A 115,343-nucleotide genomic window follows, 5' to 3' on the forward strand; every position below is an offset into this window, starting at 1 on the left:
TACTATCTATTCCATTAGTTATATTAGTATTATGTATCGGAACTTCCTTTGGAAGTTCCGATATTAATATATGGGATACTATCTCTATAGTAGGAAATAAGATTTTAAATATTCCTCTTAGAGCAGGGATAAAACCAGAGGACGTAGCAATTATTTGGGTAATTAGACTACCAAGAGTATTATTAGCTTTTGGAGTTGGAGCTTCTCTTGCGGTTAGTGGAGCTATAATTCAATCAATATTAAAAAATCCTTTAGCCTCACCTTATACCTTAGGAGTATCTTCAGGTGCTTCTTTAGGTGTTGGAGTATATATAGTTCTTGGAATTTCAATTCCTTTTATAGGAAACTTTGCAATGCCTGTTATAGGATTTTTATGTGGGGTTTTAACTGTTTTTGCAGTTATAATTTTTTCAAATAAGGTAGATAAAGGGCTTTCAAATAACACAGTAATATTAGCTGGTATGGTTTTATCACTTTTTACTAGCGCTGTGTTAACTACAGTAACATCCTTATGTAGTGAAGATTTAAAGGCTATTACAATGTGGCAAATGGGTTCCTTTGCTATGAAAAGTTGGTCATATGTAATTGCAGGAGTTCCCTTTTTAATAATAGGTATTTTTATGGCCGTAAAATATACAAAAGAAATGGACATACTAAGTTTTGGAGAAGAAGGTGCTAAGGCTATAGGAGTTGAAACTAAAAAGGTTAAAAAGTCTTTACTTATAGCTGTAGCAATTTTAACAGGAAGTGCTGTTGCTTTAAGTGGTGTTATAGGATTTATAGACCTTATAACTCCTCATATAGTTAGAAAAGTATTTGGAGCAAGTCATAAAGTTGTAATTCCTATGTGCATAGCCCTTGGGGGAACGCTTATGGTTTTAACAGACTTAGTTTCAAGAACACTAATTGCCCCTTCTGAGTTACCTGTTGGAGCAATTACAGCTTTAATTGGAGCACCATTTTTTGCTTATCTATACTTTGGAAAAAGAAGTAGGTGATATTTTTGTTAGAAGTTAAAAATTTATGTTGTGGATATGATGGAAATGAAGTAATTCATAATATATCCTTTAGCGTAGAAAGAGGAGAAAATATCTCTATAATAGGACCTAATGGTTGTGGAAAATCCACAGTCTTAAAAGCTTTAGCTAACCTAATAGAGTATAGTGGAGAAATAAAGTTAGATGGTGTAGAGATTAAGAATATAAAAAGAAAAGATTTAGCTAAGAAAGTTGCTTTAATGAGTCAAAATTCTGAAGTTTATTTTTCTTACACTGTTTTTGAAACTGTTTCTTTAGGTAGATATGCTCATATGGAGGGTATGTTTGCTAGCCTTACAAATCATGATAGAGATATAGTTTTAAGATGTATTGAAAGTGTTGGGCTTTTAAATGAAAAGGATAGATTAATAAATGAACTTTCAGGTGGGCAACTTCAAAGGGTTTATTTAGCTAGGGTTTTTGCTCAAGACCCAGAGATATTACTTTTAGATGAGCCCACAAATCATTTAGACTTAAAATGTCAAATAGAAATTTTAAGTCATATAAATAAATGGACAAAAGAGAAAAATAAAACTGTTATAGGTGTTTTGCATGATTTGAATTTAGTTCAGATGTTTAGTGAAGATGCACTTTTGATAAAAGAAGGCAAAATCTATAGTAGTGGAAAAGCACAGGACATATTAAATAGTCCTAAGATTAAAGATGTATATAAGATAGACATAAGAAAATTCATGCTAGAAGCATTAGAAAGATGGAAGTAGGTGTAAACAAATGAAAAAGAAGTTTGTAGTATCATATAGTTGTGGAAAGGATAGCACATTATCTTTATATAGAATGATAAAGGAAGGACATGTTCCTGTAGCTTTATTAGTTACTGTAGATAAGAAGGTTTTAAGAAGTTGGTTTCATGGAATACCAGATAAATTATTAAAAGATGTATCAAAATCTTTAGATATACCTTTAGTTTTAGTTGCAAGTAATGGAAAAGAAAATTATGGTGAAACTTTTATTGAAGCTTTAAAGAAAATAAAAGAAGAAAAAGGTGCTGAAGCTTGTGTTTTTGGAGATATTGATTTAATGGCTCACAGAACTTGGTGTGAAGATAAATGTGAGAAGGCTGGACTTGAAGCTATTTTTCCACTTTGGGAAGAAGATAGAGAAAAATTAACTTATGAATTTATAGATAGTGGATTTAAAACTGTAATTAAAAATGTAAAATTAAGTATTCTAGGAGAAGAGTTCTTAGGAGAAGTTTTAACTAAAGAAGTAGTTGAAAGATTAAAAGCTGCAGGTTCAGATGCTTGTGGTGAAAATGGAGAATATCATACCTTTGTTTTTGACGGTCCTTTATTTAAGGAAAAAATAAGCTTTGAAACTGGAGATAATATATTAACTGAAACTCATGGATTTTTAGATATTAAGTAGGTGTTTTTATGAAGTATAAAAGTATAATGCTTCTTGGAACAGCATCTTCTGTAGGAAAAAGTACTGTTGCAGCAGCCTTTTGTAGATATTTTAAAAAAAGAGGATATAGTGTTGCTCCCTATAAGGCTTTAAATATTTCTTTAAATTCCTTTGTTACGAGAGATGGGGATGAAATTGGAAGAGCTCAAGTTGTACAAGCTGAAGCTTGTGAAATTGAGCCTAAAGAATATATGAATCCTATTCTTATGAAACCAAGTGCAGGTTTTAAAACTCAAGTAATAGTTAGAGGAAAAGTTTATTGTACTATGGATGCTTATAAATATAAGGATTTAAATAAGTATCTTAAGGAGAAAGCAAAGGAAGCTTATTTTGATATTTCAAAGGACTATGACTTAATAATTTTAGAAGGTTCAGGAAGTTGTGCTGAAATAAATTTAAGAGAAACTGATATTGCAAATATGCATACTGCTAAAATGGTAGATGCTGATGTTATTTTAGTGGCTGATATAAATAGAGGAGGAGTTTTTGCTTCTATTGTTGGAACTATAATGCTTTTAACTGAAGAAGAAAGAAAAAGAGTTAAAGGGGTTATAATAAATAAATTTAGAGGTAAAAAAGAATTTTTCAAACCTGCCATGAAGCAGATTGAAGAAATAATAAAAATACCTGTTTTAGGAGTTATGCCTTATTTTGATTTGGATATAGAAGAGGAAGATAGTGCTTCTATTAAATTGAAAAAATATGAAAATAGTAGTATAGACATAGCAATAGTTAAGTTGCCACATATGTCAAATTTTACTGACTTTAATGCTTTAGGAAGAATAAAGGATGTAGGAATAAGGTATGCTGAAAATCCTAAAGATTTAGAAAAAGCAAATATGATAATAATTCCAGGAAGTAAAAATACCATAGATGATTTAATTTATTTAAAGGAAAATGGTTTTAAAGATGCTATAATAAATGAAAAAAATAAAGGTAAGTTAATATTAGGTATATGTGGAGGATATCAAATATTAGGTGAGAGGATAATTGATTCAATTGGAGTTGAAGGAGATATTAGAGAAGAAGAAGGTTTAGGCCTTTTAGATATAACAACTTCATTTAACAAAGAAAAAACAACAAAACAAGTTACTGCCTTTGACTTAGAAGGAAATATATTTACTGGTTATGAAATTCATAATGGCGAGAGTATTCCTACTGTTGAAGAAAATATATGGTTAAAAGAAAAATGTGGAAATGTTTTAGGTATGAAAAATACTGAAGGAAATGTTTTTGGTACTTATATTCATGGAGTTTTTGACTATGGAAGTTTTGGAGAAGAACTTATAAATAAGTTGAAAAAAGATTTGAATCTAGAAAAAAGCGAAGAAATAGATTATAAGGAATATAAACTTAGCCAATATAATAAGCTTTGTGAACTTTTAGAAGAAAATATAGATATGAAGTATGTTGAAAATTTAATAAAAAATTAGCTTTAAAAAGAGTATTAAGTAAAATTACTTAATACTCTTTTTTATTAATTATATTTTCCTATTTGATATATACCTAAATCTTATGTATTATATATATATCAAGTTAAGTTTAAGTAGTATTTAAACAAAGATAAATTTAAGCTTAACTTTAATAATATTTATAAGGTGAGTTTTAATGGATGATTTAATAAAAGCAATTGATGAAATTACAAGGGAAGAAATCATAAAACTAGTTATTAGTAATAAGGTAAAGAAGGATAATGAATATAAAAAAATAGTTTTTCAACTTAAAGAAAAAAATAAAGAAGAATTTTATCAAATAGAAAAATATACTGAAAAACAAGTTTTTCATGAAAATATAGAAAAAAAAGAGCTTAATAAAAGAGCTAAGGAGCTTTTTATTAATGATTATAAGCAATTAAATGCTTTCTCAAAGGATAAGTGCTTTGACCTTAAAGTTTCTAAAAAAGGAAAGGTTTTCTTAGGGGTTAAACAAAATAAAGAGCCTTTAAAAGAAATAAAAAAAGAACATAATAGAAAGAAAAATTACATATTAGAAGAGGGAATGATAATAGAACCTCTTATAGACCTAGGGATTTTTACTAAGGAAGGTAAAATCATAAATTCTAAGTATGATAAATATAAACAAATAAACAGATTTATAGAGATAATTGATGATGAAATAAAAAAGATAGATAAAAAAGAACTTACAATTTTAGACTTTGGTTGTGGTAAATCTTATTTAACATTTATATTATATTATTATTTTACTAAGATAAAAGAAATAAATGTTAAAATGATAGGATTAGACTTAAAAGCAGATGTAATTAAGAAATGCAATGAAATAGCTAAAAAGTATAATTATGAAAATTTATCTTTTGAGCTAGGAGATATAAATGGATTTAAGTATAATGATAAAGTTGATATGGTAATAACTTTACATGCCTGTGATACAGCTACTGACTATGCTTTATATAATGCAATAAAATGGAATAGTAAAATGATATTTTCAGTTCCATGTTGTCAACATGAATTTAATAGTCAAATAGAAAGTGAAAAATTTTCTATACTTACTAATTATGGCATAATAAAAGAAAGAGTATCTGCTCTTATGACAGATTCTGTTAGAGCAAATCTTCTTGAGGTTTTAGGATATAAAACTCAACTTTTAGAATTTATAGACATAGCACATTCTCCTAAAAATATATTAATAAGAGCAGTAAAAGGAAATGTTTCTAAAACAAAAAAAGAAAGGGCTTTAAAAGAGGTTAATAATCTTTTAGAAGAATTTAATTTAAGTCCTACATTATATAATCTTTTAAAGAAGGATAATTTAATATAGTCAAAAAACAGAGAAAATATATATTTTCTCTGTTTTTTTATTTGTTTTTATTTTTAAAATTTTATTAAAAATAAATTAAAAAATACTTGAAATTATTAAAATGTTATGTATAATTATTTGTGTAATAACGAACTATTAATTCTATTTATACTATATAGTTCGAATAAGGAGGATAAAATTGAATATATTAAAAAAACTAGGAAGTGTATTATTAGTTACAATTATTTTAAGCTTCACTTTAATTTCTTGTGGAGAAAGTAATAATTTAAAAGAAGAAAGTAAGGGTAAAAATACAATAGGAATTATAGGAGCTATGAATGAAGAACTTGAAGTTCTTCTTAAGGATATGAGCAATAAAAAGGAAGTTAAAATAAATGATTTAACTTTTTATGAAGGTGATTTATGGGGACAGCATGTTGTAGCTGTAGTTTCAGGAGTTGGAAAAGTTAATGCAGCTTCATGTACTCAAATATTAGCAAGTAATTTTAATGTAGGTTCTTTAATAAATATAGGTGTTGCTGGAGGAGTATCAAAAGATATATATCCTGGAGATATAGTTATAGGAGATACATATGTACAACATGATGTAGATGCTTCTGTTTTTGGAGATAAATTAGGACAAATTCCTAGAATGGATGTATATGATTTTAAAGCAGATGAAAAATTATTAAATTTAGCAGTAGAAGCTTCAAAAAATATTGAAGGAGTTAAGACTTATGTGGGAAGAATAGTATCTGGAGATCAGTTTATTGCAGATAGTAAAAAGGTTGAATCTTTAGAGAAAGACTTTAACGCTAAAGCTGTTGAAATGGAAAGTGCAGCTATAGCACAAGTGGCATATCTTAATAAAATACCTTTTGTTATTATTCGTTCTATATCAGATAATGCTAATAATGGAGCTCATATGGATTATAAAGAATTTATTCCTATAGGAGTTAAAAATTCAACAGCTATTTTAAAAGAAATGTTTAATAATATGTAATAATTATATTTATTAAAAAACAGCAAATATAAATAATTTGCTGTTTTTTATTTTATTAATCTTCATATAAATATTTTCTTGTCATTGGAAGAGTATTGTTTATTCCTTTTGAGAAAAGTATTTGATGTAAATCTATATCCCAGTAATGGAAAGCTGCTGCACAAGTAGCTAGATATAAATGCCACATTCTTACAAATTCTTCATCAAACATTTTTCTTACTTCATCTAAATGGTTCATATAGTTTTTGCACCATTCTTCTAAAGTTCTCATATAGTGAAGTCTTAAACTTTCAACATCTATAGTACGGAAGTTCATATCTGCTGCTATATTTAATTCTTCTCTTAAAGTTGGAAGGTATCCACCAGGGAATATGTATTTTGTTATCCATTTATTTCCTTCAGTTTCAATTAAATTAGTTATGTTATGTAATAGGAATAATCCACTTTCTTTAAGAACTGAATTTACATTTTGGAAGAATAATGGTAAGTTAGCATGACCAACATGTTCTGCCATTCCAACACTAACAACTCTATCAAATTGAAGATTTGATTTTTCTAAATTTCTGTAGTCCATTAATTTAACTTCAACTAAATCTTCAAGACCTTCTTCTTTAATTCTTTCAGTAGCTTTTTTAAATTGTTCTTCACTTAGTGTTATACCTAAAGCTTTAACTTTATAAAGTTTTGCAGCTTCTATTATTAAATATCCCCAACCACAACCTATATCAAGTAAGCTTTGGCCTTCTTTTAAATTAAGTTTTTTTAGTATGTAATGTATTTTATTCATTTGTGCATCATAAAGAGTATCTGTTGGATTTTTGAAGTATCCACAAGAGTAACTCATAGTTTTATCTAACCATAAGCTATAAAAATCATTACCTATATCATAATGATGTGCTATATCTTTTTTAGACTTCATTAAAGAAGGAGCCTTTATTTTAGATGCAATCTTAAGTACTGAGCTCTTATTCATGAAGCTATTTTTATTACGAATTATGCTTTCAAAAAACTTTTGAAGATCTCCCTCTACATCTATATCTCCTCTCATATAAGCTTCACCTATAGCTACGCTAGGGTCTGCTAAAAGTTCTTTTTTACTTGGAAAATTTTTTATTATAACCTTAAATTCAGGTTCGCCTTCCCCATATTTTATAGTTTCTCCATCCCAATATTGTAAATCAAAGGTTTTATCTGAAAGATTTTCAGCTAGTGCCTTTACTATGCTTTTGTTAATTTCCATAAAAAATCACCTCGTCATTTAATTTTATATTTTTATGATACATTATATTTTTTGAAAAATCTTTTTGAAAATACTCTTTTATAGCTTAAATTTAGTGAATCTAGGAAATTAATTATAAAATACTTTAAAATACATATGAGAATATTAAGAAAAAAATATAAAATAATAAAATAAATATATTTTATGGAAAAATTAATAAAATATTCATCTATAATAGCGTAAAAATATTAATTTAATAAAAAATACTGCTTATTTACTAAATAATATAAATTTGATATTATTTAAAGGATATTAGAGTAACAAAACTTAATAAAACTAAGGAGGAAAAGATGAGTTTATTAAAAAAACTAACAATAGGAATAGTAATAGCTTCTTTACCAATAACTTTTATAGGTTGTTCTAAAGAAAATAACAATGAAGCTAAAAATATTTCTATTAAATCTTTAAGTACAAAGGAAGTAGAAGAAAATTTAAAGGATGATTCTTGGGTTTTAGTAGACACAAGATTAAGTGATTCTTATAATGGTTGGATTCTATATAATGAAGAAAGGGGAGGGCATATTCCAAATTCTAAGGATTTCTCTGCAAATTGGATAAAAGTAGAGGCTAAGGACAAGGAAAATAGACTTAATGAAGCTTTAAAGGTTAAAGGCATAACTAAGGATAAAAATATTATCCTTTATGATGCTAATGGAGAAGATTCAAAAGTAGTTTATGATTATCTTTCTTCAAAGGGATATAACAATATATACTTTTATGATATTAAAAATTGGGCTAAGGATAAAAGCCTTCCTTTAGAAAAATATGAAGGATATGATTTATTAGTTCCAGCTAAAATATTGAAAGAAGTTGTTGAGGGGAAAAGACCAGAAAGCTTTGAAAATTGTAAAAATATAAAAATACTTGAAGCTAGTTGGGGAGATGAAAATCAAACTTATGGAAAAGGGCATATTCCAGGTAGTGTTCACATAAATACAGATACAATAGAACCACCACCAACATGGATGCTTGCAGATGATGAAGCTTTAAAAGATTTTGCCTTAAGCTATGGGCTTAAAAAAGATGATACTGTAATTCTTACAGGAGCTGAGCAAATGGCTTCTTATAGATTAGCAAGTGTTTTAAGTTATATAGGAGTTAAGGATGTAAGAGTTTTAAATGGTGGAGATAGTTCTTGGAAAAATGAAGGCTATGAATTAGAAACTAAAGTTAATCAGAAGGTTAAAGGAGATGATTTTGGTTCTGTAATTCCTGGTAATCCAAGGGTTATTATGACAATAAATGAACTTAAAGAAAGTTTAAATAAAAAAGATTTTACATTAGTTGATAATAGAACTTGGGATGAGTATATAGGAAAAAGTTCGGGATATAGTTATCATGACAAAAAAGGTCGTATAGATGGAGCTGTTTTTGCTTATGCAGGAGTAAATGGTCCAACCTCTTTAGAATATTATAGAAATGTTGATAATACAATGAGAAATGGATATGAAATAGAAAAATTGTTAGAAGGTCAAGGAATAAATTTAAATAATCATCTTGCTTTTATGTGTGGAAGTGGATGGAGAGCAGCAGAGGTTTATTCTTATGCAAAGGTAATGGGGCTTAAAAATATATCTATATATAGTGATGGATGGATAGGTTGGAGTAATGGAAATAATCCATCAGTTACAGGAGAGCCTAAAAGTAATATATGAATAAAAAAGAAAGAGTAGCAGTTTTTTTATTAAGAACAGTTCAGATTTTATTATGGATATTTGGTATTCTTATTGAATATTTAACTCATAAAAAAGCTGGTGTAATGCATCATGTATGTTATAAAAAGTATGAGTATGGAAATATTATTAGTAATTTTAAACTTAATATATTAAGTTTAATAGCTATTTTAATATTTATACTATTTTTTATTATATTTCTGCACTTAAAAAAAATAAATAAATATAATCTAAGTAAAGAAAGTATTATTACTAGTATATTTTCATTAATTTTATTTTTTGTAATAAATTTAAATTTTTTTAAAGGTCTTTTAGCTTATTATTATTTCATATTAATACAATTAATAGTGTTAATATTACAAATTTTATTTATATTATTTAAAATATTGATTTATAAAAAATAAGGTCTTAAAATAGACCTTATTTTTTATCACATTAACTCTTAAATAATATACTCGTAAATGATGATAGTATAAATAAAAAAATAAAATAAATAATATATAATAAAAAAGAAAAGGAGAAAAAAAAATGAATAACAATAATATAGTTAGTTTTAAAAATGAAAAAGGTGAAACAATTGAATATTTAATTTTAGAACAAAAATTAATATGTGGTTCTGAATATGTAGCTATGGCTCCTAAAAATCATAAGGAAGATATTGAACTTTTTAAAATTAACTTTGATAAAAATTGGAATGAAACTTTAGATTCAGTAGAATCAGAAAAGGAAATAAATATGTTTAAGCAAGTTTCAAATTTAAAATTTTAAAAATTCCATTTAATATTAAAATAAGTTCAAAGAAATTGGAATTTTGCACTATAAAAAATCATTAATTAAATATTATAATTAATTTAAAGGGAGGAAATTAATTAAGTTTTATACTTAATTATGATATTTAATTTATGAGAGATTTAAAAGTTATGACCTTTAATTTAAAATATGATTTTAAATGTGAAGATAATAATAATTGGAAAAAAAGAGTTTTAAGAATTAAAAAAATAATAGAAGAAAATTCTCCTCATATAATAGGAACTCAAGAAGGTCTTATTCATATGCTAGAAGATATTGAAAACTCTTTAAAAACTTATTCTTGGTTTGGAGAAGATAGAAGTGGATATGGAGAAGATGAGTATAATGCTATATTTTTTCTTAAAGATAAATTTGAATTTATAGAAGGAGAACAATTTTGGCTATCTAAAACTCCTAATATTAAGGGAAGCAAAGATTTTAATAGTAGTCTTCCTAGAATATGTACAAAGGTTAAATTAAAAGATAGGGAAAGTGGAATTTTATTTAATATATATAATACTCATTTAGACCATGAAAGTTTATCAGCAAGAGAAGAAGGAATTAAAATAATTTTAAAAAAAGTAGCCTCTTCTTATGTTAAAGATAAATTGCCTTTTATAATTATGGGAGATTTTAATTGTTATTTAGAAGATAATTTATTTAATATAATAAAAGATAATAAAGAGAAATTAGTTTTAAATTTATGCTACGAAAATATAGAACATAATATAAAAGGAACTTTTCATTATTTTAAAGGAGGATATGAGGGTAGAATAATAGATTATATAATTTATTCAGATGATTTTTTTATAAAATCTTTAAATATAGATGATAGAAAAATAGATGGGGGATATCCTTCAGACCATTATCCTGTTACTTGTGTTTTAACTTTAAAATAGATATATTTTCTCTTATTTAATTAATCATGTATAATATAAGATAGATTAAAAAAATTAGTTTAATATTATTTAAAAAATTTATATTATACGGAGGATAAAATGATTTTAAACACAAAAAGAGATGGACATGTTCATAGCCCTTACTGTCCTCATGGGAGCAATGATACCTTAGAGATGTATATTGATACAGCTATAAAAAATGGAATTGAGGAAATAACTTTTACAGAACATATGCCATTACCAATAGAAGACCCTTCACCAAGGAAAAATAGTGCTCTACCTTTAGAGAATTTAGAAGCTTATTTAAAAGGAATAACTTTATTAAAAGAAAAGGTAAAGGATAAGATAAAAGTAAATGTTGGTTTAGAGGTAGATTACATAGAAGGGTATGAAAAAGAAACTAAAGCTATTTTAGATAAGTATGGAAAATATTTAGATGATGCAATTCTTTCTGTACATATAGTAAAATTTGAAGGGAATTATTATCAAATAGGAAATGGTGCTGATATGATTTCAGAGCTTCTTCATAAAATAGGAGGAATGGACAAACTTTATGATTTATACTATGAAACTATGTTAAAATCAATTAAATGTGATTTAGGTAAATTTAAACCTAAAAGAATAGGACATCCTACCTTAGTTAGAAAGTATAAAAAAGATTTTCCTAAAGGGAAATATAATTTAAAGCTTCTAGATAATATTTTGAAAGAAATGAAAAAAGGTAAGTATGAAATTGATTTAAATACATCAGGACTTAGAAGAGAAAAGTGTGGAGAAATTCATCCTGAAGGAATTTTTTTAGATTTATGTTTAAAATATGATATTCCTATGGTTTTTGGTTCAGACTCTCATAGTTCAAAATACGTAGGTGCTGAATTTGAAGAGGTAGCAAAAAATCTTTTTCTAGATTCTAAAGCAATTTAAAAAAGCACAGAGAAGAATTCTTCTCTGTGCTTTTTTATTATTTACCGTATATAATTTTTTTAGTAACATCGTTATAAAACATTGTGTTTGGATAATCATCTTCGATTTCTTGAGCATATTTTCTAGCATCGGCTGTTTTACCTTCTTTATCATATATAATAGCTAAATTATATAAGCATTGTGGTGTATACATAAGGTCTTCAGCATCTGGCTTAGCTTTATAATCATCTAAATACTCTTTAAAATATTTAATTGCTTCATCATTTTTATCTAAGTTTTCATAGGAAGTTCCCATAAAGTATATTAAATGAGGTCTTAGATAAGAATTTGATGCAAAGGTATAGGCTTTTTCGAAATCTTTAATAGCATCTTCGTATTTTCCTGCTTTAAAAAGGTCAGAACCTTTTAGATAGAAGTCTTTAACACCTTCATTTTTCATAAAGTCTTCTGCTTTATTATAAGTATCTAAAACATCCTTTGGAACATTTTCTTTGTCAGTTGATGTTAATAGGGTATAAAGAGAATTTAAATCATTATTTTCCATAGCCTTATTTAATTCTTCTGAAGTTAAATTTTTAGAAGCTTCTTTCTTGTCTTCAGGTTTATTTTCAGTTGAACTTGTTGTAGAACCATTAGGATTAGCTTGTTCTGCTGTTTCAGTTGGGGCTTTACTAGCATTTGTGTGTTTTATATTTTTAGCTACGCCATAGGCAAGTAATAAAACTATTGCACCTGAAACTGCTATAGCTATATATTTAACAGGTTTCTTTTTGTTAGAATTTTTAGCATTGTTTTTTTCATTCTTAAAATTAGGTGTGCTAATAACTCTTGGTTCTTCTTCAGTATTAGAAGTATTTATATTTTTACCTTTATTTTTTTTACTACTATGTTTCTTTTGAAAATCAACCTTAGTTACATTATCAATTGTTACATTTCCAAAGCTTTCATTATTAGATTTTTTTTCTTCCTCTAAAGGTCTTTCAATTTTGATTTCTTCTAGCTTAATTTCTTTAACCTTAGGATTTTCAATGTTTACTTCTTTATTATCTACCTTTATTTTAGGTTCATCAGTTTTCTTTTCTTCTTTAATAGGTGCAACAGGTTTTATGTCTTCTATTACTATATCTTCAACAATCTCTTTTTTAACTTCTTCTTTAGGAGATTTTATTTCAGAATCTCTCTTTTCTAATTGTTTATTATATTCTTTTTGAGCTTCCTCTTGAAGTCTAGCTTTTATTTCATCCTTCATAGTTTCACTAAATATTGTGCTCATAGCTAATTTTTTTTCATCTAAATTATTAAATTTATCTAATTTAGTTCTAGCTTCCTCATTATTGTTATATTCAGCATTTATTTTCCAAGATACAATAGCATCGCTTATTCTGTTAAGCTTTTCAAGTGATCTTGCTTCTAAAGTAAGTGCTTCTTCATTATTGTAATCTTTATCAAGTACTTTTTCACATATATCTAATGCTTCTTCATAATTTCCGTTTTCAAATTGAGCTAATGCCTTTTTAAGTTTTTTATCATGTTTACTCATAGCTTTATAGCTCCTCCTTTTTTTATAATTTTTATCAAATAGGTTTCGATAAAATAATAAGTATCTGTCTAAATTCTAATTATACCTTATATATATAAAAGTTTACAATATATTTTTGGCAAAACTATGTCAATGTTCTTATTTTTTTAACAAAATAAGATATTTTTATTGAAAAAGCCCTAGAAATTGCATAAATAATATATTTTTAGAGTTCATCATTTTTTAAAAAAGACATAAAAATACCCTAGAAATAGAAATATTTCTAGGGTATTTAAAGTATTAAATTAAAAAGTCATTATATGAAGCATCAGAAGGCATTCTCCAATCTCCTCTAGGAGATAATGATATTGAACCAACCTTTGGTCCATCAGGTAAAGCAGAACGTTTAAACTGTTGTGTGAAAAATCTTCTTAAAAATTTATCTAACCATTTTTTTATGGTTTCTTCATCATAATCATCCTTAAAGGCTATTTTAGCTAAAAATAATATTCTCTCTGGACTTGAGCCATTTTTTATAAAGTTATATAAAAAGAAGTCATGAAGTTCATATGGACCAACAATATCTTCTGTTTTTTGTGATATTTTTCCTTCTTTATCTTTTGGAAGAAGTTCAGGACTTACAGGAGTATCTAAAATATCTATTAAAGCCTCTTTAGCATTTTCAGATATTTCATTATTTGCAAAATATCTAACTAAAAACTTAACTAGAGTTTTAGGAATAGAACAATTAACAGAATACATAGACATATGGTCTCCATTATAAGTACACCATCCTAAAGCAAGTTCTGATAAATCTCCAGTACCTATTAATAGTCCTCCTTCTTTATTTGCTAAATCCATAAGAATTTGAGTTCTTTCTCTTGCTTGAACATTTTCATAAGTTACATCATGAATTTCCTTATCATGGCCAATATCTTCAAAGTGTTGAAGGGAAGCTTTTACTATATTTATTTCTCTAAAATCACAATGAAGTTCTTTGCATAAAGTTACTGCATTATTGTAAGTTCTATCTGTAGTACCAAAACCTGGCATAGTTATAGTTATTATATTTTCTCTTTTTATATTTAACATATCAAAGGTTTTTACTACAACTAATAAAGCAAGTGTAGAATCTAATCCCCCTGAAATACCTATTACTGCTTTTTTTAGATTAGTGTGTTCTAATCTTTTTGCAAGAGCAGAAGCTTGAATATTTAATATTTCTTCACAACGTTCTTCCATATCAACTTTAGATTTTGGTAAAAATGGATGTTTATCAATTTTTCTATCAAAATTTTTAATTTTTATATCCTTTAATTTAAAGGGTATAAATCTAGGAGAGCTTACTTCATTAAAGCATGAGTTTCTAAAACTTATATTTTTAAGTCTTTCAGAATCTAATTTAAATAAATCAACTATGCCTATTAACAAATCATTTTCTCTTTTAAATCTATTATTTTCCTTTAATATGCTACCATTTTCAGCTATTAGCATATGACCACTAAATAATAAATCTGTAGTAGATTCAAAAACACCAGCAGAGGAATATATATAAGAACACATAGCTCTAGCACTTTGATTTGCCACTAAAGATTTTCTATAAGAACTTTTTGATACAAGTTCGTTAGAAGCTGAAAGATTACAAATAAGATTAGCTCCCATTAAGGCTAAATTAGAACTTGGAGGTATAGTAACCCAAAGGTCTTCACAAATTTCAAAACCAATCTTTAAATTATCAAAAGAGAATATTAAATCAGTTCCAAAAGGAACATCATTTTGAAAAGGAAGATTAACCTTTAAATTTTTTATATTAAATCCCTCTGTAAACCATCTTTTTTCATAAAATTCTGAGTAGTTTGGTATGTAACTTTTAGGAACTATTCCTAAGATATCTCCATTTAATATTACATATGCACAGTTATATAAAGAGTAGTTATATAAAAGGGGAGCACCAACTGCAATTAATATATCTTTATCCTTTGAAAAATCAACTAAATTTTTTAAAGCTATATTGCAGTTTTCAAGTAGTTTTTGACTAGTAAATAAATCTCCACAAGAATAAGCTGGTATGCTTAATTCTGGGAAGACTAAAACCTTAACCTCTTTATCTATAGCCTTTAAAATAATATCTTTAATTTCTTTAAGGTTGTACTTAGTATCGCTTACTTTTACTTTAGGTGAAGCTGCACCTACTTTTATGAAATCCATAATATCATCTCTCCAGTATATTTTTATCTTTATTATTTCTTTAATAGTAAAAGAATATCCTATAAATAAAGGTAAACTTAAATATATTATTTATAAGTAGAAACTTTTACTAAATAAAAGTATATATATTAAATATTAATGTTAATTTATTATAAAAGCAACTAAATATAAATAGTTATAAATAACTCTTATAAATGTTACAAATAACTTTTTAAAAAGTTTATTATAGCCCTTGAAATAAGAGTATATAAATTGTATAATAAAGTAAATATTAATAAAGAGTTAATAATTTTTTAAAAGGAGGAGGTGAAATTTTTGTTATGGCTTTGGGTAGTAGTGATTTTACTTGGGATAATTATTGATTACTTAAGTTCTGATGTTTTGTTTGTAGGTTTTTCTTTTGGGGCTTTTTTTGCATTAATACTAGCATTTTTTAGTGTAAGTGTTATTTTGCAATTTATAGTATTTTCAGCAATAACAATTCTATTTTTATTCTATGTTTCTCCTAAAATTAAAAAGATGATAAAGGTAGATAATATAGGAACAAAAACTATGGAACAATCTTATATAGGTAAAGAAGTAGTTTTAGATAAAAACTTAGAAGAATCAGCCTTAATAAAATTTGAAGGAATATACTGGACTTTTAAAAGTGTAAGTGGTCCTTTGAAAAAGGGAACAAAGGTAGAAATAGTAGGAATAGAAGGAAATAAAATTTTGGTAAAAAATAAAAATTAGGAGGGCTTATTTATGGTAACTACTATAATTGTTATAATTTTATTATTAATAGTGTTATTTGCAGCTATTTCATCTATTAAAGTTGTAAATACAGGATATGTTTATGTACTAGAGCGTTTTGGACAATTCAGTAAAATTTTAGAACCAGGTTGGCATATAGTTATTCCTTTTGCTGACTTCGTAAGAAAAAAAATCTCAACAAAACAACAAATCTTAGATATACCACCTCAATATGTTATAACTAAAGACAATGTAAAAATTGAAATTGATAATGTTATATTTTATAAGGTTTTAAATGCTAAGGATGCAGTTTATAACATAGAGGATTTTAAGTCAGGTATAATTTATTCAACTATAACAAATATGAGAAATATAGTTGGTAATATGTCTTTAGACGAAGTTTTATCAGGAAGAGATAAGATAAATCTAGAACTTTTAACTATAATAGATTCCATAACTGATGCATACGGAATAAAAATACTTTCTGTAGAAATTAAAAATATAATTCCACCAGCTGAGATTCAAGATGCTATGGAGAAACAAATGAAAGCAGAAAGAGATAAAAGAGCTACTATTTTACAAGCTGAAGGATTAAAACAAAGTGAAATAGCAAGAGCAGAAGCAGAAAAACAAGCTAAAATTTTAAGAGCAGAAGCTGAAAAGGAAGCGAATATTAGACACGCTGAAGGCTTAAAGGAATCTCAATTACTTGAAGCTGAAGGTAAGGCAAGAGCTATTGAAGAAGTTTCAAAGGCAGAAGCTTTAGCTATTGAAAGAATAAACTCTTCAATTATAGAATCAGGAACAAATGAAGTTGTAATTGCTTTAAAACAAATTGAAGCTTTAAAAGAAATGGCAACTAACCCAGCTAATAAGCTTATATTGCCTAGTGAAGCAGTTTCCTCTTTAGGTAGTATAGCTGCTATTGCTGATATGTTAAAAGATAATAAAGAGAATAAATAAATTTTATATAGTATATAATATATATGAGCCTTCAAAAGGGCTTACGTAGGCATTTAACTTGTCCTCTTACTTTTAATAAGGTAAGAGGTCTTTTTTTATAATAAAATTAATAATTTATATATTTTAAAAAAAATGTTATTATATAAAAAGATAATTTCAATTTAGAAAGAGGATTTTAAAATGAGTAATTATTTTTGGTGTGATGTAAATTTAAAAAATATAGAAAACAATATAAAGGTAATACAAGATTTAATTGGAGATAAAAATTTAATTGCAGTTATAAAGGGAGATGCCTATGGATTAGGTCTTAAAGATATTGCTAAATTTATAGAAAATAAGGTAAATATAATAGCTGTTGGAAATATAGAGGAAAGCCTAGCTTTAAAGGAAATAAAAAAAGATATTCTTATTTTGTCTCCTTTATGCACAAAGGAAGATTTTTATGATGAGAGAGAAAACTTAATTTTAACTTTAGATAATGAAGAAATTTTAAGTGAGTTAGATAAAAATATAAATAAAAGAGTACATATATATGTAGATACAGGAATGAATAGAATGGGAATAAAACCTGATAGACTAGATTCCTTTATAGAAAAAATACAAAAGGATTTTAAGAACATTAAAATAGATGGTATATATACACATTTACATAATGCTAAAGATGTTGATTATACTTTAAAGCAAATAGCACTTTTTAAATCAACTGTTGAGAAGTATAAAGATAAGGTTAGAGTTATACATTGTATGGCATCAAGTGCTATTGTAAATGATGATTTAAGAAAAGCTTGTGATTTTACTACAGGGGCTAGAGCAGGTAATGTATTATATGGATATATAGGTTTTAATAAAGGTATTAAAAAAAGTTATGAGTATTATGCAAAGCCTGTAAATACTTATAGGATATCTAAAGGACAAACAGTAGGTTATGGTTGTCTTTTTAAGGCTGATAAAGATATGGAAATTGGAATTATAGAGTGTGGAAATGTTCATGGCTTAGGTGTAAGCAGAGAAATAAAAAATAATGTTTTTTATGATATGTTTAGAATGGTTTATAGAAGGTTTAGAGAGAGAAGTCTAATCTTTAATAAGAATGTTCCTGTTAAAATTTTAGGAAAAGTTAATATGAATGTAACTATTATTTCTATGGAAAACTGCACAAAAGATTCACTTTTGAAAATAGAACTTTCTCCTATCATAGCTGACTCAAGTATAGAAAAAAGATATATTTATTAAAAGATTTAAAAACATAAGGCTATACAAATATAGCCTTATGTTTTTTTATTTTTTTGTAATATTTTAAGCTTTAATAAACTACCTTTTAATATAGAGTAAAAAAGATTAATTCAAAGGAAGTTAGAATTTATAAGGGTAAATAAATTCAAAGTAATACACTAAAGATTTTAGATTTTTAAATTGTTTATAGGGAGGGAATTTTAATGAAAGAAAATCTAAAATTAGGAATTATACTTTGTTTAATAACTTCTTTTTCAGGGGGACTTTTAGGGGTAGCTAATGAATTTACAAAGGAGGTTATTGCTCAAAATGCAAAATTAAGTCCAGAGGATTTAAAAGAAATTTTACCAGAGGCAAACAAGCTAAAAGATTTTACTTTTGAAAAGAGTGAAGAATCAAACATACAGGAAGTTTTTCAAGCAAGTAAAAACAAAGAGGATAAAGGACATATAATAAAGGTTTCACCAAAGGGATTTAATGGTCCTATAGATATGGTAGTTGCAATAAATAAAGAAAATGAAATAACAGGTGTTAAAGTTTTAGCACAGGCAGAAACACCAGGATTAGGGGCTAAGGTTTCAGAAAAAGCTTTTTATGAAAAATTTAAGGGGCTAGCTATTGATGATGACATAAAAATTGTTAAAAACTCAGCTAGCTCTAAAGGAGAAATACAAGGAATAACAGGAGCTACTATATCTTCAAATGCACTTTTAAGTGGGGTTAGAGAAGCTATTGATTTTTATAAGGAAAATATTTTAGGTGAAGACTTATCAAAAGAAAAGGTTTTAGATTTATCAAAAATAAACTTAGAAGGTGAAATGAAAGAACTTACCATTACATTACAAGAGGGAATAGATAAGGTTTATATTATATCTAAAGATGGAAGTGAAATAGGATATGCTATTGAAGGAAATGCTTTCGGAATGTATGAGGAAAAACCTATTAAATTTGCTCTTGGAATTTCAAATAATGGCATTATAACAGGGTTGCAAATAATAGACCACAATGAAACAGCCGGTTTAGGAGATTTAATAGAAGAGGAAAGTTTCTTAAATTCCTTTGTTGGAATTTCAGTTTCAGATAAGCTTGAGGTTAAAGAAAATACTCAAGAAATTGATTTAAGTACTTATGGTGAAGTTATTAATGTTGATGCAATAAGTGGAGCTACAAAGAGTTCTATGGCTGTTATAAAAGGTGTTACTAATATAATTAATTTTTATAATAGCAATTTAAAATAGGAGGGGAATATAGTGAAAGTTTTATTTGAAAGATTAAAAAATGGAATAATAAATGAAAATCCAATATTTGTTCAAGTTCTTGCTATGTGTCCTACCTTAGCAGTAACATCTAGTGTAGAAAATGCTTTAGGAATGGGAATTGCAACTACTGTAGTTTTAATTTTTTCTAATATGATAATTTCAGCTTTGAGAAAATTTATACCAAGTAAAATAAGAATTCCTGCATATATAGTTATAATTGCATCTTTTGTAACTATAGTTGATATGCTTATGAATGCTTATGTTCAATCCTTATATAAATCCTTAGGTATTTTTATACCTCTTATAGTTGTTAACTGTGTAATCTTAGGACGTGCAGAAGCTTATGCATCTAAAAATAAAGTTTTACCTTCAATTTTTGATGCACTTGGTATGGGAATAGGATTTACTATAGCTTTATTTTCTATAGGAACCTTTAGAGAACTTTTAGGAGCTGGAAGTTTCTTAGGAGAGAGAGTATTACCTGAGAGTTTTAAACCAGCTACAATTATGATATTAGCACCTGGTGCCTTCTTAACTTTAGGTTCTTTAATGACATTTTTAAATTATAGAAATATTAAAAAGGCTAGAAAAAATGGAGAAAAAGCTAAATGTTTAGAACATAATTGTAGTACTTGTTCTGGATGTGGCAAAAGTTCTTAATTTGTAAATGGTAAAGAGGTGAATTTTATGGAATTATTTCTTATATTTATAGGTGCTATGTTAGTTAATAATTTTGTTTTATCTCAATTTTTAGGGATTTGTTCTTTTATAGGAGTATCTAAAAAGAGAAGTGCTGCCGTAGGAATGGGACTTGCTGTTACCTTTGTAATGGTTTTAGCTAGTGTTATTTCTTGGATTGTATATAATTTAGTTTTAGACAAATTAAATATAACATATTTAAAGACTATAGTATTTGTTTTAGTTATAGCAGCTCTTGTACAATTTGTAGAAATGGTAGTAAAAAAATATAGTCCTGCTTTATATAAAGCTTTAGGAATATTTTTACCATTAATAACTACAAATTGTGCTGTTTTAGGAATGGCAGTTACTAATGTAGAAGAAGGCTATACTTTCCTTCAGTCTATAGTTCATGCCTTAGGGGCAGCAGGTGGCTTTATGTTAGCTATAGTTTTAATGTCTTTTTTAAGAGAAAGAATTGATGGAAATGAAAAGATACATCCTTGCTTTAGAGGCTTGCCAATAACTTTATTTACAGCAGCTCTTATGTCAATAGCTTTTTTAGGCTTTCAAGGGCTTATATAATTAAGGAGGGACTTTAAAGTGGATTTTTCAAGTATATTTTATTCAATTTTAGTTTTAGGAATTTTAGGGTTAATTTTTGGGATAGTTTTAGGTTTTGCCTCTAAAAAATTCGAAGTTAAATTAGATGAAAGAATTATAAAGATAAGAGAAATTCTTCCTGGAGCAAATTGTGGAGGTTGTGGATACCCAGGGTGTGATGCCTATGCTAACGCTTTAGTTGAAGAAGGAGCTAGTGCTACACTTTGTGGTGTTGGTGGAAATGATGTATCTATTAAAATTGGAGAAATTTTAGGAAAAGAAATTACGCCTTTAGATAAGAAAGAGGAAAAGGTAGCTTTTGTAAAATGTATGGGGAATTGTGAAAATAAAAAGATTAACTTTAATCTTTCAGAGGCTAAAAATTGTGTAGAGGCTAAAAATTTATTAAAGGATAAAGAATATGAGGGCTGTAGTTTTAGCTGTTTTGGCTTAGGAAGTTGTAAAGAGGCTTGTAAATTTGATGCAATAATTATTGAAAATGGTATAGCAAGAATTGATTCTTCAAAATGTGTTTCTTGCAAAGCCTGTGTAAATGCTTGTCCACAAAATCTTATAGAAATAGTAAGTAAAGAGCAAAAAGTAATAGTTGCTTGTAATTCTAAGGATTTAGGAAAAGTTACAAATAAAAATTGTGCAGTAGGATGCATAGGATGTAAAATCTGTGAAAAAAATTGTCCTAGTGAGGCAATTAAAGTTTCTGATAATCTTGCAAAGATTGATTATGAAAAGTGTACTTCTTGCGAAATATGCTTAAATAAATGTCCTAAGAAAACAATTATATTAAAAAAATAAATCAAAGGAAAATTTAAAAATACTTGAAAAAAAATAAAAAAACTTTAAAATAAATGTTAAGTTTCTATTTAGGAGGTTAATATGATTAGCAAAAGAGAAGATTATATTTCATGGGATGAATATTTTATGGGAGTTGCCTTAATTAGTGCAAAAAGAAGTAAGGATCCAAACACTCAAGTTGGAGCCTGTATAGTTGATAATGATAATAAAATAGTAGGTATTGGCTATAATGGTTTTCCAAAGGGGTGCTCAGATGATGATCTTCCCTGGGGAAATACAGGAGATTTTTTAGAAACAAAATATCCTTATGCATGTCATGCAGAGCTTAATGCTATTTTAAATAGTATAGGGAAAAATATTAAGGGCTGTAGATTATATGCTACATTATTTCCTTGTAATGAGTGTGCAAAAGCAATAATTCAATCAGGGATAAATGAAGTTATATATCTTTCAGATAAATATAAAGATACAGATATTGTTAAGGCATCTAAATTCATGTTTGATAAGGCAAATATAAAATACAGATACTTAGGCAGTAAAAGAGAGAATTTATTAATATCCTTTAATCCAGAAGATGTTTAAAATATCACCCCATAGTTTAAAACTATGGGGTTTATTTTAAAGAAAATTCATATATAGTTGACAATTTTTTGGGAATATAGTATATTTTGAATATCAAAATATTTAGTTTGATATTCAAAATATTTAGATTTTTATCTAAGGATTTGAGTAAGGGAGAGTATTTTAACATGAAGGATAGTGAATTAGTATTAAATAATATTTTAGTTAAATTATTTAACAATATTTTAAGAATAGAGGAGTTTGCTTTAAAAACTTCACCTTTTAAAGATTTATCTATAACAGAGATGCATACTATAGAAGCTATAGGGATAAAAAGGGCAAGGACAATGTCAGAGGTAGCTTTAGACCTTAAGATAACTGTAGGTACTTTAACAACTGCTATAAACAAATTAATAAAAAAAGGTTATGTAAGTAGAAGAAGAATAGAAGAAGACAGAAGGGTTGTTATGATAGAACTTACTGAGAAAGGAACTCTAGCTTATAAAGTACATGAAAAATTTCATGAAGAAATGATAGACCATGTTTTAGAGGAACTAGGTGTTGGGGAAGAAGAGGTTTTAATAAGTTCTTTAGATAAGTTAGATAAGTTCTTTCAAAAGAAACTAGAACTTATGAAATCAAAGGAGATTTAATATGAAAAATGCTAAAATGATAGGCTTTGGTCTATATACACCTAAAAATTTAATTGAAAATGAAAGGTTACAAGAATTTTTAGAAACTAGTGATGAGTGGATTAGAACTAGAACTGGAATAGAAAGAAGATACATTTCTCTAGAGGAAAATACGTCTGATTTAGCTGTAGAGGCTAGTAAAAGAGCTTTAAAAGATGCTAAGCTAAAAGCTGAGGAGATAGATTTAATAATAGTAGCTACTGTAACACCAGATAATTTTACTCCATCAACAGCTTGTATAGTTCAAGCTAAATTAGGAGCTGAAAAGGCTTGGGCTTTTGATGTAAATGCTGCTTGTACTGGATTTATATATGCTCTTAAAATAGGAAGATCATTAATATCTTCAGGAGAAGCTAAAAATGCCTTAATAATAGGAGCAGAAACTTTATCAAAAGCTTTAAATTGGGAAGATAGAGGAAGCTGTGTTCTTTTTGGTGATGGTGCTGGTGCAACTGTTTTAACTGCTACAGAGGAGGATTGTGGAATAAAACATGTAGAGGTAAAATCAGATGGTTCTAAGGGGAATTCTTTGGTGATACAAGGATTACCTTTAAATAGTCCCTTTAAAGAAAGAAAAGATGTTTCTTCAAATTATATAAGTATGAATGGAAGAGAAATATTTAAGTTTGCTACAAAGGTTATGGAAGAGAGTATATTAGATATTTTAGAAAAAGAAAATATGAAAATAGATGATATAAAAGCTATAATTCCTCATCAAGCAAATTTAAGAATCATAGATTACGTTTCTAAGAAATTAGGTATAGAAAAAGAGAAATTTATAGTTAACCTTCAAAATTATGGAAACACATCTGGGGCTAGTATACCAATAGCTCTTTGTGAATATATAGAGGGTGGTAATTTAAAAAAAGGTGATAATATAATAATGGTAGGCTTTGGAGGAGGTCTTACTTGGGGGGCTGCTCTAATCAAATTATAATTTGAAAAACAAAAATATAGAAAATAATACTAAATAAGAATATAATTATAGATATATTTATTTTTAATCAGTTAATTTTTGGGAGGTATTTTTAATGGCTAAACTAGGATTTTTATTTGCAGGCCAAGGAGCCCAATACATAGGTATGGGAAAAGAGTTTTTTGACGAGTTTGAAGAAAGTAGAGAAGTTTTTAAGAAAAGTAGTGATGCTTTAGGCATTGATATGGAAGAACTTTGTTTTAATGACCCTAAGGGCTTATTAAATAAAACTGAATTTACTCAACCTGCAATAATAACTACAAATATGGCTATACTTGAAGCAATAAATAAATTAGGAATTAAATCTGATATAAGTTGTGGATTAAGTTTAGGAGAATATTCTGCTCTTATTCATAGTGGAGCCATTAATTTTGAAGATGGAGTTAAACTAGTAAAAAAAAGAGGGAAATTTATGCAAGAAGCTGTTGCAGAAGGTGTTGGAGGCATGGTAGCAGTTTTAAGAATGACACCAGAGCAGGTAGATGAAGTTATAAAAAAAGCTTCATCTTATGGAGTTGTTGAAGGTGCAAATTATAATTCACCAGGTCAAATAGTAATTTCTGGTGAGTTAGTTGCTTTAGAAAAAGCAATGGAATTTATTAAAGAAGTAGGGGGAAGAGCTATAAAGCTTCCAGTTTCAGCACCATTTCATTGTTCAATGTTACAGCCAGCAGCTGAAAAATTAGAAGAGGAATTAAAGAAAATTCCTATAGGAAAAATAAAGGGAACTGTTATGTCTAACGTAAAGGGTGATGCCTATTTAGAGGATGATGACATAATAGAACTTTTAACTTCTCAAGTAAAAAAACCTGTATTATTTATAAATGATATAGAAAAGATGATTGAAAGTGGTGTAGATACTTTTATTGAAATAGGTCCTGGTAAAACTTTAAGTGGCTTTGTGAAAAAAATAAATAAAAATGTTACAGTACTTAATGTTGAGGATTTAAAGTCTTTAGAAAAAACATTATCAAAATTAAAAGATATGGAGGTACTTTAATTTATGTTAAAAGATAAGGTAGCAGTAATAACTGGTGGAACAAGAGGTATTGGTAGAGCTATAGCCTTGAAGTTAGCAGAGTGTGGAGCTAATGTTGTTATAAATTATAGAAGCTCTGATAATGAAGCAGAAGAATTAAAAACTATTTTAGAAGAAAAGGGAGTAGAGGTTCTTACTGTAAAAGGAGATATAAGTAAATTTGAAGATTCTAAAAATCTTATAGAGAAGTGTATAGAAACTTTTGGTAAAATAGATATACTTGTAAATAATGCTGGTATAACAAAAGATACATTAATAATGAGAATGAAAGAAGAAGATTTTGATAAAGTAATAGAAGTTAATTTAAAAGGAACATTTAATTGTGCAAAACATGCTTCTGCCATAATGTTGAAACAAAGGTTTGGTAAAATAATAAATATGACATCAGTTGTAGGTATTGCTGGAAATGCTGGTCAAGTAAATTATTCAGCATCAAAAGCTGGAGTTATAGGACTTACTAAATCATTAGCTAGAGAATTAGGAAGTAGAGGAATAACTGTAAATGCTGTTGCACCAGGATTTATAAAGACAGATATGACAGCTTCTTTATCAGAAAAGGTTAAAGATGAGGTTTCAAAAAATATTCCTCTTAAGAGACTTGGAAATCCTGAGGATGTTGCTAATTTAGTAAAATTCTTAGCTTCAGATGAAGCAAATTATATAACAGGTCAAGTCATAAATGTAGATGGCGGAATGGTAATGTAGGAGGATTTAGGCATATGGAAAACAGAGTTGTTATAACTGGATTAGGTGCTGTAACACCTATTGGAAATAATGTTAAGGAGTTTTGGGAAAATTCAAAAAAGGGTCTTTGTGGAATTGATGAAATAACTTTATTTGATGCTAGTGATTATAAAGTTAAAATTGCAGCAGAAGTTAAAAATTTTAAAGCAGAAGATTTTATGGATAGAAAAGAAGCAAAACGTTTAGATAGATTTACTCATTTTGCTTTAGCTGCAACAGAAGAAGCTATGAAAGATGCTAAGTTAGACTTAAAAGATAGTAATATAGACCCTAATAGAGTTGGAGTTATAGTTGGCTCTGGAATTGGAGGATATGGAACTTTAGAAGCACAGTTTGATGTATTATTAACTAAAGGGCCAAATAGAGTATCACCTTTTGCAATACCTGCTGGAATAATAAATTTAGTAGCAGGTAATATAGCTATTAAATATGGTGCAAAGGGAATTTGTGAATCTTTAGTTACTGCTTGTGCTACAGGAGTTAGTTCTATAGGAGCAGCCTATAGAAATATAAAACATGGATATTCAGATATAATAATAACAGGTGGTTCAGAAGCTGCTATAACAAGAGCAGCTATTGCTGGATTTACTAATCTTAAAGCTTTAAATACTGGAAATAATCCAAAAAGAGCATCAATTCCTTTTGATAAGGAGAGAGCTGGTTTTGTAATGGGAGAAGGAGCTGGTATACTAATATTAGAGAGCTTAGAGAGTGCAAAGAAAAGAGGAGCTAAAATTTACGGAGAAATAATAGGCTATGGAGCAACTTGTGATGCATATCATATAACTTCACCAGACCCAGAAGGAGATGGAGCAAGAAGAGCAATAGAAGCTGCTATAGAAGAAGGAAAAATTGATAAAAATGAAGTTTCTTATATAAACGCTCATGGAACAAGTACTCCTTTAAATGATAAATTTGAAACTTTAGCAATTAAGGGTTGTTTTGGTGAAAAAGCATATGATATTCCAGTTTCATCAACTAAATCAATGACAGGACACTTACTAGGTGCAGCAGGGGCTATAGAGTCTGTAATATGTGTTAAAGCTTTAGAAGAAGGATTTGTTCCACCTACTATAGGATATAAAGTTCCTGATGAAGACTGTGATTTAGATTATGTTGTTAATGAAGGTAGAGAAGCAGATTTAAAATATGCTATTAATAATGCTTTAGGCTTTGGAGGACATAATGCCTCATTATTATTTAAAAAGTGGGATTAGGAGTTGAATTTATGAATCTTAAGGAGATTAAAGAGCTTATAGATAAAATCGATTCTTCTAATATTGCTTATTTTGAAGTTAAGTTAGATAATTCATATATAAAAATGGATAAATCTTTAACTAGAAGTATATCTAAAGAGAATAAAGCTTCAAATCTAGAAGAAATAGATAAAATAGAAAAAATCGAGAAATTTGAAAATTTAGATGAAAAAACTATATCTGTTTCAGAGTTAGAAGAAGTTAGCTCACATTCAAATGAAGAAATTATTGATGAAGAAGACTTATACATAGTAACTTCTCCAATGGTTGGAACATTTTATGAATCACCAGGGGTTGGAGAGGAAAGTTATGTCTCTATAGGAAGTAAAGTTTCTAAGGGAGATACTTTATGTATAATTGAAGCCATGAAACTTATGAACGAAATTGAAAGTGAAGAAGCTGGAGAAATTGTTGACATTTTAGTTAGAAATGGTAATATGGTTGAATATGGTCAACCTTTATTTAAGATTAGGAGAGCTTAGTTATGATGAATATAAATGAAATTAAAAAAATATTACCTCATAGATATCCTTTTTTATTAGTTGATAAAGTTGAGGAAATAACAGATACAAAGGTAGTTGCATATAAGAATGTAACTATAAATGAACCTTTTTTTCAAGGACATTTTCCTGAATATCCAGTAATGCCAGGAGTTTTAATTGTGGAAGCCTTAGCACAAGCTGGTGCTATAGCTCTTTTAAACAAAGAAGAATTTAAAGGTAAAACTCCTTTCTTTGCTGGAATAGATAAGGTAAGATTTAAAAAACAAGTTTTACCAGGAGATACTTTAAAACTTGAAGTTGAAATAATTAAATTAAGAGGAAGTATTGGATTTGGTAAAGCGAAGGCTACTGTTGATGGAAAAATCGCTTGTTCTGGAGAAATTATGTTTGCAATAGGTTAGGTGATTTAATTATGTTTAAGAAAGTATTAATAGCAAATAGAGGTGAAATAGCTGTTAGAATAATTAGAGCTTGTAGAGAATTAGGTATTCTTACTGTTGCGGTTTATTCAGAAATAGATAAAGATGCACTGCATGTTCAGTTAGCTGATGAGTCTGTTTGCATAGGACCGTGGAATTCTAAAGAGAGCTATTTAAATATTCAAAATATTTTAAGTGCCTGTGTTTTAACAGGAGCTGAAGCTATTCATCCAGGATTTGGATTTTTATCTGAGAATCCAAGATTTGCTAAAATGTGCGAAGAGTGCAACATTGAATTTATTGGTCCTAACTGGAGAGCTATAGAGCGTATGGGAAATAAGGCTATGGCAAGAGAGATAATGAAAAAAGCAGGTGTTCCTGTTGTTCCTGGGTATGAAGGTGAAATTGATAGCCAAGAGACTGCTTTAAAAATAGCTAAAGAAATTGGATTTCCTGTAATGGTAAAAGCTTCATCAGGCGGTGGTGGAAAAGGTATTAGAATAGTTTATGATGAGTTAGACTTTATTTCTAGTTATAATACTGCTAAATCAGAGGCTTTAGCAAATTTTGGAGACGATAAAATATATATTGAAAAGTTTATAGAAAGTCCAAAACATATAGAAGTTCAATTATTATGTGATAAGTATGGAAATTCAGTTCAACTTTTTGAGAGAGATTGTTCAGCTCAAAGAAAAAATCAAAAAGTTTTAGAAGAGGCTCCTTCAGCTATTTTAACTGAAGAAGAAAGAAAAAAATTAGGAGAAATAGCTCTTAAGGCAGCAAAGGCTGTAAATTATAGTAATGCTGGAACTATTGAGTTTTTGCGTGATAAAAATGGTGAATTTTATTTTATGGAAATGAACACAAGAATACAGGTTGAACATCCAATAACTGAAATGATAACTGGTGTTGACATAGTTAAAGAACAAATAAAAATCGCTTATGGCAAAAAATTAGATATAACTCAAGAAGATTTAAAAATAACAGGTCATTCCATAGAGTGTAGAATAAATGCTGAGGACCCTAGTAAAAACTTTATGCCTTGCCCAGGTCTTATAAGAGATGTTAACTTTCCTGGAGGCTTTGGTGTTAGGTTAGATACAGCAATTTACTCAGGATATAAAATTCCTTATTGCTATGATTCTATGATAGGGAAATTAATAGTACATGGAAAAGACCGTAACGAAGCTATTGCTAAAATGAAGAGAGCTTTAGATGAATTTGTTATAGATGGTATAACAACTAATATAGATTATCACTTTTTAATATTAGAAAATGAAGAGTTTGAAAAGGGTACTTATACTACTTCATTTTTATCTGAAAAGTTGGTGAATAAGTATGATTAAGAATTTTTTAAACAAAAGAAAGTATATAACTGTTAGTTCTGTTGAGTTAAATGATTCAGAATTAAAAGAAGGAGATAAACCTAATATACCCTCTGGTATGTGGAGTAAGTGCGAAAAGTGTGGAGAAATTTTATATACTGAAGATTTAAAGGAAAATTTTAATGTATGTCCTAGTTGTGGATATCATTTTAAGTTAAGTGCTATTGAGAGAATTAACTATTTAGTTGATGAAAATACTTTTATAGAATTTGATAAAAAACTAGTTGGAAAAAATCCTTTAGATTTTAATGGGTATGAAGAAAAAATAAGAGCATATCAAAAAAAGAGTAACTTAAAAGAAGCTGTTTTAACAGGAGAAGCTTATATTGCACAAAGAAAAGTAGTTCTTTGTGTAATGGATTCTAATTTTATGATGGGTAGTATGGGAACGGCTGTAGGAGAAAAAATTACAAGGGCTATAGAGTATGCAACTAAAAATAAATTACCCTTAATAATATTTACTTGTTCTGGTGGAGCAAGAATGCAAGAGGGTATATATTCTCTTATGCAAATGGCTAAAATTAGTGGAGCAATTTATAGACATAGTAGTGAAAATTTATTATATATTACTGTATTAACTAATCCAACTACTGGAGGAGTAACTGCAAGCTTTGCTATGGAAGGTGATATTATATTAAGTGAGCCAGGTTGTTTAGTTGGTTTTGCAGGAAGAAGAGTAATAGAAGGGACTATTAATGAAAAATTACCAGATGATTTTCAAACAGCAGAATTTTTGCTAGAAAAAGGATTTATAGATAAGATTGTACAAAGAAAAGATTTAAAACAAATAATAACTTCCCTTCTAAGAATGCATGAGGTGAATTATGAGTAGAGAACTAATAAGAACATTAGATGCATGGAATAAAGTTAAAATTGCGAGAGACCCTAACCGTCCTAATGCTAAATTTTATATAGAGGAAATTTTTGATGAATTTATAGAACTTCATGGTGATAGAACCTATGGAGATGATAAAGCTGTAATAGGTGGAATAGCTCTTTTAAATAATTTAAGTTTTACTGTAGTAGGAATATGCAAAGGTGAAAACACAAAAGAAAATATAAAAAGAAATTTTGGAATGCCTCATCCTGAAGGATATAGAAAAGCTTTAAGACTTATGAAACAAGCAGAAAAGTTTAAAAGACCTGTAATATGTTTTGTAGATACGCCAGGTGCCTTTTGTGGTATAGGAGCTGAGGAGAGAGGACAAGGTCAAGCCATAGCTCAAAATTTATTAGAGATTATGGGATTAAAGGTTCCTGTAATTTCAATAATTATTGGTGAAGGTGGAAGTGGAGGTGCTTTAGCTTTAGCTGTTGCAGATAAAGTATTTATGCTAGAGCATTCTATATATTCTATACTGTCTCCTGAAGGATTTGCATCTATATTATGGAAAGATGCTTCAAGAGCTGAGGAAGCAGCAAATGTTATGAAAATAACTGCACAGGATTTAAAAGCTTTTAACATAATTGATAAAATTATAAAAGAACCTAGAGGGGGAGCGCATAAAAATCCAAGTAAAACAGCTCAAAATATTAAAAAAGTAATTTTGGAAAGTTTATCTGAAATGAAAGGTAAGGATTTAAAAAGCTTATTAGATGAGAGATATAATAAATATAGAAATGTAGAAAAAAATTTATAAAATAAAAAACACATGAGATTTATCTCATGTGTTTTTTATTAAAAGCTTATTTTGTAAGCATTTTAATTAATATATCTATTATAGACTTATTTTTTCTTAAAGCATCTACATAATTAGCAACATGAAGTCTGTAGTATTCTTTACCTTCATCTGTTATTCTATACATTTTTTTAGTTCTTTTATTTATAAAGTCATCACCAATCCAATAACTTGTAACTAGCCCCTTTTGTTCTAAATCGTAAAGGGTATCATATATGGTGCTAGATGATACTGGAAAGGGAAGGGGAGCACTAGAGAACTCATCTCTAAAAGCTTCTAAGACTTTGTTTCCAAAAATTTCATTTCCTTTTGAAAGTTCCTTTAATACATAGAAAGAATACAATTGTTTTGCATTTATAATATTTCTTGGTGCAACCATACGGGTTCTTTTGTCCAAAAAAACATCACCTCCTAATTACATTTTATATTATAAGTATAACTCAATTTATTATAAAAAGTAATTAACAAATTATTATTTGTTGAATATACTGTACTATACAGAAGAAACGAGGTGTATATTATGTCAAGAAAATGCTGTAGCTATAATTCTTGTAATTATTGCCAAGGAAATTATTACCCTTATAATTATAGAAATAATTGTAATAGTTATAATAATTATAATAGATGTTGTAATTATGGGAATTTAAATAATTGTGGCTTTGGAAATTATAATAGCTTTCCATTACTATGGCTTCTACTATTAAGTGGAGGATTTGATGGTTGTGGAGGAAATTGGTTTTAAATAAATATTAAATTATAAGATAGGAATTTTTCCTATCTTATAATTTTTCATAAGTTTCTTTTAGTAAAAGGGCATCTTTTTCTAAAAGTGGGCTTTCGCATATTATACATCCTTTTACTTTATAATCCTTAAGTGCTCTTAGACATTCAACAAAGTTAAAATCACTTTCTAAAAAGGGCAAGTGATTTCTTTCACCTTTAGCTGTATAATGTATTCCAGACATATGAATATGTAAATCTTCTAAAGCTTCTTCTCCTAAATTATTTTTTACATATTCTAAAATCTCTGCAAAATCTTTATATTCTTTTAAGGCACCAATTCCTCTAGCATGAAGGTGAGAAAAATCAATGCATAATTTACAACTTGGAACTTCTTTGCATATATTGACTAGTTCTTCTAAATTTCCAAATTGTGTTCCTTTTCCTGTAGTTTCTAATCTATAATCTACTCCTTCATAGGGAAGTTTTTTTAAATTTCTTTTTATTTCTTCTAAAGTATCTTCCTTTGAGGCTTTTAAATAAAAGCCAGGATGAAATACTAAGCTTCTACCTCCGACACTTTTTAGTGCTTCAGCTCCCTTTAGAATTCTTTCAATAGATTTTTCTTTTTTTTCCTCTTCTTCAGCATTTAAATTTATAAAATAAGAACCGTGAGCTGAAAGATAAAAATCATTTTTTTCTTTAGCTTCTATTATTTTATCTCTATTTTTAGCTGTAACGTTAACAGATCTTACAAAGGGAAGTTCCATTGCATCTAATCCAATTTTTTTTAAATATTCAATTCCTGTTGCATAGTTGAATTTTTGACCTTCTTCACCTAGGGGTAAACCAGAAATTCCGAATAAAAGTTTTTCCATTTTATCACCTCTTTAAAAAGTATAGCAAAACAGTAAGAATTCTTCAATATTGAGCAATTATTATTTAATATGAATTATAATCTATCAAATTTATTAATTTATATATAAATTTTCAAGTTTTTTTCAGAAAAAATGCAATTATTCTAAATAAATATTGCATTTTATATTATAGTTATTTAAAATTATTAATAGAAACTATCATATGGAGTGTGAAAAATGGAAGAAAGATTGCAAAAATACATGGCAAGGTGTGGAGTAGCATCAAGAAGAAAGTGTGAAGAAATAATTTGCAGTGGAAAAGTAAAGGTTAATGATGTTATTATAGATTCTCTTGGAAGTAAGATTAATCCAGAGATAGATATAGTAAAGGTTAATAATAAGGTAATAAGCCCTGAGGAAAATAAGCTTTATATAATGTTAAACAAACCTGAAGGGTATGTTACAACAAACAAAGATGAAAAAAATAGAAAAACTATTTTAGATATTGTAAAAGTTAATGAAAGAATATATCCTATAGGGAGACTTGATTACGATAGTTCAGGGTTACTTTTATTAACTAATGATGGAGAAATTTATAATAAAATAATACACCCAAGAGTTAATTTAAATAAAGAATATATTGCTTTAGTAAAAGGAATTTTTACAGAGGAAGAAATGAATAAATTCAAAAAAGGTGTAGATATTGGAGATTATAAAACAGCAGAGTGTGAAATAGAATTATTAGAAAAATATGCAAATAGCTGTAAAGTAAAGATAATTATTCATGAGGGTAAAAATAGACAAATAAGAAGAATGTGTTCAAGTTTTAATCATGAGGTAGTTTCTTTAAAAAGAGAGGCCATCGGAGAATTAACCTTAAAGAATTTAGAGAAAGGAGAATGGAGATACTTAAGTGATTCAGAGGTGAATTATATAAAATCTCTATAATAATTATGTTTAAATATGTATCTGATGTAAGTAATATATATCATAATATAATAAATTCTTTCGTAGAAAATAAAAGTGTAGCAATAGATGCTACCTTAGGAAATGGCCATGATTGTGATTTTTTAAGTGAGATTTTTAAAAAAGTTTATGCCTTTGATATACAAGAAGAGGCAATAAATTCATATAAATTAAAAAATAAAGAAAATGTTGAAGTTATTTTAGATTCTCATGAGAATTTTAAAGATTATATAAAAGAAGAGGTAAATTGTATAGTTTACAATTTAGGCTATCTTCCTGGAAATAATAAGGAGATAACTACGGTTTCACATAGCACCTTAAAAAGCATAGAAGTAGGATTGGATTTATTAGGTGATAATGGAATAATGATAATAGCCCTTTATAGTGGACATGAGGAAGGAAAGATAGAAAAAGAGGAAGTTATTAAATTTACAAGTAAATTACCTAAGAACAAATATGGAGTTTTACATAGTGAATTTATAAATAGAGCTAAAAGTGCTCCTTCCTTAGTTGTTATTGAAAAGAAATTTAAATAAGATTTAAGTAATTATAGAGAGGATTTTTAAAATGGAAAGTCAAGATTTAATGAGATTAATTCAAGTTAAGTTTCCAAAGCTTAGTAAAGGACAAAAGCTTATAGCTGAATATATATTAAAAAATTATGATAAGGCTGCATTTATGACAGCAGCTAAATTAGGAAATAATGTTGGTGTTAGTGAATCTACAGTTGTTAGATTTGCCACAGAGCTTGGATTTTCAGGATATCCAAAGTTGCAAAAAGCACTTCAGGAATTAATAAAAAACAAGTTAACTTCTGTTCAAAGATTAGAGTTATCAAATGACTTTATAAGTGAAGAAAATGCTCTAAAGGGTGTTTTAAAGGCTGATATAGAAAATATAAGAGCAACCTTAGAAAAAATAAATCATAAGACCTTTGATGAAGTTGTAAATGAAATATTCAAAGCTAAAAGAATATATATAATAGGACTTAGAAGTTCTACTGCCCTTGCAGAATTTTTAGGCTTTTACTTAAATCTAATATTAGATAATGTAAGAGTTGTTTCAAATGGTATAAGTGATACCTTTGAACAAATGCTTAATTTAGGAGAAGGAGATTTAGTAATAGGAATAGGATTTCCTCGTTATGCACTAAAAACAATAGATGCCTTAGAGTTTGCTAAAACAAGAAATGCTAAGATAGTCTCTATTACAGATAGTTTAATTTCTCCTTTAGCATCTCAATCTGACCATACACTTATAGCCCAGAGTAATATGGCTTCATTTGTAGATTCCTTAGTAGCACCTTTAAGTGTAATAAATGCTTTAATAATAGCAGTTGGTATAAGAGAGAAAGAAAAAATAACATCAACCTTTAGTGAACTAGAGAAAATATGGAAAGATTATAATGTATATTCATATAATAAAAATAATATAGAACCATAACAAAAAGCTATACAAAGGATATAAATTTTATTAAATAATTTAAATTATAAAGTTATATTCTTGTATAGCTTAAATTTTATAAATCACATAAAAAATCAAGGACATAACAAGTTTCTATAGTTATATAAACATAAGAAATTAGCTTTATAATCATATCTCTTATAATTTATTCTATATTAAATAACCATTTTATTAATAATTTAAATTTAGGCTTATTTAAACTATATAACATAAAAATTGATACTAAAAAGACACTTAAAAATATTATTATTAATACTAATAATCCTAAAGCAGGATTTCCAATTATGAAATTCATTAACTACATCTTCTTTCTTAATAAACTCTTAATTAAATTATAAAATTTTTAAAAATAAAAATCTAGTTAAATTGTAAATACTTAACTTATTCTTCTTGTAAACACTAAAATTTTATATTTATCTTTACTTATACCTTTGTTGACAAATGTATTTAATAAAGTTTATTATTAGTTTGATTCAATTAAATTAAGGAGCTGATAAATTGGCTAAAGTAATAGTTATAGGTGCTGGTCCAGCTGGAATGATGGCAGCCATATCTGCAGCAGAAAATCATGATGTTATCCTTTTAGAAGGAAACGAGAGAATAGGAAAAAAACTATTTATTACAGGTAAAGGAAGATGTAATGTAACAAATGCTAGGGATATAAGTGAATTTTTTGATTTTATACCAGGAAATCCACACTTTTTATATAGTGCATTATATACATACACAAATATTGATGTAATGAATTTTTTTGAAAATGCTGGAGTTAAGTTAAAAGTAGAGAGAGGGTCTAGAGTATTCCCAAATTCAGATAAATCTTCGGATATAATAAGTGGTTTATCAAAAAAATTAAAGGAAGAGGGAGTAGACCTAAGATTACATAGTAAAGTTAAAGATGTTATTTTTAATAATAATAAAATAGATGCTGTTATTTTAGAGAATGGTTCAATTATTAAAGGAGACTATTTTATAATAACAACAGGAGGAAAATCATATCCTTTAACTGGTTCTACAGGAATAGGTTTTGATTTGGCTAAAAAGATGGGACACACTATAATAGAACCTAAGCCATCTTTAGTCCCTATAGAAATAAAGGATGAATGGGCTCATAAATTACAAGGGCTCTCTCTTAGAAATATAGAACTTAAAATAAGAAATAAAAAAAATTCTAAAATAGTTTATAGTGGACAGGGAGAAATGCTATTTACTCATTTTGGAATATCAGGACCTCTTGTTTTAAGTGGAAGCAGATTTATAAAAGAAGGAGAAAAGTTTGAAATATCTTTAGATTTAAAACCAGCTTTAGAAGAAAAGCAGTTAGATTTAAGACTTCAAAAGGATTTTAAAAAGAATTTAAATAAAGATTTTAAAAATTCTTTAGATGAACTTTTACCAAAGAAGCTTATACCTATTATTATAGAATTATCTAATATAGATGAAAATAAAAAGGTTAACTCTATAACTAAAGAGGAAAGAAAAACATTATTAAACTTATTAAAAAATTTAACTTTAGAAGTAAAAGGATTAAGAGATATAAAGGAAGCTATTGTTACAGCGGGGGGAGTCTCAACTAAAGAAATAGACCCTTCAACTATGCAATCAAAAATCATTAATAATCTTTATTTTGCTGGAGAAGTTATAGATGTAGATGCCTTTACAGGAGGATTTAATGTTCAAATAGCCTTATCAACAGGATATTTAGCAGGAAAATCAATTTAAATTTATAATTATCTAATAAAGTTAATAAAAGGTTTATTAGTTTATAATAAGCTTTGTAGTAAACTAAAATAGAGTATATATTTTAAAGATGTTTTTAGGAGAAAGGACTTAAAAGTTATGAATGAAATAATTACAGTTGCTATTGATGGTCCAGCAGGAGCTGGAAAGAGTACTATTGCTAAAATAATAGGAGAAAAATTTAATTTAATGTATATAAACACAGGCTCTATGTATAGAGCTGTTACTTTAAAGGCCTTAGAAAATAATATTTCAGCTTTAGAAGTTGATAAATTATTAGTTATGATAGATGGAATGGATATGCACTTTGAAAATGATGAACTTATATTAAATGGTGAAAATATAAATTCATTAATAACTATGCCTAATATAAGTAAAAATGTTTCAGCTTATGCTTCAATAAGGGAAGTTAGAGAGAGATTAGTTAATCTTATGAGAAAGATGGCTTTAAAATATAGCGTAATAATGGATGGAAGAGATATTGGAACAGTTGTATTAAAAGATGCTACATTTAAATTTTTCTTAACTGCAAGTCCTGAAGAAAGAGCAGATAGAAGATATAAAGAACTTATGGAAAAAGGCGTAGAAGTTAACTATGATGAAATATTACAAGATATAATAAAGAGAGATTACCTAGATTCTAATAGAGAAGTAGATCCTTTAAGAAAGGCAGAGGATGCTATTGAAATTGATACTACTGGAATAGATATAATGGGAGTAGTTGAAAAGATATCTAGCTATATGGAGAGATAATATGGAGAGAAATGTAATTTTAGCTAAAAACGCTGGATTTTGTTTTGGAGTAAAAAGAGCAGTTGATGAAGCTATAAAATATCAAAAAGAATTTAATAAAAAAATTTATACTTTAGGACCTTTAATTCATAATAATGATGTAGTTACTTATTTAGAGGATAATAATATTTTTGCAATTGACCTTTCAGAGGCTGATTCCTTACAAAAAGGTGATGTTGTCCTTATAAGGTCTCATGGTGTTAAAGAAAGTGTAATAAATGATTTAACAGAAAAAGGATTAATAGTTAAAAATGCTACTTGTCCTTATGTAACTAATATTCAATTAAAGGTTAAGAAATGTTATGAAAAAGGATATAAAATAATAATTATAGGAGATGAAAATCATCCTGAGGTAATAGGCATAAATGGATGGTGTAATGATTCTGCTATAATAACAAATGGTAAGAAAGAGCTTGAAAATATTCCACCTAAAGTTTGTGTTGTTTCTCAAACTACTGAGAAAAAGGCAACATGGAATAAAGTTTTACAAGAAATAGTTGATAAAAGTAAGGAAATAGTTGCATTTAATACTATTTGTTCTGCTACTGATGTTAGACAAAAGAGTGTACAAGAACTTTCACAAGAAGCAGATTTAGTTTTTGTTATAGGTGGAAAAAATAGTTCAAACACAACTAAACTATATGAAATATGTAAAAAGGAATGTCCTAAAACTTATCATATAGAAAATGTTAAGGAATTAGATGAAAATTTATTAAAGGATGAAAATCTTAAAACTATAGGAATTGCTGCTGGGGCTTCTACCCCTGATTGGATAATAAATGAAGTAATTACTAAGGTTAAAGAACTTTAATTTTAAATATAGTCCTACAATTTATTTATAATTACTTTATACTACTGGTATTAAACTGGAAATTGTTTTATACTTATAATATATGACATAGTTTAGGAGTAGTAGTATGAATATAGTTAGATTTAAGTTGTGGGATTATTTTAAATATGCAAAAACTTTAAATTTATCCTTAAGTCGCCTTTATTTAAATTATTTTTTAAAGGTAACTTATAAGAATAAAGTTTGTATGTTATGGGAAATAAAATATGTGTCAAATTTTAATGCCTATATAAAAAGAATTATCAATATTGATAATGATAGAAATTGTATTGAAGATAAAGAAGTATTTTCTGACTTTAATATAAAAAAATATATATATGAAACATTAGAGGAAAATGAGGAATTCGCTTTGAAAAATTATGGGTTTGAAAAGAGGTCTTCTAATATAATGTTAAAAATGAATATTTGTGATTTTAATAAATATAATGAAGAAAATTTTGAGTTTGCTCCCTTTATTAAAGGGCAAGATGAAGAGGTTAGATGTAAGATTCAAAATGAAATTTTCCATGAAGAAAATAGAATTCCTTTGAAAACTAGAGATATTGTATATGAGTGTAATAGAAAGGCTTTTTTAAAAGATTTAGCTTTTTTTGAATTAAAAGATAGTAATATAATAGGCTATGGTCAGGTATTACTTTTAAAAAATAAATATACTATTGCAAACTTTGGAATTTTAGAGGAATTTAGAGGCAAAGGTTATGGGGAAGCCTTACTTATACACATATTAAATCAAGCTAAAATAAAGGGATTACAAGAAATTTACATTAAAGTTAAAGAGGACAACTTAAAAGCTTTAAATCTTTATAAAAAGTTAGGATTTAAGGAGTATTCAAGAACGAACATATTTGAACTATTAGGATAAACTAAAAATAAAACTTACTAATCTATTTTAAAATGATTGATTTAATCTTCTTAAAAAGATTGGTAAGTTTTATTTTTTTATAAAAGTGTATCTGTTGGAACATAGGAAACCTTTGTTTTAAATACACTATCTGTTAAGTGATTGCTATAGTAAGCTCTATCGCTTAATTCTAAGCTTGAACCTTCTTCAGTATTATTATTTTTTTCTACCTCTTTTAAATCGTACATAAAATTTCACCTCCTTTTTAAATAGTATTATCAATTTTTTGTAATCTTATTAAAGGAGATGAAATATTTTATATAGACAAATTTATTTTATTATTATATAATAATTATTATCAATTAAAGAATGAGGTGCTTTTTTATGGAAAATAAAATTAGCTTAGTATATGAAAATGGAGAGTTTACTGTTTATATAAATAATGAAGTTGTTTCAGTTAATAAATACATGGATAATGCTTTAGAAAAATTTACTCAAACAGTACATAATAATGCAACACCAAAGTCTATTAAGTGGGAAAATATAGAGGAAGATTTAAAAGGATTAAATTTAGAAGATTTAGAAATAAATAGTGAATTTAAAACTTTAACTTATAAAGATATGAAGTATTTTTACAGTACAGATAAGATATTTAATATGCATGGTGGAAAAATGCAACCTTTATTAGGGGGATATCAATTATTTTCTTTTATAGTAAAAATGCTTTCTGAAAAACATTTAGATGATTATTTAGATATATTAAACTTTTGCGAAGATATATTAAAATGTAAAGTTACTTATAGAACTCCAGGAAGTAATTTTATAGTTTCTAGTCCTGCTTTTAACTATGGTTCAGCTTCTTATGATTTTGCAACTGGAAAAATTAATAAGGGAGCTTCAATTGAAAAAATGTCTTTTGAAGATTTTAAAAATTATATATTTGAAATAATAAAATAACCTTTGGCATTGCCAAAGGTTTTTTTATTTATTAAAGATTAATAATCTTGATACTCATAAGGAATATTTCCTACAAATCTTCTGTTTGTTAAAACTATGTACCAGAAAGTTAAAAAGGCAATAAAGGAAAATATAATTCCTAAAATTGTCATTAAAATACCAAAGCCAAAATTTCTAAGAATCTTATAAAAAACTATAAAACAAAAAATAAAGTTTATTCCAGGAATTAAGTAAAGTATTCCCCATAAATAAGATAATCCAGCTAAATGTAGCATTTGAAATTCTCCAAGTACAGGTATAAACATTAACCAAGAATTTTTCAAATTAGCTCTCTTTGCCATTACATAACTTGGATAAATTCTTATTAAATATAATATGAAAGCAACTATAATTCCAAAGTTGTTATAATCATATAATTCATGAAAGTACATAAAACCCCTCCTTTTTATAAGATTATATCATAAATTGAATAAAAAATTAAAAGGATATGAATATATTAAATAATAAAGACATAAAGACTTAAAATAAATTATTTTATAAATTTAATAATATTTATTTAAAGCACTTTAAATTTATAAAAATAAAAAAATGATATATTATTAATAAAAAGTTTTTTAGATAATTAGTACTTTTCTAAGAGAAGTTAAAAAAATCTTAAATTTTAATAGAGATGTGTAAATTTAGGATAAATTGACAATAAATCTTTGGATATATATTCTAAAAATATAAATTTAATATTATTTTTAGGAGATGATTAAAATGTGTACTCACATAAATATTTCAAGTGTTAATAATAATTTTTATTGGGGAAGAACTTTAGATGCACCCTTTAATCCTTTTGAGGTTAATTCTAAGGTAACAATTGTTCCTAAAAATTTCACTTTAGAAACTGAAAGTACTCCTTGGAAAACTAAATATGCTTTTTTAGGAATAAATTTATCAGGTTCTACATTATTTTTTGATGGAGTTAATGAAAAAGGCTTAGCTGGAGGACTTTTATTTTTTAAAAGATGTACATGGGATAAAAAAGAGAATATAGAAAAAGAAGGGCTTATACCTATTAATAGTGGTGAAATAGTTACTTGGATTTTAAGTAATTTTGAAAGTGTTAAGGAGATAAAGGAAAATATAAATAAGGTTGTAGTAACTTCTGATGATATTCCTTCCTTAGGAGACCTTGGAAAAGGAAATCCTATTACTGCTCATTATACCTTTACAGATAAAATTGGAAATTCAGTTGTATTAGAACCAACAAATAATGGTCATTTTACTGTTTCTGATAACAATGTAGGAGTTCTTGCTAATGACCCAGCTTTTGATTGGCATATGACTAATTTATCAAATTACATTGAAGTTCAAGGTGTTAATAGTGAAGGAGATAAGCTAAATAATAAGACTTTTCTAGCTCCTATTTCAAACGGTTCAGGAATGTTAGGTTTACCAGGAGATTATACTTCCCCATCAAGATTTGTGCGTGTAGCTTATTTAAGAAATCTTATAGGAGAAATTACTGATAAGGAAGCACCAGCAAGGGTTTTTAGTATTTTAAATTCTGTTTGGGTTCCTAAAGATGTTGAACGTTTTTGTGAAAATAAAAATTATTCAGATTTTTCAAGTTATATGTGTGCATATGACCAAAATTTAGGTAAATTATATTTACGTACTTTTAATACTGTAGATACAAGAGAATTTTCTTTAGAAAACTTAAAAGAAGGTAATATTGTAACCTATGATATTTAAAAAATAATTTTTACATATAAAAGTCTTATTTTTAAGACTTTTTATTTTTTTATTACAAAATTTAAAGAAAGTTAATCTTTTAAGTTTATATAACAAGATTTAAAAAATCTATCTTTTAATAAAAATAAATTTTATGCTATAATACAACAGATAAGAATTTAAATTGGAGGAAATGAAATGACATTAGAAAATAACATTGATAAAAAACTTTTCTGTATTTCTACATACGGATGTCAGATGAATGAAGAAGATTCAGAAAAACTATCAGGGATGTTAAAATCTCAAGGATATGAAAGAACTGAAAATAAAGATGAAGCTTCTATCATAATCTTTAATACATGTTGTGTAAGAGAAAATGCTGAAAACAAGGTTTTTGGTAATCTTGGACAACTTAAACAATTAAAAAAGAAAAATCCTAATTTAGTAATAGCAATTTGTGGATGTATGATGCAACAAGTAGGTATGGCAGACAAAGTCTTAAAAACTTTCCCTTACGTTGACATAATATTTGGAACACATAACGCTCACAAATTTCCTGAGTACTTAAATAGAGTTCTTCAAGAGGGAGTTCAAGTTAAGGAGATACTAAACAAAGAAGAAGGTATTGTGGAAGGATTACCTATAGATAGAAAAAGTGATGTTAAAGCTTTTGTTACTATCATGTATGGATGTAACAACTTCTGTACATACTGCATAGTTCCTTATGTTAGAGGAAGAGAAAGAAGTAGAAAATCTGAAGATATCATAAAGGAAATAGAAGACTTAGTATCTAAGGGATATAAAGAAGTAACTTTATTAGGCCAAAACGTAAATTCATATGGAAAAGGCTTAGAAGAAGACATAGATTTTGCAGGTCTTTTAAGAAAAGTTAATGAAGTTGAAGGTTTAGAGAGAGTTAGATTTATGACATCTCATCCTAAGGATTTAAGTGATGATGTTATAATGGCTATAAAAGAATGCGATAAACTTTGTGAACAAGTACATCTTCCTGTTCAAAGTGGTTCATCAAGAATATTAAAAGAAATGAATAGACACTATGATAGAGAATATTATTTAGACTTAGTTAAAAAAATTAAGGCTGAAATACCAGATGTTACTTTAACAACTGATATAATAATTGGATTCCCAGGGGAAACTGAAGAGGACTTTTTAGATACTTTAAGCCTTTGTGAAGAAGTTGGATATGATTCAGCATTTACATTTATATATTCAAGAAGAAATCATACACCAGCTGATAAAATGGAAAATCAAATTCCAGATGATATAAAACATGATAGATTTAACAGATTAGTTGAAGCTATAAATAAAAAAGTTATCTTAAAAAATAAAGAATATGAAGGTAAAGTTGTAGAAGTTCTTGTAGAAGGACCAAGTAAAAATGATGAAACTAAATTAACTGGAAGAACTAGAAATGGTAAATTAGTAAACTTCCCAGGAGATGCTAATTTAGTTGGTAATTTAGTAAATGTAAAAATTTTAAGAGCACAACCTTTCTCATTAATAGGAGAAATAGTAGAATAATAAAAAAAGATATGTCTTATTTAAGACATATCTTTTTTTATTATAAGTTTTATATAATATATAAAAGGTAACTTAATATAAATTATATTTTATATAAAGGATAAAAATTTATAAATTAATATATACTATTTAGGAATAAGACAAATAGTAAGATAAAATTTAAATATAGTCGAATTATAATTTAAATTTTGCTTAAAATAATTCGTTATTAAATATGCTTTAAAGTTTATTATTTTTTTATTGAAAGTTTTCTTGCAACTTTTAAAATGAAAGTGCTTTTTTAAAAAAATTGCATTTTTATTTTATAAATACTTGATTTTAATAAAAAGTTGCAATATAATTAACTTATGAATTTCATTTTGAAGAATTAAAAAGGGGGACTTATGATGAAGATACCTTGTTCAATGATGACACAACATCCGGATAACGTAGAAACATATATTTCGATACAACAAGAGCCAGAAGAGGCAATAAAAGGATTAACACCACAAGAAAAAGGTGGTTTAGGCATAGAGGAAGTAATGATAGATTTTGAAGGTAAGTTAACACCTTATCATCAAACATCACAAATAGCTTTAGGATTAATTTCAAATGGAATAATTCCAGGAAAAGATGTTAGAGTAACTCCTAGAATACCTAATGCTAATAAAGAGTCAGTATTTAGACAACTTATGAGTATAATGTCTATAATTGAAACAAATGTTCAATCAAAGGAATTAACAGGAGTTCCTGCTATATCTGAAGTGGTTGTTCCTATGATAGAAACTGGTAAAGAAATTTCAGAGTTTCAAGATAGAGTTAATTCTGTAGTTGATATGGGGAATAAGAACTACAAAACTAAATTAGATTTAAATAGTGTTAGAATAATACCTTTAGTTGAAGATGTTCCTGCCCTTGCAAATATAGATAAAATATTAGACGAACATTATGAAATAGAGAAAAGTAACGGGCATATTTTAAAAGACCTTAGAATAATGATTGCAAGATCTGACACAGCAATGTCTTATGGATTAATTTCAGGAGTTTTATCAGTTCTTATGGCAGTTGATGGAGCTTATAAATGGGGAGAAAAGAACGGCGTAACAATAAGTCCAATTTTAGGATGTGGTTCTCTTCCATTTAGAGGACATTTTTCAGAGGAAAATATAGATGAAATACTTGCTACATATAGTGGAATTAAAACTTTCACATTCCAATCTGCATTAAGATATGACCATGGCGAAGAAGCGACTAAGGAAGCAGTTAGAGAGTTAAAAGCAAAAATATCACAGTCAAAACCTAGAAACTTTAGTGAAGAAGATAGAGATTTAATGAAAGAGTTTATAGGAATTTGCTCAAAGCATTATCTTAAAACTTTCTTAAAGGTAATAGATACAGTTTCTTTTGTTTCTGATTTTATACCTAAAAACAGAGATAGATTAACTAAAGCTAAAACAGGCTTAGAATATAATAGAGAAGTTGCAAACTTAGATAATGTAGCTAATTTAGTTAAAGATGAAGTTTTAAAAGCAGAAATACTTAGTATAGATAATACAAAAGAATATGCAGTTCCAAGAGCTATTTCTTTCACAGGAGCTATGTATACTTTAGGAATGCCACCAGAACTTATGGGTATGGGAAGAGCTTTAAATGAAATAAAGACTAAGTATGGTCAAGAAGGAATAGATAAGCTTTTAGAAATTTATCCAATATTAAGAAAAGACCTAGCTTTTGCTGCTAGATTTGCAAATGGTGGAGTTTCTAAAAAAATTATAGATGAAGAAGCTAGACAAGAATATAAAGAAGATATGAAATACGTAAATGAAATATTAAATCTAGGATTAGATTATGATTTTATAAACGAAAATGAATTTTATCATACTTTACTTAAAACTACTAAGCCAATAATTATGCATCTTATGGGACTTGAAGAAAATGTAATGCGTAATAGTAAAGAAGAACTTAAAATCTTAAATGAGTGGATAGTAAGAATGGGTAAAGTAAGAGGCAGTATAGGTTAAAAACTATAAAGTATAACAGCTAAATAAATATTGTAAAAAAATAAGAAAGCATCTATTATTAATTTATTACTTAATAATAGATGCTTTTATTTATTTATAAATAAAAAAGATATAAATCTTAATATTTATAAAGTTTAATTTAAAGGTTTACATAATATACATAATTTGTTAACATTAAAGTATAAAGTATTAGTGGGGTGGTTATTTATGTTTCAAGAATTTATACCCATAAAAATTAAAAGTTTAAGTTTTAAAAGCAAAACATAAAATTAAATTTTTAAGCTTTATATTTATAATTCTTATCTTACTATCTTTTAGTTAAGAAGATTTAGTTATGAGCTTATATTATTTAATTAAATTCTAAACTACCATATTAAATCAGTTTAATAAAGGGAGGGTTATTTATGGATTTAAATAAACTAAAAGAAAATAATATAAGGGAACTAGAAATAGAACAATGTAGAAAAGAAATAGATAAGACAGTTAGAGAATTACTAATAATTAGAGATAAATTTTATAAGGCAAAGGAAGATTTTTTTAAAAAGGAGACTAAAAAAATAAATGAGTTTTTAACAGAGGATTTAAATTTTTTTAAGGATTTAAAGGGAAAAGAACTTATTTATAGATTAGAAAATGAGGAGGTTTCTGAAGTAAGAATTACCTTTTGCAATGATTATATAAAGATTCAAAATAAAGAATATAGATTTTTAATAGATAGCGATTTTGATTTATGTAAATTAAATTGGAGTATAAAAGAAGATTTTGGCTATGAACATTTAGATAGAGGTTATAAAGTAGAAGGAAGAGAGGAGTGGAATAAAGAGTTAAAAGATTTAAGATTAGTGAAAAAAGCTTATGAAGAAACAGATATTGAACTTATGAGATTAAATGGCGATATATTTTTCTTTAAAATAGAAGATATAGCTACTTCAAGAAAATTTAAGGTTAAATCCTTAGTAGATTTTATAAGAGAAGAATTAGAAAATTTATAAAATAAAAAAATATCACTAGATTTTTCTAGTGATATTTTTTATTTTAAATTAATTATTAAAAAAATACATAAATTACATTTAAAATATTTTTTGGTAAAATTATGATTAATTTATTTATATTTTATTAAGTATATGAAAATTTTGAATAATTATTATTTATATTTTCTTAAAAATACCTTATAATTTAATTGATTATTTTATGAAACTCTTTAAAAATTAACAATTTAACAAAAAAATTCCTATAATGTATTGAAAATGATTATCAAATACTTTACATGGAAGATTAAGTGTGTTAAATTTAAATTGATAAAGATTTTCAATTAATAAATAGGGGGTAGACCGTATGTTTAAACAATGGGAAGGCTTTAATGAAGGAGTATGGCAAAAAGGTATAGATGTTAGAAACTTCATTCAAAAAAATTATACTGCATATGAAGGTGATAAAAGTTTCTTACAAGGGGCAACAGAAAGAACAGAGGCAGTTTTAGAAAAAGCTCAAAAATTAATTATAGAAGAAATTGAAAAAGGCATCATAGATGTGGCTACTGATAAAGTATCAGGAATAGATAACTACGAGCCAGGATATCTAGATAAAGATAATGAGGTTATTGTAGGTTTTCAAACAGATGCACCACTTAAAAGAATAGTTAATCCTTTTGGTGGAATGAGAATGGTTGAAAGTTCATTAAAAGAATATGGATATGAGTTAAATGAAGATATAAGAAATCATTTTAATGCTTATAGAAAAACTCATAATCAAGGAGTATTTGATGCATATTCAGCTGAAACAAGAGCTGCAAGGTCTGCAGGTCTTTTAACTGGTCTTCCAGATGCTTATGGTAGAGGAAGAATTATAGGTGACTATAGAAGAGTTGCACTTTATGGTATAGATTATTTAATAGAAGAAAAGAGAAAAGACTATAAAGAAATTTCCTTTGAAAGTGAAGGTTCTGTTGAAGAATATATTCAGTTAAGAGAAAATGTTTCAGAACAAATAAGAGCTTTAGAAGCTATGAAATCAATGGCTTTAAAATACGGTTTCGATATATCTAAGCCTGCAGCTAATGCAAAGGAAGCAGTTCAATTTTTATATTTTGGATATTTAGCTGCAGTTAAAGAAAATAATGGGGCAGCTATGTCTTTAGGAAGAACTTCTACTTTCTTAGATATATTTATAGAAAGAGATTTAAAATTAGGAATATTAACTGAAAAAGAAGCACAAGAGTTAATAGACCAATTTATTATAAAATTAAGATTAGTTAGACATTTAAGAACTCCTGAATATAATGACTTATTTGCAGGAGATCCAACTTGGGTAACTGAAGGAATTGGAGGAATGGGCGTAAATGGAAAGCCTTTAGTAACTAAAAACTCCTTTAGATATCTTCAAACTTTAATTAATTTAGGACCTGCTCCAGAACCAAATATGACTGTTTTATGGTCAGATAGATTACCAGAAGGCTTTAAAAAGTTCTGTGCAGAGGTATCAATTAAAACAGATTCAATTCAATATGAAAATGATGAATTAATGAGACCTATGTATGGTGATGATTATTCAATAGCATGTTGCGTATCTGCTATGCAAATTGGTAAGCAAATGCAATACTTCGGTGCAAGAGCAAACTTAGCTAAAGCTTTACTATACACTATAAATGGTGGAGTTGATGAAAAGTCAGGAAAGGTAGTTATAAAAGGACTAGAGCCAATAAAAGATGAATTTTTAGATTATGATAAGTTAAGAGCTAATTATGATAAAGTTTTAGAATATGTTGCTAAGCTTTATGTAGATACTATGAATGTTATACATTATATGCATGATAAGTACGCTTATGAAGCAGGACAAATGGCTTTACATGACACTCATGTTAAAAGATTAATGGCCTTTGGTGTAGCAGGATTATCTGTTGTAACTGATTCTTTAAGTGCTGTAAAATTTGCAAAGGTTAAACCAATAAGAGAAAATGGAATAGCTGTAGATTTTGAAATAGAAGGAGATTTCCCTAAGTATGGAAATGATGATGATAGAGCAGATGATTTAGCTGTAGAAGTAGTTAAAAAGTTCTCAAGTGAACTTAAAAAACATCCGCTATATAGAGGAGCTAAGCATACATTATCAATATTAACTATTACTTCAAATGTAGTTTATGGTAAGAAAACAGGCTCAACTCCAGATGGAAGAAAAGCAGGAGAAGCTTTTGCACCAGGTGCTAACCCAATGCATGGAAGAGATAATAGTGGTGCTTTAGCAAGTTTAAACTCAGTTGCTAAAATTCCATACTGTGAAGTTTGTGAAGATGGTGTATCTAATACTTTCTCTATAGTTCCAGATGCTTTAGGGAAAGAGGAAGAATCTAGAATAAATAACTTAGTAGCTATTATGGATGGTTACTTTAAGCAAGGAGCACATCACTTAAATGTTAATGTGTTTAACAGAGAAACTTTAATGGATGCTATGGAACACCCTGAAAAGTATCCAACATTAACAATTAGAGTTTCAGGTTATGCTGTTAACTTCAATAGATTAACTAGAAATCAACAATTAGAAGTTATAAGTAGAACATTCCACGACTCTCTATAATTTTATATAACAATTAAGAGTGTATAAGGTTTATTAAAAACTATAGATATTATAATTAATTTATAATATCTATAGTTCAAATTAAGAATTAACCTATACACTCTTTTTGAAATTTTCCATAAGGAGGAGTATTAGAATATGGTTAAAGGAAGAATTCATTCCTTAGAAAGTATGGGATTAGTTGATGGACCTGGCATAAGATTTGTAGTTTTTATGCAAGGATGTGGTATAAGATGTGCCTTTTGTCATAATCCAGACACTTGGTGTAAAAATAAAGGTACTGAATATACTGCAGAGGAGCTTATAAATAAAATTAAAAGGTATAAAACTTATTTTAATGCCTCTGGTGGAGGGATTACTTTTTCAGGAGGAGAACCACTTCTTCAACCTGAATTTTTATTAGAATGCTTAAAATTATGTAAAAATGAAGGAATACATACAGCTTTAGATACCGCAGGAGTTGGACTTGGAGACTATGAAGAAATTTTAAAGTATGTTGACCTTATATTGTTTGATGTAAAGGAAACTGATAGTGAAAAATATAAAAATTTAGTAACTGTTCCAATAGATAAGTCTTTAGAGTTTTTAAAGATAGCTCAATCTATGAATAAAAAAATGTGGATAAGACATGTTGTTATTCCAGGCTATACAGATAATAAAGAAGATTTAAGGAGAATTAAGTCTTTTATAGATACTCTTAATAACGTAGAAAAGGTTGAACTTTTACCTTATCATGTTTTAGGTGTAAATAAATATGAAGTTTTAAATATTCCTTATAGATTAGAAGGAGTTCCACCTTTAGATAAAAAGTGGTTAAAAGACCTTGAAAAAGAAATATTTAATTAATATAATTATTTAGATAAAAACTAAGGCCTAAAATTAGGCTTTAGTTTTTTCTTACATAAAAAATATGCTAGAATAATTATTATGACATAAAAATATAATTTAAAATTTTAGTATATAGATTTGATGGAGGTACTTTAAAATGGCTTTAACGCCTATGATGCGTCAGTATTTTGAAATAAAAGAAAATTATAAAGATTGTATATTATTTTTTAGACTTGGGGACTTTTATGAAATGTTCTTTGAAGATGCAGAAATTGCTGCAAGAGAATTAGAACTAGTTCTTACAGGGAGAGATTGTGGCTTAGAAAAAAGAGCACCAATGTGTGGAATACCCTTTCATGCCTCTAATTCATATATAGGAAGATTAGTTTCTAAGGGATATAAAGTTGCAATTTGTGAGCAAGTAGAGGACCCTAAGGTTGCTAAGGGGATTGTAAAAAGAGATGTTATAAAGGTAATAACTCCAGGAACTTATACAGATTCATCTTTTGTAGAAGAAACAAAAAATAATTACATAATGAGTATATATGTAGATTCAAAAATAGACAGATGTTCTCTTGCTATAACAGATATTTCTACAGGAGATTTTTTAGCAACAGAGGGCAAATTTGAGAAGGGAATTATTTTAGATGAAATGTCTAAATTTAATCCAAAGGAAATAATACTTTTAGATTCTTTAGATAATAATCTTATAAAGGATATAACCTTAACTACTTCTGCATTAATAAGTAGAAAACCCTTAGAATATTTTGAGGAAAATTTTGAGGAGAATTTAAATTCTCAATTTGGAGAAAAATCAAAATCCTTAAGTTTAATTATAAAAAAATCAAGTAATGCTTTAGTTAAATATATATTAGATACTCAAAAAATAAGTTTAACTAATATAAATGATATTGAAGTTTATAGCTTAGTAGATTTTATGACAATAGATTTAAGTTCTAGAAGAAATTTAGAACTTACTGAAAATTTAAGAGAAAAGAGTAAAAAAGGTTCTCTTTTATGGGTTTTAGATAAAACAGAAACCTCTATGGGGAGCAGAATGCTTAGAAGATGGATTGAAGAACCTCTTGTAAATAAAGAAAAAATAAAATTAAGATTAGACTCTGTTGAAGAATTATTTTATGATATTTCTTTAAATGATTCTTTAAAGGAAGCTTTACATGATATTTATGATATAGAAAGAATTTTAGGTAAAATTTCAAATAAAAATGCTAATGCTAAGGATTTAATAGCATTAAAAACATCTATAGGGAAAATACCTAAGGTTAAAAAAATTATAGAAAATTGTAATTCAAAGCTTTTAAAGGATTATTATAAAAATATAGATGATTTAAAAGATATATATGACCTTTTAGAAAAATCAATAAAAGAAGACCCTTCTTTAACTTTAAAAGAAGGTGATTTAATAAAAGATGGCTTTAATAATGAAGTTGATGAATTAAGACTTGCTAAAACTAATGGTAAGGATTGGATATCTAATTTAGAAAGTAAAGAAAGAGAATTTACTGGTATAAAATCATTAAAGGTAGGGTTTAATAAAGTATTTGGTTATTATATAGAAATTTCTAAAGCTAATTATAGTTCTATTCCAGAAGGGAGATATATAAGAAAGCAGACTCTATCAAATGCAGAAAGGTTTATAACTTCAGAACTTAAAGAAATAGAAGAAAAACTTTTAGGGGCAAGTGAAAAGCTTTGTTCTTTAGAATATGATATTTTTATAGATATAAGAAATGAAGTGGAAAATCATATAGATAGATTAAAAGCTACAGCTAAAATAATTTCTGAATTAGATTGTTTAAGTAATTTAGCTTTTATAGCTTTAGAAAATGACTTTATAAAACCATCTATTAATGAAAAGGGTGAAACGATTATAAAAGATGGAAGACATCCTGTAGTAGAGAAGGTAATTCCTAAGGGAGAGTTTATTCCAAATGATACTACTATAAATAAAGAAGATAATCAACTGCTTATAATAACAGGACCTAATATGGCTGGTAAATCAACTTATATGAGACAGGTTGCAATTATAACTTTAATGTGCCAAATAGGTTCCTTTGTTCCAGCTAAAGAAGCTAATATAAGTATAGTGGATAAAATATTTACTAGAATTGGAGCCTCTGATGACTTAGCTGGTGGAAAAAGTACTTTTATGGTTGAAATGTGGGAAGTTTCTAACATTTTAAAAAATGCTACAGAAAATAGTTTAGTTCTTTTAGATGAAGTTGGAAGAGGAACAAGTACCTATGATGGATTAAGTATAGCTTGGTCTGTTATAGAGTATATATGTAAAAATAAGAATTTAAGATGTAAAACGCTTTTTGCAACTCACTATCATGAATTAACTAAATTAGAAGGAGAAATTAAAGGGGTTAAGAATTATTCTGTAGCTGTTAAAGAAGTTGATAATAATATTATATTTTTAAGAAAAATAATAGAAGGAGGAGCAGACCAATCTTATGGAATTGAGGTTGCTAAACTTGCTGGTATTCCAGAGAAAGTAATAGCTAGAGCTAAGGAAATCTTAGAAACGCTTGAGAGGGAATCTTCTAAAGAAAACTTAGCAGAGGTTTTTAAGGCAGAAAATGAAAATAAATCTTCTAATAATATAGATAATAGAGAAGAAGATAATTTTGATTTAGAAAGTTTAGATAAAGAGGTTGCTTTAGATAAAAATACTCTTAAGGAAGATAATCAATTACAATTAGATTTTTCTGCTATAGAAAAAGATAATTTAATAAAAGAACTTTCAAAAGTTGATATTTTATCTTTAAATCCTATGGAGGCTATGAATAAATTATATGCTCTAGTTAAAGAAGCTAAAGATTTACTTTAGCAAGAAGGAAGGAGCTGGTATAGATTTTGAATAGAATAAATATTTTAAATGCAGATACAGCAAATAAAATTGCAGCAGGAGAGGTTGTTGAAAGACCCTCTTCTGTTGTTAAGGAACTTTTAGAAAATTCATTAGATGCAGAGGCTAAAAATATAACTATAGAAATTCAAAATGGTGGAGAAACACTTATAAAAATAATAGATGATGGGATTGGAGTACATCCTGATGATATTGAAAAAGCTTTTAACCCCCATGCAACTAGTAAGATAAAAGACACCTATGATATTTTTAGTATAAATACTCTTGGTTTTAGAGGAGAAGCTCTTCCTAGTATCGCTTCAATCTCAAAGGTTAACTTTAAAAGTAAGAGAGATGACTTTGATATTGGAAAAGAACTTATAATAAATGGAGGAGAAAAGGAAGCTTTAATAGATTGTTCTATGAATAGAGGAACTAAGGTAGAGGTTAAAGATTTGTTTTTTAATGTTCCTGCTAGAAAGAAATTTTTAAAAACAACAGCTAGAGAAAGTGCTTTAATAAATGATTTAGTAAACAGAATTGCTCTTTGTAATCCTGAGGTTTCTTTTAAGTTATTTAATAATAACAAAAAAGTTTTAAATACCTATGGTAATGGAAAATTAATAGATGTTATAAGAACTATTTATGGAAAATCAACTGCAGAAAATGTAATATATTTTGAAGAACATAAAGATACAGTATCAGTTTATGGTTTTATAGGTAATGATACTTTAGCAAGAGCCTCTAGAAATAATCAAAGTATTTTTGTAAATAAAAGATATGTAAAAAATAAAAGTTTAACTGTAGCTGTTGAAAATGCTTTTAGGTCTTTTAATGTTACTGGAAAGTTTCCTTTTTTTGTTTTATTTATAGATACTTATCCAGAACTTATAGATGTTAATATACATCCTACAAAATCAGAGATTAAATTTAAAGATGAAAGATTTATATTTAAAGTTGTTTTTGATGCTGTTCACTTAGCTATGAGAGAATATGTAAAAGACACCTTTATAATTGAAGAGGAAGAAGATAGGAAAAAGGAAAATATTAAAGAAGAGGCTATTCAAGAAAGTTTAGAAAAGGAAATAAGTACTTTAGAAAAGTTAAAGGAAAATATAGCTTATAAATTAAAAGAAGATAGTCTAGAAGATGATTCAAAAGTTAAGGAAGTTTCTTTGCCAGTTGACTTTTTAATAAAGGATAAGAATATATTACAAGAAAATTCTATAGATAATACCTCTTGTAAAGAAATTTTATCAAATAAAGAAAATATCTATGAACCTATTCTTATAAAAAATGAACTGACAGATAGATTAAGTGAAAGTTTAGAAGAAGTTAAAATTAAAGATAGAGAGCATTTAGAAGATTTACCTTATAATAAGGAAGCTAAATTTCCAAAACTTAGAGTTATTGGTCAATTTAATAAAACTTATATAATTGCTGAACATAATTCTACACTTTATTTAATAGATCAACATGCAGCTCATGAAAAAATTTTGTTTGAAAAATATTCCTTAGATATAGCTAAAAAAAATGTTGAAATTCAACCCTTAATGGTTCCTTTAATTATAGATTTACCTATAGATGATTATCTTTATTATGATGAAAATAAAGATATTTTTGAAAAGGCAGGCTTTAAGATAAGTGATTTTGGCGATAACTCTATAAGAGTTGAAGAGGTACCTTACTTTTTAGATAAATTAAATCCAAAGGAATTAATAATAGCTATTATAAACAATTTAAAAAGAATGGGTAGTGGGCAAACTTTAGAAGTTAAGTATAATAAAATAGCTTCAATGTCATGTAGAGCAGCAGTTAAGGCAAATGATACTTTAAATTTATTAGAAATGGAAAATTTAATAGAAGATTTAAGATATATAAATGACCCTTTTCACTGTCCACATGGTCGTCCTACCATAATTAAATTCACTAGTTATGAATTAGATAAGAAGTTTAAAAGAATAACTTAAGGAGAGATAAATTTTAAATGAATAATGATTTACTTATTATTGCAGGACCAACAGCTATAGGGAAAAGTGACCTTTCAGTAGCTTTAGCTAAGAAATTAAATGGAGAAATAATATCTGTTGATTCTATGCAAATATATAAACATATGGATATAGGCTCAGCTAAAATATCTAAGGAAGAAATGATGGGAATACCTCATTATTTAATAGATTTTGTTGACCCTAATAAGGAGTTTTCAGTTGCAGAATTTAAAGAGTTAGCTACGGAAAAAATTAAAGATATACAAAGCAGAGGTAAACTTCCAATATTAGTTGGAGGAACTGGTTTATATATAAATTCAATAATATGCAATATGAATTTTGCAGAAAGTGAAAAAGATGAAGAGTATAGAGAAGAACTTGAAAAGATAGCTAATGAATATGGAAATGAGTATTTACATGAAATGCTAAAGGATATTGATTTAGAAAGTTATAATTCAATCCATTTTAATAATAGAAAAAGAGTTATTAGAGCTTTAGAAACTTACAAGTTAACTGGAAAGCCTTTTTCTTCTTTTAAAGCTAAGAATAGTATTTATGAAACTCCATATAATATATATTATTATGTACTTAATATGAATAGAGAGAAACTTTATGAAAGAATAAACAAAAGAGTTGATATAATGTTTGAAAAAGGACTTTTAGAAGAAGTTAAAAAGCTTAAAAATATGGGACTAAAAGATACAATGCAATCAATGAAAGGTATTGGATATAAGGAAGTTTTATATTACCTTGATAATAAAATTTCTAAAGAAGAATGTATAGATATGATAAAACAAGGTAGTAGAAATTATGCAAAACGTCAACTTACTTGGTTTAGAAAGGATCCTAGAGCTATATTTATAGATAAGGATAAATTTATTTCTGAAGAGGCTATTTCTAACAAAATTATTAATGACATAACAAATGCTTAGGTTTATAATTAAATTATATTAAAAATTTATGGAGGGCAATAGAATGAATAAGTCAATCAATAACCTACAAGATATATTCTTAAACAATGCAAGAAAGGAAAGAATTCCTGTAACAATATTTTTGGTAAATGGTGTTCAGTTAAAGGGTATAGTTAAAGGGTTTGATAGCTTTACTGTGGTTTTAGATAGTGAAGGAAAACAACAATTAGTTTATAAGCATGCTATAAGCACAGTATCACCAGCTAAACCAATATTATTTAATAACGCGCAAGTTTATGACAATTAATATATAAAAAATAGGCAACCTATTTTAAGAGGTTTGCCTATTTTTTTTCTATATGTTAAGATTTATAAATGTACGATATTTTTAATAATGCGGGGGTATAATAATGCTTAGTGCAACTATAGAATTACTAAAAAAACAATATGGTTTTACAGAGGAAACTATAACTTTTTATAACAAGGCTATAATTGATGTAGAAAATGAATTTAAGATATATGATGAAATAAGAGAATATAACCAATTAAAAGTTCTTAAAGCTTTTCAAGAGGAAAGAATTTCAGATAGTCATTTTACAAATTCAACAGGATATGGTTATGGAGATATTGGAAGAGATACTTTAGATTTAGTTTATGCTAGAATATTTAATACTGAAAAAGCTTTAGTTAGACCACATTTTGTTAATGGAACTCATGCTTTAGGTACTGCTTTATTTGGAAATTTAAGACCTGGAGATACTATGTTAGCTGTAACAGGCAGTCCTTATGATACTTTACATAGTGTAATTGGTATAAGTGGAGAGGAAAATATAGGTTCTTTAAAAGAATATGGTGTTAATTATAAGCAAGTTGACCTTTTAAATGGCAAGATAGACATAGAAAAAGTTTTAGAAATAATTAAAGAAGACAAAACTATAAAATTAATACATATGCAAAGATCTACAGGATATGGATGGAGAAATGCATTTCAAGTTGAAGAATTAGGAGAGGCTATTAAAGTAATTAAAGAATTAAGAGAAGACTTAATAGTATTTGTTGATAACTGTTATGGAGAATTTATAGATATAATAGAGCCAACAGATGTTGGTGCAGATTTAATGGCAGGTTCTTTAATAAAAAACATAGGTGGAGGTATAGCACCAACAGGTGGATATATTGTTGGAAAAGAGAAGTATGTAGAGCAAGCTTCTTATAGACTTACTGTCCCTGGAATAGGAGCAGAATGTGGATGTACCTTTGGTGTTATGAAAGATTTTTATCAAGGATTATTTTTAGCACCTCATGTTGCTATAGAAGCTTTAAAAGGTGCTATATTCTGTGCTAGAATAATGGAACTTGCTGGTTTTGAAGTGCTTCCTAAGTATAATGAAAAGAGAAGTGATATAATTCAAGCTATAAAATTTAATGATAAAGAAAAGCTTATTAAGTTCTGCAAAGGAGTTCAGTATGCTTCTCCAATAGATTCTTTTGTTGAATGTGAGCCATGGGCTATGCCAGGATACTCAGATGAAGTTATTATGGCGGCAGGGGCATTTATTCAAGGTTCTTCTATAGAACTTTCAGCTGATGCACCTATTAGAGAACCATATATAGCTTATCTACAAGGTGGATTAACTTTTGACCATGCGAAAATTGGAGTGTTAATAGCATTAAATAATATTTTTAAGTAAAAAATATTATTTATAAATTAGAAAATAGGTTATTATTAATAATTTAATAATAACCTATTTTTTTTATTTTTATAGAAATAAAAATTTATTTAATATATAATTAAATAAAGGGTAAATTATTTGAAATTTGTAATACATATAATGTATTGCATTGTGTATTACTTTAAAAGAAAGGAAGAACGTTTTGGAAGATAATAAAAATAAAGAATTAAAAGTAAAAAGTTTTAGAGTTACTGAGGAAACCTTTGATAAATTTAAAAAAATAGCTTCTGATGAATTTGGGAATCAAGGACAATGTTTAGATGCTTTAATTTCTCTTTATGAGTTAGAAAATTCTAAGGCTACTTTAGTTGAAAGAAAGTTAGAGATAGAATCCTTTCAAGATTATTTAAATAAGATAAATCAATTGTTTTTAACTTCTTTGCAAATGAGTGAAGATGCTAGTAAAAGAGCGGAAGAGGAATTTGTTAAAAAACTTTCTATAAAAGATGTTACTATAGAGAGATTGCAGAGAAGAGAGGAAGAACTTTTAGATAAGGATAAAAAAATAAAAGAAGAAAATAAGGAAAAAGAAAAGGAAATAGGTAACCTTAAAGAGAGTATAAAGATTTTAGAAAAAGATAAAAGTACTTTATCTCAATTAGTTTCTAGAAATTATGATTTAATCGAGAAAAATAAAGAAGAAATAAGTTATTTAAAGGGATTAGAAGGACTAAAAGAGGAAAATGAAAAATTAAAAAATCAGGTTGAAGAGGAAAAAGAAGTTATAAAAGATAAGGAAAATAAAATAAAATCTTTAAAAATTGAAAAAGAAGCCTTTGAAGAAAAATTAACTTTTTATATAGAGAAAGAAAAAGAGTATAAAGAGGAACTTATCTCCTTAAAATCTTTTATAGATTCTTTAAGAAAGGACCATAAAAAAGAAATTGAATTATTAGAAAATAAATATTCTAATGCTATAATAAAAGCAGAAGAGAAAATGAAGTTAGATTTTGAAAGGAGAGTAGAATTAGAAAGAAAGTCCTTAGAATTAGATATAAAAACATTAAAATATGAAAAAGAATTATTAGAAAACAAGTTAAAATCTTAATTTATTAAATTAAAGAAATTCCTAGGAAAGTGTTTGAATTTATAGAATAAATAAAAGGAGGAGTTATGAGAAAGGTAAGATATTTTTTAACTCCAGAAGCTTATGGCTCAAATGGAGAATTCATAGATAAAATTGGTACATTAGGAGATTTAGTAGTTGATACTGGAATGCTATTAAGGCCTCAATTTGATAAAACTATTCCTAGTATTAAAATATTAAATTCTTTATTTCGAAAAGGGTGGTGCCCAAGAAGTGCTGAGTGGGAGCCTTTTGAAATAGATTTACATGAATATAATGAATTAGTTGAATATCTTTTAAGTTTACATTTAAACAAACCATATAAATTAGAATAATTCAGATGATTTATTTAAATATAGTATATATAATTTTGTATATAAATTTTTAATAGAATGGGGATTAATATTAAGTTAATAGTAAGAATATAAAAAAATGTAGGGAAATTTGTTTTTTCACAAATTTCCCTACATTTTCTGTAAAAAACTTACATGTATTTTTTTATTTAATAAGCTCTATAAATACCTACTAATTTTCCAAGAATAGAGCAGTTTTCAACTATTATAGGTTGATAATTTTTATTTTCAGGTTGAAGTCTTATAAATTCATTTTCTTTAAAAAATCTTTTTATGGTAGCTTCGTTTTCTATTAAAGCTACAACAATATCACCATTTGAAGCTATATTCTTTTGTTCTATTATTGCTAAGTCTCCATCTAATATTCCTGCCTCTATCATACTATCTCCAGTAACCTTTAAAATAAATAAATCATTATTATGTTTTACGTAATTTATAGGCATTTGGAACATATCCTCTATATTTTCTGTAGCTAAAATAGGCATTCCTGCTGTAACTTTACCTATAATAGGAATATCTATTAGCTCTTTATCTTCCTTAGATAATTCTATAATTTCTAAAGCTCTTGGCTTAGTTGGATCTCTATATATTAACCCTTTTTTTTCTAATCTTTTTAAATGACCATGTACAGTTGAAGTTGATTTTAAGCTTACAGCTTGACAAATCTCCCTTACTGAAGGTGGATAACCTTTTGATTTTGTAAATTCAATTAAAAAGTTGTATATTTGAGTTTGTTTATCTGAATTTTCATTAATAATCATAGCAATTGCACCTCACGATTCTTTGGTAATATTATACCACAGTAGAAGAAGTATGGCAAACTTATGTTCTCATGTCTATAAAAACTAATTTTAATTAACTTTTATTTGATAAAGAATAATATTTTTGTTATAATGAAAAGATGATTTTTAAGTAAGAGGTGAACTTTATGGATAAAAAAGTATTTAACAATGATGATTACTGCGATATATATAAAGGTAGAATTTGCGATAATTGTGGTGATTGTTTAGAAATGGAAGGAATAGATACAAAGGCCATAAGAATAGCTGATATAGCAAAGGAAGTTGAGGAGAATAAGAAAATTGAAGAAACTCTAAAAAGACTTGTTGAAAAAGAGAGGGAAGAGGAAGAAGAAGACTTTGAGGAAGCTCTTACAGAGGAAACTTGGGAAGAATACTTAGCTAAGCAAGAAGATTATGAAGATGCTTTTGAACATATTGAATATCTTGAAGATATAGATTTTAATGATGATTTAACTATGGAAGAAATGACTGAAGAAGTTTTTCCAGGGGTTAGAAAACTTAAAATAAAAGATAAATAAAGAAAAAATGATAAAAACAAGGCGCTAGAACATATGTTCTAGTACCTTGTTTTTATCATTTTAAATTAGAGAGTGGATTTGTTTTTACTGCCTCTCTTAATCTTTCATCATCTACATGAGTATATATTTGAGTTGTTGATATATTTTCATGACCTAATATATTTTGCAAACTTCTTATATCTACATTTCCGTACTTATACATAAGAGTTGCTGCTGTATGTCTAAGTTTGTGAGGAGTATATTTTTGATCTTTAAATCCTGCATTTTCTATATGTTTTTTAACTAAAATTTCAACACTTCTTTTATTTATAGGTCTATATTTACTTGATAAAAATAAATATTTTTTTGATTCCTCACTAGCTTTAGAATCATTTCTATTATTTAAATAATTTTCTATAGATTTAATAGAAGCCTCATTTAAATAAACGGTTCTTTCTTTATCTCCTTTTCCTATAATTGTTAAAGTATCTCCTTTGATTTTATCTATTTCTATATTACAAAGTTCTGATAATCTCATTCCACAATTTAAAAATAAAGTTAATATGCAATAATCTCTGTAATAATTTTTATTTTTTTTATCCATAGAGTTTAAAACAGCTATGCTTTGTTCTAAGGTTAAATAGACAGGATGCCTTTTATTTATTTTAGGAGATTCTAATTCTTCTGTAGGGTTTTCCTGGATTAACTTTAGTTTTGAACTTAAAAATTTAAAAAATGATTTTAAGGTTGCTACTTTTCTAGCTCTAGCATAAGTGCTATTATTTCTAACTTTTTCTAAAAATGCTAAGAATGAATATATATCAGATAAACTTATATTTTTTATAAAATTATCATCTAAGTTAGAGGCATCAACTTCTTCTATATTTTCAAAGGATATATTATTTTCTAAACCTTTATAAATTTTTAAAAATTTAAAAAATAAGCCTAAATCAACAGAGTAGGCATCTACAGTATTAATTGATTTTCCTTTTATGTTTTCTAAGTAATTTAGAAATTCAATAACTCTTTTAGGATGCTTCGATTTCTCTAAAAAATCAAATTTGAAATTTTTATTATCTATAATTTCTACTTTAGAATCATTTTTCAAATTTGTTTTTTTAACAGAATCGATGTTGTTTTTTTCTTTTATTAAATCATCTAAAGCAAGTTCTTTTATCCATCTTTTTATAATTCTTTCATTTACTTTGTAAATTTTAGAAAGCTCCTTAAAAGAAAGATTTCTTTTAAATGTCAGTATATAAATATCTTCTATTAATTCTTCATAGTTTCTATTTATATTTTGAGAATCGTAATAATTATATATTTTATCTAAATTATCTAAATCAGAGTTGCTTAATTCCACCTTTAGTAATTCTTTTATATCATTAGGATACTGAAAATTTTTGAAATGATTTTCTTCTTTAATCATAGTAAAATTCCTTTCAAAACTATTTTATGAGTAAATTTTAGCATGTTTTTGGTTGAAAATCAAAACAACTTCGCTAAATGTATATTTAGCGAAGTTGTTTTGGGGTAATTTTAACAAAATATACCAAAAATATTTATTATATATAAAAACAAATAAAACTTATAAAGATTTTATAAAAATCATAACCAACTTTTGCTTTAGTTTATACCTTTTATCTCACACTAACTTTTTTAATATATGTCTTTTAAATTAAAAGAATGTATATTAAAAAAATAATATATTACGAAAAAGAATTTTGTTTTTAAAATTAAATTGTTTTTATTCACCCTTCTATCTCTTCAAATATTTTTAGCGAAGTTATAAAGTAATACTTTAAGTAAACATATGTGTGTATTACTTTTTGTTTAATTAAGATATTGCTTTTAATGATAAAAATAAAAATTAGAATTAATATATAATTTCTATATTAATTCTAATTTTTTTATAGTATTATGATAATTCATAAAGATTATTATTTTCTTTTCCATCTGGTATGCTTCTTAAATAAGCTTCTCCATTCTTTGAATGGGATATTATAACCCCTTGAATTTTACCCTCTTCTGCAAGTTTAACACCTTCTGCTTTTGAAACAGTTTTTCCACTACTTAATATATAATCTGTAATCTCTCCATTATTATTTTTCTTTACTTTAACTATTTTATTAGCCATATAAATACTACACTCCTTTTGAACTATTTTTATATTATTTTATATAAAATTTAAAAATTTATGCTCTGTAAAAAATGGTAGTTATTTGTTATAATTAAAGTATAAAAGGTTTACATTAAGAGAATTAAGAGGTGATTATTTTGTATTTAGAAAAAATTAATAAAGCAAAAAAAACTATAGAGGATGTAGTTATAAAAACACCTTTAATATATAGTGAGGTGTTTTCTAGAAAATCAGGTAACAATGTTTATATGAAATGTGAAAATCTACAATTAACAGGAGCTTACAAAATAAGAGGTGCTTTAAATAAAATAAGATCTTTATCAGAGGAAGAAAAAGCAAATGGAGTTGTTTGCTCCTCTGCAGGAAACCATGCTCAAGGTGTAGCCTTTGCAGCAAAACAAGCTAATGTTAAAGCTACTATTGTAATGCCAAAAACTACTCCTTTATTAAAAGTTCAATCAACAAAAGATTTAGGTGGAAATGTTGTATTATCAGGATATGTTTATGATGATGCCTTTAATGAAGCTAAAAGGATAGAAGAAGAACAAGGAGCATTATTTATTCATCCTTTTAATGATATTGATGTAATTTGTGGACAAGGCACTGTAGCCTTAGAAATATTTGAAGATTTAAAAGATGTAGATGTTATTCTTTGCCCAATTGGTGGAGGTGGCTTAATAAGTGGAGTTACTTTAGCTGCTAAAGCTTTAAATCCAAAGGTTAAAGTAATAGGTGTTCAAGCTGAAGGTGCTAATGCTATGGTTAAGAGTTTTAAAGCTGGAGAAGTTATAGCTTTAGATTCTGTTGATACTATTGCAGATGGAATTGCTGTAAAGAAACCTGGTGATTTAACTTTTAAATTTATAAAAGAATATGTAGATGACATAATAACTGTATCAGACCATGAAATTGTTGAAGCTTTCTTTACTTTAAGTGAAAAACATAAACTTTTAGCAGAAGCTTCTGGTGCTGTAACTTTAGCTGCTTCATCTAAGATAGATTTTAAAGGTAAAAATGTAGTTTCTATAATAAGTGGTGGTAACATAGATATGGTTACAATAACTTCTTTAATAAATAGTGCCTTAGTATCTAAAGGAAGACTTTTTGCATTTAGCTTAGAAGTTCCTCATAAACCAGGACAAATACTAAAAATTGCTAAAGTTCTTGCAGATATAAATGCAAATATAGTAAAACTTGAACAAGATCATTTCAAAGCAACAGATGCTCTTAAAAATATGGTTGTAGAAATAGCTTTAGAAACAAATGGTCATTCTCATATAGAAGAAATAAAAAAAGCTTTAATAGATAAAGGATATATAATAAAACAAATATATTAAAATAAAAAGAGGTACTAAAAAGTACCTCTTTTTTAGTAAACTAAAACTTCTTCTTCCTCTTCTAAAGTTTCTTCTTTATTGATAGGTTCTACACTTAAATCAACTTTATCTAAAGGAACTATTTTAGTTTTATGTTTTATTTTATAGTAAGCAAATAATCCAAAGAATAAAGGTAAGCCAATATATGATGATATTAAACCACCCCAGTCTACTCCGTTTCTTACATCTAAGTATGCATAACCTTGACCTAAAACTATAACGCCACATAAAATTAAAGCTATTATAGGTCCTAGCGGGAATAATTTAGCTTTATAAACTAATTTATTTAAATCTTTTCCTTGTGCTACATAGGCTTTTCTAAATCTATAATGACATATTGCAATGCCAAGCCATGCTATAAAGCCTGATAAACCTGATGCTGCAACAAGCCATACATAAACTGTATTTTCAGCATAAATTCCAGTTAAGAAACATAAACTTGCTATTATTGTTGTTACTATAATAGCATTAACAGGAACTCCTCTAGAATTTGTTTTTTCAAAAATTTTAGGAGCCATTTTATTTTTAGCCATGGCATAAAGCATTCTGCTTGAAGCATACATTCCTGAATTACCTGCTGATAAAACAGAAGTAAGTATTATAGCATTCATAATAGAGGCAGCACCAGCTAAACCTAATTTCTCAAATACTATTGTAAATGCACTTGTTTCTACACCAGCTTGAGCATTTGGAACTAAAGCTCCAATTACCAAAATTGTTCCTAAATAAAATAATAATATTCTCCAAAAGATTGTATTAACTGCTTTAGGTACATTTTTTTCAGGGTCTTCACTCTCTCCAGCTGCAACTCCAACTAATTCTGTTCCTTGAAATGAAAATCCAGCTATTAGAAAAATCATAAAAATTGATTTTGCTCCTCCTATAAATGGTCCACCATTTTCATAAAAGTTTTTAAAACCAACTTTTTCTCCACCTAATATTCCAAAAATCATAAGTACACCTACAATTAAGAATATTATAACAGTAGCTACTTTCACAGCAGCAAACCAAAATTCAGATTCTCCATAAGCTTTAGCAGATAATAAATTAAGAGTTAATATAATTACTAAGAATAATGCACTCCAAACTATTGCTGGAACATTAGGAAACCAAAACTTCATTAATAAAGAACCTGCAACCATTTCAGCGGCTATTGTTATAGCCCAGTTATACCAGTAATTCCATCCTAAGGCAAATCCTAAGGCAGGGTCAACAAATTTTGTTGCATAGGCTCCAAAAGAACCCGTCTCTGGCATATAAGTTGCCATTTCCCCTAAGCTTGTACATAAAAAATATACCATGATTCCAATAATTCCATAAGCTACAAAGGCTCCACCAACACCAGCTTGATGAAGAGTATCTCCCATTGCTAAGAAAATTCCTGTTCCTATAGCACCTCCCATGGCAATCATACTAAGATGTCTTGACTTTAAACCTCTTTTTAGATTAGTATTTTGTTCTTGACTCATTTTTAGTCCTCCTTATGGTTTTAATAATTAAGCCATAAGTGATAACTAAGTTTTCGCTAACAAAAGAAACCCTTAAGCGTGTTTCATGCTTAAGGGTTCGTAAAGTTATATACAATACTCTTCTTTCATGATAGCACACCACAAAATAAATTGTGACAGTGTTACATATATTATATGTAACCCCAACCTATTAGAATTAAAGCATTTTCTAAAGGTTTCGGCGAATCATCCTTTCACTTTGCTTCAACGTGCTTACCTCTGCAAAGATACTTTTAATCATCGCGCCTCTATCTCAGTTATTCACTTTCTATTAACAATTATGACATTAAATTTCCAATTAGTCAATATTTTTTTAACAATAAGCTATAAAAATTAAAAAACTAGTCTTTAATTATTGACTTTAAATATGTGTTATAGTAATATGTACTCATACAGAAAACACTTGTATTTTCATAAAATACAAAAGAGGGGGCTATTATGAAAAACTTATCACTAATAAAAAGAATTATTTTTGCCATAGTTTTAGGAATAATTATAGGAATTACTTGTTCCTATATTAATTTAGATATACCAATTAGAATACTTATGACCTTTAACTCTATTTTTGGAAATTTACTTAGCTTTTTAATTCCACTTATAATTGTTGGATTTATAGTACCTGGTATAGCATCCTTAGGGAGTAAATCAGGTAAGGGGCTTTTTATAACAACTTTAATATCTTATTTATCAAATTTTTTAGTTGGACTTATTGCTTTTTTAGTTGGGAAGCTATTACTTCCTATGTTTATAATAAGTGCTTCATTAGATACTAATACTTCAAGCATTAAACCTTACTTTTCAATAGATATTCCACCAATGTTTAGTGTTATGTCAGCTTTAGTTTTTGCATTTTTATTAGGTATAGGAATATCAAGAATAAAAAATAGTTATCTTTTAAAAGTATCAGAGGAATTTAATCATGTTATTTCATTAGTTATAAAAAATCTATTAATACCTTTAGTACCTATTTATATTCTTTCAATTTTTTCAAAATTAAGTTATAGTGGTGAAATATTTACTACACTAAAATCTTTTGGTCTTGTATATTTAGTTTTATTTTCAATACAAGGAATATATTTATTTACTCAATATTTATTAGCAGGTACTTTAAAAAGAAAAAATCCAATTAAGTTAATTAAAAATATGTTTCCAGCATACATGGCAGCTTTAGGAACTCAGTCTTCAGCTGCTACAATACCAGTTACTTTAAGTTGTGCTAAAAACAATAATATAGATAAGGATGTTGCAGATTTTGTTATTCCTCTAGGAGCAACTATAAATTTAGCAGGAGATACTATTACTTTAGTGCTTTGCTCTATGGCTGTAATGTATATGAAAGGACAAACTCCTACTTTTTCTCTTATGATTCCTTTTATTTTTATGTTAGGAATAACTATGGTTGCCGCTCCAGGAGTCCCTGGAGGTGGGGTTATGGCAGCCTTAGGTCTTTTAGAGGGGATGCTAGGCTTTGGAAATATAGAAAAATCATTAATGATTGCACTTCATGCAGCACAAGATAGTTTTGGAACTGCTATTAATGTAACTGGAGATGGTGCTATAGCTATAATAGTAGAATTTATACTTAAAAGAAAAAATAAAAAGGATAAAAAAGAAAATATTAAGGAAGAATTTATTCCAAAAGTAAGTTGTAATTAATAGAATATCCATACTAAAGTAAAAACTATACCATAAAATTTTATGGTATAGTTTTTATCATTATTTTAAAGTTATATTGCTTTTAGGAAATAATTGATTGTATAAAGAATCAAATCCTTCATCAGCTAAAAAAACCTCAGTATTATCATTTACGTAAAACTGACTCATAGTATTCATTATAAGTTCATATTTTTTTAAATTTCCTTCTTCTAATAAAACTTCATAAAGATATGCTAAATGATTTTGCATATATTCTTGAATTTCAGTAACTTCCTCTTTAGAAATTTTATTTTCTTTACAAAGTTTATTTATAGGTCCATTTTTAAAAATAAAATATGTTGAATCCTTTGCTATTTTAGCAATATGTTCCTTAGGTTTTAAATTATTATTCATATGTTCACCTCTTTACTTTAATCTAATAATTATAAAATAAATTATACCATTTTTCAAACTACTTAATTATAGTAAATCAGTAATAATTTATTGATTTTATTACTTAAAGATTAATATTTTTATGGATTTGTTAAAATTATTTGACATATAAGTTAACAATGGTTATAATCATTGTGTTTGGTTTTCTTTTAAGTTTTTAAATACACATTAAATATTTTAAATTCACATTCAAAATACGATTCACAAAACTCAAAACAAGGAGTGTATTAAAAATGAAGAAAGAAAAATTTATTCCTAAACTTATATTTTTCTTATTAGGAATGGCAATTATACAATTAGGTGTTGTAATATTTTTATTAAGTGGAGCTGGTTCAGATCCATTTACAGTATTTACTCAAGGGCTTTCAAAAGCTTTAAATATTTCTACTGGAAATGCTAACATGATAATACTTGTTGCTTTAGTTATTTTAATATTTATTGCAGATAGAAAACAGCTTAAAATAGGAACTTTCGTTTTAGTTGTTGTTGTAGGTCCTACAATAGATGCTATAATGGGAATATTACATAAGTTCGGATTAGATACTTACCTTAGTGACTTTAATTTATTTACAAAATGTATAATTGTAGCTTTAAGTTGTGTAATAATAGCTATAGGTTTTTCATTCTTAGTAAGTACAGAATTAGGAGTTGCACCAAACGATTTAGTTCCTCTTATTATAAGAGATAAAACTAATTTCCAATACCGTTGGATACGTATCGGCTTAGATTTAAGCTTTCTAGTAGTTGGTTATTTATTAGCTGGTGTTGTAGGTCTTGGAACAATTATAGCAGTACTTTTCACAGGTCCAGCAATACAATTTTTTATGCCACCATGTGAAAAAATTGTGCATAAATTTATAGGTAAAAATGCTGCTTAAAATAAAAACAGTCCAAAAGGACTGTTTTTTTATATTTCTTGATATTTAGTTATTAATTCTACTAATTCATCACAAAATTCATCATACTTTTCTGTAGGATGTTTTACTGTGATTGTAATCTCTTCACCGATTTCTACTTTTTTTTGCTCAGGCGAAAATGTAAATGCCAAGGTATCTTCTCTGTTATATATAGGTTTTATAGTAACATGAAAATCTTCTCCTAAAATTTTCTTTCTTAATAATGTCATAATAATCACCTCACGGTTTTATTATAACAACAAAAGAAAAACATGCCAATGTTAGCATGTTTTTATATAGTATCAAAAAAAGCATTTATCTTTTCTAATTCCCCATTTGCAAAAGTATAGTCATTTAAATCATCTTTGTTTATCCATTTATATGCAGTTATATTTGCACCACAAGTGATTTTTTCTTTTAAAGAACCTGTAAAAACTCTTAAAGACTCCTCTTCATTAAGGTTAAAATCACATAGTTGATTTAAATCAAAGACTATAGTCTTTAAATCTTCCTTTATTGCTCTATTTGCACATTTTTCTGGAGTTTCTTTCCCCTTAATTTTTCTCTCAAAAACATACCATAGATTTTCTTCTGATTTTTTTCCTTTTCTTTTTGAAATTAAAATATTATTGAAATCATCCTTTATAATAATAGAACAAAATTTAACATTACTCATATAGTCTTCCCCCTTTTACACCATTCGCTTTTTATATACATATTATAGCAAATTCTAAGAAAAAATTCTTGGAATTTCCCATAAATTTAAATAAAGTTTTCATTATTATTAAGAGATTTTTTTGAATTTATTACTTTAAAATTAAGGTGAAGAGGAATATTTACGAATAAAAATATAATATATATTTTATAATATTCTGAAATATACAAACTATTTTTAAGCTATAAAAAGTATTTCCTCGTATTTTTCTATAAAAATACGAATGTTAAATTTAGTTTATAAAAGTTTTAAGTTATTTATATCAAGGTCATATGTTACATCTTTTCTTTCAACTATTACTTTAATTTTTTCTTTTATACATTGGCTATTAAGAACCTTTGTTATAAGCTCTCTTGTAGGATTAATAGCATAGGGAATTCCTACATTTTTAAACATTGTAAAATCTCCTGAAGTATCCCCATAGGCATAGCTATTTTCTAAATCTATATTATATTTTTCTTTAAGTTCTAAAATAGCTTTTTCTTTACTTTCAGAATCCCACATAGGTATTATATCTCCATTATAAGTTTTATTTTCATCAAGCTTATAGATAGTTCCTTTAAAATCATTCATATGATATTTTTGAGACATTTCCTTCACAAGTTCATAAGGAGAACCTGAAATAGCTATAACTATATGCCCTTGTTCTTTATGCCATTTAATTCTTTCTCTAGTAAAGGTATATACTCTATCACCTTTTTGCTCTATTACTTTTTTAGCTATATACTCTATATGGTGATTACTTATACCTTTTATAGCCTCTGTATAAATATCTACCATCTTAAGCAAGTATTCATCATATCCACCTTGTCTTTTATCCCATTTTAAAAAAGCAGGACGAACATCTTTATACCATTTAGTTTCATCTGCTAATTCATATTTAATTATTTTTTTAAAAACTTCAGTTATAAGTCCTTCTCTGTAAATAGTTCCATCAATATCAAAAAAAGCTGCTATATTTTTTTCTTTCATGTTTCAAACTCCTCTTCTGTAAAATTTCTATATTATGTATTATTTAACAGTATATCATAAATATATAAATTTTAAAGGTATAATTTTTATAAAAATGAAAATTGTACCCATACATTTGAAAATGTTATTATAGTAATTTAATATATAATTATATTTTGCTTTTGGAGGTATAAAAATATGAATGCTACTAATAAATTTCACAAAAGTATTTTTACAGCACTAATGATTGCTATAATATTTATATCAGCAAATTTAATAAAGATACCTACATTAGGTGGTTTTGTACATTTAGGAGATTGTATGGTACTATTATCTGCAGCACTTTTAGGAAAAAAATATGGTGCTTTAGCAAGTGGTTTAGGTATGGCTCTTGTAGACCTTTATAGTGGTTATATAATTTGGGCACCTTTTACCTTTATAATAAAAGCTTTAATGGCTTATATAGCAGGAGCTATTTTAGAACATAATCACAGAAAAAATTATTTAGTTCCTTTTTTAATTTCAGGAGTTTTTATGGTTATAGCTTATTTTATTTCAGGAGCAATAATTGCACTTTTCTTTACTTCACATACAAATACTCTAATAGGAGCCTTAGTTTATTCAGCTAAGGATATAATAGGTAATATAATTCAAGTAGGAGTAGGAATAGTTATAGCTATACCACTTTCTAAAATTTTATGTAAGCAAGAAAGTTTTTTTAACTAAATATAAAGTCTTATTTCAAGTTTATAAAAAACTCTCTAATCAATAGTTAAAATAATTTATTGATTAGAGAGTTTAATTTTTTTATTCTAATATTAATTTAACAGGACAATGGTCAGAACCTAAAATTTCAGTATCTATTGAAGCTTCCTTAACCTTATCTTCTAAATCCTTTGAAACTAGGAAATAATCAATTCTCCATCCTGCATTGTTTTTTCTAGCATTAAATCTATAAGACCACCAAGAATAAACTCCTTCTAAGTCTGGGTTTAGGTAACGGAAAGTATCAATAAAGCCACTTTCTAATAATTTTGAAAACTTATCTCTTTCCTCATCAGTAAATCCAGCATTTTTTCTATTTGTTTTAGGATTTTTTAAGTCTATTTCTTTATGAGCTACATTTAAATCTCCACAAACTATAACAGACTTTTTAGAGGAAAGTTCTAAAAGATAGTTTCTAAAATCATCTTCCCATTCCATTCTATAATCTAATCTAGCAAGTTCACTTTTAGAATTTGGAGTATATACAGTTATCATAAAGAAATCCTCAAATTCTAAAGTTATAACTCTTCCTTCCTTATCATGTTTTTCCATATTTATTCCATAAAAAACATTTAGAGGTTTTTTCTTTGTAAAGATTGCTGTTCCCGAATATCCTTTTTTTTCAGCATAGTTCCAGTATTGATAATATCCTTCTAAAGCTAAATCTATTTGTCCTTCTTGTAATTTTGTTTCTTGTAAGCAAAATATATCAGCATCTTCAGAGTTAAAATAATCTAAAAAACCTTTTTTAACACAAGCTCTTAAACCATTAACATTCCATGATATTAATTTCATTAAAATTCCTCCTAAATTCAATATATAAATTATTCTAATAAAATTCTAATTAAATAAAGTTTATATTTTTATAATTTAATTATATATTATATTTTAATAGAAAACATAAAATAAATCATTTTATAATTAAAAATAAATATTATTTAATAAAGCTTTAATTTTAAGAAGAAGAGGACTTTATAAAGTTAAAAATAAAAGAGCACATAAATTTTATGTACTCTTTTATTTAAATTATTCTATATAATTTACAAAGGCTACTCCATTATAGTCATCAATTAATTTAAATCCAATATTTTTATAAAATTCGATAGAAGAATCTTTATCTTCACTAATTAAAATTTTTTGTTTAACATCTCTATATTCTTTAAGGGCTGAGTAAAGAAGTTCCTTACCAATACCATTTCCTTGATATTCAGGAAGAACTAATATATCTTGTATATATATAATAGTTAACCCATCGCCAATTACTCTAATAAGGCCTATTAACTTATCACCATGCCAAGCAGAAATTATCCTTAATGAGTTTTTAAATGCATTTTCTAATCTTTCTAAGTCTTCAGTATAATCAAACCATCCTGCACTTTCATATAAGTATGAAATGCTTTTTATATCCTTAATTAAATCTTTTTTAAAAATAACTTTATCTAACCCCATAATACCTCTTCAATTTCAAATAAAATAATATAATAAAAAAAACATATATTATAATTAATTATAAGTAATAAAATGGAAATAATCAATTCCTTTAGACAAAATTCAAAAAAATTTTAGTCTATATTCTGTAATAAAAAATAAAAGCTTTAGCTTTATTTAAAGCTAAAGCTTTTATTTTTTTATTTAATGTTTCTACTTCCAGGTTTTACATAAGGTATTCCTTCTTTACACATTGGGCAGTTTTCTGCATCAAAGGTTTCTATATCAAGCTTTATTGAACTAAACATTGGAAAATCAGTAACCTTCTCTGAAGTTCTATCTACTATACAAACTACAGCTACAACTTCTCCACCTTGTTCTTCAATGACTTTAGCTGCTTCTTTAAAACTTTTACCTGTAGTTACAACATCCTCTGTTATTATTACTTTTTGTCCTTTTTCTATAGTGAAGCCTCTTCTTAAAGTCATTTCACCATTTTCTCTTTCAGTAAATATTGCAGGTTTTCCTAATTGTCTTCCTAATTCATAAGATACTATAACTCCACCCATAGCAGGTCCTACAACTAAATCAAAATCTATATCCTTAATTTGATCTGCTACAACCTTTAATACTTTTTCAGCTTTCTCTGGATATTTTAATAATTGAGCACATTGACAATATCTATTTGAATGTTTTCCTGATGATAATAAAAAATGTCCTTCTAATAATGCTCCAACTTCCTTTAATGTATCTATAACCATAGCATCTGTATTTTTTTTCATTTTTAATTCCTCCAAAACTTTTCTTTATTATTTAGTACTATTTTATACAACCTACAATTTCACTAATATTTTTTAATCCTTCTTTTTTACAAAAACTTTCTAAACCTTCTATTATTTCTTTTCCAGCATTAGGATTTACAAAATTTATTGTTCCTATTTGTATAGCACTTGCACCTGCCATCATAAATTCTATAGCATCCTCTGCATTAGAAATTCCTCCTAAACCTATAACAGGAATATTAACAGTCTTAGAAACTTCGTGAACCATTCTAAGAGCTATTGGTTTTATAGCTGGTCCTGAAAGACCTGCATAAGTATTATTAAATACAGGCTTTCTATTTCTTATATCTATTGCCATACCTTTTAAAGTATTTATTAAAGATATTGAATCTGCACCAGCCTCTGCACAGCTATAAGCCATATTGCATATATTTTCAGCATTTGGTGATAGCTTTACCATTAAGGGTTTATTACATATTTTCTTCACCTTTGAAACAACTTCATAAGCTATATCTGATTGTATTCCAAAAGCCATTCCTCCAGATTTTACATTTGGACAAGAAATATTTAGTTCTATCATATCTACTTTTTCTTTATTTAAAAGAGATACTGCTTTTTCGTAATCTTCTATAGTAGCTCCACCTACATTAGCTATTATCTTTGTTCCTAACTTTAGCATTTTAGGTAATTCTTCTTCTATGAATTTTTCTACACCAGGATTTTGAAGTCCAACTGAATTCATTATTCCTTTAGGAGTTTCATATATTCTTATGCCTTCATTACCTTCTCTTTTATTAAGAGTTAGTCCTTTTGAACTTATTCCTCCTAAAATACCAACATCATAAAAGTTATTGTATTCTTCACCAAAACCGAAGGTACCTGATGCTGCTATAACAGGATTTTTAAAATCTATTCCATTTATAACTGTTTTTAACATACTTTAAATCCTCCTAAAATTAGAATTCAACTTCTAATCCATTAAATACTGGACCATCTTTACAAGTTCTTTTGTTTCCTTTTTTTGTTTTGCATGTACATACTAAACATGCTCCTACCCCACAAGCCATATGCTTTTCCATTGAAACATAGACCTTTACATTTTCTTCTTTACACATTTCAACTACCTTCTTCATCATTATTTCCGGTCCACAGCATAATACTGTATCATAATTTTGAAGAGGAATAATTTCAGTTACAAAACCCTTGTATCCATATTTACCAGTATTTGTTGAAATATTTACTTCATCTACATACTTTTTAAAATCTTCTATTAAGTAGATATCCTCTCTAAATCCACCATAAAAATCTACTTTTATATTCTTATTATTTTTTTTAAGAGATTTTGAAAGTTCTAAAAGAGGTGCTACTCCTATTCCACCACCTACTAAAGCAACTTTTCCATAATCTTTTGTTACATCAAAGCCATTTCCTAAAGGACCTATTATTTCTATTTCATCTCCAGAAATCATTTTTTTCATTTCCTTTGTTCCAGTACCAACAGTAGCATATACAAAGCGAACCTCTTTGCCATTAACTTCACAGACACTTATAGGTCTACCTAAAAATGTCTTAGGGGTTTTTATCATATAAAATTGCCCTGCATTTATTTTTGCTTCATGTTCTACTACTAATGAATATATACCTTCTACTAACTTTATATTTTCTTTTACTTTACCTTTAAAATATTCCATAGCCATAATCTGTCCTCCCAAGTATTTTAACTATTTTAAAATTGCTTCTCTTATGCTATCTCTCATTAAAATTGCTTCTTTTCTAGCACACTCTGCAAAATTTTTACTATCATCCATATTTTTATAAGCTAACAATATTTTCCTTGAGGAATTAACAATACCGCCATTTCCATTTTTTAAATAAGATACTACATCTTCAGCAGTTCCCCCCTGTGCTCCATATCCAGGTATTAAAAATGGTGTTGTGTTTAGCTTATTTCTCATTTCCTTTGCTTCTTCTTGGTGAGTACAACCTAAAACTGCTCCTATTGAACTATACCCATGTTTTCCTAAATATTTTTTTCCAAGAGAATTAATTTTTTCTCCTACTACTTCATAAACCCTATCTCCCTTAGAATCCTTTAAGTATTCTATATCTACAGCACCCTTATTTGAAGTTCTTACTAAAACAAATAGTCCTTTTTCATTTTTTTCTAAATAAGGTAGGTAAGGTTCAATACTATCTAATCCCATATAAGGATTTAAAGTTATAAAATCACTTTCAAAATCTCCTTCAAAATGAGCTTTAGCATACATTTTTGCTGTTGCAGCTATATCTCCTCTTTTAATATCAGCTATTATTAAAGCTTTTTTTTCTCTTAAATAATTTAAGGTTTTTTTATAAGCTTCTAATCCTTTAAGGCCTAAAGCTTCATAATAAGCTATTTGAACTTTAAAACAAGCTGAAACATCTAAAGTTGCATCTATTATTTCCTTATTGAAAGCAAATAGCATATCTCCTTCATTAGAAAATTTATCTTTAAGCTCCTTTGGTATATAATCTAAGCTTGTATCTAATCCAACACAAACTACTCCATTTTTTTCTACCTTTTCAAACAATTTATCAGCTATCATATATACCTCCTAAAATTCGCTTTTATAAACTATTTTACCTTCTTTTATTGTAGCTACTACATCTCCATAAAACTCCATTCCATTAAAAGGTGTGTTTTTACTTTTAGAAACTATATCCTCTTCTTTTAATAATCTTTTTTTATTTAAATCTAAAAGAACTAAATCTCCAATAAATCCAGGTTGAAGTCTTCCTTTATTTATATTTAATAATCTTCCTGCATTTCCACTCATTAATGCACTTAATTTATTTAAACTTATATTATTTTCCTTAACTAACTTTGTATAGCAGATTGAGAAAGCTTGTTCAATTCCTATCATTCCAGGAGCTCCTTTTTCCTTATCTTCCTTTGAATGGGGAGCATGGTCTGTTCCTATACAATCAACATAATTTAATTTTATTGCTTTTATTAAGAAATTTACATCTTCTTCTTCTCTTATAGGAGGATTAACTCTATAATTTATATTCTCATTATTTAAGGATAAGTGATGAGGAGTTACCTCGCAGGTAACTTTAACCCCCTCATTTTTACCTTCTATTATATATTTCATAGCTTCTTTAGTACTTACATGAGACATATGAAGTTTGCAATCTACAAATTTAGCTAAAGCTATATCTCTCCAAGTCATCATATTTTCAGCTAATCTCATATCAATCTTTGAAAATTCAGGGCTTTCAGCATGAGACATTACTATCCAATTATTATCTTTAGCAATTTTCATTGCATCTAACATAACTTTAGAATCTGAAACCCCTTTTCCATCATCAGTAATAGCTTTAACATTTTTATCATTTTCAAATTTTTTTAGATGGTCTATTTCATTTCCTAGTAAATTTTTTGTAATAGATACTGTTTGATATAAATCTACTAAACCTACTTCTTTTCCTTTATTAACAACATAGTCTAAAATCTCTTTAGAACTACATACTGGTTTTGTATTTGGCATTAAAGTTACAGTTGTATATCCTCCTCTAACTGCTGCTTTAGAACCACTTTCTATATTTTCTTTATACTCAAATCCTGGATCTCTAAAATGTGCATGAGTATCTATAAAAGCGGGCATTAAAACTAAGCCTTTACCTTCTAAAATATCACACTCTTTACTAAGTTCAGTTCCAAGTTCTTTAATTAAACCATTTTCTATATATATATCACCAAAAAAATTAGTGTTTTCATCTATTAAATTTACGTTTTTTATTAATAAGTTCATCTTAATTTGTGTCCTCCTAAATTATTGAGCCTTAAAAGTATTTTCTGCATTGCAGTAATCACAGTTATAAATATGATTTTTCTTGTCCACTAAAGTAAAGCTTTGAGGAACATATTTTTCAAATTGAGTTATGCATCTTGTATTTTTACATTTATGATTTTTAATTTCCTTGTTTTTCATTTTTTAAGCCTCCCCTAAAAGTTTTGCCATTAAAGCCATTCTTACATACATACCACATTTAGCTTGTTTAAAGTAAAAGGCTCTATTATCTTCATCTACTTCGTAAGTTATTTCATTTACTCTAGGAAGAGGATGAAGAACCATCATATCACTTTTAGCTTTTTTCATTTTTTCTTCATTTAGTATATATACATCTTTTAGTCTTTCATACTCATTTTCATCTACAAATCTTTCTCTTTGTATTCTTGTCATATATAAAATATCAGCTTCTTTAATTCCCTCTTCTAAGCTTGTTATTTCTTGAAACTCTATATTATTATTTTCTAATATTTGTTCTCTAATATAATTTGGGATTCTAAGTTCAATTGGAGATATTAAGATGAATTTATTGTTTTTATATCTTGAAAGTGCTTTTATAAGAGAATGCACTGTTCTACCGAATTTTAAGTCTCCACATAATGCAATTGTATTTCCATCTAGGTTTCCTCTATATTCCTTTATAGTAAGAAGGTCTGTTAAAGTTTGAGTTGGATGTTGATGTCCTCCATCACCAGCATTTATAACTGGAATATCTGAATACATTGAAGCGACCTTTGCAGCTCCTTCTAAAGGATGTCTCATTGCTATAATATCTGCATAGCAGTTAATTGTTTTTATAGTATCTCTTAAAGATTCTCCCTTAGCAACAGAGGAAGAGTTAGGCTCTGAAAAACCTATAACTTGTCCACCTAATCTAAGCATTGCAGCCTCAAAAGATAATCTTGTTCTAGTGCTTGGCTCATAGAAAAGAGTAGCTAGAATTTTACCATTGCATATGTTTTGATATTTTTTGGGATTTGTCATTATTTGATGTGCTAATTTGAATATTTCATCAAATTCCTCTATTGAAAAATCTGATGGGTCTAATAAATGTCTGTTTTTTAACATAAAATTTCACTCCTTTTTAACCTCTCTGTGTTAATTTAAAGAAGAAAAGCTATATAATTTTATGAAAAAAAGTCTTCCTATTTATAAGGAAGACTTTTCATGTATAAATAAATCTCTTTAGATTATAATTCAAACTATATAACTTCCTTATTGACCTCTCTGGATCAAATTTAAAGGTTATTTTATTTAGCTAAACATTAGCTATTCTTATTGTGCTTATAATACCATATTAGAAATTTTATGTCAATAATATTTTTATAATTGCTATTTAAAATATTAATGCCAATTATTCATTATAGAGTCCCACGCCATTTTACCTGACTTTGCTAAGGTAACTGTTCCGTAAACTGAATTAGGTATTCCACTTGACATAACGGTAAAAGCAAAATTTCCTTTTTGAGTATGAATTAAGGCTGTATCGTTTTCAACTCCTTTTTTATCTCCAGTTTTACTTGATATATCAAACTTAAGATTATCAGGAATATATAAAGCTAGTTTATTTTTTATTTGTTGTCTTGTAAGTATATCTATAAGCATTTGAGAGTTTTCTTTACTTAAGAAAGTACCTTCACTTAATTTTTTCCAAGCTAAGGTTAAATCATAAGATGTTGTATAATTTTCTATATCAGCTTTAAAATTTCTCTCATCGGCAGTTTTTCTATTAAGTTCAGTATTTTTCATTCCTAAATCTTTAATAGTTTTATTTATTTTATCCATTCCAATTAAGTCTATTATTTTATTTGTAGCTGTATTATCACTCTGTATTAACATAGCTACCATAAGTTCAAATACTGTATATTCTCTTTCAAAAAATTCATGAATTATTCCTGTGCCATATACTTTATCAGAACTTTCTATTTTAATTTTATCTAGAAAATTAATTTTTCCCTCTTCAACTTCCTTTATAAGAGCTATAGCTATAGGTAATTTCATGCAACCTGCTGAAATCATTTTAACGTTTTCATTATAACCATAAGTATAACCACTCTTTAAATCTTCAAAGAAAAAGCTATACGAACCGATTCTGCCCTCTAAATATTTTTGAACTTCTTTCATAAATACCCACCAGCTTTCTTTTAATGTTGCTTTTTATGTTGCCTTGTTTAAAGTGTATCATATTTTCAGAAAATTTTGAAGTATTAATTGTAAATTTTTTCTTGTTAATATTCTTATGTTTAAGAGTGAAAATAAAAAAAACCACCAATTATAATATTGGTAGTTTTTTATTTTTTTATTATACTAATCAGCAAAAGAAATTCCTATGCTCTTAGCAGTTTTTACTAATTCTCCTTCAGGGTCTACATTTTTTGTGTTTCCAATTACCTTTTCTAAACTTTCATAAGAAATTTGATTTCCTTTTAAAGTAACCATATTTCCAAATAAATTTTCATGTATAAGTTCTACTGCCTTAACTCCATATTTAGTTGATAAGATTCTATCATAAGTAGAGGTATTTCCTCCTCTTTGTATATGACCAAGAACAGTACTTCTAACTTCATGATTTTTTATAAGTTCTTCTAAATCATTAGCTATCTTATTAGCTATACCTCCAAGTCTTATTGGGTCTGGACTATCTTTAACTATTTTAGATACAACAACCTCTCCATCTTTAGGTTTTGCTCCCTCTGCAACTACAATAATTGTAAATTCTTTACCAAGGGCTTCTCTTTCTTTTACTTTTTCTACTATTTTATTAATATCGTAAGGTATTTCAGGTAATAATATTACATCAGCAGAACCAGCAATTCCTGATTCTAAAGCAATCCAACCAGCATTTCTTCCCATAACTTCTAAAACCATTACTCTATGATGGGATTCTGCTGTAGTATGAAGTCTATCTAAAGCTTCAGTAGCAATTTCAGTAGCTGTATTAAATCCAAAAGTTACATCAGTTGCTAATAAATCATTATCAATAGTTTTAGGAACTCCTATTACATTAACTCCTTTTCTTGCAAAATCTCTTGCAGAGGTTAGTGTTCCATCTCCTCCTATAACAACTAAAGCATCAACACCTTCTTTTTTTAAGTTTTCTACACCAACATGAGAAACATCTTTTTTTACTAGATTTCCATTTTCATCTTCAACTTGGTAATCAAAAAGATTATCTTTATTTGAACTATGAAGAATAGTTCCTCCTCTATGAAGTATTCCTGACACAGTATCAAGGTCTAATTTTATAAAGTCATTATTGTAAAGTCCTCTATATCCAAATTTATACCCTATAACTTCATATCCATATTTTAATATTGCAGCTCTAGTAACAGCTCTTATTACTGCATTTAATCCTGGACAATCTCCACCACCTGTTAGTAAAGCTATTTTTTTAATTGGTTGCTTCATATAAAATCCTCCCCCTATAGAAAATCAAAGAATAGTTTGTAAGTTTTTTACAATAACTTTAAGTAAATAATATCATATAATGGAAAAATTTTAAAGTAAACTTATTTTAAAAATTTAGAAAATTAATACAATTTATCTTAAATTTCTTATAAACAAAAAGACAAGGAAAAAATTCCTTGTCTTAATTTTATTTCTTATTAATTTATAACTTTAGTAAATATTAAAACGGCTAATAATATACCAGCACATATTCTATATATAGCAAAAACTCTCATAGGTTTTTTCTTTAAGTAATTTATAAATTTATCTATAACTACTAAAGAAACTATAAAAGCTACTATAAAACCTAAAATTAAAGAAATCCAATTTGTTAAATTCATTTGAGAGTAATCAAATTTAAATAAGTCTAATCCAGAAGCTCCAACCATAGCTGGTATTGCTAAAAAGAATGTAAATTCAGTAGCAACTGTAGTACTTAATCCTGCAATCCAACCTCCCATAATAGTTGAGGCACTTCTTGACATACCTGGCCATAATGATAAACATTGAAAACATCCAACTAGTAAAGATTGTTTAAAAGTCATTTTATCAATATCTTTAACTATTTTGCTCTTTTTAGCTTTTTTTCTAAAATAGTTTTCTATAACTATAAGTAATATACCACCTACTATAAATCCTACAGCTACTGTTTTTGTTGAAAATAAGTATTCTTTAATTTCATCATGAAATAAAAGACCTAAAATAGCAGCTGGTATAGTTCCTATAATTACATTTATACCAAATTTAAAACCTGTTTGTGATTTTGCAAGTCTATTTTCATATTTTCTTTTATTTCCTGAAACTTTTAATCCTATAAATGAAAATATGTAGCTTAAAAACTCAACAACTGAGCTGCTTATTTTTCTCCAATATAATACTACAACAGCTAAGATTGCACCTAATTGAATAACAACTTCATACATTTCAGGAAATCCACCTGATTGTGTATTAAAATGGATAAGGTCTCCTACAAGAATCATATGTCCCGTTGATGAAACAGGAACAAATTCTGTAAGCCCTTCAACAACTGCAATTATTAAAGACTTAACTATAAATAAAAAATCAATTCCCATATCTACACTCTCTTTCTAGTATTTAAGTTTTACTTTTTTATTATAATTTTAATAGATATATTTGTCCATATTTATAGGATTAAAAAAAGTATGTAAAACCCTTATATTTAAGCTAGTTTTACATACTTTTAACAAAATAAATTAATTAAATTTAAGATTTAACTATAGAAATAATTTCTTCTTCAACTGCGCCTTCTTTTGGAACATAACTTTTTAATAAAGTAATATCACCTTTAATAGAATATTTTCCTAAAGTAGCTGGTATAAAAATACTATCTCCTTTTTTGATAGTTAATTCACTATTTTCTGAAGTTATAACTCCCTTGCCTTCAACACAAGTGAATATGAAGAATCTTTCAACATCACTTTCTTCTTCACATATGCCTTTTATTTCATATTTTTCTAAAGAGAAGTATTCGCATAATGAAAGGTAAGTTTTATCATATTGATCATATGAAACCTTTAATCCTCTAGCTTTCTCTCCTTTTAGTGAAAAGTCTATGCAATCTAAAGCTTTTTCTACATGAATTTCTCTTCCTCTATTATAGTCATATACTCTGTAAGTTGTATCACTATTTTGTTGTATTTCAGCTATTATAACTCCTTCACATATAGCATGAACTAGTCCACTTCTTACAAAGAAAGTATCTCCTTTTTTAACCTTTACTCTATTTAAATATTTATCAAAATCTCCAGTTTCTATAGCTTTTACAAACTGTTCTTTAGTACAATCTTTTGTTCCTACTATTAAACTAGCACCTTCAAAAGCTTCAACTACATACCAAATTTCAGTTTTTCCAAGCTCTCCTTCAACTCTCATTCCGTACTCATCATTTGGATGAACTTGAACTGATAATTTGTCCTTAGCATTTATTAATTTAATAAGAAGAGGAAATTTTTCTTTTGATATTTTAGTTCCTACTAAATCACTTCCTAATTTATCTATTAATTCATCAAATCTTAATCCCTTATATTCACCATTTTCAACTATACTCATTCCATTTTCATGACAGGCAACATCCCAAGTTTCTCCTATCATTCCCTCTGGCATATTATCTCTAAAAAGTTCAAAGTCTCTTCCACCCCAAACTTTATCATAATATAAATTTTCAAATCTTATTGGATACATATAGTATTCCCCCTAGTCTAATTTATTTTTATAATTAATGCTACTTATTAATTATATCCTTCTTAATATATAATACAATATTTCTACATATATTGCATTGTAAAATTTCTAGTATGTTTATAATAAATTTAATTAAATTTATATAAACAGAAAATTATAATTAACTATTAATTAATTACTATATTGGTAATTTAAATAGTTTATGCTATACTATAATAGTTTAAGAAAATTTAAAAAAAGCAATTAATTATAAGGTGGTGTTTAAAATAGCTATTAAATCTTATATAAGCATAATCTTATCTAAAATGACACAGGTTATTTCAAAGAAAGTTTTTAAGGGTGGAACTAATTTTCCAGGTAAAGTAGCTTTAAAATTGGATAGAGATATATTAAAGGTAGTTTCTAAAAATTATAAAGTTATTTTAGTTACAGGAACAAATGGAAAAACTACTACTACTTCAATGATATATAATGTTCTAAAAGGTAATGGATTAGATGTTATAACAAATGCTACTGGAGCAAATCTATACCCTGGTATAGTTAGTACTTTTGTAGCAAATTACAAATTCTCTTCAAGTAAAGAAAGATATGCAGTTATTGAGGTTGATGAAGCAAACTTAAAATTTATAACAGATTATATAACTCCTGAAATAATAACTGTAACAAATCTTTTTAGAGACCAATTAGATAGATATGGAGAGGTATATACTACTTTAAATAAAATATTAGAGGGAGTTATAAAGGTTCCAAGTACTACTCTTCTTTTAAATGGTGATGAATCTTTATTAGGAGGATTAGATGTTAAAAATCCTAAAGTTTATTATGGATTTGAGGTATCTCCAAATAAGAGTAAGGATATAGAGATAAATGCTGATGCTAAGTTCTGTAAATTCTGTAAAGAACCTTATTCTTACAACTTTATAACATATAATCATCTTGGAAGTTTCTATTGTCCTAATTGTGGATTTAAAAGAGAAAATTTAAAATATAAGGTAGAAGAAATAGTAGAACTTACTCCTGAAAGTTCTAAGGTAGTTATAAATGGTAGTCTATTTACCATAACTCAACCGGGAACTTATAATATATATAATGGATTATGTGCTTATTCAGTTGCGAAAGAATTACATATTAAAGATGAAGTTATACAAAAGTCATTCTCTAGTCAAAGTTCATCTTTTGGAAGACAGGAAACAATAAAAATTGGAGATAAGGAAGCTAGGATTATATTAGTTAAAAATCCAGCAGGATATAATCAAGCTTTAGATACACTTTTATTAAATTCAGAAAGTTTTTCTGCTGCCTTTTTATTAAATGATAATTATGCAGATGGTAAGGATGTTTCTTGGATTTGGGATGTTGATTTTGAAAAATTAAATTCAATTGAATTAAATGAGATATTTATATCTGGTATTAGAGCCTATGATATGGCTGTAAGATTAAAAATTGCTAACTTACCTATTGATAAATTTTTAATAAGAGAAGATTTTGAAGGATTAACAGAAGCAATTAAAAATTCTAAAGAAAATAAAGTTTATATTCTTGCAACTTATACAGCTATGATTAATTACAGAAAGTACTTACATTCCAAAGGTTATATTAATAAACTTTGGTAGTTAAAGGAGAGATTTATATGGAGCTAAATATATGTCATTTATATCCTGATTTGCTTAATGTTTATGGAGATGTAGGAAATATTTTAATATTAAAACATAGAGCTGAATTAAGAGGAATAAAGGTAAATGTTATAAACATCTCTATGGGAGATAAATTTAATAAAGATGATTATGATATAGTATTTTTTGGTGGCGGACAAGATTTTGAACAATCTATAGTTTCTGAGGATTTATTAACTTTAAAAAGAGAAGGATTAAAAGAATTTGTTGAAGAAGGAAAAGTTCTTTTAGCTATTTGTGGTGGATATCAACTTTTAGGAAATTATTATACTGCTCCTACTGGTGAAAAAATAGATGGATTAGGAATTTTAGATATATATACTGAAGGTGGAGATACTAGATTTATAGGTAATACTGTTATTTATAATGAAGAATTTAAGGAAACTTATGTTGGTTTTGAAAATCATTCTGGTAGAACTTTTATAGGTAATCTAAAGCCTTTAGGTAAATGTGTTCATGGTCATGGAAATAATGGTGAAAGTGGATATGAAGGATGTATTTATAAAAATACTATTTGTACTTATTTTCATGGTTCATTACTATCTAAAAATCCAGAATTAGCAGATAGAATATTAACTTTAGCTCTTAGTAATAAATATTCTAAGGTATCTTTACAGCCCTTAGATGATAATTTTGAATTAAAGGCTAAGGAGATTATGATAAATAGACTTAATAGTTCTGATAAATAATATTAAAGTGGAGTTTTTCTCTGCTTTTTTATTTTTTATTTAATAATCATTTAAGAGTATATTATATAAGAATATTACTTAAATTAAATATTTTACTTATTATGTTATAATAAGTATTTACTCTTTAAAATTTCCACTTATTATTTTTAAAATATGACATAAAATAATATCAACTTAATTTTAAGGAGGTTTTTTATTGGATAATTTAAATAAAAATTTAAAAGAAGAAGTAAATAATAAAGTAAAAAGCGCACTTAAAGCTAAAGAATACCTTAATTACGCTATTGATACTGTAAAAAAGGAAGAAAATAAAAAATTAATAAATGATACTTTAAATAATCTAAATAAAACTTTAAATGTAGCAAAAGATTCATTAAATGAAATAAAAAAAATAAAATGAGGATTATCCTCATTTTATTTTTACTAAGAATTTTTTTTCTAAAAATACAGGGTTATATTCTAGTTTTGATTTTCTAAGATTTACTAATCCAAGGTCCTCCTCTCTATTTACATATAATCCTTTAAAGTCTAAAGTGTTTAAAAATTCCTTATTAATAAATGCGTAAATACCTTTAAACTCTCTAAAGCATTTTTCCATATGAATTATATAAATATTATTATTAAAATTTTCTCCAATACTCATTCCAATTAGCTTATTATCTACATAAACTCTAATTGATTCTATATTTAAATTATTAAAGTTAAAAATTAGATTTTCACAAGCTTTTATTTCTTCAAAGGATATAGAAGTTTTTTTAGTTAAAGAAAACCATTTTAAAAGAAATTCTAAAGCTTCCTTTATTTCTTTTTCATTAAAATTTTTAGAAAGCTTAATTTTATAATTATAAAGTTTTTTAAATACATTGTATTTATTTCTTTTTTTATTGAAATTTTTTCCTTGTAAATACTTTAAGTCATCTAATTTATAGATATAATCAAAATTATCTTTTTCTTCTTCATATATTAAGTTTACTCCGTATATTAGTTTTAATTTTTTTAAAAATTTAAAGGATACATCACCAAAAAGCCAATTATTATTTTCTTGTTTCTGAATATTTCTTAAGAATTCTATTATTTTTTCTAAATTATAATCTTTAATATTATCTATAGGCTCCATAAAAAAATTTCCTAAAGTCTTGTCATATTTTTTCAAAATAAAAGTATTATCTAATATATCATATTTTATTTTATTATATTTTTGCCACATTATAAGGGTAACAAAGGAGTATTCACAGCTTAAAAATTTTTCTTTTAACAAATGTTTTTTATAGATATCTTTATCTTTTATAGTTATGTTTTTAAACATTGTTTTCCTCTACTTTATAATTTATTAATATATAATATGAAAAATAAATCAAAGATGTATATTTTTTCAACTTAATATATTATAATTAAATAAGGTTAATATAAAATTTACAATTAAAAACTTTTTACCAATAAATTAAAATTATTTGAATAAAGAAATTTATGTAAAATCTACACATTTTATTTATATTTATTTGTTAGTTTATAATTAAATATCTATTATAAATATATTTGAGGTAATAAGGGTGAGAATTAAAGAAATGAAAAGATTAAACACAAAAAACATGGCACTAAAATTTTTACTAGTCTTTATAATTTTATTCTTAATTTTAATTTCAGCAATATTAATAAACACTTACTCTAAAAGAAATGTTACTTATGATGGACTTTATGTAGAAAAAATGAACGTTTCAAATTTAAAAGAAGATGAGTTAAAGGAAAAATTAAATCAGCACTACTCTAATTTATTAGATAATTTTAAAATAACCTTTAATTACAAAGATTCTTTTAAGGAAACTTTCTCTGCTAAAGATTTAGGTTTTTTCTTTAATGTTGATGATTTATCAAAGGAAGTTTTTATGTTTGGAAAAAACAATAATATTTTTTCAAATACTAAAGAAAGATTAAACTTAAAGTATAATCCTAAATATTTTTCTTTTAAACCAGAAAAAAATGAAGAGGTTTTAAAAGAAAAACTTTCTGAAATAAGTAATAAAATAAACAAAGAGAAGGTAGAACCTACTATTTACTTTTCAGAAGACTCTATATCAGCAAGCAAAGAAAAAATTGGGTACAAGCTCGATTTAGAAACACTTAATGATGAAATAATAAAGGATATAGATAATGAGCATGAAAGCTTAAATTGTACAATAGAAATACCTGTTAAAGAAATAAAACCAAATCTAACTCAAGATATGGTTAATAATATGGTTATTTTAGGAAGTTATAGCACTAAACTACCTAGTTTAACAGGAGGTAGAACTAAAAATATTAGCAATTATTTAAGCAAATTAAATGGTACTATATTAATGCCTGGAGATATTTTTTCAGCTGATAAAGAAGGAGAAGATAGAACTGAAAAAAATGGATATACTTATGCACCAGGTTATATTGGTAATGAAGTTGTAGATATATTGGCCGGTGGTATATGTCAAGGGGTTACAACTCTTTACAATTCAGTTTTATATGCTGATTTGAAAATAGTTGAAAGAGCACCTCATAGTCTACCTGTAACATATGCCCCTATTGGTAGAGATGCAACTATGGCAAGTGGAGTTATTGATTTTAAATTTCAAAATAATATGAAAAATCCAGTTATAGTACAAACTTATATAAACTCTTTAGGAGAAGTAAAATCTAATATATGGGGCATAAAAGAGGATAAAGGAAAGGAAATTGTTATTTCTGTAGACCAGCATGGCCCTAAATCCTCTACAACCTATAAGGAAACTTATGAAAATGGAGTTTTAGTAAAAAAAGAAGTGCTATCAAAAGATAAGTATAATTAAAAAAAAGACCATAATGATACTTTATTATAATCAGTTCATTATGGTCTTTTTTTTAATTTTCTTCTTTTCTAATTTTTTGTAATAATTCATTATATTTTTTATGTCTCATATTAGGGAAAGCTTTTAATATTCTTCTTTGTATAAAATTATTCTTTCTTAAATATTTAGCCTTATTTAACATTTCTTCTTTAACATAAGGTTCTTCTTTAAATTTAGATATAATACTTTCTAAGTCTCTTTCTCCTTTATAAGCAAAGGAAATACCAAGACCTTCAAAATCTTTAGATAAATCTTCTAAGATATTTAATTTTTTATTTAAATTAAATAGGGTTTTTACAGTTATTATAAAATCAATAATTATTGATATACTAAAAATAACGGTAAGAGAAATAACTAATATTTTAGGTAGCTTACTTATGAGATTAACAACAATTGGATTTATAAACTCTACAAGAATAACAGATAATATACCAAATAAGGTAGAGTTTAATAAGCATACTCTACCATGAATATTAAATTTATACCTTGAATAATCCCACCATTTAGTATGAAATATTTCTTCTAATAAAAATGAAGTTATATACTCTAAAAGCGAAGTTATTATTATTCCTAAAATAAAAACTAATATTATATTACTTTTATACCTATTTAAAAATAATAATATAAAAAAAGCACCAAAGCCATATACAGGACATAAAGGACCATTTAAAAATCCTCTATTTGTGAACTTGTTATCTATTATATAACAATATATAACTTCACAACACCATCCTAAAAAGCTATATACTATTATATACAATATACTGTATATAATTTTTATCATAAATTTTATAAAAGAAGATTTATCTTCTTTTATCTCACCCCCCTTTTCCTTTGTTAATTATTATTCTCTAAAACTTCTTCAGCTTCAGGAGAAGCTATCTCCATACTATATATACCAAGGTCATTTATTGAAGTTATATTTACAACTATTTTACCACTAGCCCCTTTTTGATAATATCCAGCTAAAAGTTCTTTATGAGAATCTCCTAAATAATCTGTATAATACATAACTAAAGAACCATTTTCCTCTGACTTAACTCTAACCTCTTTACTAGAAGATGGACCTATATCAGGAACCTCTATATTTTTGCTATTACTTCCGCAACTTATTTGCAACCCACTAATTTCCTTATCGGTTTTGTTGTTAATAACAACCTTATATGTAGACTTATTATTAAAAAAGTAAAGCCCGGCACCTATTAAAACTACTAATATGATCCCTAAAATAATTAAATTTTTTTTCTTCATATGCTACACTCTCCATTTTATTGTTTTAAAATAATTATACTACATAAGTTCAATAATAATCTATAATAAGAAAATTAAGAAGCAGTTTCTAAAATTAAAAACTGCTTCTTATAATTTAATTAACTTTATTATTTTTTATTTTTTTTCTCATAATTTCTATAAAGAATAAAAGCTATTATTACAAAGACTATAGGTCCAGTTATTTGAAAGGCCATAGCCTTATAATCTTTATCTTGAATAACTGGCTTTATAATAGTAAATAAGTTTGCAAAGCCTATAGTAAAGGTTACTATTACTGACCATACTAAAGATGATTTGTAACTTTTATACATTTTAAAAGGTTTTTCTATGTAATCCTTCTTTTTAAAAGCTGGAAATGCTCCAGATAAAAACATATAAGGTATAGTCATAGCTACATTTCCCATAAGTATTAAATAACTAAAAAATTTATTTGCAGATTCTCCTCCAAAGGAAGCTAACAATATGAAAATTACAACAACAATACATTGAACCCACATAGCGTTAACAGGCATATTATTTTTATTTAATATTGTCCATTTTTTAGGCCATATTTCTTTAGGAGTTCCTTCTATTAATTGTTTTATTGGAGCATAGCTTATTGTAAAGAAAGCACCAATTAAGGCAAGTAACATTGAAAGTCCTATATATCTTGCAAACCAAGAGCCTAATAAAATAGAATTTTCTAAAGACATTCCAAAAACTCCACCTAATTTTACTCCTAAGTTTTGAATAACTATATAAGCTACATTAGCTAAATTAACATTTTCTCCTGATAATACTTCATTCCAATTTGTAAATAATCCAATACATAAAATTCCTATAGCATAACCTAAAGCTATTATTATAGAAGCTATCATAAGACCTTTTGGAAAGGTCTTTTTAGCATTTTTAGTTTCATCAACTAATCCACTTACTGACTCTAAACCACCATAGGCAAAAATTGCAAAAACTAAAAATCCCAATATTCCTAAAGGCGATGAATAAGAAAGATTTGGAGAACTTATAAAAGAAGCTTTGTTTATAGCTTGTGCAGGTTTAAAATCATTACTTATAAAAACAATAATAGCACCTAATATAAGAACTATATTAGATAAAGCAACTACAGTTCCTCCTATAGAGGTTACCTTAGTTATACTTTTTAGCCCTTTAGAAGAAGCATATGTAATAACTATTATAAGAATTATTCCTAATAAAGCCATTGTATGAGGTACACTTAATCCAAATAATGACCAAGAACCTGTAGTATCTTTTCCATATAAAAGGTTAGAAAAAGGAATCCATATAGATGAGGAGTTACTAACTAACCATATTAAATTAGAAGAATACCACATAAATGTTACTATAAAGGCATATTTAGGGCCAACAGATTTAGCCATCCATGAATAAATTCCTCCTCTTTCCTTTCTAAAAGCTGCTCCATACTCTGCCATCATGAAAGCATAGGGAATAGAAAAAGTTATGGCTGATAATATATACCACAAAATAGAGCTATAGCCCATTAGATAAAAGGCCTTTGGCATATTAGCAAAACCATATACTGATGTGAAAATCATTAATATAAGCGCTGTTAAAGATAATTTACTTTTATTTTCTTTGCTCATATTTTCCTCCTTAGTTATAAAGTTTTCTTTTTACAATATACTATGTTATCATAAAATTTAAACTTCTAAAATATTTTTTGAATTATTTGAAAACTTTTTATTAAAATAAAGTTAAATATATATCTTAATTATAATATTGTTATGAAATTAACAGTTTTTTTATTAAACAATTCATATTATAATTTGATAAAAAAATACAAAATAAAAGTTTTATTATTATAATAGAATAAATTATGTGATGTTAACACAAAATATGTTATATTATTATTATAAATATATTATAGTGGGGTGATAGTTTTGGCAGCAGGAAAAACACATGACAAAATTACAGTTATTATGGCCCCTTTTATTGCTTCTTTATTTTTATTTTTAAATATGATTTTTTTAGATGACTTAGGTAGCAGTCTTGCCTTTACAATACTTGGAGTATCTGTATATATGTTTGGCGGATATATGTTCTCTGGAGACTTAGATATTAAAAGTAGAGAGTTTAAAAGGTGGGGGTACTTAAAATTTATTTGGATTCCATATCAAAAGATTTTTGAACATAGAAGTATATTTACTCATGGTTTTATCTTAGGTCCTATTATAAGAATACTTTATGTTTTAATTATTCCTATAATTATTTTTTCTCTTTTATACTCTTTTTCTATAGTAAATATTTCAACCTTAGAGATGATAAAATTATCTTTTAATTTTGTTATAAAAAATAAAATACTGTTTTTTAATATATTTTTAGCACTTTTTTTAGGTTCAGGTCTTCATACTATAACAGACCTTGTATATAGTTACTTTAAAAAGAAATTTTCCTATAAAAAAAGAAGAGGTAGAAATAAGACTAAATATAAAAGAAAAACTTCAAGAAAAGTTGCATAAAAAAAGCTTAGATTTATCTAAGCTTTTTATTTTAAAATTTATTAAATTCTATAACAAAATTACATCCCTTTAAAGGTTTATTATCTAAATAAATTTTTCCACCATGCTTCTCTACTATTTCCTTGCTTATGGTTAATCCTAATCCTGAACCACCTTTTTTAGAATTTCTAGACTTTTCTCCTCTAATAAAAGGATTAAAAATATTTTCTTTAAGATTATCATTTAATCCTATTCCATTATCACTAATTATTATTTTTATTTTAGAACTTTCTTCCTTTAAACTTATTAAAAATTTAGTTCCCTTTTCATTATATTTAACACTATTTATTATTAAATTTCCTAAGGCTCTTTCAAGTCTATTGCTATCAAAGGAAAAATAAATATCCTTTTCTTCTATTTGAAAGTCAAAATCAAATTCTTTTTCCTCTAAAAGATATATATAATTAGCTATTAAATTTCTTAAAAATTCACTTAAATTTTCCTTTTGTCTATTTAATAAAAATTCAGAACTTTGAAGAGTATAAAACTCAAAAAGTTCCATTATCATTTCATTGGCTCTTTCTCCATTATTTTCAATTATACTTATATATTTATATAAAGTTTCTTTATCATAATCTAAATTGTTTTTTATTATATTAGAATATCCAATTATACTAGATAAAGGTGTTTTTAAATCGTGAGCTATATTTCTTACAAATTCTTTTCTTAGTTTTTCTGATTTTTCTTTAAGATTTTTTTCCTCTTCTATTTTAGAAGCCATATTATTAAAAGCTTCCCCTAATTCTTCAAATTCATTATTTTTCTCTATTTTAATTCTTATAGAGTAATCACCCTGTGAAAGCTTTCTAACTCCTTCCATAAGCTTTTTTAAAGGCTTTGTAAAGGTCTTAGAAGTTAATTTAGAATAAAGTATTAGGCTTATTATAAATAAAAATATATAAATAGAAATCATTATGTATAAAAATATTTTAAATCTTATTTTATGACTTTTAACAAAGAGTTTTGAAAAATTCTCACTAGGTATTCTAGTTAAAATAAAGAATCTTCCATCTTTACTATAAGCAGTATAAGAAATATAATCTTCATCAATATCACCATACATTTCATTTAATAAAATCTTGCTAAATTCTTCACTTGAATAAGATTTATTTATTATTTTAGGTTCTCCTATAACTTTTATTACCTTTAAATCCTTATCTACAATTTCAATCCATCCACCATGTTCAGAAATGTAATTTTCATTTTCAATATTATTATAATCAATGCCCTTAACTATACCAGAGAAAATCTTATCTTCTAGTTCTTCATCTTTCAAATAAAAGTTAGCTCCTATAAAAATAGAAATAAAAAATATAATTCCTGTAATTAAAGTTATAAGCAAAAAAACTTTAAGATAATTTCTAAGTAATATATTAGATAATTTATATCTATTTCCTATTATTAAATTACTTTTTTTCAAACCTATAACCTATTCCTCTTATAGTTTTGATTTTACAAGGATTTTTAGGGTCCTCTTCTATTTTTTCTCTTAAATGACTTATATGAACCATAATTGTATTATCATCTCCTAAATATTCTTCTTGCCATACCTTTTCATATATTTGCTTTTTAGTAAAAACTCTCCCCCTACTACTCATAAGCATTTCTAAAATTTTAAATTCTTTAGCATTTAGTATAATTTCTTTTCCTTGCTTTTTTACGCTGCACTCTTCCTTATTAAGCTCTAAATCTCCTATTTTTATAATATAATCTTTAAGAGAATAATTATAACATCTTCTTAAATTAGAATTTATTCTAGCTATTAATTCATTAGGTTTAAAGGGTTTTATTACATAGTCATCAGCTCCTAATTTAAGCCCTAAAATCTTATCTTCTTCTTCTATTTTTGCAGTTAAAAATATAACAGGTATTTTACTCCATTGTCTTAAAATTTTTAAAAGATTAAAGCCATCTATTCCATCCATCATAACATCTAATAAAGCTAAATTTATATCTTCTTTTCTTAAAATATCTAAAGCATCCATACCATTTGATGCCTTAAAGACATTATAACCTTCTTTTAGTAAATGAAGTTCTAAAAGCTCTAATATATCTTGTTCATCCTCTGCTATTAAAATATTCATAAACTCCTCCTTATAATTAAATTCCTAAATATATTATAATATTAATTTATATATTTTCTAAAGTGTTATAATTTATTTTAATATTTTGTTTTTATAAAAAAAGGCCTCCTTTAGGAGACCTTTTTTTAATTATTTAATATATATTCGCTTAATTTAGCATTAGCTAACATTAATTTTATTCTGTTTTCTTGATTTACTTTTGTTGAAGAAGGGTCATAATCTACAACTACTATATTAGCCTCTGGATGATTTTCCATAATTCCTCTAATCATCCCTTTTCCAACTATGTGATTTGGAAGACAACCAAAGGGTTGTGCACAAACTATATTATTTACTCCACTATGTATAAGTTCTAACATTTCAGCTGTCATTAGCCAGCCTTCACCCATTTTAACTCCTCTGCCTATATAATTTTTAACAGAGGCTTTCAATTCTTTAAAGGGAGCTGGTGCTCTAAAGTTAGAATATTTTTTTATAGAATCTATCATTATTTTTTGTAAATATTCTAAGTATGAGGAGCCTACCTTTGAAAATTTGCTAGAGAATTTTTTCATTCCATATAATTTATAATCTATTTCTGAATTAGATAAACAGTACATAAAAAAGTCTGTAACTCCAGACATAACAACTTCTGCATTATCTTCTCTTAAAAACTCCTCTAAGTGATTATTTCCTAAAGGAGAGTATTTTAAATAAATTTCTCCTACTATTCCAACCTTAACTTTTTCAACTTTTTCTAATTCTATCTTTGAAAAATCTAAAATTATTTCTTTATATAGCTTTCTTATATTTAAATAATTTAAGCTTTTAAATTTATTTTTTAATATATTAATCCATTTATCTAGTACTTCATCACTTTTATTTTTATGTATTTCATAGGATTTACATTGATTATATAAATACATAAGTAAATCTCCATAATAAAGAGCATATATACATTTTATTAATAAGCTTGGATACATTTTAAAACCTTCATGTTTCTCTAATCCACTAAGATTTAAAGAAATTACAGGGACATTTTCTAATCCATTTTCCTTTAAGGCTTTTCTTAAAAGATGAATATAATTAGAAGCACGACATCCTCCCCCAGTTTGACTAATTATTAAAGCTGTTTTATCTTTATCATACTTTCCGCTTTTTAAAGCTTCTATAAGTTGTCCAATTACAATCATGGCAGGGTAACATATGTCATTATGTACACTTTTTAATCCTTCTTCAATGGCACTTTTAGTATCTCCCTCAAAAAATTCTAAATTATATCCATAACTTTTCATTATTCCAGATAAAAGTTTAAAATGTATTGGTAACATTGTAGGAGCTAAAATAGTATGAGTTTTTCTCATCTCCTTAGTAAATGTTGCAAAATCATTATTTTCTATATTCATTTTATCACCTATTCCTGCATTATAGCTTCTAATAAACTTCTTACCCTTATCTTAGCAGCACCTAAGTTATTAGTTTCATCTATCTTTAACTGAGTGTATATTTTTTTATTTTTTTCTAAAATACATTTAATTTCATCAGAAGTTATAGCATCTGTTCCACAGCCAAAGGAAACTAGTTGTATAAGATTAATATTATCTTTGCTATTTGCAACATAATAAGCTGCTTTATATAATCTTGCTTGATATGTCCATTGATTTAATATATTAACCTCTGGCTTTTCCTTTGTAAAGTTTAAGGAATCCTCACTTAAAACAACAATATCTAAGGAACTTAAAGCTCTATCTATTCCATGATTTATTTCAGGGTCTATATGATAAGGTCTTCCTGCTAAGACTATAATATTTTTATTTTTATCTTTAGCATATTTTATAAATTCTTCTCCCTTTTCCTTTAAATCTTTAGTGTAATTTTCATATTCTAAAAAAGCTTTTTCTAAAGCTTTTTTAACATCTCTTTTTCTTATATATGTAAACTTTTCTTTTAAAATTTTATAAAGTTCTTTATATAATAGTTTTTTGTTATTTAAACTTAAATAGTTCATTATAAAATTTATATTTTTTAATTCTTTTATATTTGTTTTTAAAAGTTCAGGATAATAAGCAACTACAGGACAATTAAAACAATTGTCTGATAAGCCTTCATCAAAATTATAACTCATACATGGATAAAATATATTTCTTATATTTTTACTTAATAAATTTTCTATATGTCCATGAGCTAATTTAGCAGGATAACAGACAGTATCTGAAGGAATTGTATGTTGTCCTTTTAGATATATTTTTTTGTTTGACTCATCAGATAAAATAACATTAAAACCTAATTCTTTAAAAAATGTAGCCCAAATTGGAAGATTCTCATACATATTAAGCACCATAGGAATTCCTATAGTTTCTTTTCTTCCTTCTTCAAAAAATTCATATCCTCTTAATTTTCTATATTTATATTCATACATATTTGGTATATTTTCAGAAACTTTTTTCCCTGTTGGTTTTTCACATCTATTACCTGAAATATATTTTTTTGAATCATTAAAAGTATTTATAGTTAAATTGCATCTATTTGTACATAAACCACACTTTATAATTTTAGAGTTATGTATAAAGTTCTCTAAGTTTTCTTCTTTTATTATCTTACTTTCTTTTAATTTTTTTCTTTTTGCATAAAGAGCACATCCATAAGCTCCCATAAGCCCTGATATGTTAGGTCTTATAACTTCTATAGAAAGTTCCTTTTCAAAAGCTCTAAGTATGGCATCATTATACATTGTTCCTCCTTGAACAATTATATTTTTACCAAGTTCCTCTAAATTTTTAGCCCTTATAACTTTATAAAGTGCATTTTTAACAACACTTACAGAAAGACCTGCTGATAAATCATTAACTGTAGCACCTTCTTTTTGAGCTTCCTTTACTGAAGAATTCATAAAAACAGTACATCTAGAGCCTAAATCTGCTCCATGTTTTGAAAATAAACCAAGCTTTGAAAAACTTTCTATATCATAGCCCATTTGATTTGCAAAACTTTCTATAAAAGAACCACAGCCTGAAGAACAGGCTTCATTTAACATTATATTCGCTACAATTCCATTTTTAATTTTAAAGCACTTTATATCTTGCCCACCTATATCTAAAATAAAATCTACCTTTGGATTAAAATGACTTGCTGCTATATAATGAGCTACTGTCTCTACTATGCCGAAATCTATTGAAAAGGCATTTTTAATTAACTCCTCTCCATATCCAGTAACAGCACTTCCTAAAATTTTTATTTTATTTTTACATAACTTATAGATATTCTTTAATTCTTTCTTTACAATTTCCACAGGATTTCCTTTATTAGAGCCGTAATATTCATATAAAATATTGTCATTTTTATCTATTAAAACAACTTTAGTAGTAGTACTTCCTGCATCAATTCCTATGTATCCTTCTCCAGTATAATCATTTATATCCTTTATTTTAACTTTATTTTTACTATGTCTTTCTTTAAATTCCTCATATTCTTCTTTAGAATTAAATAAGGGTTCTATTAATTTTAATGTAGTTATATTACTTTTATTTTCTTTAAATCTCTTTAATAAAGTATTATATTCATAAAGCTTATTTTCTTCCTTTGAATAAATAGCACTTCCAAGAGCTACAAAAACCTGTGCATTTTTAGGAGATACTATTTCTTCATTTTTTAAATTTAAGGTTTTTTTAAATCTCTCTCTAAGACCCTTGCAAAAAAATAAAGGCCCTCCTAAAAACATTATTTTACCTTCAATATTTCTCCCTTGTGCTAAACCTCCTATAGTTTGATTTACAACTGATTGAAAAACACTAGCTGAAATATCTTCTTTTCTAGCACCTTGATTTAAAAGTGGTTGTATATCAGTTTTTGCAAAAACACCGCATCTTGAAGCAATTTCATATATATTTTCATTTTTAAGACTTAACTTGTCCATTTCATCTACAGTAAGCCCCATAAGATGGGCCATTTGATCTATGAAAGCTCCTGTTCCACCTGCACAACTTGAATTCATTCTTTCTTCAAAGCCACCAGTTAAAAAAATTATTTTAGCATCTTCTCCACCAAGTTCTATAGCTACATCTACATCATTATAATATTTTTTTATAGCTAAAGTTGAAGCAAAGACTTCTTGAACAAAGGGAATGTTAAATTCCTTTGAAATACCATATCCAGCAGAACCTGTTATGGCTATTTTAAATTTTTTATTTTCTATTAACCCTCTTATATTTTCAAACTCTTCAATTAGTTTCTCTCTTACCTTAGAATAATGTCTTTCATAGTTTGAATAGATAATATTATCCTCTTCATTTAAGACTATACATTTTAAGGTTGTAGACCCTGCATCAATTCCTATTTTATAATACAAAGTTAATGTCACCTCTTTATTGATAATTCATGTATGTTAAGTAAAAAAATTAAATATGTTTAATTTTTTTTAGAGAAAATCCTTAACAGTCCTTAACTCTTTATTAACTATATCATAATTATTTAATTATATCATCTAATTAAAAGTTTTCATAATAACGAATTTTTTAATTTATTTGAAAATTTATTTAATATAATAATAAAGCAAATAAAAGAAGATAAATAAAAAAATGCTAGTTAAAATTAACTAGCATTTTTTTATTTATCTTCTTTTATTACCCTTTGAAATTCTTTGGTTCTTTTTTGAAGTAAAGCTTTTTGATTTATTTCCTCTTTGTTTTTTGCTATGAGAACTTTTTCTCTTTTCTTCTGATTCTCTTTTGCTATGCCCTTCATTTTTACTTTTTCTAGTTTTATTATTAAATCTAAAACTATTTTTATCCTTAATTAAACATTTTGGTCCATTACCTATTAAATCTTCTCTTCCTGCTTTAACTAAGGCATCATATACTATGTTATAGTTTTTAGGATTTTTAAATTGTAATAAAGCCCTTTGCATAGCTTTTTCTTCTTTACTCTTTGGTATATAAACTTCTTCCATTGTTAAAGGGTCTAAACCAGTATAAAACATTGTTGTTGATAAGGTTCCTGGTGTTGGGTAAAAATCTTGTACCTGCTCTGGTTGATAGTTTATATCTCTTAAATATTCAGCAAGCATGATAGCATCTTCTAATTTACATCCTGGATGACTTGACATTAAATAAGGAATTATAAATTGTTTTTTGCCTAATCTCTCAGTTATTTTAAAGAATTTTCTTCTAAACTCATCATAAGTTTTTCCAGCTGGTTTTCCCATGTATTTTAAAACATTTGGAGATACATGTTCTGGTGCAACCTTTAACTGTCCACTTACATGATATTCTACTAACTCTTTAAAAAATGTATCATCCTTATCGGCCATTATATAATCATATCTTAAACCTGAACGTATAAATACCTTTTTTATACCTGGCAATTTTCTAACTCTTCTTAATAAATGAAGATATTCTTTATGGTCTACCTCCATATTCTTACAGATGACAGGAGACATACATCTCTTATGTTTACATGCACCTAAAGTTAACTGCTTTTTACAAGCTGGTTTTCTAAAGTTAGCTGTAGGTCCTCCAATGTCATGTATATAACCCTTAAAGTCATCATATTTTGTTATTTCTTTAGCTTCTTCTACTATAGAATCTTCACTTCTACTAGTTACAATTCTTCCTTGATGGAAAGTTATAGCACAGAAAGAACAGTTTCCAGAACATCCTCTTGAACTTACTAAGCTAAATTTAACTTCTTCAATAGCAGCTATACCACCATCTTTTTCGTAAATAGGATGATATGTCTTTTGATATGGCAACGCATAAACCTTATCTAACTCCTCTCTTGAAAGAGGCATTTCTGGCTTATTTATAACAACATATTTTCCATTATGTTCTTGAACTAAAGTTCTTCCTCTTACAGGGTCTTGTTCCTCATACTGAATTTTAAAACACTCTGCATAAGTTCTCTTATCACTAGAAACTTCCTTAAAGGTAGGTAAAACTATATGTTCTTCATATATTTCATCTAAACTATCAGCTATGTAACATGTTCCTGGTATATGTCTTATGTATTTTCCATCAAACCCTTGATTTAAATAATCTGCAACCTCTACAATCTGTTTTTCACTCATTCCATATACTAAAAGGTCTGCACCACTATCAACTAAAATTGATTTTCTAACCTTGTTATCCCAATAATCATAGTGTGCAAATCTTCTTAAACTTGCCTCTATTCCACCAATTACTATGTTAACATCTTTATAGGCTTCTCTTATTTTGTTACAATAAACTATTGTGGCTCTATCTGGTCTTTTACCCATTTCCCCTTTAGGAGTATATAAATCTTTATTTCTTAACCTTTTACTTACTGTATAGTGGTTTACCATAGGGTCCATGTTACCACCATTAACTAAAAAACCTAATCTTGGTTTACCTAACTTTTTAAAGTCATCAACACTTTTCCAATCTGGTTGAGCTATTATACCAACCTTATATCCAGCATCTTCTAAAACTCTAGATATAATAGCTGTACCAAAACTATGATGGTCAATGTATGCATCTGCTGTAACCAGTACAAAATCACATTGTTCCCATCCTCTTTCTATCATATCTTCTTTGCAAATTGGCAAAAATTTATTTTCGCTCATTTCTTCACCTACTTGTCTCTTCTTAAGCTTATTTAAAATTACTCTAAATAAATCTTCATATGATTATAACATTAAAAGTTATATGTATCAAAATAATTTTTAGTAAACCTTATTAATACTATTTATTATTTAATAAAATTTTCCTCCCAGAACCTTTTACATACCGCTTCTACTTTATTCTCCTCTGTATCTATCATATTAAAAAACCAGTCTTTAGGAAGTAGTTCTATATATTTTTTTGAAAAATATCTTTTATCTAATAAAAGGATAATACCTTTATCCTTTTCAGTTCTTATACATCTTCCAGCAGCTTGAAGAACTTTAGTTATTCCAGGATAAACATAAGCATAATCAAAACCATTTTTACCTATTGAATTATAATAGTCTTTTATACTTTCTCTTTCTAAGGATATTTTAGGCATACCAACTCCAATTACTATAACTCCAATTAACTTATCTAAAGTTAAATCTATTCCTTCTGAAAAATGTCCTCCTAAAACAGCAAAACCAATATGAGTTTTATTTTTTTCTTTATTTTCCTCTTTAAATAAAGCTAAAAAATTATTTTTATCCTCTTCAGTCATATTATTATCTTGAATAGAAATAGTAAAATTAAGCTTTCTTTTTCTTATTTCTTCATAAACCATATTCATATATTCATATGAAGGAAAAAATACAAGATAATTTCCCTTTTTTGCACTAGCACAATTTAATATATAATTAATAATTTTAGGTATAGTTTTTTTTCTATCTTTATAAACTGTAGATACTTCTTTCCCAAGTAAAGTTAGCTTATTTTTATAATTAAAGGGAGAGGGCAAATTTATAAAATAATCTTCTTCTAAAGCACCATAAGCTTCTTTAAAATATTCTATTGGCATTAAAGTAGCTGAAAAAATTATAGTAGATTTAAACCTTTCTATTATAGATTTTAATATTCTAGAAGGGTCTAAGCAGTATATTTCTAGGGTCAAATTTTTTCTTTGTAGTTTATATAAAGTAGAAAAATCCTCTTTATAATATTTAGAAATATTTAAAAAATCATAAACCTTAAAATATAATTCTGTTAAAGTTATATTTTCTTCTTTAGATTTATCTTCATAAACATCTACCTTATCTAAAAAATCTCTTAAAATTCCATATAATTTATAAGGTTCTTCTTTTTCTATAAGAGTATTAGTTTCTAATCCTTCTAAAATCTTTTTCTTTTCTACGAAAAACTTATTGATTTTTTCTAAGGAATTATAAATACTCTTATCTTTTTTCTTAAACTCTCTTTTTATTTTTAAAAAATCTTCTCTTGATAGATTAGAAGAATACATATTTCTTCCCCTATCTAAAAGATTATGCCCTTCATCTATTAAAAGGGTGAAATCTTTAGTTTTATTATCTAGAATTTCTTTTAATGAAGCTTTAGGGTCAAAGATATAATTATAATCACATATAACTACATCACAAAATTCACTTATATCAAGAGAAAATTCAAAAGGGCATAAAGTATATTTATCACATAACTTATTTATATAATTTATATTATAATCTTCTTCACTTTCTAAGGCTTCTTTTAAAGCTATATTAATCCTATCAAAATATCCCTTAGCATAAGGGCAATAATCAGGAACACAGTTTTTTTCTTCCATTTTACAAGATTTTTCTTTAGCCTTTAGGATTAGACTTCTTATTTTTAATCCTTTTTTTCTCATAATCTTTAAAGTATTACTAGAAATTTCTCTTGTGGTTGTTTTAGCAGTTATATAGTAAATTTTACTTGTTTTATTTAAACCTAAAGCCTTTAAAGATGGAAATAAAGTAGAAATTGTTTTGCCTGTTCCTGTAGGTGCTTGTGCAAAACACTTTTTATTTTCTACTATAGCTTTGTAAACTCTAATTGCTAATTCTCTTTGTCCTTTTCTATATGAATTAAAGGGAAATGAAAGATTTTCTATTGAAGTATTTCTAATATTTATCCAATTTTCATTTAAAATTATTAAGTCCTTATATTCTTTTATTAAATTATAGAAAAATTCTTCTAAAGTGATAAATTCAAATTCTTTTCTTAAAAATTTCATTGTAAAGTCTTCAATGTTATAATAAGTTAACTGTACCTCTATATAATCTAACCCTTTGTTTTTGCTATAAATATATGCATATACCTTAGCCTGTGCCCAGTGCAATTCGTTATAATCATAATCTATATCCATAACATTTTTCATGGTTGTTTTTATTTCATCTATTATTATTTTATTATCTTTTTTTAAGATTCCATCTGCTCTACCCTCTATTCTTAAAATAAAATTATCAAACTCTATATCTTCTTTTAAATTAACCTCTGACATATCTTCCTTAGAATAGGCACTTTGAATTTTTTTATGTGCTTTTATTCCCTCTAAGGCTCTTGACGAGGCTTTAATACTACTATCTATGTTTCCTTTTCTTAAAACAAACTCAACTAATTTTCTTACAGAAATTCGTATAAGTTTTTTTGCCATTAAATCACCTTTTTCATAAATTATATTCATATATAAACTTTATCACATAAAATTTAAATAATATAACATTTAATTAAAATAAAAAAATACAAAGAGTTAACTCTTTGTATTTTTTTATTTTATAAACTTTTTGATAAAGACTGTTCTTCTTTATTTGATAAAGATTTTCTATAAAAAATAGTAAAACATACTATTGTTGATAAAGCAGCTATTATATCTGCAAAGGGCTCTGCCATTAAAACTCCTTTAAGTTTATTATCAAAGAATATTGGAAGTAAATAAATAAAAGGTATTAAAAGAACAATTTTTCTAAGTAGTGCTAAAAATAAAGAAATTTTTGCTTTCCCTAAGGATAAAAAAGTTTGTTGACAAGACACTTGCGCCCCAAAAAGAATTACTCCTGCAAAATATATTCTAATACTCCAAGAAGTTATATTTATTAAGTTAGCATCTTTATTAAAAATTCTTACAAACATCTCTGGAGTAAACATTAATAAAAGCCACATAGTTGAGGTAAATACCATAGATATTATTAAAAGTAATTTAAAAGTCTTTTTAACCCTATCTATTTTATTAGCACCATAATTATAGCTCATAATAGGCTGTGCTCCTTGAGATAATCCCATTAGAGGAAGTAAAATTATTTGCATTATACTACTCATAATTGTCATAGCACCAACAGCTAAATCTCCACCATATTTTAATAAGTTATTATTCATACTTATTATTACTAAACTTTCAGTAGATTGCATTATAAATGGAGATACTCCAAGTGCAACTATAGGTAAAATTATTTTTAATTTAGGCTTTAAAAATTCTTTTCTTATTTTAAGAGTACTTTTCTTTCCAAATAAAAAGCATAAAACCCATATAGCAGAAGCACCTTGAGCAATTATTGTAGCTAAAGCAGCACCTTTAACTCCCATATTAAAGCCAAATATTAAAATAGGATCTAATAAAATATTGATTACTGCCCCAACCATAACGGTTATCATACCAACCTTAGCAAAACCTTGTGTATTTATAAATGAATTCATTCCTAAGGCTATTTGAACAAATATTGTTCCTATTAAGTATATACTTAAATATTCTAAAGCATAGCCTATTGTAGCATTACTAGCTCCAAAAGCCCATAAAATAGGCTCTTTAAATATAAAAAAGAATATAGTTAATATTAAAGATAAAATTATAAGAGAAGAGAAACTATTTGACATTATTTCTTCAGCTTCCTCTTTTTTATCTTGTCCCATTTTTATAGCCGCTAAAGGCGCACCACCCATACCAACTAATCCACTAAAAGCTGAAATAATCATTATAATTGGAAAAGCTACCCCAATTCCTGCAATTGCTATTTCTCCAGAATCTAATCTTCCTATAAAAATTCTATCTACTATGTTATATAAAACATTTACTAATTGAGCTATTATAGCTGGCATACCTAACTTAAAAAGTAATTTCCAAACACTATCATTTCCCAAATCTGTACTTTTATTTTTCATGCCCCTTTTCTCCTATTACTTTTCAATGCAAGAATAAACAATTTTTTTCATATTATCCATTTCCTTTTCCATGTCTGAAACAAGTTTAAATTGATTTCTAGCTCTGTCTAAATTATGATTATCTCTTTGTGTTTTAAAATAAACATCTCCCATTAAATAATCCGTTAAAAATCTCATACCACATTCAAAGGTAATAAGCTTAGCTGAAAAAGGTAAATATTCAATTTCTTCCTTAGTTAAAAAGTCCTTAGCATTTTCTAAAAATCCTTTTGTGAAATTTTCATAAAGCTCTAAATCAAAATTAACCTTTGATAAATCCTTTTCATCTTCTAAAGCCTTTGTAGCTCCTGAACGTATAGAGTCTCCAAAATCATATAAGGATAAACCTGGCATAACTGTATCTAAATCAATAAGAGCAATTCCTTCTTCTGTTTCATCATCTATCATAATATTGTTAAATTTAGTATCATTATTAGTTACTCTTATAGGCAATTTTCCTTCTTTTATCATATTTACTAAAATTCTAGTTTCATCTTCTCTATCTAAAATAAACTTTATTTCATCTTTAATATCCTTAGCTCTTCCTACCTCATCCTTTTTAAGAGCTTCTAAAAAAGCTTCAAATCTTTTTTCTGTATTATGAAAATCAACAATAGTTTCATAAAGTTTAGAGGCATCAAAATCTGATAATTGTTTTTGAAATTTACCTAAAGCTTTTCCTGCTGTATACAAATGTTCAGGCTTTTCTACTAATTGATAAGTACTAGCTCCATCTATAAAATCAAAAACCCTAAAGTAATTTCCTTTTTCATCTTTATAAAAATTTTTGTTATCCTTTGTTTTAACTATATTTAATGTTTCCCTTAAGGGATTTCCATTTTCTTTTATTATTTTGTCCTTTAAGTGAGAAGTTATATTATAAATATTCTCCATAACTTCTTCAGGCTTTTCAAAAATATTAGAATTAATTCTTTGTAAAACATATTTTTTATTTTCTTTATTATAATCTTCACAATTTAATATAAAGGTGTCATTTATATGTCCACAAAGATTATTTTCACATTCCTTAAGTTCCCCTGTTAAATTAAAATTTCTAGCTATAGCTTCTAAGTCATAAACCTTATTCATTTATTTAGTTCCTCCCAAAAGTTATTTTCATAAACCTTTCCCAAATAATTTTTTAGCTTGATTAAATTATCCTCCTTATAAAGTTCTTTTATTAATAATTTTCCTTAGTTTAAAAGTATTTAATATATAAATTAATTTTACTAAATTTTCCTTTACATTTCTGTAACTTCATAAAAATTTAAGTAATTGTTAAAGCTTATATATTATTTTGAAATAAAAAAAGACATCTAATATAATAGATGTCCTTTTTTTATTTTATATTTTTTCTTAAAAATCTTGGCATAAATTTCAAAAGTTTAGGGGAAATTTCTTCTATATCACTTTTATTAATTCCTCCTAAAACTATAATAGCATGAAGATACATAAAGCCTCCTATAGCTATAATTACAAGTAAAACTAATATACCAAGTAATAAGTTAAGTTTATTTAAATCTATAAATAAAGTTATTACATATTTGCTAATAAGTATGCCTATTCCCATATATACTGAAGCTAATAAAGGTTTAAGAGCATATTTTAACATTGATATTTTCATCTTTAAAGTTTTCTTCATTCTAAAGTGATTAAGCACTAAAGAAATTATGAAAGCTACCATTCCCGAAATTACAGCTCCATAAATATTTATCTTTGGATTTCCAACTAAAGTCATATTCAAGGTAAATTTAACAACTATGCTAAGTGCTAAAGTAAATAATACATAATAAAACTGACTTACACTTTGCAGTATAACATTTTGCATAAGTACTATAGCTGTTAATGGTATCATAGCAGCACCAATTACCATCATTAAGTATCCATTAGAATCTGCAAAAATATATTTATATATATTTTCACTTAACAAGGCTAAACCAAAAGCTGCTGGTATAGATAAAAGATAAGTAACTCTTAAAGAGAAATTAATTTTATTTTTAATTTCTTTTCTATCTTTTAAGGCATAGGCTCTAGATATTGCTGGTAAAGCCATGTAACCTAAAGAAGTTATGAAAACCATAGGAACATTTAATAAGATTTTATATCTTGTTGAAAAATATCCATATAGGGCATTTGCATCACTTTGAGAAAAGTTTGCTGCATCAACAAGTCTATTACTTACAGTTAACATATCTATGATATTTCCTAAGTTTTGAAGTCCTGTACTTAAGGTTATAGGAAGACCATATTTAAATAAAGTTCTTGCTATTTGCTTACCAGTAATTCTTTTAGCATCTGGATCTTGCTTTTTTCTAGCCTCCTTCTCAACACCATAAATGTTATATATGTATATTAAATATAATACAGCCATTAAAGCACCAGCTGAAGAACCTATAGTTCCACCAGCAACCCCTAAAGAGGTACTTTGCTTTATTAAGAAATATGCACATAATAAGCTTAAAAATACATTTACAAATTGCTCAATTACAGTAGCTATAGCTATTGGTGTTGCTTGAGACCTTCCTTGGAAGTATCCCTTATATGTAACTAATACAGTTGTAATCATAATAGTTGGTGCTAGAAAAATAATTGGATAAACCATCTGTGGTGTTTCACTAACTGTTGCTATAAAATTAGCACTAAGCATTAAAACTACAGTAAATATTGTTCCAACTATAAGTAGAAAAGATCTAGATATTTTAAATGCTCTTAAAGCATCTTTATAATTTCCTACTGCATCTAATTCTGAAACATATTTTGATATGGCAGTTTGCAGTCCTACATTTGTTAAAGCATATACAAAAACAAAGATATCATAGGTCTTACCATATATACCCATACCTACATCTCCTACAATTCTTGTAAGAAAAGGTACGTAAATTAAAGATAATAATTTAGCAACTATGCTTGCAATAGATAATATTGCAAAGCCTTTAGTTATAGACTGCTCCTTCATATAAATCTCCTATCTTAAAAACTAAATTCTAAATTTAAATACATCTTTCTTTATTTTCTTAAACATTGGAGGTAAGCTTTGAGCTATTGTTTTATTTTTTAAATAACTAAACTTTTCAGGCACCTCTTTAAATGTAACTTTATATGCATAAAGGAATTGGTATGTTAATCCAAACTTGTTTTCAAAAAAGGAGTTCATTTTATTATCACCATATTTAAAATCTCCAACAATAGGATTTCCTAAATGAGCTAAATGAGCCCTTAATTGATGACTTCTTCCTGTTATAAGCTCTATTTCTAATAAGGAAAAGGCTCCATTTGTTTGTATAACTTTAACATCCATTTTTATTTTTTTAGTATCAGGTCTTTCAGTATCATATACTGTTGATTTATTTAGCTCATCATCTTTTGATATATAAGCTTCATATTTTCCTGGATTTATTTTTCCCTTTACTAAAGCACAATAATATTTTTTTACTTTTCTATCTCTTATCATTTCGTTAAGTGCTTTTAATCCTTCAAAATTTTTGCCAAAGAATACTATTCCTGATGTATTTCTATCTAATCTATTACAAGATGCAGGAGTAAAAGTTAATTCATTCTCTGGAACATAATCTCCTTTTCTAAATAAATATGATAATACATAATCAGTTAAAGTAGGTGCTCCATTTTTCTTATCTGAATGAACTAATACTCCTGGCCATTTTTCAACTAAAAGCATATTTTCATCTTCATAAACTACTTGAAGAGAACCTGAATCAACCATTTGGAAATTAGGCTTCTTTTTCTCTTTAGTTACAACACTTTGAAGATATTTAATCTCTATAACATCTCCTTCTAAAAGAGAATATTTTTCTTTTTGTTTTTTACCATTTACTCTTATATCCCCTTTTCTAAGCGCTTTAAATATTGCACTTAAAGGTACGTCCTTTAAATATTTTCTTAAGAACTTATCTAACCTCTGTCCTGCTTCATTTGTGCCTATCTCTATTTTCAAATTGCTTCACTCCTAAATTTAAATCATTTTTTATAATTACTTTTTATAGATTAATATTAATTTACTCCATTGTCAAATAATTTAATGCTGCTTTACATTGAATTGAAACACCAATTGGTAATAAATTCTCATCTATATCAAATCTACTGTTGTGTGCTGAATAAATAATATTTTTTTCTTCATTTCTAGCACCTAAAAAGTAAAAGGCTGAATCTCTTTCAAGAGCAAAATAAGCAAAACTTTCAACACCAAGTTTTGGAGCTTCTTGTTCTTTTACATTATCTTCTCCTATAATTTCCTTTGCTGATTTAATTACTAAATCTACAACATCACTATTATTATAAAGACAAGGATAACTTTCTTCTATATCCACTTCACAGTCTCCTCTCATAGCTTTACAAATAGATGTGGATATTTCTCTTAATCTTTCCTTAGCATAAGCTCTATCTTCTAAAGTCATTGTTCTTATAACACCTTTTAATACTACCTCATCTGGTATTATATTTTGAGCAGTTCCTCCGTTTATACTTCCTACTGTAACAACTGCTGGATTAACTGGTTTAATTTCTCTACTTACTATACTTTGTAATCCTAAAACAACTTGAGAAGCCATAACTATAGGGTCTATAGCCATATGTGGATAAGCACCATGTCCTCCCCTTCCTTTCACCTTTATTGTAAAAGGATTGGAGGCTGCATTAACAACACCTTTTTTTATCATTATTTTTCCTGCCTCTAAAGTTTCTTCAACATGAAGTCCTATTATTTTATCTACTTTAGGATTTTCTAAAACTCCTTCTTTTATCATTATAGGAGCTCCCCCTGTAGCTTCCTCTGCTGGTTCAAAAAGTAACTTAATAGTTCCACTAAATTTATCTCTATGTTTTCCAAGTAATTTTGCTGCACCTAAAAGTATAGTAGTATGTGCATCATGTCCACAAGCATGCATTCTTCCCTTAACTTTTGATGAATATGAACATGTTTTTTTATCTTCCATTGGAAGCCCATCAATATCTGCTCTTAAGGCTATACATCTATTTTTTTTAGTATCATCTTTTAAGGTTCCTTTTATTATTCCACATACTCCTGTTTTAGCAGTTTCTATATATTCAATATTTTCATTTTTTAAAAATTCCTTTATTATTCCTGAAGTTCTCCATTCTTCAAAGCCTAATTCTGGATTTTCATGAAAATCTCTTCTTAATTCAATAAGTAAATCTTTAATTTCTTCTGCTTCTTTTTTGAAATTTATATCCATTTTTTAACACCTTCTTTTTTGTATAATTTTTATTATATTATATTTTATATATTTTTGATTATATATTACTCTCTTTTTTTCTTCAATTGTATTTTATCATCATTTACGAGTATATTATATAAGAGTATTATTACTAAATAAAAAGCATAATAAAGTTATTTTATTATGCTTTTTATTTTAATTATTTAATATTATTTTATCTATTAGATTATTTTCAATTAAAGTTCTTAAAGAAAATTTTTTCTTATCTCCTTTAAGAAATTCAATAACTAAATTATCCTTATTTATTTCAATAATTTCTCCCACTCCAAAATAATTATGCCTTATAATATCTCCCTTTAAAAAACCATAATTTTTTACTTCATCCTTAATTTCTATATTATTTAAGAAAATAGATTTATCTTTAAATTTGCCTCTTAAAGTTTTTGGAGAATAAAGGTATAAATTATTTATAGCCCTTGTTATTCCTACATAAAGAAGTCTTCTCTCCTCTTCTAAATTATCCATACTATTTTTATGTGGAATTACTTCATCTACTATATTTACAATATGAACATTTTTAAATTGCATTCCTTTAACTCCATGAATAGTACTTAATATAACAGAATCAATATTCCCTTTAGAATTTATTTTTTCTAAATTTTCTTGTACATTTTCTATATGAGAAAGAAAACTAACTATGGATTTAAATTCTGTAGCAGAACTTTTAAATTCTTCTACAATCTCTAATAATTCCTCTTGATTTTGATTGAATTTATTTGAATACTCTCTTATATACTGACTATATTCTAAATCACTTAATATAAAATCAATAGCACTATTTAGAGAAATTTTATTTAAGTAGGCTATATCATTTTTTAACTCTTCAATTTTTCTTATTTGAAAAGGATGTACATCTTCAGAGTTAATTAATATATCAAAAACATTTTCTTTAACCTTAGAATTCATAACTTTATAAATAGCACTTTTTGAAAAATATCTAAAAGGTTTATTTATTATTTTATTAAAATCCTCTTTACTATAAGGGTCTATAGAAAGTCTTAAATATGAAATTAAATCTTTACATATAAAGTGATTAAAAAAATTATATTCTTTATCTAAAAGTTTAAAAGGTATTTTTTTTCTTATAAAAGCCTCAATAAAACTTCTGCTTTCCATATTAGTTCTATATAAAATAGCACTATCACAGTATTTATCTCCAAAATTTTTACTTTCTTCTATTTTTAAAGCAATTAAATTTGCTTCTTCTGCTTCATTAAAGGGTCTTTTAAACTCTAAAATACCTTCATTCTCATTAAAGGATAATATTTCTTTTTTATATCTATCTCTATTATTTTTTATAACCTCTTTAGATAGTTCTACAATATTTTTTAAACTTCTATAATTATATTTTAAGTATATACTTTCTCCTGCTTTAAAATACTCATTAAATTTTATCATACACTTAGGAGTAGCTCCCCTAAAAGAATATATACTTTGATCTTCATCTCCAACACAAAAAATATTATTATCTATAAGCTTTAAAAACTCTAACTGAATTTCATCACAATCTTGAAATTCATCTACTAAAATATATCTTATTAAATTTTTATAATATCCTAATATATTGGGATTATTTTTCAAAAGCTTTACTGCTTTTATTTGTAAATCATCAAAATCTAAAAGTCCTCTCTCATTTTTAAATACTTCATAAGCCTTATAACAATTATTAAATATATTTTCTGTTATAGATAAATTTAACTCTTTAGAAGATACCTTTTTCCTAGAGATATTGTTTAAAACTTCTTTTATTTTTTCATCACTTACCTCCTCCATATAAGAGCTTAAAACCTTTCGTATAAGATTATAAGCTTCTCTATTATCTATGATTTTTATATCTTCCTTATTTCTAAGTAAAATTTTATAAAATAATCCATGAAAAGTTCCAAAGAAAGGAATAGATCCTTCTTTATGCATTTCTTTAAATCTACTTTTCATATTTTCTGCTGCAGACTTTGTAAAAGTAATTACTATAACATTTATCCCTTTAACATTTTTATAGTCTAAAAGATATTTTACTCTATTTAATATTACCGTTGTCTTACCCGCTCCTGGCGGCGCTATTATAAGAGTCTTTTCACTTTTTGCTTCAATTGCTTTTTTTTGATATTTATCTAAATTATTCATTTAATCTCTCCCATGCTCTTACCTTTAGTCAAGAATTAAAATAAATTTTTATATTAAAATTTATTTTAATTCTTGACTAAAAATCCTATAGTAAAACATAATATTTAATAACATATATATTGTAATAATTCTAAGTACTGGTTACAATAGTTATTGACAACTTATGAAAAGGAGATAAATTTTATATGGATTATAAGTTTGATGTAAAAAATCCTAGAAATCTTACAATGCTAGTTGATTTCTATGAACTTACTATGGCAAATGGATATTTTAAAAATGGTATAGAAAATAAAATTGCCTATTTTGATATGTATTTTAGAAGGGTTCCAGATGGTGGTGGCTATTGTATAATGGCTGGTGTTGAACAGCTTATTGAATACTTATCAAATCTAAACTTTTCAGAAGATGATATAGCTTATTTAAAGTCAAAGAATTTATTTTGCAATGAATTTTTAGATTTTTTAATAAATTTCAAATTTACCTGTGATGTTTGGGCAATTCCAGAAGGAAATCCAGTATTTCCAAATGAGCCTTTAGTAATAGTTAAAGGGCCTGTAATACAAGCTCAATTTATAGAAACTATGATACTTTTAACTATAAATCACCAAACGCTTATAGCTACTAAAGCAAATAGAATATGTAGAGCTGCTAAGGACAAAACTGTAATGGAATTTGGTTCTAGAAGAGCTCAAGGCTATGATGGAGCGATTTATGGTGCTAGAGCTGCTGCCATAGGTGGATGTCATTCAACAGCTTGTACAATAGCAGACCAGATGTTTGATATTCCTGCAATTGGAACTATGGCTCATAGTTGGATTCAACTTTTTGGCGATGAATATGAAGCCTTTAAAGCCTGGGCAGTTGCCTATCCTGATAACTGTACTTTACTAATAGATACTTATAATGTATTAAAATCTGGTGTTCCTAATGCTATTAAAGTTTTTGACGAGGTATTAAAACCTTTAGGAAAAAGGCCTCAAGGAATTAGAATAGATAGTGGAGATATAACTTATTTATCTAAAAAATGTAGAGAAATGTTAGATGAAGCAGGTTACGAAGATTGTAAAATAATAGTTTCAAATTCTTTAGATGAATATATAATAAGAGATGTTTTAAGTCAAGGTGCTTATATTGATGCCTTTGGAGTTGGAGAAAGACTTATAACTGCAAGGTCAGAACCAGTCTTTGGAGGTGTTTATAAATTAGTTGCTGTGGAAGATGATGAAGGAAATATAATTCCTAGAATAAAAATAAGTGAAAACGAAGAAAAAATAACAAATCCTGGCTTTAAGAAAATAGTAAGAATTTTTGACAAAAATACTCATACAGCTTTAGCTGATTTAATTCTTTTAAATGATGAAGAATTAGATATTACTAAGCCTTTAGAAATATTTGACCCTATACATGTTTGGAAAAGAAAAACTTTAACTAATTATTATGTTAAAGACCTTCTTGTTAAAATATTTGATAAAGGTAAAATATGCTATAAAAATCCTACAGTAATGGAAATTAGAGACTATGCAAAAAAAGAATGCGAAAAACTTTGGCCTGAAGTTTTAAGATTTGAAAATCCTCATACTTATTATGTTGATTTATCAAATGGCTTATGGAATTTAAAACATAATCTACTTCATAAATATTCTAGTATATACAAATAAAAAATAAAGGAGCTTTAATTTTAAAGCTCCTTTATTTTTAAACCAATACTAAATTATTATTTTTACCTTTTTCTTCTATCAAAAAGTTCTTATCTAAATATAATAAAAAGACACATTCTTCACCAGTTATCCTTTCATTCATAGGACAATCTTTTTGACACTTTATTTTCTCACTTTCATTTGACCAGAATGGACAATATGCCATCTTATAATCTCAATCCCCTCTAAAATATTTATAACATAGTTTTTAAACCTGAATTTTTGATAACTGTAATAGTTGTAAGCTCATTTTGAAAAGCCTTAAGCAAAGCTTTTTCTAAAACCTTTTCTTGATCAAAATTTTGAACATTTTTACAAACTGCAAAAACCTTATTAATTTCTCCCATAACATTTTTATAAGTTAATGTAACATAGGGCTTTTCATAAAGTATATCTACAATTTTTATACCCCATGACAAACAAGCAAAATCTCCTTCTTTCTTTAAAAAGCTTAAATCTTTTAACTTTTGAGTTTCTTTATTAGGATCAGTAACAATAATCAATTCGTCGCCTACTTTATACTTTGACATAATTAACCTCCTAAGCAATTTATTTATATAGAAAATTTTACCACTACTTTAACATTAAGTAAAGTATGGTAATTATTTAAATAATTATAAAAATTTTAAGGATAAAATACATAATTTTCAAACTATTATAATTATTTTATATTTATAATTTTTCCCCATTATTAATAAAAAAATTTATAAAAAATCTTATAAATTTATAACATATTAATATTATTTTTTAACACTTTACTTGCAATTCTCTTTTTATACAAGTAAAATAGTTAATAGCGTTTAAAAAACTTTAATTTAAATTTAATTATTTTCTAAAAACATAAAAAAAGAACAGTAAAAACTGTTCTTAAAGGAAAATGAAATGAACATGGAAAAACTTTGTTAATAAATTAACAAGATTTTAAATAGATTTTATCATAAAAAGGTTATTTTTACAAGTTTTTTTAACCTTTTTATTAAAATATTTTAAACAATATAAAGATTATTTCGCTTTAGGCAGTATTAAAAGATAATCTTTGACATATAATAATTATTATTATATAATATATTTAATTCTTATATATGATAGGGATGGTGGAAATGGACAATATAACTACTATTTTTAAAGAGAAAAAATTAAAATTAACTCCTCAAAGGATTGCTGTTTATAAATACTTAAAAGGTACAAAAGAACATCCATCTGCTGAGACAATTTATAAGGCTTTGCAAGAGGACTACCCTACAATGTCTTTAGCTACAGTATATAAAGCCTTAAAAACTCTTGTAGAAGTAGAACTAATACAAGAAATAAACGTAGGAGAAGGTAATTTTAGATACGATGGTAACTCTAATGACCATTGTCATGTTCAATGTTTAGCTTGTGGTAGAGTTGATGATATTGAAAATTTAGATTATGCACATCTAAATGAAGAAGCTCAAAAAACTTCTAACTACAGAATACTTTCAAACAAAATGTATTTTTACGGAATTTGTGAAGATTGTCAAAATAAACATGAATAAAAAAGGGAGGTAATTAACCCCCCTTTTTTATTTTCTTTTTTTATTTAGCTAATTCATATAAAGCCTTTGCATATATCTTACTTATTAAAACTAAATCATCTATTTTTATATATTCATTTGGTTTATGAATAACATCTGCTTCTCCTGGGAATATTGGCCCAAAAGCTACTATATTAGGCATCTCTTTAGCATATGTTCCTCCACCTATTGAAATTAATTTTCCTTCTTCTCCTGTTTCTTCCTTATAAACTCTTTGTAAAGTCTTTATTAAAGGATGGTCTGGTGAGAAGTATAAAGGTTTTTGATGCTCAAAGTTTTCAATTACTATGCCTGTACCTTTTATTCTTTCATTAAATGGATTCATCATATCTTCTAAAGTTTTTGTTACAGGATATCTTAAGTTTAAAGTAAGTCTTCCTACTTTATCATTTAAATCTATAACTCCAACATTAAAGCTTACTTTGCCTGAAGCTTCATCCATTAAGTTTATTCCAAACTTTTCTCCATAAACATCTTCGCCTATATTATCATTTAAGAATTTAACAAAAGATTTTATATCTTCTTGTGCTAAATCTAAATTAGCTAAAATTTTAATACTTTGCATTATAGCATTTATACCCTTTTCTGGAGTACTACCATGAGCTGAAACCCCAAATACTTTTAACTCTACTTCATCACCATTATGTGATACTTCAAATTTTATATTATTTTCTTTTGCAATATTAGTTATTTCTTCACAAGTTTTAACTGGATCTTTTGCTTTTAACTTTGTTTCACATAAACTAGCAACTACATTAGATGCAATTCCTCCTTTTATGCTACAAACTAAAACATCT

The 115,343-nt window shown here is 26.6% G+C and carries 110 protein-coding genes and 1 riboswitch (2 of these 111 running past the window's edge); of the genes, 62 read left to right on the forward strand and 48 right to left on the reverse strand.

Annotated features, from left to right (window positions below; all coding sequences use genetic code 11):
* The 6 genes from AC4FRL_RS01930 to AC4FRL_RS01955 all read left to right on the forward strand — a co-directional run.
* On the forward strand, positions 1–998 hold the 3' portion of the coding sequence (locus tag AC4FRL_RS01930) for a FecCD family ABC transporter permease (RefSeq protein ID WP_491138347.1). Its footprint begins 34 nt before the window's first position; only the last 998 of its 1,032 coding nucleotides appear in the window; its start codon lies off the left edge, out of view; the stop codon is at positions 996–998.
* Positions 999–1,003: 5 nt separating this feature from the next.
* Positions 1,004–1,759 (forward strand): ABC transporter ATP-binding protein, encoded by a 756-nt coding sequence (locus AC4FRL_RS01935; RefSeq protein ID WP_491138349.1) that lies wholly within the window; start codon positions 1,004–1,006, stop codon positions 1,757–1,759.
* Positions 1,760–1,769: 10 nt separating this feature from the next.
* On the forward strand, positions 1,770–2,423 hold the full coding sequence (locus tag AC4FRL_RS01940; RefSeq protein WP_491138350.1) for a Dph6-related ATP pyrophosphatase: 654 nt from the start codon (positions 1,770–1,772) through the stop codon (positions 2,421–2,423).
* An 8-nt stretch (positions 2,424–2,431) separates the two neighbouring features.
* A complete protein-coding gene (locus AC4FRL_RS01945) occupies positions 2,432–3,895 on the forward strand; it encodes a cobyric acid synthase (RefSeq protein ID WP_491138352.1) in 1,464 nt (487 codons plus the stop codon).
* A 175-nt stretch (positions 3,896–4,070) separates the two neighbouring features.
* Positions 4,071–5,237: a class I SAM-dependent methyltransferase gene (locus tag AC4FRL_RS01950; protein WP_491138354.1), complete on the forward strand. Its 1,167-nt coding sequence runs from the start codon at positions 4,071–4,073 to the stop codon at positions 5,235–5,237.
* A gap of 178 nt (positions 5,238–5,415) precedes the next feature.
* Positions 5,416–6,219 (forward strand): 5'-methylthioadenosine/adenosylhomocysteine nucleosidase, encoded by an 804-nt coding sequence (locus AC4FRL_RS01955; RefSeq protein ID WP_491138355.1) that lies wholly within the window; start codon positions 5,416–5,418, stop codon positions 6,217–6,219.
* Positions 6,220–6,274: 55 nt separating this feature from the next.
* Here AC4FRL_RS01955 and AC4FRL_RS01960 read toward each other — a convergent pair whose 3' ends face one another.
* Entirely contained in the window at positions 6,275–7,459 is a 1,185-nt protein-coding gene (locus tag AC4FRL_RS01960; RefSeq protein ID WP_491138356.1) for a class I SAM-dependent methyltransferase, read from the reverse strand.
* A gap of 329 nt (positions 7,460–7,788) precedes the next feature.
* Here AC4FRL_RS01960 and AC4FRL_RS01965 point away from each other — a divergent pair, with 329 nt between their 5' ends.
* From AC4FRL_RS01965 to hisJ, 4 genes are all read left to right on the forward strand, one after another.
* Complete coding sequence (locus AC4FRL_RS01965) at positions 7,789–9,153, forward strand: rhodanese-like domain-containing protein (RefSeq protein ID WP_491138357.1); 1,365 nt, start codon at positions 7,789–7,791, stop codon at positions 9,151–9,153.
* 546 nt (positions 9,154–9,699) lie between these two features.
* Positions 9,700–9,939 (forward strand): DUF1292 domain-containing protein, encoded by a 240-nt coding sequence (locus AC4FRL_RS01970; RefSeq protein ID WP_491138359.1) that lies wholly within the window; start codon positions 9,700–9,702, stop codon positions 9,937–9,939.
* Positions 9,940–10,073: 134 nt separating this feature from the next.
* Entirely contained in the window at positions 10,074–10,859 is a 786-nt protein-coding gene (locus AC4FRL_RS01975) for an endonuclease/exonuclease/phosphatase family protein (protein WP_491138360.1), read from the forward strand.
* Positions 10,860–10,958: 99 nt separating this feature from the next.
* Positions 10,959–11,783: a histidinol-phosphatase HisJ gene (gene hisJ / locus AC4FRL_RS01980; RefSeq protein ID WP_491138362.1), complete on the forward strand. Its 825-nt coding sequence runs from the start codon at positions 10,959–10,961 to the stop codon at positions 11,781–11,783.
* Between the two features lie 37 nt (positions 11,784–11,820).
* Here the strand turns inward: hisJ and AC4FRL_RS01985 are convergent, their stop codons facing one another.
* Complete coding sequence (locus AC4FRL_RS01985; protein WP_491138364.1) at positions 11,821–13,323, reverse strand: tetratricopeptide repeat protein; 1,503 nt, start codon at positions 13,321–13,323, stop codon at positions 11,821–11,823.
* A gap of 279 nt (positions 13,324–13,602) precedes the next feature.
* On the reverse strand, positions 13,603–15,510 hold the full coding sequence (locus AC4FRL_RS01990; protein WP_491138366.1) for an NAD(+) synthase: 1,908 nt from the start codon (positions 15,508–15,510) through the stop codon (positions 13,603–13,605).
* A gap of 315 nt (positions 15,511–15,825) precedes the next feature.
* Between AC4FRL_RS01990 and AC4FRL_RS01995 the strand changes: the two genes are divergently transcribed.
* From AC4FRL_RS01995 to AC4FRL_RS02080, 18 genes are all read left to right on the forward strand, one after another.
* A complete protein-coding gene (locus AC4FRL_RS01995; RefSeq protein WP_491138367.1) occupies positions 15,826–16,245 on the forward strand; it encodes an NfeD family protein in 420 nt (139 codons plus the stop codon).
* A gap of 12 nt (positions 16,246–16,257) precedes the next feature.
* Positions 16,258–17,208, forward strand: a complete 951-nt coding sequence (locus AC4FRL_RS02000; protein WP_491138368.1) for an SPFH domain-containing protein — start codon at positions 16,258–16,260, stop codon at positions 17,206–17,208.
* A 180-nt stretch (positions 17,209–17,388) separates the two neighbouring features.
* A complete protein-coding gene (locus AC4FRL_RS02005; protein WP_491138370.1) occupies positions 17,389–18,441 on the forward strand; it encodes an alanine racemase in 1,053 nt (350 codons plus the stop codon).
* A gap of 203 nt (positions 18,442–18,644) precedes the next feature.
* On the forward strand, positions 18,645–19,679 hold the full coding sequence (locus tag AC4FRL_RS02010) for an RnfABCDGE type electron transport complex subunit G (protein WP_491138371.1): 1,035 nt from the start codon (positions 18,645–18,647) through the stop codon (positions 19,677–19,679).
* Between the two features lie 12 nt (positions 19,680–19,691).
* Entirely contained in the window at positions 19,692–20,360 is a 669-nt protein-coding gene (locus AC4FRL_RS02015; RefSeq protein ID WP_491138373.1) for an RnfABCDGE type electron transport complex subunit E, read from the forward strand.
* A gap of 27 nt (positions 20,361–20,387) precedes the next feature.
* Complete coding sequence (locus tag AC4FRL_RS02020) at positions 20,388–20,963, forward strand: electron transport complex protein RnfA (RefSeq protein ID WP_491138374.1); 576 nt, start codon at positions 20,388–20,390, stop codon at positions 20,961–20,963.
* Positions 20,964–20,981: 18 nt separating this feature from the next.
* Complete coding sequence (locus tag AC4FRL_RS02025) at positions 20,982–21,794, forward strand: RnfABCDGE type electron transport complex subunit B (RefSeq protein ID WP_491138376.1); 813 nt, start codon at positions 20,982–20,984, stop codon at positions 21,792–21,794.
* 81 nt (positions 21,795–21,875) lie between these two features.
* Positions 21,876–22,376, forward strand: coding sequence for a deoxycytidylate deaminase (locus tag AC4FRL_RS02030; RefSeq protein WP_491138377.1), 501 nt, complete (start codon positions 21,876–21,878; stop codon positions 22,374–22,376).
* A 167-nt stretch (positions 22,377–22,543) separates the two neighbouring features.
* Positions 22,544–23,008, forward strand: a complete 465-nt coding sequence (locus AC4FRL_RS02035) for a MarR family winged helix-turn-helix transcriptional regulator (RefSeq protein WP_491138379.1) — start codon at positions 22,544–22,546, stop codon at positions 23,006–23,008.
* Between the two features lies 1 nt (position 23,009).
* Positions 23,010–23,984, forward strand: coding sequence for a beta-ketoacyl-ACP synthase III (locus AC4FRL_RS02040; RefSeq protein ID WP_491138380.1), 975 nt, complete (start codon positions 23,010–23,012; stop codon positions 23,982–23,984).
* A 94-nt stretch (positions 23,985–24,078) separates the two neighbouring features.
* Positions 24,079–25,023, forward strand: a complete 945-nt coding sequence (gene fabD / locus AC4FRL_RS02045) for an ACP S-malonyltransferase (RefSeq protein ID WP_491138381.1) — start codon at positions 24,079–24,081, stop codon at positions 25,021–25,023.
* Between the two features lie 3 nt (positions 25,024–25,026).
* A complete protein-coding gene (gene fabG / locus AC4FRL_RS02050) occupies positions 25,027–25,767 on the forward strand; it encodes a 3-oxoacyl-[acyl-carrier-protein] reductase (RefSeq protein ID WP_491138382.1) in 741 nt (246 codons plus the stop codon).
* A 14-nt stretch (positions 25,768–25,781) separates the two neighbouring features.
* Complete coding sequence (gene fabF, locus AC4FRL_RS02055; protein ID WP_491138383.1) at positions 25,782–27,023, forward strand: beta-ketoacyl-ACP synthase II; 1,242 nt, start codon at positions 25,782–25,784, stop codon at positions 27,021–27,023.
* A gap of 11 nt (positions 27,024–27,034) precedes the next feature.
* Positions 27,035–27,544 (forward strand): acetyl-CoA carboxylase biotin carboxyl carrier protein, encoded by a 510-nt coding sequence (gene accB / locus AC4FRL_RS02060; protein ID WP_491138384.1) that lies wholly within the window; start codon positions 27,035–27,037, stop codon positions 27,542–27,544.
* 2 nt (positions 27,545–27,546) lie between these two features.
* Complete coding sequence (gene fabZ, locus AC4FRL_RS02065) at positions 27,547–27,966, forward strand: 3-hydroxyacyl-ACP dehydratase FabZ (RefSeq protein WP_491138386.1); 420 nt, start codon at positions 27,547–27,549, stop codon at positions 27,964–27,966.
* A gap of 11 nt (positions 27,967–27,977) precedes the next feature.
* On the forward strand, positions 27,978–29,330 hold the full coding sequence (locus AC4FRL_RS02070) for an acetyl-CoA carboxylase biotin carboxylase subunit (RefSeq protein WP_491138387.1): 1,353 nt from the start codon (positions 27,978–27,980) through the stop codon (positions 29,328–29,330).
* The gene (accD, locus tag AC4FRL_RS02075; RefSeq protein ID WP_491138388.1) at positions 29,323–30,201 is read left to right on the forward strand and encodes an acetyl-CoA carboxylase, carboxyltransferase subunit beta; all 879 of its coding nucleotides are present in this window, start codon (positions 29,323–29,325) and stop codon (positions 30,199–30,201) included. The genes AC4FRL_RS02070 and accD overlap by 8 nt, the downstream gene beginning before the upstream one ends.
* The gene (locus AC4FRL_RS02080; RefSeq protein ID WP_491138389.1) at positions 30,194–31,009 is read left to right on the forward strand and encodes an acetyl-CoA carboxylase carboxyltransferase subunit alpha; all 816 of its coding nucleotides are present in this window, start codon (positions 30,194–30,196) and stop codon (positions 31,007–31,009) included. The genes accD and AC4FRL_RS02080 overlap by 8 nt, the downstream gene beginning before the upstream one ends.
* A gap of 46 nt (positions 31,010–31,055) precedes the next feature.
* On the opposite strand, the gene AC4FRL_RS02085 is transcribed toward AC4FRL_RS02080, so the two are convergent.
* Complete coding sequence (locus AC4FRL_RS02085) at positions 31,056–31,445, reverse strand: PadR family transcriptional regulator (protein WP_491138390.1); 390 nt, start codon at positions 31,443–31,445, stop codon at positions 31,056–31,058.
* Between the two features lie 123 nt (positions 31,446–31,568).
* Between AC4FRL_RS02085 and AC4FRL_RS02090 the strand changes: the two genes are divergently transcribed.
* On the forward strand, positions 31,569–31,790 hold the full coding sequence (locus AC4FRL_RS02090; protein WP_491138391.1) for a hypothetical protein: 222 nt from the start codon (positions 31,569–31,571) through the stop codon (positions 31,788–31,790).
* Between the two features lie 37 nt (positions 31,791–31,827).
* On the opposite strand, the gene AC4FRL_RS02095 is transcribed toward AC4FRL_RS02090, so the two are convergent.
* Positions 31,828–32,646 (reverse strand): TIM barrel protein, encoded by an 819-nt coding sequence (locus AC4FRL_RS02095; protein ID WP_491138393.1) that lies wholly within the window; start codon positions 32,644–32,646, stop codon positions 31,828–31,830.
* 216 nt (positions 32,647–32,862) lie between these two features.
* Between AC4FRL_RS02095 and AC4FRL_RS02100 the strand changes: the two genes are divergently transcribed.
* From AC4FRL_RS02100 to AC4FRL_RS02110, 3 genes are read left to right on the forward strand one after another with little or no spacing between them, the layout of a single operon-like run.
* Positions 32,863–33,573 carry a pseudouridine synthase gene (locus tag AC4FRL_RS02100; protein ID WP_491138394.1) on the forward strand — a complete coding sequence of 237 codons (711 nt, stop codon included), beginning with the start codon at positions 32,863–32,865 and terminating at the stop codon, positions 33,571–33,573.
* A gap of 5 nt (positions 33,574–33,578) precedes the next feature.
* Positions 33,579–34,127, forward strand: a complete 549-nt coding sequence (gene mnmM / locus AC4FRL_RS02105; RefSeq protein ID WP_491138395.1) for a tRNA 5-(aminomethyl)-2-thiouridylate-methyltransferase MnmM — start codon at positions 33,579–33,581, stop codon at positions 34,125–34,127.
* Between the two features lie 31 nt (positions 34,128–34,158).
* Positions 34,159–35,034: a MurR/RpiR family transcriptional regulator gene (locus AC4FRL_RS02110; protein ID WP_096515963.1), complete on the forward strand. Its 876-nt coding sequence runs from the start codon at positions 34,159–34,161 to the stop codon at positions 35,032–35,034.
* Positions 35,035–35,200: 166 nt separating this feature from the next.
* Here the strand turns inward: AC4FRL_RS02110 and AC4FRL_RS02115 are convergent, their stop codons facing one another.
* Positions 35,201–35,350 carry a hypothetical protein gene (locus AC4FRL_RS02115; protein ID WP_491138396.1) on the reverse strand — a complete coding sequence of 50 codons (150 nt, stop codon included), beginning with the start codon at positions 35,348–35,350 and terminating at the stop codon, positions 35,201–35,203.
* A gap of 203 nt (positions 35,351–35,553) precedes the next feature.
* On the opposite strand from AC4FRL_RS02115, the gene AC4FRL_RS02120 reads away from it, so the two are divergent.
* From AC4FRL_RS02120 to AC4FRL_RS02135, 4 genes are all read left to right on the forward strand, one after another.
* Positions 35,554–36,774, forward strand: a complete 1,221-nt coding sequence (locus AC4FRL_RS02120; protein WP_491138397.1) for a BaiN/RdsA family NAD(P)/FAD-dependent oxidoreductase — start codon at positions 35,554–35,556, stop codon at positions 36,772–36,774.
* A gap of 117 nt (positions 36,775–36,891) precedes the next feature.
* Positions 36,892–37,545, forward strand: coding sequence for a (d)CMP kinase (cmk, locus tag AC4FRL_RS02125; RefSeq protein ID WP_491138399.1), 654 nt, complete (start codon positions 36,892–36,894; stop codon positions 37,543–37,545).
* A 1-nt stretch (position 37,546) separates the two neighbouring features.
* The gene (locus AC4FRL_RS02130; RefSeq protein ID WP_491138400.1) at positions 37,547–38,395 is read left to right on the forward strand and encodes a 4-hydroxy-3-methylbut-2-enyl diphosphate reductase; all 849 of its coding nucleotides are present in this window, start codon (positions 37,547–37,549) and stop codon (positions 38,393–38,395) included.
* Between the two features lie 106 nt (positions 38,396–38,501).
* Complete coding sequence (locus AC4FRL_RS02135; protein WP_491138401.1) at positions 38,502–39,296, forward strand: GNAT family N-acetyltransferase; 795 nt, start codon at positions 38,502–38,504, stop codon at positions 39,294–39,296.
* 77 nt (positions 39,297–39,373) lie between these two features.
* On the opposite strand, the gene AC4FRL_RS02140 is transcribed toward AC4FRL_RS02135, so the two are convergent.
* Positions 39,374–39,523, reverse strand: a complete 150-nt coding sequence (locus tag AC4FRL_RS02140) for a hypothetical protein (RefSeq protein ID WP_491138402.1) — start codon at positions 39,521–39,523, stop codon at positions 39,374–39,376.
* A 136-nt stretch (positions 39,524–39,659) separates the two neighbouring features.
* Here AC4FRL_RS02140 and AC4FRL_RS02145 point away from each other — a divergent pair, with 136 nt between their 5' ends.
* The gene (locus tag AC4FRL_RS02145) at positions 39,660–40,232 is read left to right on the forward strand and encodes a hypothetical protein (protein WP_491138403.1); all 573 of its coding nucleotides are present in this window, start codon (positions 39,660–39,662) and stop codon (positions 40,230–40,232) included.
* A gap of 38 nt (positions 40,233–40,270) precedes the next feature.
* Here the strand turns inward: AC4FRL_RS02145 and AC4FRL_RS02150 are convergent, their stop codons facing one another.
* On the reverse strand, positions 40,271–40,663 hold the full coding sequence (locus AC4FRL_RS02150; protein ID WP_491138405.1) for a DUF5684 domain-containing protein: 393 nt from the start codon (positions 40,661–40,663) through the stop codon (positions 40,271–40,273).
* A gap of 328 nt (positions 40,664–40,991) precedes the next feature.
* Here AC4FRL_RS02150 and AC4FRL_RS02155 point away from each other — a divergent pair, with 328 nt between their 5' ends.
* The 13 genes from AC4FRL_RS02155 to AC4FRL_RS02215 all read left to right on the forward strand — a co-directional run bounded on the left by AC4FRL_RS02155 (position 40,992) and on the right by AC4FRL_RS02215 (position 58,796).
* Positions 40,992–41,972: a linear amide C-N hydrolase gene (locus tag AC4FRL_RS02155; protein WP_491138406.1), complete on the forward strand. Its 981-nt coding sequence runs from the start codon at positions 40,992–40,994 to the stop codon at positions 41,970–41,972.
* A gap of 177 nt (positions 41,973–42,149) precedes the next feature.
* Positions 42,150–43,493: a tRNA (N6-isopentenyl adenosine(37)-C2)-methylthiotransferase MiaB gene (gene miaB / locus AC4FRL_RS02160; RefSeq protein ID WP_491138408.1), complete on the forward strand. Its 1,344-nt coding sequence runs from the start codon at positions 42,150–42,152 to the stop codon at positions 43,491–43,493.
* 386 nt (positions 43,494–43,879) lie between these two features.
* Positions 43,880–45,493 (forward strand): phosphoenolpyruvate carboxylase, encoded by a 1,614-nt coding sequence (gene ppcA / locus AC4FRL_RS02165; RefSeq protein WP_491139515.1) that lies wholly within the window; start codon positions 43,880–43,882, stop codon positions 45,491–45,493.
* 404 nt (positions 45,494–45,897) lie between these two features.
* On the forward strand, positions 45,898–46,485 hold the full coding sequence (locus tag AC4FRL_RS02170; protein WP_491138409.1) for a hypothetical protein: 588 nt from the start codon (positions 45,898–45,900) through the stop codon (positions 46,483–46,485).
* Positions 46,486–46,828: 343 nt separating this feature from the next.
* Positions 46,829–49,063, forward strand: a complete 2,235-nt coding sequence (pflB, locus tag AC4FRL_RS02175; RefSeq protein WP_491138410.1) for a formate C-acetyltransferase — start codon at positions 46,829–46,831, stop codon at positions 49,061–49,063.
* 138 nt (positions 49,064–49,201) lie between these two features.
* Positions 49,202–49,909, forward strand: coding sequence for a pyruvate formate-lyase-activating protein (pflA, locus tag AC4FRL_RS02180; protein ID WP_491138411.1), 708 nt, complete (start codon positions 49,202–49,204; stop codon positions 49,907–49,909).
* 139 nt (positions 49,910–50,048) lie between these two features.
* Complete coding sequence (gene mutS, locus AC4FRL_RS02185; protein ID WP_491138412.1) at positions 50,049–52,745, forward strand: DNA mismatch repair protein MutS; 2,697 nt, start codon at positions 50,049–50,051, stop codon at positions 52,743–52,745.
* Positions 52,746–52,771: 26 nt separating this feature from the next.
* A complete protein-coding gene (gene mutL, locus AC4FRL_RS02190) occupies positions 52,772–54,733 on the forward strand; it encodes a DNA mismatch repair endonuclease MutL (protein ID WP_491138413.1) in 1,962 nt (653 codons plus the stop codon).
* Between the two features lie 17 nt (positions 54,734–54,750).
* Positions 54,751–55,683: a tRNA (adenosine(37)-N6)-dimethylallyltransferase MiaA gene (gene miaA, locus AC4FRL_RS02195; protein WP_491138414.1), complete on the forward strand. Its 933-nt coding sequence runs from the start codon at positions 54,751–54,753 to the stop codon at positions 55,681–55,683.
* Between the two features lie 43 nt (positions 55,684–55,726).
* The gene (hfq, locus tag AC4FRL_RS02200; protein WP_491138415.1) at positions 55,727–55,969 is read left to right on the forward strand and encodes an RNA chaperone Hfq; all 243 of its coding nucleotides are present in this window, start codon (positions 55,727–55,729) and stop codon (positions 55,967–55,969) included.
* Positions 55,970–56,072: 103 nt separating this feature from the next.
* On the forward strand, positions 56,073–57,353 hold the full coding sequence (locus AC4FRL_RS02205) for a methionine gamma-lyase family protein (protein WP_491138417.1): 1,281 nt from the start codon (positions 56,073–56,075) through the stop codon (positions 57,351–57,353).
* A gap of 184 nt (positions 57,354–57,537) precedes the next feature.
* Positions 57,538–58,443, forward strand: coding sequence for a coiled-coil domain-containing protein (locus AC4FRL_RS02210; protein ID WP_491138418.1), 906 nt, complete (start codon positions 57,538–57,540; stop codon positions 58,441–58,443).
* Positions 58,444–58,508: 65 nt separating this feature from the next.
* The gene (locus AC4FRL_RS02215; protein ID WP_491138419.1) at positions 58,509–58,796 is read left to right on the forward strand and encodes a hypothetical protein; all 288 of its coding nucleotides are present in this window, start codon (positions 58,509–58,511) and stop codon (positions 58,794–58,796) included.
* A 167-nt stretch (positions 58,797–58,963) separates the two neighbouring features.
* Here the strand turns inward: AC4FRL_RS02215 and lexA are convergent, their stop codons facing one another.
* Entirely contained in the window at positions 58,964–59,575 is a 612-nt protein-coding gene (lexA, locus tag AC4FRL_RS02220; RefSeq protein ID WP_491138421.1) for a transcriptional repressor LexA, read from the reverse strand.
* 167 nt (positions 59,576–59,742) lie between these two features.
* Between lexA and AC4FRL_RS02225 the strand changes: the two genes are divergently transcribed.
* Complete coding sequence (locus AC4FRL_RS02225; protein ID WP_491138423.1) at positions 59,743–60,135, forward strand: hypothetical protein; 393 nt, start codon at positions 59,743–59,745, stop codon at positions 60,133–60,135.
* A 55-nt stretch (positions 60,136–60,190) separates the two neighbouring features.
* On the opposite strand, the gene AC4FRL_RS02230 is transcribed toward AC4FRL_RS02225, so the two are convergent.
* Positions 60,191–61,195 (reverse strand): tyrosine recombinase XerC, encoded by a 1,005-nt coding sequence (locus AC4FRL_RS02230; protein ID WP_491139516.1) that lies wholly within the window; start codon positions 61,193–61,195, stop codon positions 60,191–60,193.
* 837 nt (positions 61,196–62,032) lie between these two features.
* Entirely contained in the window at positions 62,033–62,251 is a 219-nt protein-coding gene (locus AC4FRL_RS02235) for a DUF3892 domain-containing protein (protein ID WP_491138425.1), read from the reverse strand.
* Positions 62,252–62,391: 140 nt separating this feature from the next.
* Between AC4FRL_RS02235 and ilvA the strand changes: the two genes are divergently transcribed.
* Entirely contained in the window at positions 62,392–63,591 is a 1,200-nt protein-coding gene (gene ilvA / locus AC4FRL_RS02240) for a threonine ammonia-lyase (RefSeq protein ID WP_491138426.1), read from the forward strand.
* A 32-nt stretch (positions 63,592–63,623) separates the two neighbouring features.
* On the opposite strand, the gene AC4FRL_RS02245 is transcribed toward ilvA, so the two are convergent.
* Positions 63,624–65,099, reverse strand: coding sequence for an amino acid permease (locus tag AC4FRL_RS02245; RefSeq protein ID WP_491138428.1), 1,476 nt, complete (start codon positions 65,097–65,099; stop codon positions 63,624–63,626).
* A 123-nt stretch (positions 65,100–65,222) separates the two neighbouring features.
* Positions 65,223–65,397, reverse strand: a riboswitch (Lysine riboswitch).
* 179 nt (positions 65,398–65,576) lie between these two features.
* Between AC4FRL_RS02245 and AC4FRL_RS02250 the strand changes: the two genes are divergently transcribed.
* Positions 65,577–66,794, forward strand: a complete 1,218-nt coding sequence (locus AC4FRL_RS02250; protein ID WP_491138429.1) for a dicarboxylate/amino acid:cation symporter — start codon at positions 65,577–65,579, stop codon at positions 66,792–66,794.
* Between the two features lie 60 nt (positions 66,795–66,854).
* Here the strand turns inward: AC4FRL_RS02250 and AC4FRL_RS02255 are convergent, their stop codons facing one another.
* On the reverse strand, positions 66,855–67,187 hold the full coding sequence (locus AC4FRL_RS02255; RefSeq protein WP_491138430.1) for a hypothetical protein: 333 nt from the start codon (positions 67,185–67,187) through the stop codon (positions 66,855–66,857).
* Positions 67,188–67,459: 272 nt separating this feature from the next.
* Here AC4FRL_RS02255 and AC4FRL_RS02260 point away from each other — a divergent pair, with 272 nt between their 5' ends.
* Complete coding sequence (locus AC4FRL_RS02260; RefSeq protein ID WP_491138431.1) at positions 67,460–68,104, forward strand: YczE/YyaS/YitT family protein; 645 nt, start codon at positions 67,460–67,462, stop codon at positions 68,102–68,104.
* Positions 68,105–68,133: 29 nt separating this feature from the next.
* Here AC4FRL_RS02260 and AC4FRL_RS02265 read toward each other — a convergent pair whose 3' ends face one another.
* The 3 genes from AC4FRL_RS02265 to AC4FRL_RS02275 form a co-directional block, all read right to left on the reverse strand.
* On the reverse strand, positions 68,134–68,352 hold the full coding sequence (locus AC4FRL_RS02265; RefSeq protein WP_491138432.1) for a hypothetical protein: 219 nt from the start codon (positions 68,350–68,352) through the stop codon (positions 68,134–68,136).
* 62 nt (positions 68,353–68,414) lie between these two features.
* Positions 68,415–68,798, reverse strand: a complete 384-nt coding sequence (locus AC4FRL_RS02270) for an NUDIX hydrolase (protein WP_491138433.1) — start codon at positions 68,796–68,798, stop codon at positions 68,415–68,417.
* A 276-nt stretch (positions 68,799–69,074) separates the two neighbouring features.
* On the reverse strand, positions 69,075–69,809 hold the full coding sequence (locus AC4FRL_RS02275) for an HAD-IB family hydrolase (RefSeq protein WP_491138434.1): 735 nt from the start codon (positions 69,807–69,809) through the stop codon (positions 69,075–69,077).
* 177 nt (positions 69,810–69,986) lie between these two features.
* Here AC4FRL_RS02275 and AC4FRL_RS02280 point away from each other — a divergent pair, with 177 nt between their 5' ends.
* Entirely contained in the window at positions 69,987–70,514 is a 528-nt protein-coding gene (locus AC4FRL_RS02280) for an ECF transporter S component (RefSeq protein ID WP_491138435.1), read from the forward strand.
* Positions 70,515–70,595: 81 nt separating this feature from the next.
* Here AC4FRL_RS02280 and AC4FRL_RS02285 read toward each other — a convergent pair whose 3' ends face one another.
* From AC4FRL_RS02285 to manA, 13 genes are all read right to left on the reverse strand, one after another.
* Positions 70,596–71,348, reverse strand: a complete 753-nt coding sequence (locus AC4FRL_RS02285) for an exodeoxyribonuclease III (protein WP_491138437.1) — start codon at positions 71,346–71,348, stop codon at positions 70,596–70,598.
* Positions 71,349–71,579: 231 nt separating this feature from the next.
* Positions 71,580–72,002: a GNAT family N-acetyltransferase gene (locus AC4FRL_RS02290; protein ID WP_491138438.1), complete on the reverse strand. Its 423-nt coding sequence runs from the start codon at positions 72,000–72,002 to the stop codon at positions 71,580–71,582.
* 179 nt (positions 72,003–72,181) lie between these two features.
* Positions 72,182–72,763, reverse strand: a complete 582-nt coding sequence (pyrE, locus tag AC4FRL_RS02295; RefSeq protein WP_491138440.1) for an orotate phosphoribosyltransferase — start codon at positions 72,761–72,763, stop codon at positions 72,182–72,184.
* A 37-nt stretch (positions 72,764–72,800) separates the two neighbouring features.
* Complete coding sequence (locus AC4FRL_RS02300; protein ID WP_491138441.1) at positions 72,801–73,700, reverse strand: dihydroorotate dehydrogenase; 900 nt, start codon at positions 73,698–73,700, stop codon at positions 72,801–72,803.
* Between the two features lie 19 nt (positions 73,701–73,719).
* Positions 73,720–74,460 carry a dihydroorotate dehydrogenase electron transfer subunit gene (locus AC4FRL_RS02305; protein ID WP_491138442.1) on the reverse strand — a complete coding sequence of 247 codons (741 nt, stop codon included), beginning with the start codon at positions 74,458–74,460 and terminating at the stop codon, positions 73,720–73,722.
* Positions 74,461–74,484: 24 nt separating this feature from the next.
* On the reverse strand, positions 74,485–75,348 hold the full coding sequence (gene pyrF, locus AC4FRL_RS02310) for an orotidine-5'-phosphate decarboxylase (protein WP_491138444.1): 864 nt from the start codon (positions 75,346–75,348) through the stop codon (positions 74,485–74,487).
* Between the two features lie 9 nt (positions 75,349–75,357).
* Positions 75,358–76,557: a dihydroorotase gene (locus tag AC4FRL_RS02315; protein ID WP_491138445.1), complete on the reverse strand. Its 1,200-nt coding sequence runs from the start codon at positions 76,555–76,557 to the stop codon at positions 75,358–75,360.
* Positions 76,558–76,578: 21 nt separating this feature from the next.
* The gene (locus tag AC4FRL_RS02320; RefSeq protein ID WP_491138447.1) at positions 76,579–76,737 is read right to left on the reverse strand and encodes an aspartate carbamoyltransferase; all 159 of its coding nucleotides are present in this window, start codon (positions 76,735–76,737) and stop codon (positions 76,579–76,581) included.
* A 3-nt stretch (positions 76,738–76,740) separates the two neighbouring features.
* Positions 76,741–77,664, reverse strand: coding sequence for an aspartate carbamoyltransferase (pyrB, locus tag AC4FRL_RS02325; RefSeq protein ID WP_491138449.1), 924 nt, complete (start codon positions 77,662–77,664; stop codon positions 76,741–76,743).
* A gap of 276 nt (positions 77,665–77,940) precedes the next feature.
* Positions 77,941–78,720: a serine hydrolase gene (locus tag AC4FRL_RS02330; RefSeq protein WP_491138450.1), complete on the reverse strand. Its 780-nt coding sequence runs from the start codon at positions 78,718–78,720 to the stop codon at positions 77,941–77,943.
* 183 nt (positions 78,721–78,903) lie between these two features.
* A complete protein-coding gene (locus AC4FRL_RS02335) occupies positions 78,904–80,004 on the reverse strand; it encodes a 6-phosphofructokinase (protein ID WP_491138452.1) in 1,101 nt (366 codons plus the stop codon).
* A gap of 197 nt (positions 80,005–80,201) precedes the next feature.
* Entirely contained in the window at positions 80,202–81,116 is a 915-nt protein-coding gene (locus AC4FRL_RS02340) for an undecaprenyl-diphosphate phosphatase (RefSeq protein ID WP_491138453.1), read from the reverse strand.
* Positions 81,117–81,267: 151 nt separating this feature from the next.
* A complete protein-coding gene (manA, locus tag AC4FRL_RS02345; protein WP_491138455.1) occupies positions 81,268–82,245 on the reverse strand; it encodes a mannose-6-phosphate isomerase, class I in 978 nt (325 codons plus the stop codon).
* 257 nt (positions 82,246–82,502) lie between these two features.
* Here manA and AC4FRL_RS02350 point away from each other — a divergent pair, with 257 nt between their 5' ends.
* The 3 genes from AC4FRL_RS02350 (at position 82,503) to AC4FRL_RS02360 (ending at position 85,007) form a co-directional block, all read left to right on the forward strand.
* Complete coding sequence (locus AC4FRL_RS02350; RefSeq protein WP_491138456.1) at positions 82,503–83,858, forward strand: MurT ligase domain-containing protein; 1,356 nt, start codon at positions 82,503–82,505, stop codon at positions 83,856–83,858.
* A gap of 17 nt (positions 83,859–83,875) precedes the next feature.
* Complete coding sequence (locus AC4FRL_RS02355; RefSeq protein WP_491138457.1) at positions 83,876–84,607, forward strand: type 1 glutamine amidotransferase; 732 nt, start codon at positions 83,876–83,878, stop codon at positions 84,605–84,607.
* Between the two features lie 196 nt (positions 84,608–84,803).
* Entirely contained in the window at positions 84,804–85,007 is a 204-nt protein-coding gene (locus tag AC4FRL_RS02360) for a hypothetical protein (RefSeq protein ID WP_491138458.1), read from the forward strand.
* 9 nt (positions 85,008–85,016) lie between these two features.
* On the opposite strand, the gene AC4FRL_RS02365 is transcribed toward AC4FRL_RS02360, so the two are convergent.
* Positions 85,017–85,913: a DUF2156 domain-containing protein gene (locus tag AC4FRL_RS02365; protein WP_491138459.1), complete on the reverse strand. Its 897-nt coding sequence runs from the start codon at positions 85,911–85,913 to the stop codon at positions 85,017–85,019.
* Positions 85,914–86,172: 259 nt separating this feature from the next.
* On the opposite strand from AC4FRL_RS02365, the gene AC4FRL_RS02370 reads away from it, so the two are divergent.
* On the forward strand, positions 86,173–87,420 hold the full coding sequence (locus tag AC4FRL_RS02370; RefSeq protein WP_491138460.1) for a VanW family protein: 1,248 nt from the start codon (positions 86,173–86,175) through the stop codon (positions 87,418–87,420).
* A gap of 52 nt (positions 87,421–87,472) precedes the next feature.
* Here AC4FRL_RS02370 and AC4FRL_RS02375 read toward each other — a convergent pair whose 3' ends face one another.
* From AC4FRL_RS02375 to yjeM, 3 genes are all read right to left on the reverse strand, one after another.
* On the reverse strand, positions 87,473–88,243 hold the full coding sequence (locus AC4FRL_RS02375; protein WP_491138461.1) for a putative ABC transporter permease: 771 nt from the start codon (positions 88,241–88,243) through the stop codon (positions 87,473–87,475).
* A 53-nt stretch (positions 88,244–88,296) separates the two neighbouring features.
* A complete protein-coding gene (locus AC4FRL_RS02380; protein ID WP_491138462.1) occupies positions 88,297–88,710 on the reverse strand; it encodes a hypothetical protein in 414 nt (137 codons plus the stop codon).
* Between the two features lie 128 nt (positions 88,711–88,838).
* Positions 88,839–90,332 carry a glutamate/gamma-aminobutyrate family transporter YjeM gene (gene yjeM, locus AC4FRL_RS02385; RefSeq protein WP_491138464.1) on the reverse strand — a complete coding sequence of 498 codons (1,494 nt, stop codon included), beginning with the start codon at positions 90,330–90,332 and terminating at the stop codon, positions 88,839–88,841.
* A 288-nt stretch (positions 90,333–90,620) separates the two neighbouring features.
* On the opposite strand from yjeM, the gene AC4FRL_RS02390 reads away from it, so the two are divergent.
* Positions 90,621–91,208, forward strand: a complete 588-nt coding sequence (locus AC4FRL_RS02390; protein ID WP_491138466.1) for a metal-binding protein — start codon at positions 90,621–90,623, stop codon at positions 91,206–91,208.
* 31 nt (positions 91,209–91,239) lie between these two features.
* Here AC4FRL_RS02390 and AC4FRL_RS02395 read toward each other — a convergent pair whose 3' ends face one another.
* The 12 genes from AC4FRL_RS02395 to AC4FRL_RS02450 all read right to left on the reverse strand — a co-directional run bounded on the left by AC4FRL_RS02395 (position 91,240) and on the right by AC4FRL_RS02450 (position 111,290).
* Positions 91,240–92,523, reverse strand: a complete 1,284-nt coding sequence (locus AC4FRL_RS02395; RefSeq protein WP_491138467.1) for a HAMP domain-containing sensor histidine kinase — start codon at positions 92,521–92,523, stop codon at positions 91,240–91,242.
* 130 nt (positions 92,524–92,653) lie between these two features.
* Complete coding sequence (locus AC4FRL_RS02400; RefSeq protein ID WP_491138468.1) at positions 92,654–93,331, reverse strand: response regulator transcription factor; 678 nt, start codon at positions 93,329–93,331, stop codon at positions 92,654–92,656.
* Positions 93,332–93,456: 125 nt separating this feature from the next.
* Positions 93,457–94,716: a 2-hydroxyglutaryl-CoA dehydratase gene (locus AC4FRL_RS02405; protein ID WP_491138470.1), complete on the reverse strand. Its 1,260-nt coding sequence runs from the start codon at positions 94,714–94,716 to the stop codon at positions 93,457–93,459.
* Positions 94,717–94,724: 8 nt separating this feature from the next.
* Positions 94,725–97,655 carry an acyl-CoA dehydratase activase gene (locus AC4FRL_RS02410; protein ID WP_491138471.1) on the reverse strand — a complete coding sequence of 977 codons (2,931 nt, stop codon included), beginning with the start codon at positions 97,653–97,655 and terminating at the stop codon, positions 94,725–94,727.
* Between the two features lie 261 nt (positions 97,656–97,916).
* Positions 97,917–99,887, reverse strand: coding sequence for a YgiQ family radical SAM protein (locus AC4FRL_RS02415; protein ID WP_491138473.1), 1,971 nt, complete (start codon positions 99,885–99,887; stop codon positions 97,917–97,919).
* A 125-nt stretch (positions 99,888–100,012) separates the two neighbouring features.
* Positions 100,013–102,376, reverse strand: a complete 2,364-nt coding sequence (locus tag AC4FRL_RS02420) for a helicase C-terminal domain-containing protein (RefSeq protein WP_491138474.1) — start codon at positions 102,374–102,376, stop codon at positions 100,013–100,015.
* Between the two features lie 119 nt (positions 102,377–102,495).
* Complete coding sequence (locus tag AC4FRL_RS02425) at positions 102,496–103,875, reverse strand: MATE family efflux transporter (protein WP_491138476.1); 1,380 nt, start codon at positions 103,873–103,875, stop codon at positions 102,496–102,498.
* Positions 103,876–103,890: 15 nt separating this feature from the next.
* On the reverse strand, positions 103,891–105,003 hold the full coding sequence (locus AC4FRL_RS02430) for a phosphotransferase enzyme family protein (RefSeq protein ID WP_491138478.1): 1,113 nt from the start codon (positions 105,001–105,003) through the stop codon (positions 103,891–103,893).
* 250 nt (positions 105,004–105,253) lie between these two features.
* Positions 105,254–106,870, reverse strand: coding sequence for a putative polysaccharide biosynthesis protein (locus AC4FRL_RS02435; RefSeq protein ID WP_491138479.1), 1,617 nt, complete (start codon positions 106,868–106,870; stop codon positions 105,254–105,256).
* 21 nt (positions 106,871–106,891) lie between these two features.
* Positions 106,892–107,866: an RluA family pseudouridine synthase gene (locus AC4FRL_RS02440; protein ID WP_491138480.1), complete on the reverse strand. Its 975-nt coding sequence runs from the start codon at positions 107,864–107,866 to the stop codon at positions 106,892–106,894.
* Positions 107,867–107,927: 61 nt separating this feature from the next.
* Entirely contained in the window at positions 107,928–109,124 is a 1,197-nt protein-coding gene (locus tag AC4FRL_RS02445; RefSeq protein WP_491138482.1) for a M20 metallopeptidase family protein, read from the reverse strand.
* Between the two features lie 177 nt (positions 109,125–109,301).
* Entirely contained in the window at positions 109,302–111,290 is a 1,989-nt protein-coding gene (locus AC4FRL_RS02450; protein ID WP_491138483.1) for an ATP-dependent helicase, read from the reverse strand.
* 185 nt (positions 111,291–111,475) lie between these two features.
* On the opposite strand from AC4FRL_RS02450, the gene AC4FRL_RS02455 reads away from it, so the two are divergent.
* Positions 111,476–112,948 (forward strand): nicotinate phosphoribosyltransferase, encoded by a 1,473-nt coding sequence (locus tag AC4FRL_RS02455; protein ID WP_491138485.1) that lies wholly within the window; start codon positions 111,476–111,478, stop codon positions 112,946–112,948.
* Between the two features lie 37 nt (positions 112,949–112,985).
* Here AC4FRL_RS02455 and AC4FRL_RS02460 read toward each other — a convergent pair whose 3' ends face one another.
* Both AC4FRL_RS02460 and AC4FRL_RS02465 read right to left on the reverse strand, forming a co-directional pair.
* On the reverse strand, positions 112,986–113,153 hold the full coding sequence (locus AC4FRL_RS02460; protein WP_491138486.1) for a hypothetical protein: 168 nt from the start codon (positions 113,151–113,153) through the stop codon (positions 112,986–112,988).
* 28 nt (positions 113,154–113,181) lie between these two features.
* Positions 113,182–113,517, reverse strand: a complete 336-nt coding sequence (locus AC4FRL_RS02465) for a hypothetical protein (RefSeq protein ID WP_491138488.1) — start codon at positions 113,515–113,517, stop codon at positions 113,182–113,184.
* A 570-nt stretch (positions 113,518–114,087) separates the two neighbouring features.
* On the opposite strand from AC4FRL_RS02465, the gene perR reads away from it, so the two are divergent.
* Entirely contained in the window at positions 114,088–114,507 is a 420-nt protein-coding gene (perR, locus tag AC4FRL_RS02470; RefSeq protein WP_491138489.1) for a transcriptional regulator PerR, read from the forward strand.
* A gap of 40 nt (positions 114,508–114,547) precedes the next feature.
* Here the strand turns inward: perR and pepV are convergent, their stop codons facing one another.
* A protein-coding gene (gene pepV / locus AC4FRL_RS02475) for a dipeptidase PepV (protein ID WP_491138490.1) crosses the window boundary here: on the reverse strand, positions 114,548–115,343 show its 3' portion. The gene runs 602 nt beyond the window's last position; 796 of the gene's 1,398 nt are visible here — the last part of the coding sequence; the start codon falls outside the window, past its right edge; it ends in the stop codon at positions 114,548–114,550.

The organism is Clostridium sp. TJA032 (assembly GCF_058310275.1).

Bases quoted from the DNA above. Each gene is read 5' to 3' on its own strand.
- AC4FRL_RS01940 (WP_491138350.1), top strand. From the start codon at position 1,770: ATGAAAAAGAAGTTTGTAGTATCATATAGTTGTGGAAAGGATAGCACA.
- AC4FRL_RS01945 (WP_491138352.1), top strand. From the start codon at position 2,432: ATGAAGTATAAAAGTATAATGCTTCTTGGAACAGCATCTTCTGTAGGA.
- AC4FRL_RS01950 (WP_491138354.1), top strand. From the start codon at position 4,071: ATGGATGATTTAATAAAAGCAATTGATGAAATTACAAGGGAAGAAATC.
- AC4FRL_RS01960 (WP_491138356.1), bottom strand. From the start codon at position 7,459: ATGGAAATTAACAAAAGCATAGTAAAGGCACTAGCTGAAAATCTTTCA.
- AC4FRL_RS01965 (WP_491138357.1), top strand. From the start codon at position 7,789: ATGAGTTTATTAAAAAAACTAACAATAGGAATAGTAATAGCTTCTTTA.
- AC4FRL_RS01970 (WP_491138359.1), top strand. From the start codon at position 9,700: ATGAATAACAATAATATAGTTAGTTTTAAAAATGAAAAAGGTGAAACA.
- AC4FRL_RS01975 (WP_491138360.1), top strand. From the start codon at position 10,074: ATGAGAGATTTAAAAGTTATGACCTTTAATTTAAAATATGATTTTAAA.
- hisJ (WP_491138362.1), top strand. From the start codon at position 10,959: ATGATTTTAAACACAAAAAGAGATGGACATGTTCATAGCCCTTACTGT.
- AC4FRL_RS01985 (WP_491138364.1), bottom strand. From the start codon at position 13,323: ATGAGTAAACATGATAAAAAACTTAAAAAGGCATTAGCTCAATTTGAA.
- AC4FRL_RS01990 (WP_491138366.1), bottom strand. From the start codon at position 15,510: ATGGATTTCATAAAAGTAGGTGCAGCTTCACCTAAAGTAAAAGTAAGC.
- AC4FRL_RS02000 (WP_491138368.1), top strand. From the start codon at position 16,258: ATGGTAACTACTATAATTGTTATAATTTTATTATTAATAGTGTTATTT.
- AC4FRL_RS02005 (WP_491138370.1), top strand. From the start codon at position 17,389: ATGAGTAATTATTTTTGGTGTGATGTAAATTTAAAAAATATAGAAAAC.
- AC4FRL_RS02010 (WP_491138371.1), top strand. From the start codon at position 18,645: ATGAAAGAAAATCTAAAATTAGGAATTATACTTTGTTTAATAACTTCT.
- AC4FRL_RS02020 (WP_491138374.1), top strand. From the start codon at position 20,388: ATGGAATTATTTCTTATATTTATAGGTGCTATGTTAGTTAATAATTTT.
- AC4FRL_RS02030 (WP_491138377.1), top strand. From the start codon at position 21,876: ATGATTAGCAAAAGAGAAGATTATATTTCATGGGATGAATATTTTATG.
- AC4FRL_RS02035 (WP_491138379.1), top strand. From the start codon at position 22,544: ATGAAGGATAGTGAATTAGTATTAAATAATATTTTAGTTAAATTATTT.
- AC4FRL_RS02040 (WP_491138380.1), top strand. From the start codon at position 23,010: ATGAAAAATGCTAAAATGATAGGCTTTGGTCTATATACACCTAAAAAT.
- fabD (WP_491138381.1), top strand. From the start codon at position 24,079: ATGGCTAAACTAGGATTTTTATTTGCAGGCCAAGGAGCCCAATACATA.
- fabG (WP_491138382.1), top strand. From the start codon at position 25,027: ATGTTAAAAGATAAGGTAGCAGTAATAACTGGTGGAACAAGAGGTATT.
- fabF (WP_491138383.1), top strand. From the start codon at position 25,782: ATGGAAAACAGAGTTGTTATAACTGGATTAGGTGCTGTAACACCTATT.
- accB (WP_491138384.1), top strand. From the start codon at position 27,035: ATGAATCTTAAGGAGATTAAAGAGCTTATAGATAAAATCGATTCTTCT.
- fabZ (WP_491138386.1), top strand. From the start codon at position 27,547: ATGATGAATATAAATGAAATTAAAAAAATATTACCTCATAGATATCCT.
- AC4FRL_RS02070 (WP_491138387.1), top strand. From the start codon at position 27,978: ATGTTTAAGAAAGTATTAATAGCAAATAGAGGTGAAATAGCTGTTAGA.
- accD (WP_491138388.1), top strand. From the start codon at position 29,323: ATGATTAAGAATTTTTTAAACAAAAGAAAGTATATAACTGTTAGTTCT.
- AC4FRL_RS02080 (WP_491138389.1), top strand. From the start codon at position 30,194: ATGAGTAGAGAACTAATAAGAACATTAGATGCATGGAATAAAGTTAAA.
- AC4FRL_RS02090 (WP_491138391.1), top strand. From the start codon at position 31,569: ATGTCAAGAAAATGCTGTAGCTATAATTCTTGTAATTATTGCCAAGGA.
- AC4FRL_RS02095 (WP_491138393.1), bottom strand. From the start codon at position 32,646: ATGGAAAAACTTTTATTCGGAATTTCTGGTTTACCCCTAGGTGAAGAA.
- AC4FRL_RS02100 (WP_491138394.1), top strand. From the start codon at position 32,863: ATGGAAGAAAGATTGCAAAAATACATGGCAAGGTGTGGAGTAGCATCA.
- mnmM (WP_491138395.1), top strand. From the start codon at position 33,579: ATGTTTAAATATGTATCTGATGTAAGTAATATATATCATAATATAATA.
- AC4FRL_RS02110 (WP_096515963.1), top strand. From the start codon at position 34,159: ATGGAAAGTCAAGATTTAATGAGATTAATTCAAGTTAAGTTTCCAAAG.
- AC4FRL_RS02115 (WP_491138396.1), bottom strand. From the start codon at position 35,350: ATGAATTTCATAATTGGAAATCCTGCTTTAGGATTATTAGTATTAATA.
- cmk (WP_491138399.1), top strand. From the start codon at position 36,892: ATGAATGAAATAATTACAGTTGCTATTGATGGTCCAGCAGGAGCTGGA.
- AC4FRL_RS02130 (WP_491138400.1), top strand. From the start codon at position 37,547: ATGGAGAGAAATGTAATTTTAGCTAAAAACGCTGGATTTTGTTTTGGA.
- AC4FRL_RS02135 (WP_491138401.1), top strand. From the start codon at position 38,502: ATGAATATAGTTAGATTTAAGTTGTGGGATTATTTTAAATATGCAAAA.
- AC4FRL_RS02140 (WP_491138402.1), bottom strand. From the start codon at position 39,523: ATGTACGATTTAAAAGAGGTAGAAAAAAATAATAATACTGAAGAAGGT.
- AC4FRL_RS02145 (WP_491138403.1), top strand. From the start codon at position 39,660: ATGGAAAATAAAATTAGCTTAGTATATGAAAATGGAGAGTTTACTGTT.
- AC4FRL_RS02150 (WP_491138405.1), bottom strand. From the start codon at position 40,663: ATGTACTTTCATGAATTATATGATTATAACAACTTTGGAATTATAGTT.
- AC4FRL_RS02155 (WP_491138406.1), top strand. From the start codon at position 40,992: ATGTGTACTCACATAAATATTTCAAGTGTTAATAATAATTTTTATTGG.
- miaB (WP_491138408.1), top strand. From the start codon at position 42,150: ATGACATTAGAAAATAACATTGATAAAAAACTTTTCTGTATTTCTACA.
- ppcA (WP_491139515.1), top strand. From the start codon at position 43,880: ATGAAGATACCTTGTTCAATGATGACACAACATCCGGATAACGTAGAA.
- AC4FRL_RS02170 (WP_491138409.1), top strand. From the start codon at position 45,898: ATGGATTTAAATAAACTAAAAGAAAATAATATAAGGGAACTAGAAATA.
- pflB (WP_491138410.1), top strand. From the start codon at position 46,829: ATGTTTAAACAATGGGAAGGCTTTAATGAAGGAGTATGGCAAAAAGGT.
- pflA (WP_491138411.1), top strand. From the start codon at position 49,202: ATGGTTAAAGGAAGAATTCATTCCTTAGAAAGTATGGGATTAGTTGAT.
- mutS (WP_491138412.1), top strand. From the start codon at position 50,049: ATGGCTTTAACGCCTATGATGCGTCAGTATTTTGAAATAAAAGAAAAT.
- miaA (WP_491138414.1), top strand. From the start codon at position 54,751: ATGAATAATGATTTACTTATTATTGCAGGACCAACAGCTATAGGGAAA.
- hfq (WP_491138415.1), top strand. From the start codon at position 55,727: ATGAATAAGTCAATCAATAACCTACAAGATATATTCTTAAACAATGCA.
- AC4FRL_RS02205 (WP_491138417.1), top strand. From the start codon at position 56,073: ATGCTTAGTGCAACTATAGAATTACTAAAAAAACAATATGGTTTTACA.
- AC4FRL_RS02215 (WP_491138419.1), top strand. From the start codon at position 58,509: ATGAGAAAGGTAAGATATTTTTTAACTCCAGAAGCTTATGGCTCAAAT.
- lexA (WP_491138421.1), bottom strand. From the start codon at position 59,575: ATGATTATTAATGAAAATTCAGATAAACAAACTCAAATATACAACTTT.
- AC4FRL_RS02225 (WP_491138423.1), top strand. From the start codon at position 59,743: ATGGATAAAAAAGTATTTAACAATGATGATTACTGCGATATATATAAA.
- AC4FRL_RS02235 (WP_491138425.1), bottom strand. From the start codon at position 62,251: ATGGCTAATAAAATAGTTAAAGTAAAGAAAAATAATAATGGAGAGATT.
- AC4FRL_RS02245 (WP_491138428.1), bottom strand. From the start codon at position 65,099: ATGAGTCAAGAACAAAATACTAATCTAAAAAGAGGTTTAAAGTCAAGA.
- AC4FRL_RS02250 (WP_491138429.1), top strand. From the start codon at position 65,577: ATGAAAAACTTATCACTAATAAAAAGAATTATTTTTGCCATAGTTTTA.
- AC4FRL_RS02255 (WP_491138430.1), bottom strand. From the start codon at position 67,187: ATGAATAATAATTTAAAACCTAAGGAACATATTGCTAAAATAGCAAAG.
- AC4FRL_RS02260 (WP_491138431.1), top strand. From the start codon at position 67,460: ATGAAGAAAGAAAAATTTATTCCTAAACTTATATTTTTCTTATTAGGA.
- AC4FRL_RS02265 (WP_491138432.1), bottom strand. From the start codon at position 68,352: ATGACATTATTAAGAAAGAAAATTTTAGGAGAAGATTTTCATGTTACT.
- AC4FRL_RS02270 (WP_491138433.1), bottom strand. From the start codon at position 68,798: ATGAGTAATGTTAAATTTTGTTCTATTATTATAAAGGATGATTTCAAT.
- AC4FRL_RS02275 (WP_491138434.1), bottom strand. From the start codon at position 69,809: ATGAAAGAAAAAAATATAGCAGCTTTTTTTGATATTGATGGAACTATT.
- AC4FRL_RS02280 (WP_491138435.1), top strand. From the start codon at position 69,987: ATGAATGCTACTAATAAATTTCACAAAAGTATTTTTACAGCACTAATG.
- AC4FRL_RS02285 (WP_491138437.1), bottom strand. From the start codon at position 71,348: ATGAAATTAATATCATGGAATGTTAATGGTTTAAGAGCTTGTGTTAAA.
- AC4FRL_RS02290 (WP_491138438.1), bottom strand. From the start codon at position 72,002: ATGGGGTTAGATAAAGTTATTTTTAAAAAAGATTTAATTAAGGATATA.
- pyrE (WP_491138440.1), bottom strand. From the start codon at position 72,763: ATGAAAAAAAATACAGATGCTATGGTTATAGATACATTAAAGGAAGTT.
- AC4FRL_RS02300 (WP_491138441.1), bottom strand. From the start codon at position 73,700: ATGTTAAAAACAGTTATAAATGGAATAGATTTTAAAAATCCTGTTATA.
- AC4FRL_RS02305 (WP_491138442.1), bottom strand. From the start codon at position 74,460: ATGGCTATGGAATATTTTAAAGGTAAAGTAAAAGAAAATATAAAGTTA.
- pyrF (WP_491138444.1), bottom strand. From the start codon at position 75,348: ATGATAGCTGATAAATTGTTTGAAAAGGTAGAAAAAAATGGAGTAGTT.
- AC4FRL_RS02315 (WP_491138445.1), bottom strand. From the start codon at position 76,557: ATGAACTTATTAATAAAAAACGTAAATTTAATAGATGAAAACACTAAT.
- AC4FRL_RS02320 (WP_491138447.1), bottom strand. From the start codon at position 76,737: ATGAAAAACAAGGAAATTAAAAATCATAAATGTAAAAATACAAGATGC.
- pyrB (WP_491138449.1), bottom strand. From the start codon at position 77,664: ATGTTAAAAAACAGACATTTATTAGACCCATCAGATTTTTCAATAGAG.
- AC4FRL_RS02330 (WP_491138450.1), bottom strand. From the start codon at position 78,720: ATGAAAGAAGTTCAAAAATATTTAGAGGGCAGAATCGGTTCGTATAGC.
- AC4FRL_RS02335 (WP_491138452.1), bottom strand. From the start codon at position 80,004: ATGAAGCAACCAATTAAAAAAATAGCTTTACTAACAGGTGGTGGAGAT.
- AC4FRL_RS02340 (WP_491138453.1), bottom strand. From the start codon at position 81,116: ATGGGAATTGATTTTTTATTTATAGTTAAGTCTTTAATAATTGCAGTT.
- manA (WP_491138455.1), bottom strand. From the start codon at position 82,245: ATGTATCCAATAAGATTTGAAAATTTATATTATGATAAAGTTTGGGGT.
- AC4FRL_RS02355 (WP_491138457.1), top strand. From the start codon at position 83,876: ATGGAGCTAAATATATGTCATTTATATCCTGATTTGCTTAATGTTTAT.
- AC4FRL_RS02365 (WP_491138459.1), bottom strand. From the start codon at position 85,913: ATGTTTAAAAACATAACTATAAAAGATAAAGATATCTATAAAAAACAT.
- AC4FRL_RS02370 (WP_491138460.1), top strand. From the start codon at position 86,173: ATGAAAAGATTAAACACAAAAAACATGGCACTAAAATTTTTACTAGTC.
- AC4FRL_RS02375 (WP_491138461.1), bottom strand. From the start codon at position 88,243: ATGATAAAAATTATATACAGTATATTGTATATAATAGTATATAGCTTT.
- AC4FRL_RS02380 (WP_491138462.1), bottom strand. From the start codon at position 88,710: ATGAAGAAAAAAAATTTAATTATTTTAGGGATCATATTAGTAGTTTTA.
- yjeM (WP_491138464.1), bottom strand. From the start codon at position 90,332: ATGAGCAAAGAAAATAAAAGTAAATTATCTTTAACAGCGCTTATATTA.
- AC4FRL_RS02400 (WP_491138468.1), bottom strand. From the start codon at position 93,331: ATGAATATTTTAATAGCAGAGGATGAACAAGATATATTAGAGCTTTTA.
- AC4FRL_RS02405 (WP_491138470.1), bottom strand. From the start codon at position 94,716: ATGAATATAGAAAATAATGATTTTGCAACATTTACTAAGGAGATGAGA.
- AC4FRL_RS02415 (WP_491138473.1), bottom strand. From the start codon at position 99,887: ATGAGCGAAAATAAATTTTTGCCAATTTGCAAAGAAGATATGATAGAA.
- AC4FRL_RS02420 (WP_491138474.1), bottom strand. From the start codon at position 102,376: ATGGCAAAAAAACTTATACGAATTTCTGTAAGAAAATTAGTTGAGTTT.
- AC4FRL_RS02425 (WP_491138476.1), bottom strand. From the start codon at position 103,875: ATGAAAAATAAAAGTACAGATTTGGGAAATGATAGTGTTTGGAAATTA.
- AC4FRL_RS02430 (WP_491138478.1), bottom strand. From the start codon at position 105,003: ATGAATAAGGTTTATGACTTAGAAGCTATAGCTAGAAATTTTAATTTA.
- AC4FRL_RS02435 (WP_491138479.1), bottom strand. From the start codon at position 106,870: ATGAAGGAGCAGTCTATAACTAAAGGCTTTGCAATATTATCTATTGCA.
- AC4FRL_RS02445 (WP_491138482.1), bottom strand. From the start codon at position 109,124: ATGGATATAAATTTCAAAAAAGAAGCAGAAGAAATTAAAGATTTACTT.
- AC4FRL_RS02450 (WP_491138483.1), bottom strand. From the start codon at position 111,290: ATGAATAATTTAGATAAATATCAAAAAAAAGCAATTGAAGCAAAAAGT.
- AC4FRL_RS02455 (WP_491138485.1), top strand. From the start codon at position 111,476: ATGGATTATAAGTTTGATGTAAAAAATCCTAGAAATCTTACAATGCTA.
- AC4FRL_RS02460 (WP_491138486.1), bottom strand. From the start codon at position 113,153: ATGGCATATTGTCCATTCTGGTCAAATGAAAGTGAGAAAATAAAGTGT.
- AC4FRL_RS02465 (WP_491138488.1), bottom strand. From the start codon at position 113,517: ATGTCAAAGTATAAAGTAGGCGACGAATTGATTATTGTTACTGATCCT.
- perR (WP_491138489.1), top strand. From the start codon at position 114,088: ATGGACAATATAACTACTATTTTTAAAGAGAAAAAATTAAAATTAACT.